At 61.4% G+C, this 115,343-nt stretch carries 94 protein-coding genes (1 of these 94 running past the window's edge); 44 read left to right on the forward strand and 50 right to left on the reverse strand.

What is annotated here, in order from left to right; translation table 11 throughout:
* The 4 genes from AC1DD5_RS15220 to AC1DD5_RS15235 all read right to left on the reverse strand — a co-directional run.
* A partial coding sequence (locus AC1DD5_RS15220) for an aldehyde dehydrogenase family protein (protein WP_477521999.1) occupies positions 1 to 563 on the reverse strand: 563 nt, incomplete at its 3' end.
* A 63-nt stretch (positions 564 to 626) separates the two neighbouring features.
* Complete coding sequence (locus tag AC1DD5_RS15225) at positions 627 to 2,312, reverse strand: thiamine pyrophosphate-dependent enzyme (RefSeq protein ID WP_477522000.1); 1,686 nt, start codon at positions 2,310 to 2,312, stop codon at positions 627 to 629.
* Positions 2,313 to 2,373: 61 nt separating this feature from the next.
* Positions 2,374 to 3,681, reverse strand: a complete 1,308-nt coding sequence (locus AC1DD5_RS15230; RefSeq protein ID WP_477522001.1) for a 2-oxo acid dehydrogenase subunit E2 — start codon at positions 3,679 to 3,681, stop codon at positions 2,374 to 2,376.
* 27 nt (positions 3,682 to 3,708) lie between these two features.
* Entirely contained in the window at positions 3,709 to 5,925 is a 2,217-nt protein-coding gene (locus AC1DD5_RS15235) for an alpha-ketoacid dehydrogenase subunit alpha/beta (RefSeq protein WP_477522002.1), read from the reverse strand.
* Positions 5,926 to 6,077: 152 nt separating this feature from the next.
* Between AC1DD5_RS15235 and AC1DD5_RS15240 the strand changes: the two genes are divergently transcribed.
* The 7 genes from AC1DD5_RS15240 to AC1DD5_RS15270 all read left to right on the forward strand — a co-directional run bounded on the left by AC1DD5_RS15240 (position 6,078) and on the right by AC1DD5_RS15270 (position 13,858).
* Complete coding sequence (locus AC1DD5_RS15240; RefSeq protein ID WP_431115068.1) at positions 6,078 to 6,749, forward strand: GntR family transcriptional regulator; 672 nt, start codon at positions 6,078 to 6,080, stop codon at positions 6,747 to 6,749.
* 39 nt (positions 6,750 to 6,788) lie between these two features.
* Entirely contained in the window at positions 6,789 to 7,157 is a 369-nt protein-coding gene (locus tag AC1DD5_RS15245; RefSeq protein ID WP_477522003.1) for a VOC family protein, read from the forward strand.
* 214 nt (positions 7,158 to 7,371) lie between these two features.
* A complete protein-coding gene (locus AC1DD5_RS15250) occupies positions 7,372 to 8,742 on the forward strand; it encodes an MFS transporter (protein ID WP_477522004.1) in 1,371 nt (456 codons plus the stop codon).
* A gap of 240 nt (positions 8,743 to 8,982) precedes the next feature.
* Complete coding sequence (locus AC1DD5_RS15255) at positions 8,983 to 10,443, forward strand: MFS transporter (RefSeq protein ID WP_477522005.1); 1,461 nt, start codon at positions 8,983 to 8,985, stop codon at positions 10,441 to 10,443.
* 203 nt (positions 10,444 to 10,646) lie between these two features.
* On the forward strand, positions 10,647 to 12,284 hold the full coding sequence (locus AC1DD5_RS15260) for an AMP-binding protein (RefSeq protein ID WP_477522006.1): 1,638 nt from the start codon (positions 10,647 to 10,649) through the stop codon (positions 12,282 to 12,284).
* Positions 12,281 to 13,063 carry an enoyl-CoA hydratase/isomerase family protein gene (locus AC1DD5_RS15265; RefSeq protein WP_477522007.1) on the forward strand — a complete coding sequence of 261 codons (783 nt, stop codon included), beginning with the start codon at positions 12,281 to 12,283 and terminating at the stop codon, positions 13,061 to 13,063. The genes AC1DD5_RS15260 and AC1DD5_RS15265 overlap by 4 nt, the downstream gene beginning before the upstream one ends.
* Before the next feature lie 12 nt (positions 13,064 to 13,075).
* A complete protein-coding gene (locus tag AC1DD5_RS15270) occupies positions 13,076 to 13,858 on the forward strand; it encodes an SDR family oxidoreductase (protein ID WP_477522008.1) in 783 nt (260 codons plus the stop codon).
* 46 nt (positions 13,859 to 13,904) lie between these two features.
* Here the strand turns inward: AC1DD5_RS15270 and AC1DD5_RS15275 are convergent, their stop codons facing one another.
* Together AC1DD5_RS15275 and AC1DD5_RS15280 are read right to left on the reverse strand one after the other, a co-directional pair.
* Positions 13,905 to 14,531, reverse strand: coding sequence for a TetR/AcrR family transcriptional regulator (locus AC1DD5_RS15275; RefSeq protein ID WP_477522009.1), 627 nt, complete (start codon positions 14,529 to 14,531; stop codon positions 13,905 to 13,907).
* A gap of 162 nt (positions 14,532 to 14,693) precedes the next feature.
* Positions 14,694 to 16,424, reverse strand: a complete 1,731-nt coding sequence (locus tag AC1DD5_RS15280; RefSeq protein ID WP_477522010.1) for a CocE/NonD family hydrolase — start codon at positions 16,422 to 16,424, stop codon at positions 14,694 to 14,696.
* Between the two features lie 305 nt (positions 16,425 to 16,729).
* Here AC1DD5_RS15280 and AC1DD5_RS15285 point away from each other — a divergent pair, with 305 nt between their 5' ends.
* Together AC1DD5_RS15285 and AC1DD5_RS15290 are read left to right on the forward strand one after the other, a co-directional pair.
* Positions 16,730 to 17,110 (forward strand): ArsR/SmtB family transcription factor, encoded by a 381-nt coding sequence (locus AC1DD5_RS15285; RefSeq protein WP_477522011.1) that lies wholly within the window; start codon positions 16,730 to 16,732, stop codon positions 17,108 to 17,110.
* Positions 17,107 to 18,792, forward strand: a complete 1,686-nt coding sequence (locus AC1DD5_RS15290; protein WP_477522012.1) for a SulP family inorganic anion transporter — start codon at positions 17,107 to 17,109, stop codon at positions 18,790 to 18,792. Before AC1DD5_RS15285 ends, AC1DD5_RS15290 begins: the two co-directional genes overlap by 4 nt.
* A gap of 45 nt (positions 18,793 to 18,837) precedes the next feature.
* Here the strand turns inward: AC1DD5_RS15290 and AC1DD5_RS15295 are convergent, their stop codons facing one another.
* The 6 genes from AC1DD5_RS15295 to pdxA all read right to left on the reverse strand — a co-directional run bounded on the left by AC1DD5_RS15295 (position 18,838) and on the right by pdxA (position 25,296).
* Positions 18,838 to 19,326: a pyridoxamine 5'-phosphate oxidase family protein gene (locus tag AC1DD5_RS15295; protein ID WP_442006459.1), complete on the reverse strand. Its 489-nt coding sequence runs from the start codon at positions 19,324 to 19,326 to the stop codon at positions 18,838 to 18,840.
* Between the two features lie 95 nt (positions 19,327 to 19,421).
* Positions 19,422 to 20,390, reverse strand: coding sequence for an alpha/beta hydrolase (locus tag AC1DD5_RS15300; RefSeq protein ID WP_477522013.1), 969 nt, complete (start codon positions 20,388 to 20,390; stop codon positions 19,422 to 19,424).
* 64 nt (positions 20,391 to 20,454) lie between these two features.
* Positions 20,455 to 21,042: a TetR/AcrR family transcriptional regulator gene (locus AC1DD5_RS15305; RefSeq protein ID WP_477522014.1), complete on the reverse strand. Its 588-nt coding sequence runs from the start codon at positions 21,040 to 21,042 to the stop codon at positions 20,455 to 20,457.
* Positions 21,043 to 21,110: 68 nt separating this feature from the next.
* Positions 21,111 to 21,926 carry an oxidoreductase gene (locus tag AC1DD5_RS15310; protein WP_477522015.1) on the reverse strand — a complete coding sequence of 272 codons (816 nt, stop codon included), beginning with the start codon at positions 21,924 to 21,926 and terminating at the stop codon, positions 21,111 to 21,113.
* Positions 21,927 to 22,049: 123 nt separating this feature from the next.
* Positions 22,050 to 22,832, reverse strand: a complete 783-nt coding sequence (locus tag AC1DD5_RS15315) for a DeoR/GlpR family DNA-binding transcription regulator (RefSeq protein ID WP_477522101.1) — start codon at positions 22,830 to 22,832, stop codon at positions 22,050 to 22,052.
* A gap of 79 nt (positions 22,833 to 22,911) precedes the next feature.
* On the reverse strand, positions 22,912 to 25,296 hold the full coding sequence (gene pdxA, locus AC1DD5_RS15320; protein ID WP_477522016.1) for a 4-hydroxythreonine-4-phosphate dehydrogenase PdxA: 2,385 nt from the start codon (positions 25,294 to 25,296) through the stop codon (positions 22,912 to 22,914).
* 184 nt (positions 25,297 to 25,480) lie between these two features.
* On the opposite strand from pdxA, the gene AC1DD5_RS15325 reads away from it, so the two are divergent.
* The 9 genes from AC1DD5_RS15325 to AC1DD5_RS15365 are packed head-to-tail and all read left to right on the forward strand — an operon-like array spanning position 25,481 to position 34,472.
* Entirely contained in the window at positions 25,481 to 27,055 is a 1,575-nt protein-coding gene (locus AC1DD5_RS15325; protein WP_477522017.1) for an ABC transporter substrate-binding protein, read from the forward strand.
* A gap of 3 nt (positions 27,056 to 27,058) precedes the next feature.
* On the forward strand, positions 27,059 to 27,994 hold the full coding sequence (locus AC1DD5_RS15330) for an ABC transporter permease (protein WP_477522018.1): 936 nt from the start codon (positions 27,059 to 27,061) through the stop codon (positions 27,992 to 27,994).
* Positions 27,991 to 28,920 (forward strand): ABC transporter permease, encoded by a 930-nt coding sequence (locus tag AC1DD5_RS15335; protein WP_477522019.1) that lies wholly within the window; start codon positions 27,991 to 27,993, stop codon positions 28,918 to 28,920. The genes AC1DD5_RS15330 and AC1DD5_RS15335 overlap by 4 nt, the downstream gene beginning before the upstream one ends.
* Before the next feature lies 1 nt (position 28,921).
* The gene (locus AC1DD5_RS15340) at positions 28,922 to 29,842 is read left to right on the forward strand and encodes an ABC transporter ATP-binding protein (RefSeq protein ID WP_477522020.1); all 921 of its coding nucleotides are present in this window, start codon (positions 28,922 to 28,924) and stop codon (positions 29,840 to 29,842) included.
* Positions 29,839 to 30,669, forward strand: coding sequence for an ATP-binding cassette domain-containing protein (locus AC1DD5_RS15345; RefSeq protein WP_477522021.1), 831 nt, complete (start codon positions 29,839 to 29,841; stop codon positions 30,667 to 30,669). Before AC1DD5_RS15340 ends, AC1DD5_RS15345 begins: the two co-directional genes overlap by 4 nt.
* 40 nt (positions 30,670 to 30,709) lie before the next feature.
* Positions 30,710 to 31,699, forward strand: a complete 990-nt coding sequence (locus AC1DD5_RS15350) for an aldo/keto reductase (RefSeq protein WP_477522022.1) — start codon at positions 30,710 to 30,712, stop codon at positions 31,697 to 31,699.
* Positions 31,700 to 31,740: 41 nt separating this feature from the next.
* Complete coding sequence (locus AC1DD5_RS15355; RefSeq protein ID WP_477522023.1) at positions 31,741 to 32,517, forward strand: HpcH/HpaI aldolase family protein; 777 nt, start codon at positions 31,741 to 31,743, stop codon at positions 32,515 to 32,517.
* A gap of 4 nt (positions 32,518 to 32,521) precedes the next feature.
* Complete coding sequence (locus AC1DD5_RS15360) at positions 32,522 to 33,802, forward strand: sialidase family protein (protein ID WP_477522024.1); 1,281 nt, start codon at positions 32,522 to 32,524, stop codon at positions 33,800 to 33,802.
* A complete protein-coding gene (locus AC1DD5_RS15365) occupies positions 33,792 to 34,472 on the forward strand; it encodes an SDR family NAD(P)-dependent oxidoreductase (protein WP_477522025.1) in 681 nt (226 codons plus the stop codon). The genes AC1DD5_RS15360 and AC1DD5_RS15365 overlap by 11 nt, the downstream gene beginning before the upstream one ends.
* A gap of 42 nt (positions 34,473 to 34,514) precedes the next feature.
* Here AC1DD5_RS15365 and AC1DD5_RS15370 read toward each other — a convergent pair whose 3' ends face one another.
* From AC1DD5_RS15370 to AC1DD5_RS15385, 4 genes are all read right to left on the reverse strand, one after another.
* A complete protein-coding gene (locus AC1DD5_RS15370; RefSeq protein WP_477522026.1) occupies positions 34,515 to 35,321 on the reverse strand; it encodes a strictosidine synthase in 807 nt (268 codons plus the stop codon).
* A gap of 114 nt (positions 35,322 to 35,435) precedes the next feature.
* Positions 35,436 to 36,170, reverse strand: coding sequence for an SDR family oxidoreductase (locus AC1DD5_RS15375; protein WP_477522027.1), 735 nt, complete (start codon positions 36,168 to 36,170; stop codon positions 35,436 to 35,438).
* Positions 36,171 to 36,257: 87 nt separating this feature from the next.
* Entirely contained in the window at positions 36,258 to 37,334 is a 1,077-nt protein-coding gene (locus tag AC1DD5_RS15380) for an alkene reductase (RefSeq protein ID WP_477522028.1), read from the reverse strand.
* A gap of 155 nt (positions 37,335 to 37,489) precedes the next feature.
* Positions 37,490 to 38,215 carry a GntR family transcriptional regulator gene (locus AC1DD5_RS15385; protein WP_477522029.1) on the reverse strand — a complete coding sequence of 242 codons (726 nt, stop codon included), beginning with the start codon at positions 38,213 to 38,215 and terminating at the stop codon, positions 37,490 to 37,492.
* 150 nt (positions 38,216 to 38,365) lie between these two features.
* Between AC1DD5_RS15385 and AC1DD5_RS15390 the strand changes: the two genes are divergently transcribed.
* Genes AC1DD5_RS15390 through eda form a run of 6 tightly spaced genes read left to right on the forward strand, consistent with a single transcriptional unit; the run spans position 38,366 to position 45,088 of the window.
* Positions 38,366 to 39,757: an MFS transporter gene (locus tag AC1DD5_RS15390; protein ID WP_477522030.1), complete on the forward strand. Its 1,392-nt coding sequence runs from the start codon at positions 38,366 to 38,368 to the stop codon at positions 39,755 to 39,757.
* Complete coding sequence (locus AC1DD5_RS15395) at positions 39,754 to 40,785, forward strand: L-idonate 5-dehydrogenase (RefSeq protein WP_477522031.1); 1,032 nt, start codon at positions 39,754 to 39,756, stop codon at positions 40,783 to 40,785. The genes AC1DD5_RS15390 and AC1DD5_RS15395 overlap by 4 nt, the downstream gene beginning before the upstream one ends.
* A 32-nt stretch (positions 40,786 to 40,817) precedes the next feature.
* Positions 40,818 to 42,029, forward strand: coding sequence for a D-mannonate dehydratase ManD (gene manD, locus AC1DD5_RS15400; RefSeq protein WP_477522032.1), 1,212 nt, complete (start codon positions 40,818 to 40,820; stop codon positions 42,027 to 42,029).
* A 47-nt stretch (positions 42,030 to 42,076) separates the two neighbouring features.
* Positions 42,077 to 43,012, forward strand: coding sequence for a PfkB family carbohydrate kinase (locus AC1DD5_RS15405; RefSeq protein WP_477522102.1), 936 nt, complete (start codon positions 42,077 to 42,079; stop codon positions 43,010 to 43,012).
* 38 nt (positions 43,013 to 43,050) lie between these two features.
* Positions 43,051 to 44,466 carry a mannitol dehydrogenase family protein gene (locus AC1DD5_RS15410; RefSeq protein ID WP_477522033.1) on the forward strand — a complete coding sequence of 472 codons (1,416 nt, stop codon included), beginning with the start codon at positions 43,051 to 43,053 and terminating at the stop codon, positions 44,464 to 44,466.
* Positions 44,459 to 45,088, forward strand: coding sequence for a bifunctional 4-hydroxy-2-oxoglutarate aldolase/2-dehydro-3-deoxy-phosphogluconate aldolase (gene eda, locus AC1DD5_RS15415; protein ID WP_477522034.1), 630 nt, complete (start codon positions 44,459 to 44,461; stop codon positions 45,086 to 45,088). The genes AC1DD5_RS15410 and eda overlap by 8 nt, the downstream gene beginning before the upstream one ends.
* Positions 45,089 to 45,253: 165 nt before the next feature.
* Here eda and AC1DD5_RS15420 read toward each other — a convergent pair whose 3' ends face one another.
* From AC1DD5_RS15420 to AC1DD5_RS15440, 5 genes are all read right to left on the reverse strand, one after another.
* Positions 45,254 to 46,234 carry an ABC transporter substrate-binding protein gene (locus AC1DD5_RS15420; protein WP_442006458.1) on the reverse strand — a complete coding sequence of 327 codons (981 nt, stop codon included), beginning with the start codon at positions 46,232 to 46,234 and terminating at the stop codon, positions 45,254 to 45,256.
* A gap of 59 nt (positions 46,235 to 46,293) precedes the next feature.
* A complete protein-coding gene (locus tag AC1DD5_RS15425) occupies positions 46,294 to 48,327 on the reverse strand; it encodes an ABC transporter permease (protein ID WP_477522035.1) in 2,034 nt (677 codons plus the stop codon).
* Positions 48,327 to 49,364: a quaternary amine ABC transporter ATP-binding protein gene (locus AC1DD5_RS15430; protein ID WP_477522036.1), complete on the reverse strand. Its 1,038-nt coding sequence runs from the start codon at positions 49,362 to 49,364 to the stop codon at positions 48,327 to 48,329. The genes AC1DD5_RS15425 and AC1DD5_RS15430 overlap by 1 nt, the downstream gene beginning before the upstream one ends.
* A gap of 593 nt (positions 49,365 to 49,957) precedes the next feature.
* Entirely contained in the window at positions 49,958 to 52,561 is a 2,604-nt protein-coding gene (locus AC1DD5_RS15435; protein WP_477522037.1) for a GH32 C-terminal domain-containing protein, read from the reverse strand.
* A 272-nt stretch (positions 52,562 to 52,833) separates the two neighbouring features.
* Positions 52,834 to 53,766 carry a LysR family transcriptional regulator gene (locus AC1DD5_RS15440; RefSeq protein WP_477517410.1) on the reverse strand — a complete coding sequence of 311 codons (933 nt, stop codon included), beginning with the start codon at positions 53,764 to 53,766 and terminating at the stop codon, positions 52,834 to 52,836.
* A gap of 163 nt (positions 53,767 to 53,929) precedes the next feature.
* Between AC1DD5_RS15440 and AC1DD5_RS15445 the strand changes: the two genes are divergently transcribed.
* The 3 genes from AC1DD5_RS15445 (at position 53,930) to AC1DD5_RS15455 (ending at position 57,406) form a co-directional block, all read left to right on the forward strand.
* On the forward strand, positions 53,930 to 55,231 hold the full coding sequence (locus AC1DD5_RS15445; protein ID WP_477522038.1) for an aromatic ring-hydroxylating oxygenase subunit alpha: 1,302 nt from the start codon (positions 53,930 to 53,932) through the stop codon (positions 55,229 to 55,231).
* A complete protein-coding gene (locus AC1DD5_RS15450; protein WP_477522039.1) occupies positions 55,228 to 56,643 on the forward strand; it encodes a ferredoxin reductase in 1,416 nt (471 codons plus the stop codon). Before AC1DD5_RS15445 ends, AC1DD5_RS15450 begins: the two co-directional genes overlap by 4 nt.
* A gap of 445 nt (positions 56,644 to 57,088) precedes the next feature.
* A complete protein-coding gene (locus AC1DD5_RS15455) occupies positions 57,089 to 57,406 on the forward strand; it encodes a hypothetical protein (RefSeq protein WP_477522040.1) in 318 nt (105 codons plus the stop codon).
* 105 nt (positions 57,407 to 57,511) lie between these two features.
* Here AC1DD5_RS15455 and AC1DD5_RS15460 read toward each other — a convergent pair whose 3' ends face one another.
* From AC1DD5_RS15460 to AC1DD5_RS15470, 3 genes are all read right to left on the reverse strand, one after another.
* Positions 57,512 to 59,803 (reverse strand): molybdopterin guanine dinucleotide-containing S/N-oxide reductase, encoded by a 2,292-nt coding sequence (locus tag AC1DD5_RS15460; protein ID WP_477522041.1) that lies wholly within the window; start codon positions 59,801 to 59,803, stop codon positions 57,512 to 57,514.
* Between the two features lie 59 nt (positions 59,804 to 59,862).
* Positions 59,863 to 61,164 (reverse strand): FG-GAP repeat domain-containing protein, encoded by a 1,302-nt coding sequence (locus AC1DD5_RS15465; RefSeq protein WP_477522042.1) that lies wholly within the window; start codon positions 61,162 to 61,164, stop codon positions 59,863 to 59,865.
* Between the two features lie 470 nt (positions 61,165 to 61,634).
* Complete coding sequence (locus tag AC1DD5_RS15470; RefSeq protein ID WP_477522043.1) at positions 61,635 to 62,708, reverse strand: LLM class flavin-dependent oxidoreductase; 1,074 nt, start codon at positions 62,706 to 62,708, stop codon at positions 61,635 to 61,637.
* Positions 62,709 to 62,774: 66 nt separating this feature from the next.
* Here AC1DD5_RS15470 and AC1DD5_RS15475 point away from each other — a divergent pair, with 66 nt between their 5' ends.
* Positions 62,775 to 63,281 (forward strand): MarR family winged helix-turn-helix transcriptional regulator, encoded by a 507-nt coding sequence (locus tag AC1DD5_RS15475; RefSeq protein ID WP_442015592.1) that lies wholly within the window; start codon positions 62,775 to 62,777, stop codon positions 63,279 to 63,281.
* Between the two features lie 137 nt (positions 63,282 to 63,418).
* Here AC1DD5_RS15475 and AC1DD5_RS15480 read toward each other — a convergent pair whose 3' ends face one another.
* The 3 genes from AC1DD5_RS15480 to AC1DD5_RS15490 form a co-directional block, all read right to left on the reverse strand.
* Positions 63,419 to 64,906 (reverse strand): NAD-dependent succinate-semialdehyde dehydrogenase, encoded by a 1,488-nt coding sequence (locus AC1DD5_RS15480; protein ID WP_477522044.1) that lies wholly within the window; start codon positions 64,904 to 64,906, stop codon positions 63,419 to 63,421.
* Positions 64,907 to 65,003: 97 nt separating this feature from the next.
* Entirely contained in the window at positions 65,004 to 65,897 is an 894-nt protein-coding gene (locus AC1DD5_RS15485) for a LysR family transcriptional regulator (protein ID WP_477522045.1), read from the reverse strand.
* Between the two features lie 80 nt (positions 65,898 to 65,977).
* Positions 65,978 to 67,621, reverse strand: a complete 1,644-nt coding sequence (locus AC1DD5_RS15490; protein ID WP_477513300.1) for a DUF5597 domain-containing protein — start codon at positions 67,619 to 67,621, stop codon at positions 65,978 to 65,980.
* Between the two features lie 149 nt (positions 67,622 to 67,770).
* Between AC1DD5_RS15490 and AC1DD5_RS15495 the strand changes: the two genes are divergently transcribed.
* Both AC1DD5_RS15495 and AC1DD5_RS15500 read left to right on the forward strand, forming a co-directional pair.
* On the forward strand, positions 67,771 to 69,018 hold the full coding sequence (locus AC1DD5_RS15495; protein ID WP_477513299.1) for an MFS transporter: 1,248 nt from the start codon (positions 67,771 to 67,773) through the stop codon (positions 69,016 to 69,018).
* Positions 69,019 to 69,074: 56 nt separating this feature from the next.
* Positions 69,075 to 69,692, forward strand: coding sequence for a TetR/AcrR family transcriptional regulator (locus AC1DD5_RS15500; protein WP_477513298.1), 618 nt, complete (start codon positions 69,075 to 69,077; stop codon positions 69,690 to 69,692).
* A gap of 28 nt (positions 69,693 to 69,720) precedes the next feature.
* On the opposite strand, the gene AC1DD5_RS15505 is transcribed toward AC1DD5_RS15500, so the two are convergent.
* The 3 genes from AC1DD5_RS15505 to AC1DD5_RS15515 all read right to left on the reverse strand — a co-directional run bounded on the left by AC1DD5_RS15505 (position 69,721) and on the right by AC1DD5_RS15515 (position 74,492).
* Positions 69,721 to 70,395 (reverse strand): DUF6766 family protein, encoded by a 675-nt coding sequence (locus tag AC1DD5_RS15505; protein ID WP_442015586.1) that lies wholly within the window; start codon positions 70,393 to 70,395, stop codon positions 69,721 to 69,723.
* A 94-nt stretch (positions 70,396 to 70,489) separates the two neighbouring features.
* Positions 70,490 to 70,885, reverse strand: a complete 396-nt coding sequence (locus AC1DD5_RS15510; RefSeq protein ID WP_442015585.1) for a hypothetical protein — start codon at positions 70,883 to 70,885, stop codon at positions 70,490 to 70,492.
* Positions 70,886 to 71,015: 130 nt separating this feature from the next.
* A complete protein-coding gene (locus tag AC1DD5_RS15515; protein ID WP_477522046.1) occupies positions 71,016 to 74,492 on the reverse strand; it encodes a putative Ig domain-containing protein in 3,477 nt (1,158 codons plus the stop codon).
* Between the two features lie 467 nt (positions 74,493 to 74,959).
* Between AC1DD5_RS15515 and AC1DD5_RS15520 the strand changes: the two genes are divergently transcribed.
* The 8 genes from AC1DD5_RS15520 (at position 74,960) to AC1DD5_RS15555 (ending at position 86,390) form a co-directional block, all read left to right on the forward strand.
* Positions 74,960 to 75,955 (forward strand): ABC transporter permease, encoded by a 996-nt coding sequence (locus tag AC1DD5_RS15520; protein ID WP_477522047.1) that lies wholly within the window; start codon positions 74,960 to 74,962, stop codon positions 75,953 to 75,955.
* Positions 75,952 to 76,938 (forward strand): carbohydrate ABC transporter permease, encoded by a 987-nt coding sequence (locus AC1DD5_RS15525; RefSeq protein ID WP_477522048.1) that lies wholly within the window; start codon positions 75,952 to 75,954, stop codon positions 76,936 to 76,938. Before AC1DD5_RS15520 ends, AC1DD5_RS15525 begins: the two co-directional genes overlap by 4 nt.
* 105 nt (positions 76,939 to 77,043) lie before the next feature.
* Positions 77,044 to 78,600: a DUF3502 domain-containing protein gene (locus AC1DD5_RS15530; protein WP_477522049.1), complete on the forward strand. Its 1,557-nt coding sequence runs from the start codon at positions 77,044 to 77,046 to the stop codon at positions 78,598 to 78,600.
* 36 nt (positions 78,601 to 78,636) lie between these two features.
* A complete protein-coding gene (locus AC1DD5_RS15535) occupies positions 78,637 to 80,466 on the forward strand; it encodes an alpha/beta fold hydrolase (RefSeq protein ID WP_477522050.1) in 1,830 nt (609 codons plus the stop codon).
* A gap of 13 nt (positions 80,467 to 80,479) precedes the next feature.
* Positions 80,480 to 82,162: a glycoside hydrolase family 43 protein gene (locus AC1DD5_RS15540; RefSeq protein ID WP_477522051.1), complete on the forward strand. Its 1,683-nt coding sequence runs from the start codon at positions 80,480 to 80,482 to the stop codon at positions 82,160 to 82,162.
* Complete coding sequence (locus AC1DD5_RS15545; RefSeq protein WP_477522052.1) at positions 82,159 to 83,211, forward strand: LacI family DNA-binding transcriptional regulator; 1,053 nt, start codon at positions 82,159 to 82,161, stop codon at positions 83,209 to 83,211. The genes AC1DD5_RS15540 and AC1DD5_RS15545 overlap by 4 nt, the downstream gene beginning before the upstream one ends.
* Before the next feature lie 42 nt (positions 83,212 to 83,253).
* Entirely contained in the window at positions 83,254 to 85,452 is a 2,199-nt protein-coding gene (locus tag AC1DD5_RS15550; RefSeq protein WP_477522053.1) for a glycoside hydrolase family 36 protein, read from the forward strand.
* Between the two features lie 20 nt (positions 85,453 to 85,472).
* On the forward strand, positions 85,473 to 86,390 hold the full coding sequence (locus AC1DD5_RS15555) for a family 43 glycosylhydrolase (protein WP_477522054.1): 918 nt from the start codon (positions 85,473 to 85,475) through the stop codon (positions 86,388 to 86,390).
* Here AC1DD5_RS15555 and AC1DD5_RS15560 read toward each other — a convergent pair.
* The 3 genes from AC1DD5_RS15560 to AC1DD5_RS15570 form a co-directional block, all read right to left on the reverse strand.
* Positions 86,359 to 87,411: a LacI family DNA-binding transcriptional regulator gene (locus AC1DD5_RS15560; RefSeq protein WP_477522055.1), complete on the reverse strand. Its 1,053-nt coding sequence runs from the start codon at positions 87,409 to 87,411 to the stop codon at positions 86,359 to 86,361. The two genes, AC1DD5_RS15555 and AC1DD5_RS15560, sit on opposite strands and share 32 nt — an antisense overlap.
* 68 nt (positions 87,412 to 87,479) lie before the next feature.
* Positions 87,480 to 88,292: an MBL fold metallo-hydrolase gene (locus AC1DD5_RS15565; protein WP_477522056.1), complete on the reverse strand. Its 813-nt coding sequence runs from the start codon at positions 88,290 to 88,292 to the stop codon at positions 87,480 to 87,482.
* 17 nt (positions 88,293 to 88,309) lie between these two features.
* The gene (locus AC1DD5_RS15570) at positions 88,310 to 88,729 is read right to left on the reverse strand and encodes a nuclear transport factor 2 family protein (protein WP_477522057.1); all 420 of its coding nucleotides are present in this window, start codon (positions 88,727 to 88,729) and stop codon (positions 88,310 to 88,312) included.
* A 278-nt stretch (positions 88,730 to 89,007) separates the two neighbouring features.
* Here AC1DD5_RS15570 and AC1DD5_RS15575 point away from each other — a divergent pair, with 278 nt between their 5' ends.
* Complete coding sequence (locus tag AC1DD5_RS15575; protein ID WP_477522058.1) at positions 89,008 to 89,901, forward strand: PaaX family transcriptional regulator; 894 nt, start codon at positions 89,008 to 89,010, stop codon at positions 89,899 to 89,901.
* A gap of 80 nt (positions 89,902 to 89,981) precedes the next feature.
* Here the strand turns inward: AC1DD5_RS15575 and AC1DD5_RS15580 are convergent, their stop codons facing one another.
* The 6 genes from AC1DD5_RS15580 to AC1DD5_RS15605 all read right to left on the reverse strand — a co-directional run bounded on the left by AC1DD5_RS15580 (position 89,982) and on the right by AC1DD5_RS15605 (position 98,091).
* On the reverse strand, positions 89,982 to 91,658 hold the full coding sequence (locus AC1DD5_RS15580; RefSeq protein ID WP_477522059.1) for a thiamine pyrophosphate-binding protein: 1,677 nt from the start codon (positions 91,656 to 91,658) through the stop codon (positions 89,982 to 89,984).
* On the reverse strand, positions 91,655 to 92,458 hold the full coding sequence (locus tag AC1DD5_RS15585; protein WP_477522060.1) for a cyclase family protein: 804 nt from the start codon (positions 92,456 to 92,458) through the stop codon (positions 91,655 to 91,657). The genes AC1DD5_RS15580 and AC1DD5_RS15585 overlap by 4 nt, the downstream gene beginning before the upstream one ends.
* A 30-nt stretch (positions 92,459 to 92,488) precedes the next feature.
* The gene (locus AC1DD5_RS15590; protein WP_477522061.1) at positions 92,489 to 94,066 is read right to left on the reverse strand and encodes a phytoene desaturase family protein; all 1,578 of its coding nucleotides are present in this window, start codon (positions 94,064 to 94,066) and stop codon (positions 92,489 to 92,491) included.
* Between the two features lie 16 nt (positions 94,067 to 94,082).
* On the reverse strand, positions 94,083 to 95,858 hold the full coding sequence (locus tag AC1DD5_RS15595) for a flavin reductase (RefSeq protein ID WP_477522062.1): 1,776 nt from the start codon (positions 95,856 to 95,858) through the stop codon (positions 94,083 to 94,085).
* A gap of 50 nt (positions 95,859 to 95,908) precedes the next feature.
* A complete protein-coding gene (locus tag AC1DD5_RS15600; protein ID WP_442006540.1) occupies positions 95,909 to 97,186 on the reverse strand; it encodes a styrene monooxygenase/indole monooxygenase family protein in 1,278 nt (425 codons plus the stop codon).
* A 110-nt stretch (positions 97,187 to 97,296) separates the two neighbouring features.
* A complete protein-coding gene (locus tag AC1DD5_RS15605; protein WP_442006541.1) occupies positions 97,297 to 98,091 on the reverse strand; it encodes an SDR family oxidoreductase in 795 nt (264 codons plus the stop codon).
* 283 nt (positions 98,092 to 98,374) lie between these two features.
* Between AC1DD5_RS15605 and AC1DD5_RS15610 the strand changes: the two genes are divergently transcribed.
* Entirely contained in the window at positions 98,375 to 99,385 is a 1,011-nt protein-coding gene (locus tag AC1DD5_RS15610) for an AraC family transcriptional regulator (protein WP_477517250.1), read from the forward strand.
* Between the two features lie 64 nt (positions 99,386 to 99,449).
* Here AC1DD5_RS15610 and AC1DD5_RS15615 read toward each other — a convergent pair whose 3' ends face one another.
* From AC1DD5_RS15615 to AC1DD5_RS15655, 9 genes are all read right to left on the reverse strand, one after another.
* Positions 99,450 to 100,481: an AraC family transcriptional regulator gene (locus tag AC1DD5_RS15615; protein WP_477517251.1), complete on the reverse strand. Its 1,032-nt coding sequence runs from the start codon at positions 100,479 to 100,481 to the stop codon at positions 99,450 to 99,452.
* A 102-nt stretch (positions 100,482 to 100,583) separates the two neighbouring features.
* On the reverse strand, positions 100,584 to 101,684 hold the full coding sequence (locus tag AC1DD5_RS15620) for an LLM class flavin-dependent oxidoreductase (RefSeq protein WP_477517252.1): 1,101 nt from the start codon (positions 101,682 to 101,684) through the stop codon (positions 100,584 to 100,586).
* A 68-nt stretch (positions 101,685 to 101,752) separates the two neighbouring features.
* Positions 101,753 to 102,268: a flavin reductase family protein gene (locus AC1DD5_RS15625; protein WP_477517253.1), complete on the reverse strand. Its 516-nt coding sequence runs from the start codon at positions 102,266 to 102,268 to the stop codon at positions 101,753 to 101,755.
* Positions 102,269 to 102,421: 153 nt separating this feature from the next.
* A complete protein-coding gene (locus AC1DD5_RS15630) occupies positions 102,422 to 102,613 on the reverse strand; it encodes a hypothetical protein (protein WP_477522063.1) in 192 nt (63 codons plus the stop codon).
* Between the two features lie 143 nt (positions 102,614 to 102,756).
* Positions 102,757 to 103,731: a LysR substrate-binding domain-containing protein gene (locus AC1DD5_RS15635; RefSeq protein WP_477522064.1), complete on the reverse strand. Its 975-nt coding sequence runs from the start codon at positions 103,729 to 103,731 to the stop codon at positions 102,757 to 102,759.
* Positions 103,732 to 103,791: 60 nt separating this feature from the next.
* Positions 103,792 to 105,408, reverse strand: coding sequence for an ATP-dependent acyl-CoA ligase (locus AC1DD5_RS15640; protein ID WP_477522065.1), 1,617 nt, complete (start codon positions 105,406 to 105,408; stop codon positions 103,792 to 103,794).
* A complete protein-coding gene (locus AC1DD5_RS15645; RefSeq protein ID WP_477522066.1) occupies positions 105,405 to 105,722 on the reverse strand; it encodes a zinc ribbon domain-containing protein in 318 nt (105 codons plus the stop codon). Before AC1DD5_RS15645 ends, AC1DD5_RS15640 begins: the two co-directional genes overlap by 4 nt.
* Positions 105,719 to 106,858 carry a thiolase family protein gene (locus AC1DD5_RS15650; protein ID WP_477522067.1) on the reverse strand — a complete coding sequence of 380 codons (1,140 nt, stop codon included), beginning with the start codon at positions 106,856 to 106,858 and terminating at the stop codon, positions 105,719 to 105,721. Before AC1DD5_RS15650 ends, AC1DD5_RS15645 begins: the two co-directional genes overlap by 4 nt.
* Positions 106,859 to 106,907: 49 nt before the next feature.
* Positions 106,908 to 108,236, reverse strand: coding sequence for an MFS transporter (locus tag AC1DD5_RS15655; RefSeq protein WP_477522068.1), 1,329 nt, complete (start codon positions 108,234 to 108,236; stop codon positions 106,908 to 106,910).
* Between the two features lie 341 nt (positions 108,237 to 108,577).
* On the opposite strand from AC1DD5_RS15655, the gene AC1DD5_RS15660 reads away from it, so the two are divergent.
* The 3 genes from AC1DD5_RS15660 (at position 108,578) to AC1DD5_RS15670 (ending at position 111,826) form a co-directional block, all read left to right on the forward strand.
* A complete protein-coding gene (locus AC1DD5_RS15660) occupies positions 108,578 to 109,390 on the forward strand; it encodes a cyclase family protein (RefSeq protein ID WP_477522069.1) in 813 nt (270 codons plus the stop codon).
* Positions 109,387 to 111,102, forward strand: a complete 1,716-nt coding sequence (locus AC1DD5_RS15665; protein ID WP_477522070.1) for a thiamine pyrophosphate-binding protein — start codon at positions 109,387 to 109,389, stop codon at positions 111,100 to 111,102. The genes AC1DD5_RS15660 and AC1DD5_RS15665 overlap by 4 nt, the downstream gene beginning before the upstream one ends.
* A 112-nt stretch (positions 111,103 to 111,214) precedes the next feature.
* Positions 111,215 to 111,826 (forward strand): dihydrofolate reductase family protein, encoded by a 612-nt coding sequence (locus AC1DD5_RS15670; protein ID WP_477522071.1) that lies wholly within the window; start codon positions 111,215 to 111,217, stop codon positions 111,824 to 111,826.
* Here AC1DD5_RS15670 and ligD read toward each other — a convergent pair whose 3' ends face one another.
* On the reverse strand, positions 111,827 to 113,071 hold the full coding sequence (gene ligD, locus AC1DD5_RS15675) for a non-homologous end-joining DNA ligase (RefSeq protein WP_477522072.1): 1,245 nt from the start codon (positions 113,069 to 113,071) through the stop codon (positions 111,827 to 111,829).
* Between the two features lie 130 nt (positions 113,072 to 113,201).
* On the opposite strand from ligD, the gene AC1DD5_RS15680 reads away from it, so the two are divergent.
* Positions 113,202 to 114,950: a pyruvate dehydrogenase gene (locus tag AC1DD5_RS15680; protein ID WP_477522073.1), complete on the forward strand. Its 1,749-nt coding sequence runs from the start codon at positions 113,202 to 113,204 to the stop codon at positions 114,948 to 114,950.
* A gap of 58 nt (positions 114,951 to 115,008) precedes the next feature.
* Here the strand turns inward: AC1DD5_RS15680 and pdxR are convergent, their stop codons facing one another.
* Positions 115,009 to 115,343, reverse strand: the final stretch of a protein-coding gene (gene pdxR / locus AC1DD5_RS15685) for a MocR-like pyridoxine biosynthesis transcription factor PdxR (RefSeq protein WP_477522074.1). 1,063 nt of this gene lie beyond the right edge of the window; the window shows 335 of its 1,398 coding nt (coding positions 1,064–1,398); its start codon lies off the right edge, out of view; its stop codon occupies positions 115,009 to 115,011.

The raw sequence follows: 115,343 nt of genomic DNA on the forward strand, positions 1-115,343 counted from the left end.
CAGCCTGCCGCGACAGCGGGAGCGACTTTGCGGGTGGCCATCGCCAGCGGGAAGTTCCACGGGGTGATCAGCAGGCAGGGTCCGACGGGTTTGTGCTGGACCAGGATCTTGTTCTTGCCCTCGGGCGTGGTGAGGTAACGGCCGTAGTCACGGACCGTTTCTTCGGAGAACCAACGCAGGAACTCAGCACCATAGCTGACCTCGCCGCGTGCTTCGGGCAGGGGCTTGCCCATTTCCAGGGTCATCAGCAAAGCGAAGTCCTCAGCCCGTTCAGTCACCAAATCGAAGGCACGGCGCAGGATCTCGGCCCGGACCCGGGGCGCGGTCCGCGCCCAAGAGGCCTGGGCGGCGTCGGCCGCGTCCAACGCGGCCACAGCGTCGGCGCTGGTCGCCGAGGCGAGCGTGGCGAGCACCTCCCCAGTGGCGGGATCGTGCACATCGAACGTCCCGCCGTCGGACGCATCCCGCCACTGCCCACCGATCAACAAACCGGTAGGCACGGACGCGAGCAGCGTAGGTTCGCGTTCAGATGAAACGGCAGGGGAAAGCGCAGAAACTGTCATGAAGGGAAGTCCTTAAAAGTTGAGGGTTTGAGCGGCTCAAGTGAGCCGATGGCTGATGGGTGGTTAGTAGGCTTTGACTCTCTGCTCAACCACCAGATGGATGAGCGCAAACACGCGGTCCTCGTCTATGGCTTTCAGAGCAGCCTTGATGGCTGCAGGAATGTCAGCATCAAGTTCCACCTTGATCCCGAAGCCGCCGAAGGCCTGCGCCATGAGCGCGAATTCCGGGTTCTTCAACTGGGTCCCTGACACCCGCTCCGGGTAGTGACGTTCCTGGTGGGTGCGGATGGTGCCGTACTCCTGGTTGTCCATGACGATGACCAAGGGAGTGGCGCCGTATTGGGCGGCTGTCGCGAGTTCCTGGCCATTCATCAGGAATTCGCCGTCACCGGCAATGGTCACCACACGCCGGCCTGGGTATTCCAGGGATGCGGCGATGGCGGAGGGGACCGAGTAGCCCATGGAACCGTTCCGGGCACTGATCATCGAGGCATACCGCTGGGTGGGGAAGTAGCGATGGGCCCAGTTGGTGTGCTCCCCGGCACCGAGGGTCACCATGGCGTCAGCAGGTAGCGTGGGGACGAGGTTGGCCATCAGTGTATCCATCCGTGCGGGGCCAGCCGAGGGCGTCGCCGGGGGCAGGCTGGCGAAGGCTTCCTGCTCCCCGCGCATTTTCGACGTCCAGTTCACCCATTCATCCTTGACGGGAAGATCTATCTTTGCCAGGTCACGGATAAAGACGTCCGGTTTGGCCAGGATTTGGTAGGAGACCGGACCCGAGCGGCCACGGAGCGAGGGGTCGATGGTGACAAGGAAGTTCTTTTTTGCCCAGTCCTGGCGGCAGAGGAATCCGTTGGTAATAACATCCCCGGGAACCGTGCCCACAAAGATCAGCAGGTCGGTTTCTTCCAGCAGATCATAGGTGGGGCGGGGCCTGCCGTAGCCGATGGGGCCTACGTAGGACGCCGAATCGAAGGGGATGGTGCCTTCGGTGCGCCATTCAGCCGCAGCCGGGATGTGATGCTTTTCCAGCCAGCGCGTGAGCTGGTCGGCGCCTTCCTGGGTCCAGTCGTTCCCACCCGTCACAAACAGTGGCTTGCTGGATGCGGCCAGCGCATCGGCCAGCGCGGCCGCGTCCACGGTGGTCATTCCGCCGGTGGCGACTGGGATGGCTGGATGGAGTTCGGCGGGGATCTGCTGACGGATAACGTCTTCGGGAAGGCCGACGACGACAGGCCCAGGCCGTCCGCTCATCGCCGCGAACAAGGCTTCGGCAACGATTTCGGAAGCGCGTGCCGCGTGGTCCAAGACCATCACACGCTTCGCGCCCGTATCGAACCAGGCCTTAATATCGAATTCCTGGAAGGCCTCGCGATCCCTGTGGGCGAAGGGGATCAGCCCCACGAACAGAACCATGGGCGTTGAGTCCTGCCACGCTGTATGCAGTCCAACATGGGCATTGGCAGCGCCGGGTCCACGGGTAACCATTGCGATCCCGGGCAGCTGGTTCATCTTCCCATCAGCCTCGGCCATGTATGTGGCTCCACCCTCATGGCGGCAAACGATGGTTTCGATGGGGGAGCCGTGGAGCCCGTCAAGAACGTCAAGGAAGCTCTCGCCCGGCACCACATGCGCCCGCTTGATGCCATGGGCGGCCAGCGTATCAACGATGACATGGCCCGCGGACTTGAGGGATGGCTGCAGCACGGCCTCTTGCAATTCGTCGGGCTCGGCTGTTACTTGAGTCATGGATAGGACCTTTTCGATGGATGCCGCGTCATTGCGCAACAGGTTTAAGTCGATGGATGGACTACAGGAGAATGCTGAGCGGGTTCTCTATGCGCGCCTTGAATGCAGCCAGCAACTGGGCTGCCACCGCGCCGTCGATAACACGGTGGTCTGCGGAGAGGGTGCAGCTCATGACCGTGGCAACTGCCAACTGGCCGGAGCGCACCACGGCGCGCTGTTCCGCCGCACCGACGGCCAGGATCCCTGCCTGGGGCGGGTTCAGGATGGCCGAGAACTCACGTGTTCCATACATGCCCAGGTTCGTGAGGCTGAAGGACCCACCGTCGAGTTCTTGCTGCCGGATCCGGCCGGCGGCGGCACGTTCTTTGTAGTCACCCATCAGCCTGCCCACAGAGCTGAGGGAGAGGTTTTCCAGGCCGCGGACCACCGGTGTCAGCAGGCCATCCGTGGTCGCGATGGCCACAGAGACATCGACTGTGGAATAACGGCGGATGGCTTCACCTTGCCAGGAAGCATTTGCAGCGGGCACGTCCACGAGGGCGCCTCCCAGGGCTTTCAGCACGAGGTCGTTGACGGTCGTTTTCTGTCCCTGGGCGGGCATGTCCTGATTGATCTGTTTGCGTAAGGCCAGGAGCGCGTCCATTTCGACGTCAATGGAGACATAGAAATGGGGAACGCTGGTCTTGGACTCGGTCAGCCGCCTGGCAATGGCCTTGCGCATGCCGGAGAGTGGTACGTCCTGGAAGTTTTGCGCTCCCGTCTGCGATGAAGCCATCGGGGGAGCGGGAGCGGGTTCTTGCACCCTGGGGACGGGCTGTGGCCCCACTGCTTGATGCCTTCCGGCAGCTTCAACGTCGCCGCGCAGAATCCTGCCGTTGGGTCCGGAACCCTCCAATGCTGAGAGGTCTATCCCCATTTCTTTTGCGAGCTTTCGGGCCAGGGGTGACCCGAAGATGCGCGAGCCCGGTCCTTGATTCTTGCTGGACGCTTCAGGGCTGGAGTCCGGAGCCCCACGCCGCGGATCCCGGGTTGTTGGGGCTTCAGTGTCCTCCGGAACTAGATGCTCTGCAATGCTGTGCGAGGCGCCGCCAGCGGAGGCGATCTGCTTGTCGATGGACGCCTCATCTTCCCCGGCTTCCACGAGCACGGCAATGGGCTCACCGACACCTACGGAAGTTCCCGGCTGTATTAACAGCCTTCCTATGGTGCCCGGAAACTCAGCCTGTAGCTCAACAGTGGCCTTTTCAGTCTCAATTTCGGCGATGGGCTGTCCGGCGGCGATCGTGTCGCCTATTTTCACGAGCCAGTCCTGGAGGGCTGCTTCGGTGGCGTCTGCGACGACGGCCGGCATGGTGATGATGGTTGCCATGGTGAATATCCTTTGATGGGAGCCGGTTCAGGAACGGCCGAGGTTGCGGGCTATTTCGTCAAAGCCGGCAAGGACGTCGTCGATATCGGCATTGGCGGCAGCCTCAAGGACTTTCGATATGCTCGGCGCCGCTTCCCTGCCCGTAACTCTTTGAACGGGCTGGTCGAGGTAGTCGAAGAATCTGCGTTGGATCTCGTCGGACAGCCAGCCGCCATATGAGGTGCCCCGGGCGCCTTGCTCGACGATCAGGACGTTGTTGGTTTTCTGGATTGAGGCGCCGATCGTGTCCCAGTCCAGGGAGGCTCGGTCAAGCCACCGGAGATCAATGATTTCGGGATCGAGATCCATTCGCTGCCCGGCAGCCCGGAGGGAAACGTCCACCATGTTCAGGTAGCTCAGTACGGTGACGCCTTCGCCTGCGCGACGCACGGCAGCCTTGCCAACGGGCAACTGGTAGTCGAGATTTCCAGCGGGTATGTCTCCCTTGGTCCCGTAGAGGTCGACGTGCTCAAGCACAAGCACCGGGTCCTGGAGTTCCAGCGCAGTATTCATCAGGCCGATGTAGTCGTGCGGAGTTGACGGCGCTACGATTCGCCAGCCCGGGTTGTTGGCGAAGATACCTGCCGGGTCCATGGAATGCTGGGAGCCATAACCTGCTCCCATTGCAACCTTGGAGCGCAGAACCACGGGCATCGCGGACTGGCCGCCGAACATGTGCCGTGCCTTGCCGATCTGGTTAAAAATCTGGTCAGCGGCGACCCACAGGAAGTCCGAGTACATGAACTCAACAACTGGTTTGTAGCGCCCTGTCATGGACAGTCCGCCTGCCAGGCCTGCGAAGGCGTTCTCACTGATAGGCGTCCCAAGGACCCGGTCGGGATAGGCGTCCCTCAGCCCGCGGGTTGCCCCGTTGGTGCCGCCCTTGAGCCGGTGAACGTCCTCGCCCAGGACCAACACACCCGGATCAACGTCCATCCGGCGCCCCAGTACATCTGCAATTGCATCTACGAAGCGGCGCTCCTCGGTGCCGGTTTCGGTGCCTTCTCCGGAGGTTGATCCTGTCAGCGCAGGTTCGCTCCTGATGTCCGTGTCCACCCCTGTGGGATCGGGCCAAAGCGTCGGGCGGATGCGGCGGGCGCCTTTGGTGCTTTCCGGGTCCTTCTCCGTAATTCCGTCCACAATCCGGGTGATGTGCTCTGTGATGTGCGAGGTGAGATCGCTCAGTTGTTCATCGGTGAGGAGCCCGCGCCGGGTCATCTCGACGGCCAGCTTGGCCAGCGGGTCGCGATCGCGCCACTGCTTCTCCTCCTCTTTCGTCCGGTAGCCGAAGGCGCTACCGGGGAACGGGCCGTTCTGATGGAAATAGCGGTAGGTTTCCGCCTCGATGAGGGTTGCTCCCTTGCCCGCGCGCATGTGATCCACGGCTGCCTTCTGGGCAAGGTAGACGGCGAGGGGATCCATCCCGTCCACGCGCCAGGATCTGATTCCGAAGCCAGGGCCACGGGCCGCCAGCCGAGGTTCACCGGTCACGTCGGCAACATGGGTCGAAACGGCATACAGGTTGTTCTCGATGTAGAAGCACAGTGGCAGGCGCCAGGCAGCGGCAAGATTCAGCGTCTCCAATGTCGAGCCTATGTTTGAGGCGCCATCGCCGAAATAGGTCACCGTGACGCCCATGCCGCCAGCCGGCCCGCCGCCGTCGTGGACTTCTGCGTCATGGCGCTGTGCCCAGGCATTGCCTGCGGCAAGCGGCACTCCGCCACCCACAATGGCGTTCGTACCCAATGCTCCGGCCTCAAGCCACTGCAGGTGCATTGAGCCGCCCCGACCACCGCTGAAACCGGCTTTGAGACCCAAAATCTCGGACATCGTTCGTCGGATGAACTCCGTGACTTGGTCGTTCTTTATCCCGTCAATAATCGACATACCGTTCGGGGACAGGTAGGCGAGACCCTTTGCCAGGAATTGGTGATGGCCGCGGTGGGTGCCGTTGACGCCGTCGGCGCCCCTCAGCGCCAGAATGGATCCCACGGCGGCACCCTCCTGACCGATGCTGGAGTGGGCGGGGCCGTGTACGAGGCCCTCACCTGCCAGCTGCAGGACAATTTCCTCGAAAATTCGAATGGTGTGCATCTGCACCAGCATGGATTCGAGCAACTCCGGAGCTGCTGCATCCCAGTCTTTACGGGTTGTCCGCAGCTCTGTGCACTCTGTCGAGTAGGTCAAAGGCGTGGTGGTTGACATCTATGGCTCCCAGGTGGCGAACGTGAAATGGCTTTGAGGCGTTCGTACAACCATAGAGGGGCAAATGGATCCAATGCAATGCATACGACCGCGTTTTTCACGCCAAACATCATCGAATGGATCCATTGCCGCTGAGTCCGTATGCTGTAGCTATGGCCATCGAAGCTGTTCTGTTGAAGAAGTCGGGTGCTGCAAGTCAGCGCATCGCAAACGAATTGAGTCAGAGGATTCTCGACGGCGATCTCGCGCCTGGCACGAGGATCCGCCAGGAGCAGATTGCGGAAGAGTTTGGCGTGAGCAGGCTGCCGATTCGGGAAGCGTTGCGCATTCTTGAATCGCATGGTCTCGTCACGCTGGTCGCCTCCTCGGGTGCCTGGGTCAGCTCAATGAACCTCGCTGAGTGCCAGGAGACGTATCTGATTCGCGAACGGATTGAGCCGCTTGCGTTGGGGCAGGCCATTGACAGCGTCAGTGCCGAAACCATGGATCGGCTCAGCGAGCTGGCGGAGCAGATGGAAAATTGCACGGTGGTGGAGGACTTCGTTGAACTCGACCGGGAGTTCCACCTGTTGAGTTTTCAGGATGCGGGCATGCCAACCTTGTTGGAGATGGTCGAGAGACTCTGGAATACCACCCAGCATTATCGGCGCGCGTACGTACAGCTGATCGGTCCCGAGGGGCTCGGAGACACGAATTTGGAGCATCGGCTCCTCGTGGCAGCAATCCGCCGGCGTGACATCCGCTCTGCAGAGGAACTGCTGGCGATGCACGTCCGCAAAACCCGCATTGCGCTGCTTGATCACCCAGAGATATTTGATCGCTAGAGACATGCGGCTGGAGAAGTAGAACAGGATCCCGTGTTGATGCGGACCACGCTCAACGTCCATCCGGAGGCAACGCTGGTGGAAATACGCTTCTACCGCTGCTTCAATGGATCCAATTTTGAAGTCTTCAACTATTCCTCGCCGGATCAACGCTTGGACCAGCCCCGCAACAGCGACATCGGAGGTCATCACCTCGCCTTCTACGTAGAGGACCTCGATGTAGCTGTCGACTACCTCAAGGGTCACGGCATCCAGGTGCTTGGGGACCCGACCCTGAGCTCCGGCGCGAGCAAGGGGCAGCGTTGGGTTTACTTCCTGGCCCCGTGGGGGATGCAATTCGAGCTCGTGTCCTTTCCGCAGGGAAAAGCCTACGAGTCGCAAACCCCGCTGCGGCTTTGGATGCCTTGACCAGGGTTGCCCTGCGGTCGAGACTGCTCCAAGACAAAAACTGAAGTATCGCAATACGAGAGCTTGATACTTAGCGCGAAAGTTTTCCTTGACGCCGCATGTTGGGCCGAAGTAGCGTCGGCATACCGACCTGATCGATGAAGAGAATCTTCAGGCCGGACCCACTTGCAACCCGGCTACGCTTTTGCGCCGGCGAAAACACCCAGGAGAACTTATGCGGACGACGAAGTCCCAGGCCCTGCTGACAAATCAATCGATCGGGGAGAAGGACGCATCTATCGTCCTACCCGCAGAAACCAGAAAGTTCGGACCAGAAGAGAAGAAGCTGTTGCGCCGTACTGTCGCCGGTAGCGTCGTTGGCAACATCATCGAGCAATATGATTTCGTCCTGTACGGATCGGTGGCCGCGCTGGTCTTCGGAAAACTGTTCTTCCCGAGCTTCGACCCGACTGCAGCACTACTTGCATCGTTTACCACCTACGCCGTCGGTTTCATTGCCCGGCCTCTTGGCAGTTTGGTAGCGGGACATGTTGGCGACCTGCATGGCAGGAAACGGGTCTTGGTGGCCATGCTGCTTATCGCAGGCCTTTCAACCACTGCTATCGGGCTACTTCCGACCTACGCCGCAATCGGCTTTTGGGCGTCCATGTTCCTCGTGATGCTGCGATTCGTGCAGGGCTTCTCCTTCGGAGGCGAGTATGGGGGTGCCATTCTGATGGTGAGTGAGACCGCGCCGCCGGAAAGGCGCGGTTTTTATACAGGGTTAATTCCGGCATCCTCCGCGATCGGCGGACTGCTGTCCACCGGCGTGCTCTTCGCTTTGAGTTTCATGCCAGCTGAGACCTTCGAAGCGTGGGGATGGCGGGTCCCGTTCCTGCTGTCGATCATCCTCGTGGTGACGGGCCTGATTATTCGGCTGCGCCTGAAAGAGACCCCGGTGTTCAAAGCCGCAGAGGCTCAAGGTAAGACCACCCGCAAACCCATCCTGGAAGTCATGAGGTCCAACCCCAAGGAGCTTCTCCTCGCAGCTGGGATCAGTTTTGGATTCGGCACGCTCGCATACATCCTCGTGACCTGGTTGCTCAGCTATATCACCATCGGCCTCAAGCTTGACGCGGGGGTAAGCCTTATCGCTCTGACCATCGCTTTCGTCTTCTACGGCCTTAGCGACTGGGTCAGCTCAGCAATCTCCGACAAGGTGGGTCGTCGACCCGTCATACTCGCAGGGGGAATTGCCTTCGCTCTCTGGGCATTTCCTATGTTTGCCCTGGTTGACACCAAGAACCCTGTATTGATCACGGTGGCAATGACTGGTGGCACTGTCTTGGCCGGTATGATCTACGGCCCGCTGGCCTCGTTGATCAGTGAGCTCTTCGCTACCAAATTCAGGTACAGCGGTGCTTCGATGGGTTACCAATTCGGACAGACCCTGGGCGGCGGGTTCTCGCCACTGATCGCAACGGCCCTGTACGCAGCAACGCTGGCTTCCTGGTCCGTCGCGCTCTATCTGGTGGTGGCCGGGGTCATCACAGCAGTGTGTGTGTTCTTCCTGACGGAAACCAAGGGCCGAGACCTCACACACTGACCGTCAGCCAACTGTCGCCGACTCTGCCCACCCGGACGCTGCCGCGGACAGGGCAGAGCTCGGACCAGAAGTTGGTTGGCGCATATTCGGGGGTTGTTGACGCGGACGGCTATGGCTTGGCCATGGGCCGGGCACTAGCCTTAAACAAGAACGGATCTGTGCGAAAAATTATCGCACTGCCATTAGTTCGCAGAATTCTTCCGTGCGAGCCGCACACGGAGATAAAGGAAATGAGTTTTCATGACGACAGAGAGTTCTGAGGGCGTCGGGTTTCGGTCGCGGCGAGGACCTATCCTCATCGCCTTGATGCTCGCAACGGGTCTGGTGGCGATTGATTCGACGATTGTTGCGACGGCGGTTCCTTCAATTGTGGGTGACGTCGGCGGCTTCACGTCTTTTCCTTGGCTCTTTTCCGCTTACCTGTTGGCGCAGGCTATCTCGGTGCCGGTCTACGCGAAGCTCTCAGACATGGTTGGGCGTAAACCGATTATCCTTTGCGGTATCGGACTCTTCCTGCTCGGATCGATCCTCTGCGGAGTAGCCTGGAGCATGCCCGCCCTCATAGCATTCCGGGTTCTTCAGGGTCTGGGCGCCGGAGCAGTCCTGCCGATGGCCATGACCATCGTGGGTGATATCTACACTGTGGCCGAACGGTCTAAAGTGCAGGGCTACCTTGCCAGTGTTTGGGCCCTTTCCTCGGTTGTTGGCCCAACCTCCGGAGGCGTGTTCGCCTCGCTGGGCATCTGGCGTGGGATCTTCTTCGTGAACATTCCACTTTGCCTCTTGGCGGGTTGGATGCTGATTCGCTTGTTCCACGAGAATATTGAGCGGGCCAAGCACCGTGTGGACTTCCTGGGGGCGGGCCTGCTGTCACTTTCCCTGAGCCTGCTCATTCTTGGGGCACTCGGCGGTGGCCAGTCATGGGCCTGGAACTCTCCCATAAGTATCGCGATATTTGCTGCCGGCTCTGTCCTGTTCGCTGCGTTTGTGCTTGCCGAAAGGAGGGCAACGGAGCCGATACTGCCTGCGTGGGTAGTGTCCCGTCGGCTGCTGGCGACGACGGCGATGACCTCTTTTGGCATCGGTGCGGTCATGTTCGGCCTCACCTCCTACGTTCCCACGTACCTTCAAGGAGCCACCTCGACCTCCCCAATCATCGCGGGGCTCGCTTTGGCTGCCCTGACCATCGGTTGGCCAATCAGTGCATCCCAAGCGGGCCGTTTCTATCTCCGCATCGGGTTCCGGAAGACCGCCCTGATTGGTGTCACGATCACGGTCTTGAGTACAGCTGTTCTTGCTCTCACTGCGCCTGCGCCCAACATTTTTGTGGTGGCTGCGGGCTGCTTCGTCGTCGGGCTTGGCCTGGGGCTGGTGGCGACCCCGAGCCTCATTGCCGCCCAAACCAGTGTCGAATGGAATGAGCGAGGCGTAGTTACGGGTACCAATCTTTTTGCACGTTCGATCGGCAGCTCTGTCGGCGTCGCCGTTTTCGGGGCTGTCGCGAACGCGATATACGCCCGCGTTCCCGGCGGAGATTCTGATCCCCATACAATCGTGACGGCATCTACCGCTGTATTCATCGCCGTGCTGGTCAGCGCCATACTCACTGTGGTCGCCGTTATCGCCATGCCCTCGGTCAAGGGCGAAAGCAACACACTCGAGGCATCGGCCGAGGCCAGGGCGGCCTCTTCATCTGGTTAGGAACGAGTCGCTGTATAGGCCCGAATCAAATTCTTGCGCTGAGCGCCCGGCCCCCTCGTCGAGGGGGTCTTTGCTTTTAACGTGTGCTCCTGATCGTGGGAACCCCAGCGGCAAGGAACGTGCAGGCCGTCCAGGCACTCGACAAATATTATGATTCGATCTACGATACGAACGTACCAAAAAACGTACTCAACAGATCAAGGGTGATCACATTGGACGTAGACCTCTTCACCGATATCAGCGGCCCCTATGTGGACGAAAGTGCGTGTGCTGCCTGGCTTCTCTGCGACCGCCATGATCCGGAGTCAACGGCCTACACGGTAGTCGAAGACAACGGAGCGGCAAAAGCGGTCACTTACGGCGAACTCCACAACGAATCGATCAGGCTTGCCAACGGCTTTCGCGACCTCGGAGTGCAGCCTGGCACCCGCGTCGCCACTCTTCTCCACAAGGGCCCCGAACTCGTGACCACAATGCTTGCGGTATGGCGACTGGGCGCGGTGTACGTACCGTTGTTTACCGCCTTTGCAGGCAAAGCCGTCGAATTTCGGATCCATACGGCACAGGTAGGCCTGGTTATTACGGACACAGCCCAACGCGGGAAGCTTCCGGACCTCACGGGGAGCCCCATCAAGGTCGTCGTTGTCGATGGAGCCAGCGAGCCCGAAGATGTTGACTACCAAACGTTGCTGGCTACCGCTTCCTCCAATGACTTGGAGACTTTTGTTCAGGGTCCCGACGGCCCGCTCGTCCACATGTTCACATCCGGCACAACGGGTTCCCCCAAAGGTGTCATTCACCCGCTGCGACAGGCGGCAGGATGGCACAGCTACCTTAAATACGGGCTCGGAGTCGCCAGCGACGACGTGTATTGGTGCGCAGCGGACCCTGGATGGGCCTACGGCCTATATGCCGGAATCGTTGCCCCGCTCGCGAATGGGACGGGGGCGATCCTGCAGGCCGGAGCCTTTGAGCCCACTGCTGCATGGAAAATCATCGAGAACCTGGGAGTCACAAACCTGACGGCGGCCCCCACCGTATACCGGGCGCTAGGCACTCATTTCCCGGTCCTCCCATCGCGCACCCGTCTGAAGCGCCTGTCAAGTGCGGGTGAACCGCTCACGCCGGAGGTCAACGTATGGGCAGGGGAACAGTTGGGCCTGGAGGTCCACGACCACTTCGGCCAGACAGAAGTTGGTATGGTCTTCGGCAACGTCCACCACCCCGCGATCGCCCGCAAGGTTGTCCCGGGATCCATGGGCTACCCGCTTCCCGGATGGGCGGCGACGGTGCTTGGTGAAGACGAAGCCATGGAACTCGCGCCGGGCGTGATGGGCCGGGTGGCAATCGATGTCGCGAAGAGTCCAGCGATGACATTCCGAAGCTACCAGGACCCCTCGCAGACAGCATCGCGATTCACCCGCGATGGGCGCTTCTATCTCTTGGGCGACCTCGGCCATCGGGACGCTGATGGAGCATTCCATTTCGCATCCCGCGATGACGACGTCATCATCATGGCCGGCTATCGGATCGGCCCGTTTGAGATCGAATCGATGCTCAGCGAACACCCGGCCGTCGCCGAAAGCGCTGCGATCGCCGCTCCCGACGCGGATAGGGGAGAAGTGCTGGAAGCCTACGTCGTACTCAGTGATGGGTGGGAGCCGTCTGACGCCCTTCGGCAGGATCTTCAAGGATTTGTGAAAAACCATTATGCCGCTCATGCATACCCCCGATCCATCCACTTCATCCAAGAGCTTCCGAAGACACCCAGCGGCAAAATCCAACGCTATGTCTTGAGGCAGCAGCGACGTTCCGAGGTGGAGAAGGCAGGGCAGCTGTGACGTCCCAGCATCTCCAAGTCGAACAACGGGGAGCGGTCCGGTGGCTCTTCCTGAACCGCCCAGCCCAGCGCAACGCTCTCAATGGCGCCTTAGCGAACGCCTTGGCCGCTCAAGTCGACGATATCGCCCATGATCCAGGGACGGCCGTCGTCGTGCTGGCCGGGAAAGGCAAAAGTTTCAGTGCTGGCGGGGATTTCCGGCATTTCCTTGCACTTGAGGACGAAAGCGAAGCCGGCGTGGTGGAATTCCTCAAACGACTTTCGAACGTCGTCACGACTATAGAGCGAAGCCCCAAGCCCTGGGTTGCAGCTCTCCACGGACACGCAATCGCCGGCGGTCTTGAACTCGCTTTAGCCTGCGACGTCGTCATTGCTGCTGAAGGAACACTGGTCGGCGACGGACACCTGAACAATAAGCTGACGCCCGGGGCAGGGTCCAGCGTTCGTCTGGAGCGCGCTGTTGGAAAGAGCCCGGCACGGTGGATGCACCTCAGCGGTCAGCCCATGACAGCGGAAGCATTGCGACCAACTGGCTGGCTGCATGACGTGGTGCCATATCAGCAGTTGCACCTGAGGGCCGCCGAGGTCGCTGCCCAGCTCGCCGCCAGGGACTCGCCGGCGCAGCAGAATCTCAAAAACCTGCTTGCGTCGATTGTCGAACTCGACGATTCAGACGCCCTTGATCTGGAACTCGCAGCATTCCAGGCCAATTGGCGTGACAACAATGTTCCAGATGCGCTCCGCCAGTTCCTGGCAGCACGCAGGCTCAACCAAAAGTAGGAGACACACGCCTTGAAAACCCACAAGACCCCGGTGACCGGCCGATATATAGGCAGGACCGTGGCGATAACAGGGGCTGCCCAAGGCCTGGGATTGGCTATGGCCAGCCGCTTTGCAGCGGAGGGTGCTTCCTTGGCGCTGGCCGACGTCAACGACGTATTGCTCAGCGAGGCCATGAACCAGATCCAGGTCCACGGCGACGCCACCGTCAGCCAGAATGTGGTTGACGTGACGGACTCGTCCACGGTGAATGGATGGATCTCGGAAGTGGAACAAACCCTGGGAGCAGTCGATGTGCTGGTGAACAACGCTGGGATCATCCGGGACAATCGCATCGAGAAAATCAGCGACGCGGACTGGGACGACGTGCTGGACGTCAGTCTGAAAGGTGCTTTTTACTGCTCCCGTGCCGTATTCCCGGGGATGCGGAAACGCCGCTATGGCCGAATCATCTCGTTTTCGTCGATGTCCTGGAGAGGTAACTTCGGACAGTCCAACTATGTAGCGGCCAAAGCTGGCGTGGTGGGGCTGACGAGAACGCTTGCCTTGGAAGGGGCACGTGACGGTATAACTGCCAACGCCATCGCTCCCGGGCTCATTGAGACGCCCATGCTTGCATCAATGAACGATGCAGCACGGAACCTCCTCATCAATAAGGTCCCGATGATGCACACGGGTGACCCCTCGGACATCGCGGAAGCAGCAGCCTTTCTGGGCTCCGAGGGAGCGGCATTCATCACAGGTGTGGTTCTCGATGTTGACGGAGGCATCTCGATCGGGTCCTCCATACGCTGAACAGACCCCGATGCGGGGAAGGTGCTCGCCCACCTTCCCCGCATAATTACTGGGGCTTAGCCGTCAATCCGTGGATGACGAGCTCGCCGATTTCCGTGAACGCCTCACCTGCAGTCAGTCCCGTCGCCTCCAGGAGCTCGCCGGACTGCACACCGTCAATCAGCAAAGAAATGGCTTGACCAGCCAGGGCTGCATCTGCGGCCCGGAACGCTCCCGAGGCCACACCATCTTCGATCATGCCTTGAACTTTTCGGGCAGCGGCACGGGAATTCAACCGATAGATCGCCGCGGTTGGCTCGTAAGTAATCATGTCGAGGTAGAAGGCGCGCGAATTACGACTCATGGCGGAGCCGACACCCGCAAGATAGCGAATTATCCGGTCTGCGGGATCCTCGACAGCGGTAATTCCAGCCTCTATGGCTTTGGTAGACCGTTCAAAAAAGTGCCTTGTAACCTTTTGGATGATCTGCTCGCGGCTGCTGGCCACTGAGTAGAGCGTAGTTTTGGAGCATCGAAGCCGGCTGCAGAGCTCCTCGATCGTCAAACCGCTGAATCCCTCAGCCAAAAAGAGAGCCTCAAGCTCCACCAGTAATTCCTGGCTCCTGGACCCGTCGTCGGTCTTCCGGGATCGACGGGCGCGGCCCATTGCCGACGTGGCACCTTGAGGCATCATGTGACGAGCCCTCCTTGTCTGAACTTGGGAGTACGAACGTATCATGTCCCGTACACCTCAGTTCTTCCTTGGCGCCTCGGCTTGCCGCCGTGCCCTCCCAAACTGTCCACCGGCCGTCGTCGAACGTTAAATGTTCGACGACGGCCGGGGCTCGGGCGGTTCCTAGCGGTTGATGACGGGCAAGACGAGTCGGCTGGGATGTTCGGATCCGTGCATGATCCGGTTGGTCGCTACGACCGCCTGATCCACAGACTCCTGGGCGATAAAGCCTCCGGTGTTCGTATTCCGGTCGTAGCGGGGGAAGTTGCTGCTGGAAATATCGAGTCGGATGCGGTGACCGGGCAGGAAGACGTTGGAGGTCACCGCCATCGGTACGGTCACCTCGTAAACCTCACCGGGGGTCAGGGGCGCGGGGTTCGACAGGTCGTTCCGGTAGCGCAGACGCAGGATGCCGTCGCAGAGGTTGATTGCGCGTCCGTCGGGGAAGACGTCAACGAGTTTGGCGGTGATATCCGTGTCCACGGCGCTTGAAGAGACGAACACCTTGAGCTCCACGTGGCCGGTCACTTCAATGGGCTCCTCGAGGACGGGTCCGGTGTAGCAAAGGACGTCGGATCGGCCATCCACAACCTTCTGGTCAACTGGTCCTACCAATCCCGGCACACTCGGAAGAAGGGCGCCACCGGCGGTGGGCAGTGGATCCCGTGGATCGTACTGGAATTCGTCGTGGCCCGCCATCGAGGATGCCGCGGACTTGAGGGTGCCATCGCCGTGGCGGGTGTTGGCCGACCCGCCGCTATGCAGGTGGTAATCCGTGTAGGACGTGTCGGGGAGCGGCCAATCCTGCTCATCACGCCATTGATCAATGCCCATGACGAAGATCCGCACCCTGGGGGCGGCGGATTCGGGTGTCAAGCCGCGAAGTACCTGGTCGAAGAAGGCGATATGCGACTCTGTGGCATCGCCAGCGCCAAGGATCCCGAAGTACCGATCGGCAAACTGCCCCGTGAAGCTTGCGTGTTCCCACGGCCCGATAATCAGGCGGGAGTCCTCACGTGCCGTCTCCGACGCGCCCTGGGTGCGGACACGGACGAAGTCGGAGACCGTTCCGTTGATCTTGAGGTCGTACCAGCCGCCGGTGGCCAATATTGGGACGGTCGTCGAACTGACCAGGGGGGACCAGTCCTGGGCGGCCCAGTAGCCGTCGAAGTCGGGATGGGCCAGCCAATCGTCGAACCACCGCCCCTTCCCAATCACGGGCAAATCTGCAACCGGAGTGTCATCGTTGAGTGACAGCGGGTTCAGGAGTGAGCCGCCGAGCCGCATCAACGCGCTCGGGTCAGTCGTCTTGCCGCTTGCGAGGTCCCGTTGTTCTTCGCCGGCATACATCATGGCGTTCCACAGGGTGTCAAGGCTCAAAGACAGGGCACCACCCTTGGAGTACCAGAGTTCTGAGTACCAGTCCGTGGCTGCGGTCGTTGGGGCGATGGCTTTCAAACCGGGCGTTTCCTTGATGGCAAGGGCCCACTGGGTCATACCCATGTACGAGCCCCCGTACATGCCGACCGCGCCGTCGGACCAGCCTTGCCTGATGATCCACGCCACCGTGTCCTGACCATCAGCGATCTCGTTGATCTTGGGCTCGAACACTCCCTCGGAACCGTACGTGCCGCGCACGTCCTGAAAGACGACCGCGTAGCCAGCGTTCACTAGTGCAATCAGGCCGGGGTGCGGCGATCCCTGACCGCCGTACATATATGGCATTCGCTTGTTGTACGGTGTCCGCACGAGCAGCGTCGGCGCCGTTCCCTCGAGCGGGCGCCAGATGTCGGCAACCAGAGTCACTCCGTCCCGCAATGCCATCGTGACGTTAGGTTCATAAATGTGCTTCATGAGTCTCTCCTTTGAGAACTCGAACGATCAGCGCTGGCGTAAGCCTTAGCTGTGTCCGCTTGGTCAGCGTTAATGTGTAGCAGTGTGCCTTGGGTGAGGCATGGCGTCAGCGGCTGAAGCAGGGGGAGATCAATGCCGACGCGGGTACGATATTTGATACGAATTACCCTTAAAACGTATCACAAAGCATGAGGAGTGCAAGGGGCGATTTGGCTGGGGCGCAGGCAGTTTGCTTACCGCTGTTACACTGAATGATGAAACCATCAATCAGTCAGGCGGCTCCCATCATGGGGCGAGAGGCAAGCATGGATGAACTTTCAGATTTCCGGGCGCCTCTGTATGAGGTGAAGGCCAACCTCTTCAAAGGCTTGGCGCATCCAGTCAGGATCAGGGTCTTGGAGTTGCTGAGCGCAGCTCCGGAGGTATCGGTGACCGACATGCTGGCCGAGACTGGTCTGGAAGCATCCCACCTGTCCCAACACCTGTCCGTGCTGCGCCGCTACCACCTTGTCACCGCTGAACGCCGGGCGTTGCAAATGTTCTATTCCCTGGCCTACCCGCAGGTCGCAGAACTGTTGGCGGTGGCCCGGCAACTGCTACATGACATGCTGAACAACACCCGCGAGCAGCTTGAACATTCGACGGCGACCCTTTCTGCGTCAGCCCCTTCCGGCGCCCCGCGATGACCGCCCTTCGCGCGGCCCGGGCGCTGCTGCCGTCCTGGCGGGACTATGCGGAACTTCCCCGGTCGTGGAAGGGGGATCTCGTTGCCGGGCTTACCGTTGGAATCGTTGCGCTGCCATTGGCTCTGGCTTTTGGAGTCAGCTCCGGGGCCGGAGCGGCCAGTGGACTGATTACCGCGGTGATCGCCGGAATTGTTGCGGCTGTTTTTGGTGGGTCCAATATTCAGGTATCCGGGCCGACCGGCGCCATGGTGGTTGTCCTGGGCCCGGTTATCGCAGCTCACGGCATCGGCGCGTTGGCGGCGGTGTCGGTCCTTGCCGGGGCCATCGTCATCGTCGCTGGTGTCCTTAAACTCGGCCGCGTGGTGACCTTGCTGCCCTGGCCGGTGATCGAAGGATTCACACTGGGCATCGCGCTGATCATCTTCCTCCAGCAGGTGCCCGCTGCGTTCGGAGTGCACGCCGGGTCAAGCAGCAACGCGGCCGTCTCGGCTGTCCAGGGACTGGCGACGACGTCGCTGGCCGCTGTCTGGGCTCCCGTGGTCCTGGTGGTACTCGTCGCCGTGATCATGGTCGCAGCACCCCGGATCCATCCGCAAATTCCCGGTTCCCTCCTCGCCATCATCGTGGCCAGCGTCGCTGCCCAGGTTCTGGACCTTCCGGTGGCGAGGATCGGCGCACTTCCTGGCGCGCTGCCGTCCCCAGTCGCCCCCGCCCTTGACTGGGGCACTGTGGCAGCGCTGGCAGCCCCGGCCGCAACGATCGCAGCGCTGGCTGCGATCGAGTCACTGCTTTCTGCACGGGTCGCCGCCTCGATCTCTGACACCGGTCCCTATGATGCGGACCGCGAACTCCTGGGCCAAGGCCTGGCCTCTATCTGCTCCGGGTTTTTCGGCGGTATGCCTGCCACCGGTGCCATCGCCCGCACAGCAGTGAACATCCGCTCTGGCGGCCGGACCAGACTGTCCGCCGTCATCCACGCCGTAGTCCTGCTGGCCGTTGTCTACCTTGCTACGGGTCCAGTCTCGCGGATTCCGCTCGCTGCTTTGGCCGGTGTCCTGATGATCACCGCCACCCGCATGGTTTCCGTGGCCACCCTGCGCAGTGTGATCGGGTCCACGCGGGCAGACGCTGTCGTTTTCTTTGTCACTGCCGTGATCACCGTGTCCTTTGACCTGATTCAGGCCGTGGCCATCGGCATCGCCGTCGCGTCCTTCTTTGCCCTGCGCACGATGGTCAAGTCCAGCGGCGTGCACCGTGAGGAAATTCCCGGTCCTGTCCAAGACGGGGATGAACACATTGCCGTGTTTCGACTGGATGGGGCGTTGTTCTTCGGCGCCGCCGAGCGTGTTCTGGAACGCGTCAGTGCTATCCGCAACGTTGACGCAGTCATTATCCGCATGTCCCAACTCCAAGTCCTGGATGCTACTGGGGCGAGGGTCATCACCGACATCGTCAATGCACTGGAACGGCGCGGAATCACAGTGTTGATCAAGGGAATCCAGGCCCGGCACCTTGCCTTGGTCACGCGGGTGGGAGTGCTGGAATCCCTACGCCACCACAAACACCTGTTCGAGGACCTGGCCCCGGCCGTCGAGCACGCGCGGAGTCATGTCGCCCGGGCGATGGCCGCCCGCGCCGCGGAGCAAGCCGGCGCACCTCCAGGACGACGGTCCGATCAATGATCATGAACCCCTTCGCCGGCCTGAGAAGGCCTGTCCACTGAGGATCTATTCGAATGAGGCACGTCGGGCATCATTTGTTTTGGTTTGCCACACGTCGGGTGGGTTGACCTTGAACCGCCGGCCTGTCAGGGCGCGGGGTACCAGTCGGATGTAGTTATCCTTGGGGCCAGGTTGCCATGGTTCAAGTCCCAGCGCATCGACCTTCGCTGTCTCGTCGGGATCTGTCATGAGAATTGTTTCACCGCGGGCGACGACACTCCAGGCTTCCGTTGTCGCGGCGTCGTACCCATCGATTTCCAAAACCCCGGGCCTGGACGCCATTGCTCCCCACAGTTTCCGTCCGGGGCTGCTGCGGAAAACGATGTGACGGTCAAAGAGAACGTAATTGACCGGGAAGATTTCGGGGTGGTCATCCACCACCAGGCCAAGGCGGCCTATTGTCGCCGCAGCCAGCAAATTCCAGCACTCGTTAAAGGACAGCGACGAGTCATGACCTTCAGAGGTTCCGTCGTCCAGCGTTGGGGAATCATTCATCTCAGACGTCACATCTTCCTTTGGTTGGTTCCGGAGCTGTCGCTTCCAACAATGCCTTGTGGGCCGGTGCTGTTCAATGGCCAGGTTCCGGCCGTTTACCAATCCCGGAGCGGTCCGGAAATTTCGGCGCCATGGGCAGGCGGAAAATCGACCGTTCGGGGACCATAGAGCGCCTCGTCCAGTGCTGTGATCTGGGCCTGGACGAACGCCCTGGAGATGTCGGTTTTCGGTTCCATGGAGTCGAAGTTGTGGTAGCCGCCTGGCACCACGCGAAGGGTGCATTCGACGCCGGCCTGCTGCAGTCGCCGGGCGTAGGTGACGTCCTCGTCGTAGAAGAGGTCGTTGGTGCCGACGCCGATCCATGCGGGCGGTAGACCGGAGAGATCGTTGTAGCGGGCCGGCGCGGCCAGCGGAGACACGTCGCCGTTCGCGGTTGCTTGGCCGAGATAGGCGTGCCAGCCGAATCGGTTGCTACCCGGGCTCCAGATGCGAAGGTGCTTCGCGTCGATGTCTGTGCGGGAGATGGTCCGGTCGTCAAGCATTGGGTACGACAGCAGTTGCAGGACCGGACGAATTTCGCCGCGTTCCTGTGCCAGTAGTGCCAGCGCGGCGGCCAGACCGCCGCCGGCGCTCTGGCCGCCGACGGCGATGCGTCCGGCGTCGATGTCAGGCTGGCGGGCGAGCCATTGCAGTGCGGCGTAGCAGTCTTCCAGGGGAGTCGGGAACGGGTGTTCGGGTGCGAGCCGGTACTCCACGGAGACGACGACGATGTTCAGTTGATCTGCGACCCGGCGGCAAAAGCGGCTGTCCTGGGCCGCGTCGCCGAGCACCATTCCTCCGCCGTGAATCCACAGCAACGCCGGAGTCCCGGGGCGGGCGGAAGCTGGCCGGAAGACGTGTACCGACACGTCCTCGTTTACGGAAATGACTTGCGCGTCCGTCCGCCGAGTGCTTCCGGTGAGCTTGGTGAGGACACGGAGCGTGGGAAGCGTTCGAGGGGTGATGATGGTGCGGGGGAGGAACCTCGCGGCCCGGAGTTCCGGGTTGAAGGGTTGCTTAGTCATGGTGTTCCTGTCTGATGGAGGCGGAGGTCACCGGGCGTACCTGGGGCTTGTCGCCGAAATGTGGTCATTGTCCAGGCTCGGCCACCAGGGCCAAGGCATTACGGACGCCCTGCTCGAGGAGGTCATCGGAGAGCTGCCGGTCGGTCAGGGCGCGGGAGAGTTGCAGTGTCCCCGCCATCAAACCGAGCAAGCTGAGCGCCTTCACACGGGCCGAGAGCGGATCCTCGGGTGCCATGCGGGCGGCGAGGCCGTCGATGACTATCAGCACGCCGTCGGTGTAAGCCTGCCGTATTGCCTCGCCGCAGCGCCCGATCTCATCGAGCAGCGCTGCGTTGGGGCAACCGTCGCCGCGGCTGTCCCGGTGTTGGGCCGACAGGTACCAGCGAACGATCTGCTCCAGGCCTGCCCTGCCAGGCTCGGCCAGCGCGACGATGTTGGCATGCAATGTGCGAAGTTCGTCGCCTATGGCGATGGCGACGAGACTGTCCTTGGACGCGAAGTGCGCGTAGAAAGCGCCGTTGGTCAGGCCAGCGTCCTTCATGAGCGTCGCGACTCCGGAACCGTCGATGCCGTCGCTCTTGAACCGTCGACCGGCGGTGGCAATGATCCGCTGCCTTGTCTCCTGCTTGTGTTCCTTCGAGTACTTCACCATGGGTTACTCCATCAATTTCGGGGACATCAAAGATCTCGTGCCGGGTTCGGATACGGGAAAGGCGCGCGTCAGCTCGGCATCCGGTTGTATTTGCGGATGACGCGGTCGAAGCTGCGGGCAGGGGCGACCCGATGTACCGCGTTGATCGTCCGGGCGGTCGTGCCGGCGGTGCGCCGGAGTTTGGGGTTCCGATCGGTGGCCGCTGCGACGATCACCCTGGCGACGACGGCAGGGTCGTCGCCGTTGCTGAGGTTCTTCTCTATCAGCTCGTCATAGTTGCGCCGTCCCGCCGCATAAAGCGGCAAGGGGGTATCGGCCAGCACGCTGTGGCCCGCGAACGGTGTGTTGATCGGGCCTGGCTGAACGAGCAGGACCCGGATCCCGTAGTCGCGGACCTCGTGGTCCAGCGATTGGGAGTACCCTTCCACCGCGTGCTTGGTCGAGACGTAGAGGGCCATGAACGGGCTGGGGACGAATCCGCTCAAGGAGGAGATGTTGATAATGCGTCCACGGCCTTGGTCGCGCATGTGCGGAAGGACCGCCTTTGCCATCCGCATGACGCCGTAGACGTTGATGTCGAAGATGTCCTGCGTCTGGCTGATCGAGAACTCCTCGGCTGCGCCGGTTGAGCCGACACCGGCGTTGTTGACCAGGACGTCGATGCGTCCGAAACGCTCGATCACCTGCTGGACCGCTGAGGCGACCGAGTCGTCGCTGGTTACGTCTAGATCCAGGTAGGCCACGCCTGGAGGCGGAGTGAGCCGCGAGGAGTCACGCGCGGTTCCGATCACCTGGAAACCTGCGGCGGCCAGCGCGATCGCTGTTGCTTTGCCGATGCCTGAGGAGGCGCCTGTTACGAGCGCGACCTGCTGAGCCTGTGTCATCGAATTCTCCTAAAGTTTTAGATTACGTTCGTACTATCATATGGGCACGCCACTTCTAGGTCAAGGGTTTTGGGGAGTAAAACATTATGGTTATACGGTAAAAAGCAACGAGTCCCGAGAGGCCTAGCGGCCTTCACCTGAGATTGCGGCCACCTCGACATTGACCCTGGCGTCGCGGAACAGTTGCAGCTGCGCCGGGTCCGCGCCGTCGTCGGTAACGAGGGTCCAGGGGAGTGGGAGCTTCGCCCATGCGTGGAACGGGCGTAGGCCCAGTTTGGATGAGTCCGCCAGCACGTACACACTGTTACCGCGTCGTGCCATGAGTTCCTTCAGCCGGGTCTGGGCGTGGTCGGCCTCGCAGATGCCATCTTCGGCGGTGACAGCGTCGGCTCCGAGGAACACGCGGTCGAAGCTCATGCGTTCCAAGGCCGCTTCGGCCAGCGGACCTACAAAGCTTTGGCTCACGCTACGCAGCCGGCCACCAAGGCAGTCCACCTCGATGCCCTCCGAGTCAGCCAACTCCTGCATGGTGTTGATGCCTGGCGTCGTCACGGATAGTTTGTCGAACCCGCGCAGTTCGTGTGCCAACGCACCGGCGGTGGAGCCGGCATCGAGCAGTATGTTCTCGCCTGGCCGGATGAGCGACGCCGCAAACCGGGCGATTGCGTGCTTTTGCTCAAATGCTTCCCCGGTGCGCTGGCGCAGCGACGCCTCAGGGTGCGCGCCCAATGCCATGGCGCCGCCGTAGGTGCGGGCCAGCCTGCCCTGTCCGTTCAGGAGGGCAAGGTCGCGGCGGATGGTAGACGCTGTCACCTCGAACCGGGCGGACAGTTCCTCCACAGACGCCAAACCTGTTGTCACGGCGAGATGGTAAATCTCCTCGCGCCGCGCATTTGCGCTCAGCATCGCCGGTTTCCCTCCTGTTGCAGTGGTACCCATGCTAGTTCCGCTGAGTGGCAACTCCCGGCAACCCCACGATGTGCAGCTACACGGCCACGCTGGGTCGGGTAGCCATCTCCGCTGCTTGGTGTAGCGCCTCCACCATGGAACGGGAATCGGCGATTGCCTTGCCTGCTATGTCGAACGCGGTGCCGTGGTCCACGGACGTACGGATCACCGGCAGGCCTACCGTGATATTGACGCCGGCTTCGATACCCAGGACCTTGACAGGGCCGTGCCCCTGGTCGTGGTACATCGCCACCACGAGGTCGTAGTCACCCCGGCCGGCCAGAAAGAACAGCGTGTCCGCGGGCAATGGGCCCACGACATTGATGCCGTCGGCCTTCGCGGCCTTGACTCCGGGTTCTATCTTCTCCGCTTCCTCGCCCTGGCCGAACAGGCCGTTCTCACCGGCGTGCGGGTTGATGGCGCAGACTCCGATTTTCGGGTTGGGGATGCCCGCCCGGACCAGTGCCTCGTGTCCCCGGCGGATGGTGCGCTCCACCAGGTCCGGGTTGATCTTGCGGATCGCATCCACCAGTCCGATGTGGGTGGTCACATGGATGACGCGGATCTTGGGGGTGGAGAGCATCATGGATACTTCCTCCGTGCCGGTCAGCTGTGCCAGCAACTCGGTGTGTCCGGGGAAAATGTGCCCGGCGGAGTGCAGGGCCTCCTTGTTCAGCGGCGCGGTGCAGATGGCTTGTACTTTCCCGGACATGGCCAGCTCGCTGGCAACGCGAATGTACTCATAGGCGGCGTGTCCGGCCGCAGGCGAGAGCTGACCCCATGGCAGGTCTTCCGGCAGCAGAGCCATATCGATCACATTTACGCGGCCGGGCGTGAAAACGGCGTCTTCCACATTCTCGATGCTGTGAATGTCCGCTTCGATGCCCAGGATGTCTGCGGCCTGCCGCAGCCGCAGGGCATCGCCGATGACCACGGGTCGGCATTCGGCGTTGCTCTGGGGATCCAGCACAGCGGCGACTACAACCTCCGGCCCCACGCCGGCGCCATCGCCCATAGTGACAGCCACATAAGGGAGGGCGTTCTGCTCGTTGTTGCTCGTTGCGGTGGTTGTCATGTCTGCTCCAGATCTTTTGGAAGTCTTGCTTGGAAGGTTGTTGGCAGGTGCGCGCGTGGACTCATCGCGGCGCTCCCGGATTTCGTCATAAAGCTGCAGAAGTGCCAGTTCGTCGCCGAAGCTGCCGGGCTTGGTTCCCACCAGCGTCCCGTCGTCGGCGCGGCTCACCACCGCCCCGTGCTGCACGGCAGCGAACGGCACAAGCGTTCGGAGGCCGACGGCGTCAAGAACTTCGCGGGCTGTCTCACCGCCGGTGAGAATCAGGTCAGCGCCAGTGCCCTGTGCTGCCTCGGCTGCGAAAGCGGACAGCGCCTTGACGATCCGCACCGCCTGCGATGGTTCCACTTTTGCCTCGGTCAGCATGATGACCACGCTGTTGCCCGCGTGTAGTAGTTGCCGAACCTGGGCCAGTTGGGAGGCATGGGCGTCAGCGACGTCGACGTGCTGTGGCTCCAGTGGAACTGCCAAAAAGCCGTGGGCCTGAAGCTGCGCAAGTTGCGCCTGTGCTTTTTCGGAAGCCGAGCCGACGACGGCGAGCACCGGTTTCGCCTCCCGCTGCAGCTCAGGCGCGACTGGTTTTGCATACGCGCGAGGAGAAATCCTGTCGTGCGCGTTTCGCGCAGTTTTTGCAGCAAGTCGCTGTGCAAGAACTCCAGCGGTTCCGCCACTCCCCACGAGCGCCACCCGGCGACCGTCTTCGGTGAAGCCCATCTCCAGCAGTGCGTCGACAACGTACTCGAGATCCTGAACAGTCTCTCCATCAACCACCACTTGGCCGGGGGATGAGGCTTCGAGCAGGTGTGCCAACCTTTCCCGAAGAAGGCCGGACCGCGCCGCGGCGAGGTTCAGGGTGTGAACAGAGCCCGGATCCGCAGGGTTCAGGAGGGTTGGAATGTCATTGGGCGGTACAGACGGTTCCGCATGCCAGAGGCCCGCCCGAGCCAAGGGAATCCCCTGGACAAGCGGGATTCCGTCCATAACCGAGCGCTGCAGCTGAGGCAGGGCGCCGACAACAACGGTGTGATAGCCCAGTTCAGTGAGTGCAGCGATCTCGGCGCGCACGTTCCCGCGCCAGAGGGAATCGATCTTCTTAAAGGCGATCCGCGTGTCCGCTGCTGCGAAGGCGTCTTTGACAAGGGCTGCGGCGGAGTGCTCAGGAAGTCCACGGGAATGGGTGTCAATGACCAGGACGTCTGGGGTCAGGACATCGATGACGTTCCCCGGTAGGGAGGCGTCGCCGTCTTGCAGGCCAAGGCGGATCTGCGTAGAGAAGCCCTGGTTCGCAAAGCAGAAGCCGACCTCGGCCGCTCCGGAGAAATCGTCGGCCTGCACAAATACGGAAGGCACGTTGCTCCTTTCCACGTCGTAGTCGCTGACCCGCCGGATACGGGATGCACTCATCATGACACAGATTGCGCGAATCGCGCTAGATGGGTTGCGCAATGTACGCACCCATGGCAGAGTGATGGACACAACATCCGGCGCAGCCAAATCGGCAGGCAGCCGTCCCCGATCTACTGAGAGGTCAACGATGACCGTTCTTCCTCAAGGAAGTGAGATTTCCCGCCGCCGCCTGCTGCAGTTTGGCGCGGCAGCCGGGTTTCTGCTGGGCACCAGCAGCCTCGCTGGCTGCGCAGGGCCCACCGGCCTACCGGGTCCCAACACCCTCACCCTGGCCCTCAACCGCTCTCTGGTCAGCCTGGACAACAAGCTCAACCAGTTCGATGCAGCTGTTACCGTTCAACGCGCGGTCCGCCAGGGTCTCACCGCCATCGGTCCCGAAACCAAACCCGTCCTTGTCCTGGCCGAGCGCTTCGAGATGACCGGTCCCACAGAATGGACCGTCACGCTTCGCGAGGGCATCCGCTACTCGAACGGCAGCCCGGTCAAGATCCAGGACGTTGCTACTGCGCTGAAGATGTACAAGCAGGTTCAGGGCTCTTTTGTAGCCGGTTTCTTCCCCGAGTTTCCCGAAGTCATGCCGGTTGATGACCGCACGTTCAAGATGGTCTCCAAAAACCCGGTTCCCATCCTGGACTCCCTCATGAGCATGATCCTGATTACGCCGGCCGCGCAGAACAAGCCGGAGGAGTTGCAGGAGGGAGTTGGGACGGGCCCCTATATGGTTACGAAGTTCAACCGCGGTGCCGGTACCTATAGTTTGGCCCGCAACGAGAACTACTGGGGGCCCAAGCCGGAGGTTGAGAACGTCGAAGTCCGGTTCCTCCCCGAGGAGTCCAGTCGCGTGATCGCATTGCGCAGCGGCGAAGTGGACATCATCGACTCCATCACGCCCGACTCACGCGAACAGCTTGCCGGACTTCCCGGCGTCGAACTTAAGGAAGCATCCAGCCTCCGCCTGAACCAGATCTTCTACAACTTCCGTAAGCCCGCCGGGCACCCCCTGGCCGATGTCCGCATCCGTGAGGCACTGAGCTGGGCCATCGACGGTGAAGCGCTGGTGAAGGACGTGCTGGTCGATTCCGTCAGCCAGGCGGAGGGCGTCACGCCGTCCAGTCTCACGGGCTACCACAAGACCGGAACCTACACCTACGATCCCGCTAAGGCGAAGGCTCGCCTTATGGAACTGGGTGTCACCGACCTCACGTTGAAGATCATCTGGGAGACCGGGGAGTTCGCTTCCGACACGTCCGTGATGGAGGCCTTGGTTGAAATGTTCGGTGCCATCGGCGTGAAAACCGAGTTGCAACAATTCGAACCCGGCGGCAACATTCTGGCCTGGCGCCAGGGTAAACAAGGTGACTGGGACCTGCTGGGCAACGGGTTCAGCAGTCCCACCGGCCTTGCTATCACGATGATGCAGGGCATGTATGCCGGAACCCCCGAAAAGGAAGCGACGCGCGACACTTATCAGGGCTATGTTTTCCCGGAAGTGCAAGCCAAGATCCAAGCGGCTTCCTCCGAAGTTGACCCCACCCGCCGGCAGGAACTGATGGCCGTGGCCCAACAGGCTATCTGGGACACGTGGCCTTGCGCCTGGGCATTCGTGCCGAAATCCGTGCTCGCTCACCGCGAACGGGTGACCGGCATTAATCTGGCGCCCACCAACTCCTACCCGCTCGTTGATGCACGGCTGGAGGCCTAAGCCATGACGAACTACATCCTGAAACGACTGGGACAGGGTCTGCTGACCGTTTTCCTCACGGTATCCACCGTCTTCATCCTCATCCGCTTGGCTCCCGGTGATCCTGCCGTGTCCTACGCAGGCCCGCTGGCCACCACCGAGCAGCTTGCTGCCGTACGGCAGCAGTTCGGCTTGGACCGGCCCGTACTCGAGCAGTACTGGATCTTCCTCCAGCAGCTGTTCACCGGAAACTTGGGCCAGTCCTACTCGTTCCAGGCACCGGCAATGCAAGTGGTGGCGGAACGCATGCCCTACACCCTGACCCTTGCCACCGCATCCATCCTGTTGACCGCCGTCATCGCCATTCCGCTGGGTGTGTGGATGTCACGACGCCCTGACACCGGCCGTGAACTGGGAGTCAACGTACTCACAATCGCCGGACAGTCCATGCCCGACTTCTGGACAGGCATCATGCTCCTGACAGGGTTCGCGGTCCTCATTCCGATTTTCCCCGCCTCCGGTTTTGCCACGTGGGGTGGTCTGGTCCTGCCCACCATCACCATCGCCATCCTGCAAATCGCCCTGATCTCCAGAATGGTCCGGCGCGAAATGACCGCCAACTTTGCGGCCCCATATCTCACAGTGGCCCGCTCGCGGGGTGTCCGTGCCTCCGCCCTTACCTGGCGCTACGCCATGGGGAACTCCGCCATCCCTGTCTTCACCGCACTTGGCACCCGGTTTGCCGCCATGCTCAATGGCGTGGTGGTAGTCGAGGTGGTGTTTGCCTGGCCAGGCGTCGGATCCCTGATTGTGCGGGCCCTGGAAACGCGCGACTACCCCCTCATCCAGGCAACGGTCCTTCTCACTGCTCTGCTGGCGGTGGGTGTGCAGCTGCTCATCGACCTCGCCTATCCGCTTCTCGATCCCCGCGTTCGTCTTGGAAAGGCGGCAACAGCATGAGCCTCAGCGACACCGCAACGCCTACAGCCGCCGGGCACTCCGCCCGGCAACCGAGTCCCAGCGCCGTCACCAAGGCGGACATCGCCAAGGCAGGTGCCACCCACCGTCGTCACGCAGCCAAATGGAAGCTGATCGTCGGAACCATCTGCACCCTGCTCGTGATGATCCCCATCGTGCTTGCCCAGGTGCTTCCACTTGCGGATGCCAACTTCCAGGACCTGGCCGCCCGGCGTTTGCCGCCGTTCACGGACGGCCACCTGTTCGGCACCGACCAACTGGGCCGTGACCTGCTCTCCCGCGTCCTGCACGGCGGTCAGGTTTCCTTGACCATCGGTGTGCTGGCGGTACTTGTCTCCGGTGCCATCGGCATCATCCTGGGCGCAGCCGCCGGCTACTTCGGCGGCTGGGTGGACACCATCGTCTCCCGCCTCCTTGAAGCCCAGATGTCCCTGCCGCTGCTCATGATGCTGCTGCTGGTGGTGGCATTGTTCGGACCGTCCATCCCGGTAATCACCTTCGTGATCGCCATCGCCCAATGGCCCGAAGTCGCCCGCCTGACCCGCTCCATGGTGTTGGTGGAACGCGAAAAACCTTATGTATCCGCCGCCAGGATCCTCGGCCTGCATCGCATCCAGATTCTGATCCGCCACATCATCCCCAACGTGATCAAGCAGGCAACACTGGTGGTCCTGCTCCTGCTCGCCCAAGCAGTTTTGCTCGAGTCCGCGCTCAGCTTCCTGGGGGCCGGCCCGCAGCGCCCGTTCGCCACCTGGGGCCGCATCATCTCCGACGGCCAGGATTACATCACCACCTCCTGGTGGATGGTTACACTGCCCGGTTTGGTGATCGTGCTCATGGTGGTGGGCGTCAACCTCCTCGGCGATGGCCTCCGCGACCGTCCCCGCCGTAAGAAGAAGGGTGCCTGACATGACCGCACAACTTCCCTCCCAGGAACAGCCCCTCCTCGAGGTCCGCAACTTCCAAGTGGAACTGATCACGGACGCCGGGATAGTGCGGGCCGTTGACTCCGTCAGCTTCAGCATTTACCGGGGCGAAACGGTCACCATCATCGGTGAGTCCGGTTCCGGCAAGTCGACGACGGCGATGGGCATCCTCCGCTTGTTGCCCGAGGACTTGGCGGTGCTCTCCGGAACAGTGTTGATCGATGGCGTTGACGTCACAGCCAACCCCAAAGCCATCGACAAGGTCCGCGGCAAAACATTGGCTTTGATTCCGCAGGACCCCATGACCGCGCTGAGCCCGGTCCACTCGATCGGCAGCCAGCTCATCGAGGCCATCAGGATCGCGGGCGCAGCATCGACAAAGGACAAGAGCGCTGCACAGGCGCGGGCCGTCCGCCTGTTGGAGCAGGTGCATATACCCACCCCTGAGAAGCAACTGAAGAAGTACCCGCATCAGCTCTCCGGCGGCATGCTGCAGCGTGTACTTATTGCCATTGCCCTTGCCAGCGAGCCCCAACTGCTGGTGGCGGACGAGCCAACATCTGCCCTGGACGTCACAGTGCAGGGCGGAATTCTGGACCTGCTCCTGGAACTGCAGGAGCAGCGCGGCATCGGCATCCTCATGATCACCCACGACCTTGGCGTGGCCAGACTCATCTCGGACCGAATCCACGTGATGAAAGACGGCGCCTTTGTGGAGTCCGGCGATGTCCAACAAATCGTGGACCACCCCGCCACCGAATACACCAGGAGCCTGCTGGCAGCCGTGCCGGCTTTAGGACCGTGGGACGAAACGTCTGCTGACCTATTGGTGGTGCCTTCCCGCACTGAAGAACCGCTAACCAATGCCAATCCATCCATCGAACAAACCGGAGCCAAGCCATGACCACGCCGTTCCTCGCCGTCGAAAACCTGGTGGTGGATTACCACGTGCCCGGCGGAACGTTCCGCGCCGTAGATGATGTGTCCTTCTCCGTGGACAAAGGCAAGACGATCGCCGTCGTGGGTGAATCCGGCTGCGGCAAGTCCACAGTGGCCAAAGCGCTGATGCGGCTTGTCACCCCCAGCGGCGGAAGGATCGCCCTGGACGGGACGGACATCGCCGGCATGAGCGAGGCGAAGCTGCGACCCCTGCGCTCCAAGTTCCAGATGGTATTCCAAGATCCCTACGGATCGCTGGACCCCCACATGAGCGCGCAGGAAATCGTGGCCGAGCCGCTGAAGCTCCAGGGCGTCCGTTCCAAGACAGAACGGCATAAGGCCGCGGCTTCGCTTATGGATCAGGTGGGGCTGCCTTCAAAGTCCTTGGATAAACATCCGTCCGAATTCTCGGGTGGCCAGCGCCAGCGGATCGGGATCGCCCGGGCCCTTGCCTCCAAGCCGGAACTTTTGGTTTGCGACGAGGCCACTAGTGCCCTCGATGTCTCTGTGCAGGCTCAGGTTCTGCGACTGCTGAAGTCCATCCAGGACGAAACAGGCATCACCTACGTGTTCATCTCCCACAACCTTGGCGTGGTGCAGGAAATCAGCGATACCGTCATGGTGATGCAGCGGGGCAAACTCGTTGAACACGGCTCCACAGCGGACGTCCTAACGGCCCCCAAGGAGGACTACACCCGCAAACTACGCCGTGCGGCGCTTGATCCTTCCACGATGACGGGCCTCAAACCGCGCCATTTGGTCCGCTCGCTGGCCCTGGCCAACCAGGCCTGACACCTGGATATTCGACACAGCAATCATGAGGAATCAACCAATGAGCAAGCATCCCGAAGGCACCCACGTGGAGGGCCTGAAACTTCCCATCTCCCGGCTGGTCCTGGGCACCATGACATTCGGAGATACGGCGGATGAGGCCACCGCCGGGCGGATGGTGGAGGAAGCGCTCGACGCCGGCATCACCACGATAGATACAGCCAACGCATACGTCGGGGGAACCACCGAGGAAATCCTGTCCCGTCTCCTGAAGGAGCGGCGCGGGGACGTTATTCTGGCGTCCAAGGCGGGCATGCCGCACGCTGACGCCGGCGGGAGACCGCCGCTGTCAAAGGCTGCACTGCGCGCCAGCGTGGAAGGCAGCCTGCGCCGGCTCGGCGTGGAGACCATCGACTTGTTCTATTTGCACCAGCCGGATCGTGCCACGCCGCTGACTGAAACGCTCTCCACGGTGGCCGAACTGGTAGCCGAAGGAAAGATCGGCGCCTTGGGCGTCTCCAACTTCGCCGCCTGGCAGATCGACGACGTCCTTCATGTGTCGCGTGAAGTGGGAGCGCCGCAGCCCGTCGTCGCCCAACAGCTCTACAACCTGGTGGCGCGTCGACTCGAGGAGGAATACCTCGAATTCGCGGCCACCCACAACGTCCACACCATGGTCTACAACCCCTTGGGCGGCGGACTCCTCACCGGAAAACACAGCTTCGACGCGAAGCCCACCGAGGGCAGGTACGGCGATTCGAAACTGGCGGCCATGTATACCCAACGGTACTGGGACCGTCAGCTGTTCGACGCCATCGAAGAGCTGTCACGCATCGCAGACGGCAGTGGTATAGCGCTGGCCGAGCTGTCCTTGCGCTGGCTGGCCTACCGGAAGGGTGTCGGCTCCATGCTGCTAGGCGGCTCCAAGGTTGAGCAGCTTCGTGCCAACATAGCAGCCGTGGCCAACGGGCCATTGCCGACTGACGTCGTCGAAGCCTGTGATGCCGTGGGCACCTCGCTTCGCGGTCCTATGCCGGCGTACAACCGCTGACTGTTACTTACCTCTGAACCGAAAATGATTGAAGGATGCTCATGACCTCCGAACTGGCCCTCGAATTCGCCCGCAAGATCCGTGCCCGTGAGCGGGTGGTGGGCTACTGGGCAGTGCTGGACGCGCCCGTTGCAACTGAACGCATCAGTCGGCTCGGCTACGACTACATAGCCTTGGACGCCCAACACGGACTTCTCGGCTACTCGGGTGTGCTCTCCGGGCTGATGGCAATCGATGCCGGGCACACCGCCGTCGGCATGGTCCGGGTGGAGGACAACAACCTCACCGCTATAGGCAAGGCGCTGGACGCCGGCGCCGTCGGCGTGATCGTCCCACTGGTCAACACCGCCGCGGACGCTGCTGCAGCTGTCGCTGCCGCCAAATATCCACCCATGGGAGGCCGCTCCTACGGGCCAATGCGCTCGGCGCTGCGGATCGGACCGAAGCCCGCCGATGCGAACGCCGCCACTTTGGTGTTCGCCATGATCGAAACACCTGACGGTCTGGCCAACGTCAAGGAAATCTGCGCCACCCCTGGCCTGGACGGCATCTACGTCGGCCCTTCAGACCTCGCCATCGCCGTCGGCGGCGCCTACCCCGGAGACCCTGCCGTCGAGACAGAATTCAACGCCGCGTTGGAAACCATTGCCGAAGCAGCGGCTTCCGCCGGCATTGCTGCCGGCATCCACACTCCCGCAGGGGCTGTGGCCAACCAGCGCCTGAAACAGGGCTACACGTTCGCCACCGTGTCCTCGGACCTGGCGCATCTGGAACAAATCGCCAAGTCCCACCTCGACGCCGCCACCACCAAGGACTGAACCGATGCAGAACACCCTCAACGAGGCCTACAGCACCATCACCCCGGACGGAACCGTGAAGCGGGCGGACGGCGTGGACTTCGCCTACCTGCCGGCGCCCACCGTGCAAAGCCACGCTGCGAACCTCCTGACCCTTCCCGACGGCCGGCTCGGCTGCGTCTGGTTCGGCGGAACCCAGGAAGGCGTGCCGGACATCTCCATCTGGTTCTCCACCCTGGAACCCGGAGCCCGTCAGTGGTCAGCGCCTGAGAAACTGTCCGACGATTCGTCCCGGTCGGAGCAAAACCCCATCCTGTTTGCCGCCCCCGCCCTTGGAGGTGAGGGGGAGGCCCTCTGGCTGCTGTACACCGCCCAGAAGGCTGGCAATCAGGACACCGCGGAGGTCCGCCGTCGTAAATCCATCGACAGTGGCCGCACCTGGGGCGAGGTGGAAACGCTGTTCCCCGCCAACCAAACGGGTGGCGTCTTCGTCCGCCAACTACCTGTGGTCCTGCCGGGCGGCCGCATGCTTGTACCGATCTTCCGCTGCATCACCACACCGGGGGAGAAATGGGTGGGACACAGTGACGACAGTGCAGTGATGATCTCCGACGACGGCGGGGCAAGCTGGACCGAGCACGTGCTTCCTGGCAGCCTGGGCTGTGTCCACATGAACATCCAGCCACTAAGCGATGGCAGCCTCTTTGCCTTGTTCAGAAGCCGGTGGGCCGACGCAATCCATGAATCCCGCTCCACCGACGGCGGCACCACCTGGACGGAGCCCGTCCCCACCGAACTGCCGAACAACAACTCCTCCATCCAGTTCACCGCCCTCACCGACGGACGCCTCGCCTTGGTCTACAACCACAGCCGGGCTGAGGAAGGCACGGAACGCCGGTTGTCGCTCTACGACGAAATTGACGACGACGGCCTGGCCGACGAGCAGGGCCAGCTAGCCGAACCGGTTCCCGGCAGCGCGTCTCCTGGCGATGACAGCCGCCGCGCATTCTGGGGCACACCCAGGTCACCCATGACGCTGGCCATCTCGGAAGACTCCGGCCGCACCTGGCCCATCCGCCGGAACCTCGACGTGGGGGATGGATATTGCCTGTCCAATAACTCCCGTGACGGCCTGAACCGTGAGTACTCCTACCCGTCCATCCATCAAGGGCCGAATGGCGCCCTCAACATCGCCTACACATACTTCCGGCAGGCCATCAAATTCGTGCGGGTTGACCCGCAATGGGCGTACGAGGGAACTGAAACGCCCGGAGGCCTGGAGGACGGGTCCATCCATGCCGGCTGAGCAGCACGCAGTAGTCACAGGGTGCAGCTCGGGAATTGGCCTGGCCATCACCCGCCGGCTGCTGGCCGACGGGTGGGCCGTGACCGGGCTAAGCCGCAGCGCCACCTCTCTGGATGGGAAGTTCGACTGGCTCCAAGCGGACCTTTCCGAGCCTCAAACGCTGGCCGACACAGCGGCGGGACTTCGACCTGCCGATGCGCTGGTGCACGCCGCCGGGTTCCAAAGGACTGCACCGCTGGGAGCCCTTGATCCCTCGGCTTTGGCAGGGATGTTCGCCGTTCACGTGGCTGCCGCCAGCGTGCTGGCGAATGCCCTTGTGCCCTCCATGCCCGACGGCGGCAGGATAGTACTCCTCGGAAGCCGCACTTCCACAGGGTCCCCGGGCAAGAGCCATTACGCCGCCACCAAGGCTGCGTTGATGGGATTGGGCCGCACATGGGCGCAAGAACTCGCCCCGCGGGGGATTACCGTCAATGTGCTTTCCCCGGGCCCAACTGACACGCCGATGCTCAACGACCCCGGCCGGGCAGCGACACCAGTACAGATGCCTGCCCTTGGTGCACTAGTGGACCCGGACGACGTCGCCGCCCTGGCCGCATTCCTGCTGGGACCCCACGGCAAATCCATCACAGGCCAGAACCACGTCATCTGCGGAGGCGCCTCGCTCTAGTCGAAATCTGGCCGAGCAGGAGCCGCGCTTCCTGCGCCACCACTACTGTTCGTAGTGGGGGAGGATTTGGCCGTGCTTGACATACGTGAGTGCTGCTGCGACGTCGTAGGCATGGATCGCGGAGGCAACTTGCTTGAGTTGAAGGGACAGGTTGTGGACAGCGGTGCTGCCAAAGAAGGCGTCACGGGCCGCAGGGTCAGCGAATCCCATGATCACCGATGCGTGGAAGCGCTGGTCCGGCGGGTTGTCGTGGGAGACGTCCGGCGTATCCCACAACTTCTCTATCCAGGGCAAAAATGACTGAGTGCGCAATTCCTTCAGTACCCCAGTACCAGCCAGGGCGGGAACGAGTCCCTTTTTCACGAACCTCCGGAACTCGACCGGGCGGACGCCGTGGCGGCGGCGGAGGTAGATGATCGCACGGGAGCCCACGGTCTCTGTCGGGGACGCGACGTCGTACCAGCGTGAAGTGTTCGGCAGCCCGGCGTAGAGAAGGGTGCGGCGGAACACGTTGACCTCGTCCTTATAGGCCAAAGCGGTCTGCTTCCGGCCTTTGAGCGGCGAAAGTGCAGATTGGAAGGTGACTTCCGCGATACCGTCAATTTTCCGGTCCGCAGGGATGGCGGTCTCCACCCCGGTGGTTGCAGGCCATAGACCGGGGTTGTGTTCGGCGAGGTGGATCTGCCGGTATTCCTCCATGCCTGGTGTGGCGGCGATGATGCCGGAGTGCGGGCCTTTCCAGTAGTCCATCCCGGCTTGGCGGGACTGATCGCTGCGCACCCATAGCAGGATCGAGGAGCTGAAGTGTTTTTTCACATGCGGTTGGATGGGTGAAGGTGGGGAGCCCATTTGTGCCTTCTTTTCGCGAGTGTGGTGGTCAGGTGCCAAGAAATTCGACGACGGCGGGTCCGACCCTGGCATGGTACTGGAAGATACCACCCTGTCCGGAGCCGGGGTAGATGATCAGGTCCGCTGGGGCCGGCCAGCCGTACTGCTGCGGGCAAGTTGTGGGTAGAGGGCCTCGATGGGCGCGCTGAGTGCTGCTTTAAGTTGAACGGACGTCTCGTCGGCCAGAACCTCGTACTCACCGGCTTCGACCGCGTCCAACACCGTGGTCACCAGATCAGCCGGATCCATTTTGGGAGCGACGGCGTTCGCAGCCATGGCAGTGTCAACATAGCCCACATGAACACCAACCACGTGGACGCCGTCGGAGGCAAGCTCCAGGCGTAATGAGTTGGTGGCCGACCAGAGAGCGGCCTTCGTGGCGCTGTAAATCCCACCCACGGCGTACCAGCTCATGGCGGAGTGGATGTCGATGATTGCGGATTCGTCCTTCGCCGACAGGATCGGAGCGAAGGCGCGGGCGAGGAATAGCGGGCCGAGGAAGTTGGTCTCAACATTGGTCCGGATTTCCGCGTCGGTATGGGTGAGGATGCCTGCGCTCGCCACGCTGGTTCCAGCGTTGTTGATCAACACGCTGACATCACCCGCGGCCTCTACTGCTGCCTGGATGGAGGCTGGGTCTGTGATGTCGAGGGTGAGTGGGACGATCCGCTCGTCCTCCCAGATGCGGGGGGTGCGCGCAGTGGCGTAGACCTTGCTTGCGCCGCGAGCGAGGGCCGCGTGGACGAAGTGCGTTCCGATGCCGCCGTTAGCCCCGGTGACGAGGACGACTGCTCCATTGAATGAGTACATTTCACGAACTTTCTTGTAGGGGAGACCATCCGCACCGGTCAGCGCGGATTCTGCTGCTGTGTATGTGCAGCAACCGAGCGTACGAAGTTAGACGGTGGTGAGGGCCGGGTAGTCGGTGTACCCGAACTCTCCGCCACCGTAGAGCGTGGAGGGGTCCACCTCGTTCAGGGGGGCCTCGGAGCGCAGTCGTTCGACGATGTCGGGGTTGGCCAGCGCGAAACGGCCCAGCGGGGCAATGTCAGCGAGTCCGGCGGCAACGTCGTCGGCGATCTGCTCGCGGTTACGTCCGTAGCGGACCACAAGCACCGCCGTTGGCCATATATCCCTTAGCGACCGGAGCAGTTCATCATCGCCCACATGGTGAAGGTGCAGGTAGGCCAGGTTCAGGGCCGCGAGCTCACCGACCAGGTGCCGGTACTGAACGCGCACACTGCCCGTGTCTCCCTCGTCGATTCCGCCCAACGGCATAGCGGGGGAGAGGCGGATGCCAACCCTGTCCGCGCCGATTTCGTCGGCCAGGGCTTGGGCGAGCTCGATCACGAACCGGGACCGGTTTTCCACAGATCCGCCATAAATATCGGTGCGATGGTTGGCATTGGGGGAGAGGAATTGGTGCAAGAGATAGCCGTTTGCTCCATGGATTTCGACTCCGTCGGCGCCGGCTGCGATGGCCGAAGCTGCGGCGTGGCGAAAGTCGGCTACGGTGCTCTGGATATCCTCGGCGCTCAGCTCGCGGGGCGTCGGCGTCTTTTGTGGTCCGGAAGGCGTGAATATTTCCTGGTCTGCGGAGATTGCCGAGGGTGCCACCGGCTGTCGGTGGTGTGGAGTGTTGTCCGGGTGGGACATGCGACCCACGTGCATGAGCTGGATGAACACCGCCCCACCACGGGCATGAACTGCTTCAGTGATGCTTCGCCAGCCCTCCACATGCTCAGGGGTGTAGATACCGGGCGTGTTCGCATAGCCCTGTCCATCAGCCGACGGCTGCGTGCCCTCGGTGATGATCAATCCCAATGAGGCGCGCTGCCCGTAATATTTAGCAGCCAAGTCGCCCGGCGTGCCATCGGGGTTGGAACGGCTTCGGGTCATTGGCGCCAGGGCAAGCCGGTGGGAGAGATTCAGGCAGCCAAGAGTGAACGGTTGCCATAGGGGGGAAAAGGTCATGGGGTCAGTCCTTGCGGTAAAGCAGAGCCTCGCTGCCGTTTAGCCGGTGCTCGGCCGATATGAATGCGACAGTGATTACACTCATAACTGAGTGCACTCAGACTATATTCCCCATGAAGCTCGGATGTCGTGTTTTCGAACGGCGGAACTGCGACTCAGGAAAGGCGGGCTACGGTCCGACGACCGGGTCGGGCAACGGTGCCGTCGGAGAAGAGTTCAGGGGTGGTCTCCTGAATCCGCTGGACGTCCTCGAAGACGCCCCGCAGGTGAAGGCGCAACGAATTATCCGCGTCAACGAGGTTGTTGGCTTCCAGGGCATCCACCACAGCAGTGTGTTGTTGGATCAGCGTTGAGACGGGCCTGGTGTCCAGCAGGCTCAGCCGCCTTGCGCGGTCCAGATGCGCCTTGGCGGAGTTGACTGCGGACCATGCGGACTCATGTCCGGCGAGCCGAAGAAGCTCGCGGTGGAATTCTTCATCCAGATGGAAAAACTCTTCGATGTCTTTCTGCGCATCGGCTTCTGTCTGGCTTTGGAGTATCAGCCGGAGTCCGGCAATGCCTTCGTCATCTACGGACAGGTCGCGCAAGGAGGCGCACTCGATGGCCTCCCGGACAAACTGCGCTTCCGAGACGCGGCCAAGATCCACCAGGGAAACAAAGGAACCGATTTGGGGAAAGACCTGGATGAGGCCCTCCTCCCGCAGCAGGATGAGGCTTTCGCGGACCGGCGTCCGGCTCACGCCCAGTTCCTGAGCCAATTCATTCTCCGACAGCGGCTCGCCAGGGGGTAGCTGGAGAGAGATGATCCGACGCCGAATCGTCTCAAGGGTTTGATCTCTCACGGACACCCGAGGCGCCGTGCCTCTTTTCCCAGTTGCCATAGCTCCATACTAAATGGTTGACACACTAGAATGGTAGTGCTTGTATGGTAGTAGCAAGCGAGGTGCTGCGAGTCATAACAAAGTGATCCAGTCCAGCTTCAGCCGTTTTACTCTCCCCTTCGTTTTTCATCGCCTGCAAAGGAGCACCAGATGACCGAGAGCATCTCGCCGCCCACCATCAAACCTGAAACAAAACCCACCCGCGAACTGGCCAAGGTGGCCGTCTCGGGCTGGTTGGGAACGGCCATGGAATTCATGGACTTCCAGCTGTACTCCCTGGCGGCCGCCATCGTCTTCAATAAACTCTTCTTCCCGGACGTCAGCCCGGTCGTCGGCCTGATTGCCGCCATGGCCACCTATGGCGTGGGGTACGTTGCCCGCCTGTTCGGCGCCGTCTACTTCGGCCGCATGGGTGACCGGATTGGCCGCAAGAAGGTCCTGTACATCACCATCGCGTTGATGGGTGCCTCCACCACCCTGATCGGTGTTCTTCCCACGTACGCCATGGTGGGCATCTGGGCTCCCATCCTCCTGGTGGCCCTGCGCCTCATTCAGGGCTTCGGCGCGGGCGCAGAAATCGCGGGCGCCACGGTGATGCTGGCTGAGTTCGCATCGGCGCGCCGACGCGGGATCATCTCCTCCTTGGTTTGCCTCGGCACCAACTCCGGAACTCTCGGCGCCTCGGCGTTGTGGGCCATCCTGGTCGGATCGCTTTCGCAGGAGGACCTGCTGAGCTGGGGCTGGCGCATCCCGTTCCTTGCCAGTTTCGTGATCATGTTGTTCGCCGTCTGGATCCGTCGCTCCATTAAGGAAAGCCCGGTTTTCGAACAGCGCGCTGACGTGGTTGACGGAGTGGCCCTCACCAAGGACAAGATCAAGAGCGCCGCCAAAGCACCCGAGCTCGCCGGAACCAGCACCATCGAAGCTGCCCTGCACCAGAAAAAGGGCAAGTCCTTCCTGATCGCGTTGGGCCTGCGCTTTGGCCAGGCCGGCAACTCCGGACTGGTGCAGACGTTCCTTGTGGGCTACCTGGCGACGGTCCTGCTCACGGATAAGAGCGTGGGCACGAACGCGATCATGTATGGCTCCCTCCTCGGTTTCGTCACCATCCCGCTGGTTGGCCTTCTCGGTGACCGCTTCGGCCGCCGCCCTCTGTACCTGGTGCTCAGCGCCCTCACTGCCCTCTACGCCATTCCGATGATGCTCATGATCACCAGCGGCAACGCCACTGCCATAACCATCGCCATGGTCATTGGTTTGAACCTGGGCGTGCTGAGCCTGTTCGCCATGGAGAGCGTCACCATGGCCGAGTTCTTCGGAGCCCGGACCCGCTTCACCCAATTGGCCCTTGCCAAGGAAATCGGTGGCATCCTGGCCACTGCCATTGGACCGCTGCTGGCGGCGACCCTCACCGCAGTCACTGGACATTGGTGGCCGCTGGCCGCAATGCTCATCGGCTACTCGCTGATCACCCTCGTCTCCGCTGCCGTTGGCCCCGAAGTCCGTGGCCGCGACCTGGTCCGCCTCGAGGACGCTGTATGAAAGCCGTTGTAGTCCATGGAGCCAACGACCTACGCATCGATGACCGGCCGGAGCCGGTTGCCGGTCCGGGCGAGGTAGTGCTCGACGTCGAATGGGGCGGCATCTGCGGATCAGACCTTTCGTACTGGCGCCACGGAGCGTCGGGGACGGCGGCACTGAAGTCACCGCTCGTCCTGGGACATGAGGTGGCCGGCCGGATAGCGCAGCTGGGCGCCGGGGTCACCGACCTCGAGGTCGGGCAGCCTGTGACCGTCCACCCCGCAGAACTGGTGGGGGACGGCAGCATGCCGGAGCGCCTGGCGGGCCGGACCAACCTCTACCCGCAGATCCGGTACTTCGGCTCTGCCGCCTTCGACCCCCACACTGACGGCGGTTTCAGCGAACGCAAGCTCGCCCGCGCCTCGCAGATCCGGCCGCTGCCCGAGGGCGTGGACACGCTGCACGGCGCACTGGCCGAACCCCTCGCCGTCGCCCTTCATGCCGTCAGCCGGGTAGGAAACCTTTCGGGCCGGGACGTCCTGGTCAACGGTGCCGGCCCCATCGGCTCCCTCGTGGTCGCAGCAGCCAAGCATGCCGGCGCCAGGAACGTCATCGCCACGGACATCAGCGAGGCATCACTGGCCATCGCGAAGGCCATGGGCGCCGACGAGGTACTGAACCTCTCCGGCGACGGTTCCCTCCCGCAGGACATGGAACTCGTGTTCGAAGCCACCGGGATCCCGGCGGTGCTCGGCGGAGTCCTGCGAGCTACCGCCCGCGGCGGCACCATTGTCCAAGTGGGCAACCTGCCCGGGGCCCCCGCCCCCGCGGCCCTGGGTGACCTGGTGACGCGCGAGATCACCTGGATCGGCTCCTACCGGTTCGTGGACGAGATCACCGACGCTCTGCAGGCCATGGCCGAAGGCCTGGATGTCTCACCGGTTATCACCCACAAATTCGATCTTGACCAAGCGGAGGAAGCCATGCGTGTTTCCGCGGATCCGGCCGCCGGAAGCAGCAAGGTCATGCTCCGTCTCACCGCCAGCTGACAACCCCCAACAAACACCTGAAGGACCAACCAGTGAAGATCACCGACGCACGGGTAGTGGTTTCGTCGCCCGGACGGAACTACGTCACGCTCGTTATTGAAACCGAGGACGGCATCACCGGCATCGGCGACGCCACCCTGAACGGGCGCGAGCTGTCCGTGGCGTCCTACCTGTCCGAGCACCTTTGCCCGCTGCTGATCGGCCGGGACGCGCGCCGCATCGAGGACGCCTGGCAATATTTCTACAAGGGTGCCTACTGGCGCCGCGGCCCGGTGACCATGACGGCGATCGCCGCCATCGACGTCGCGCTCTGGGACATCAAGGGCAAGGCTGCCGGCATGCCCGTGTACGAACTCCTCGGCGGCGCCGCCCGCGAGGGCGTCATGGTCTACGGGCACGCCAGCGGCTCCACGTTGGAGGAACTCAGCGCCGACTTCCAGCACCACCTGGACCTCGGCTACAAGGCAATACGTGCCCAGGCCGCCGTGCCGGGCCTGGAGAAGACCTACGGAATCGCGCCCGTGGATGGCAAGCTCTACGAGCCCGCCAGCGGCAACGTCCCGCAGGAGGACGCTTGGGAAACGACGGCGTACCTGGACTTCGCGCCGAAGATGATGGCGCATGTGCGCGAACAGTTCGGTTACGGCGTGCACGTCCTGCACGACGTGCACCACCGCCTGACCCCCATCGAGGCCGGCAGGCTGGGCGCCTCGCTGGAGCAGTACCGGCCCTTCTGGATCGAGGATCCGACGCCGGCCGAGGACCAGTCCGCCTTCCGGCTCATCCGCCAGCACACGACGACGCCGATCGCCGTGGGCGAGGTGTTGAACTCGATCTGGGACTGCCAGCAGCTGATCACCGAACGGCTGATCGACTACATCCGAACCTCCGTTTCGCACGCCGGCGGCATCACGCACCTGCGCCGGATCTTCTCCCTCGCAGACCTCTACGGTGTACGCTCCGGCTCGCACGGCGCCGGCGATCTCTCGCCGGCCTCCTTCGCCGCGGCGCTGCACGTGGACATGAGCATCCCCAACTTCGGCATCCAGGAGTACATGGGCCACCGGGAGCCGGCCAACGAGGTATTCGCCACGTCCTACACCTTCAGCGACGGTTACATGCATCCCGGAGACGTCCCCGGCATTGGCGTTGAATTCAACGAGGAAGCTGCTGCCCGCTTCCCCTTCGATCCGAAGTACCTTCCCATCAACCGGCGGCTGGACGGATCGGTGCACGACTGGTGAACCACACAACAACGCATATCAACAACCCACCGTTCGATGTCGTCGTAATGGGGGAGATCCTCGTTGAGGTGGCTACGGATGTGGCGTTTGGGCACGGAGTGCCTGCCCAGCTCGGCATCTCCGGAGACGCCCTGAACGTCGCCGCCGCCGCTGCTGCGGCAGGTGCCCGTGTTGGGTTGCTTTCGGTCCTTACCGACGACGATCTCGGCAGGGCGATCGTCGCCAGGATCCTGGAGCTCGGCATTTCCGCCGATTTGCTGACGTTCCGCCGCGGCCAGCAGGGTGTCTACCTCGTCCATTGCGACCCGGACGGGCAACGCGAGTTCTCGTACGCCCGCACCGGCAGCGTCGGCTCCACCTTGGGGCCCGACGACGTCGACCCTGCAGTTTTCGCCGCCGCCGGCGCCGTGGTGGCGGGCGGCATCGCCTGCGCCATCTCGGAATCGTCCCGGGCAGCCGTCATGAAGGCTGCAGCCGTGGCCAAACGATTCGTCTTTGACCCCAACTTCCGGCCGCGGCTCACCTCGGCAGACGAGGCGACGGCGGCACTGCTGCAGTTGGCGCCTCGAGCCTTCCTGATCACCCCGTCCTTTCCGGGTGAAACGTCCGCACTCTTGAACTGCTCTACCCCGGTGGAGGCAGCGGCGAAACTGCGCAGCCTGGGGGCGCGGAACGTTGCCGTTACCTGCGGCGCCGACGGGATCCAACTGGACGGCGAAGGCGGGGACCAAGCCTGGATCGACTCGATTCCGGCGCCGGCTGTGGTGGATCAGACGGGCGCAGGTGACGCCTTTGCCGGCACTCTCACCGCCCGCTTGGTCCTTGCCGACCCCCTCCCTGTAGCTGCACGATATGGTGCAGCGACGGCTTCACTGGTGGTGGGCGGCAAGGGCGGCACCGGCTTCATCCCCACGCTTGAGCAGACCAGGGCCCACGCTTCCATCGGTCTGGCACCGGAAGGAGCAGCGCCATCGCACGCCTAAGCGCCGCGTCCCTGGCCGGCACCGGCAAACACCAGCCGTTGCTGGCCCCCGGAACCATTCAGCCAGGGATCGTCCACCTGGGCCTGGGTGCCTTCGCCCGCGCCCACACCGCGGTGTTCACCGAAGAAGCCATGCTCGCCACCGGCGATTCCAGCTGGGGGATCATCGGGGTAACCCAACGTTCGGACACCGTGGCCCGCCAGCTCACCCCGCAGGACGGACTCTTCTGCGTCGATGAGCGGGGGAGCGGTGCCGCGCCGCTCCGCGTGGTATCCAGCATTGTCGAGGCCATCTCCGGGCGGGACCAGCCGGAAGCGGTGGTGGACCGGATCGCGGCGGACAGCACGCATGTGGTGACGCTGACGGTCACCGAAAAGGGCTACCGGATCAATCCACACACCGGTTCACTGAACCTCGCGGACGAACAGGTCCAGTGCGATCTTGCCGGGAACCCGCCACTGACCGCCATAGGACAGGTCACCCGCGGCATCCAGAAGCGGGCCCTGGCCGGCGGAGGACCGCTCACGGTCGTCTCGTGCGACAACCTGCCGGGCAACGGTGAGCTGACGGGCACGCTGGTGCGGGCCTTCGCCGCGGCCCTGCCGGAGGCCGAATCCGGACCGCTCCTGCGCTGGCTGGAGGACAACGTCACGTTCCCCAGCACCATGGTGGACCGGATGGTACCGGCCACAACGGCCGGGGACCTTGACGCCGTCGAACATGAATTGGGACTCCGCGACGAGGCCGCAGTGGTGGCCGAACCCTTTATGCAGTGGGTCGTCGAGGACAACTTCGCCGGGGACCGGCCCGCCTGGGAGCAGGCCGGAGCGCTGTTCAGCAGCGATGTGGCCGCTTGGGAGGAGGCCAAGCTGCGCCTGCTCAACGCGAGCCACTCGATGCTCGCCTACCTGGGCCTTGCCAGCGGCAAGGCGACCATCAGCGACGCCGTCGGCGACGACGCCTTCCGGCTTGCCTGCGGGCGGATGATGAGCGAGGACGCGCTGCCCACCATCAGCCTCCCGCCGGGCCTGGACGGCGAAATGTACTGCGCCCAGGTCCTGGAACGCTTCGCGAACCCGGCGCTGGGCCACACCACCGCCAAGGTGGGCAGCGATGGGTCCCAGAAAATCGGCCTCCGCCTGCTGACCACCGCCCGGGCCGGACTCGACGCCGGACGCGAACCCCGCTGGGCGTCTCTTGCCGTGGCCGCGTGGATGCACCACGTAGCCACCACTGCTGCCACGGACCTGAACGATCCACTCGCGGACGAGCTGCACGCGGCCCTGCCCCCAGGGCGATCCGCCGTCACCGTAGTACCGGCCCTCCTGGGCGTGCGCAGCATCTTCGATGAAGAGCTCGCGGCGAACACCACCTTCATCGACCTGCTGACGCACTGGTACCGCATCATCGACACCGGGCTGGATGGCCTGAGAAAAGAGATCACCCATGGCTGAGGCAACCAGTGTCCTGCATGTTTCCCCTGTTATCCCTGTAGTCACGATCGACGATCCGCAGCATGCGGTCCCCTTGGCACGGGCACTGGTCGAGGGCGGCGTCGGGATCATCGAACTGACACTCCGAACGGACAGCGCGCTTGAATCACTGAAGCGCATCGCCAACGAAGTGCCGGACATCCTGCTGGGCGCCGGCACCATCCTCACTCCGGCGCAGGCCGACGATGCCGTGTCCGCGGGCGCCCAGTTCCTGGTCAGCCCCGGCGTGACACCGTTCCTGCTGGACCACATGTTGCAGCTGGATATCCCTGTGCTGCCGGGCGTCGCCACCGTGGGAGAAGTGATGGCAGTCCTGGAGCGAGGCCTGACCTCCATGAAGTTCTTCCCGGCGGGACCCGCCGGCGGCCCGGACTACCTCTCCGCCATCGGGGCACCCATTCCGGCCGTTCAGTTCTGCCCCACCGGGGGCATCAGTCTGGCTTCTGCGCAGTCCTACCTCGCACTGCCCAACGTATCCTGCGTCGGAGGCAGCTGGCTCACCCCCCGCGGCGCCATTGAAAATCAGGACTGGCAGCAAATCACTCAGCTCGCAGAAGGGGCTGCGGCGCTCCGGAGGGCGTGACCCGGCAAAGTTACAGAGAGCAGGGCTGAATTTGACCCATCGAACGACACCACCGCGATGTCATCCGGTATGGACAAGCCGGCTTCTTGGATAGCCCGCTAAGCCAACCACTGAAGAACAGTGCGACGGCGGCACTCGCCCGAGTGCCGCCGTCGCCCGGTTTCTTTAGCTAAGCCAGGACGTCACCGTTTGCTGGTGCGCGTCCACCCACTTTTTGGCTGCGGCCTCGGGCGTCATGCCGCCCTGGATATCCGTGGCAACTGAATTTTGGTCATCGTTGGTCCATTTGAAGCCCTTGGCCAGTTTGGCTGCCGGTGAGCCGCTGTCCGCGAACTTCTTGGAAATGACCTTGTTGAGGGTATAGGTCGGGTAATCGCAGGCGACCTTTTCCGCGTCGGTATCGCAGCCCTCGGTCCAGGCCGGCAGGGCGACCTTCTTAAGTGGAACCTGGGACAGGAACCACTGTGGCTCATAGAAGTAGCCCAGCAACGGCGTCTTGTTCTGTTCCGCCGTCCGGAACGACTGAATCAGGGCAGCCTCCGAGCCAGAGAACACCACCTTGTAATCCAAGTTCAGATTCTTCACCAAGGCTTCGTCGTTCGTGACGAAAGCGGGGTCGCCGTCCAGGACCTGGCCCTTTCCGCCGGACTCGGAAGTAGTGAACATCGAGGCGTACTTGTTCAGGTTCTTCCCGTCCGTGATGTCCGGGTACTTCTCTGCCATCCATGGTGGTACATACCAGCCGATGTGGCCTTCATTGCCGGTGGCACCGGCGTCTACAGCCACCTTCTGATCCGTAATGTACTGCTTGGTGAGGTCAGCATGGCCCCAGTTTTCCATGATCACGTCCACCTCACCGGAGGCGAAACCCTGCCAGGAAATCTGTTCGTTCAGGTCCTTCTGCACCACGGTGCAACCAAGCTGGTTTTTCGCTACGTAGCTGTACACGGCGGCATTGGCCGTATAGCCGACCCAGGCGTTCATCGCGACACTAACAGCTCCGCAGGGTGCATCCCCGCCACTTGCGGGGGCGGCGGCCACCTGGTTCACGGAAGCACCCCCGCAGCCTGTCAGCAGCAAAGCGGCCGCGGCGACTCCTGCCATCAGCGGGATAGTTCGTTTCAACAGCGGTGGGACTTTTTTCATTTGGTGGGTCTCCTTGTTGGGGGTGGGAGTATGGCGGGCTGGATTGTTCGTTGGAGGGACTAGGTTGAGGGGATTTTGGCCGAGGCAATTTTCCGTATCGGGGCTGCCGCAGCAGCCTGGGTCATCCTGTCGAGCAGGATGCCGAGGAACACGATGGCAAGGCCAGCGGCCAGGCCCTTGCCGAACAGGGAACTTTGGACAAAGCCGGCGACGACGTCGTACCCGAGTCCGCCTGCACCGACCAGGGCACCCACGACCACCATGGCAAGGACGTAGATCAGCCCTTGGTTGGCGGCGAGTGCCAGGGATTTCCTTGCCATCGGCAACTGGACCTTGGTAATGACCTGCCATGGCGTTGATCCGCTGGAAATGGCAGCTTCAAGGACGGTGGGGGAGATCGCTGCGATGCCGTCGGCGGTGATTTTGATGGCGACAGGAGCTGCATAGATGATGCCTGCGATGATCGCCGTGAAACGGGTAGCGCCGAATAGTCCCAGGAAAGGAACAAGGTAGACGAACGCGGGCATCGTCTGGCCGGCGTCGAGTATTGGCCGGAGGACTTGGTCCACCCTTTGCGAACGGCCCATGGCGACTCCGAAGACCACACCAAGGACCATGACCAGCACGGTGGCCACCAGCGTTCCTGCGAGGGTGACCATGGAATCGCTCCATAGGCCGAGGTAGATGATGACACCAAGGCAGGCGGTGGTCACGGCGGCGAGCTTCCAGCCGCCCAATGCGTATGCCGCCAGGGCAATGACGCCCACGAGGATGTAGAAGGGCGTGTCCGTGAGCAGGGACTGGAACGGGTTAAGGATTCCAGTGGTGATGGATTCCCGCAGGGACACCGTGAACAGGGACAGGTTGTTCTGCATCCACTGGCTTGCCGAGCTTACGGCCTGAACGATCGCCGGGCCGATGTTGAAGTCTTTGGGGAAAGCCGCGGCCCACAATGAGCTTCTGGACAACTGGACCATGACCAGGGCCAGGCCCAGCGTGGCGCCCAAGACTATGTATCGATTCCTGCGGGAGATCCGGCCGTTCCGGGCAGCGCCGGGTTCCGCCCGGCGGCTGGCCGCAGTGGTCACCCGGTCCAGCACGATCGCTAGCAGCACAATGGAGAGGCCGGCATTTACTGCAGTGCCGACGTCGAGCGATTGCAACGCGCGGACAACAACCTGGCCAAGCCCTGGAGCGGCAATAAGTGCCGCAATAGTAACCATGGATAGAGCCGCCATGGTGCTTTGGTTGATTCCCATGACAACCGTCCGCCGGGCCATGGGAAGCTGCAGGGTAAGCAGCCGCTGGAGGCCCGTTGTACCCAGCGAGTCCGATGCCTCCCGGGTGTTCTCCGGGATGCTCCGGATGCCGTGGGCCGTAAGGCGGATGACCGGAGGCGCGGCGTAGATGACGGTCGCAATGACGGCCGAGGCCGGGCCAATGAGGAAGATGAGCGCCAACGGTGCCAGGTAAACGAACGTGGGCAAAGTCTGCATGAAGTCCAGTACCGGCGTGATCACTGTTGCGACGCGCGTGGAGACGCCGGCGAGGATGCCGAGCGGGATTCCGACCAGGAGTGTCAGCAGCACCGCGGTGAGGACCAGGGCGAACGTGTAGGTGGCCTCGACGAACAGCCCTTGGAAGCCGAAGAAGGTAAAGACGGCTACCGTCAGGAGGGCCACGCGGGCGTTCCCGACTGCGAATGCAATCCAGCCAAGCAGTCCTACGGTTCCAAACCAGCCAATTTCTGGCAGTCGCAGACCGGTGGAACTTGCGGCAAAAAGCGTGATGAAGAGGTTGGCGACGTTGTCCACCACTGCCCGCAGGGGCGTGAAGACATACAGGAAGATCGGGTTGTCCGCGCGGTTGGCAGCGACCCAGGCGTTGAACTGGTTCAGCGAGCGATGCAGATCAGTCAGCTCGGAGGCAGGCAAAGTCAGAGTCGACGTTCCGTGCAGGATCAGAAATCCCAGGATCCAGACGACGCCCGCGCCCACCAGCAGAACGGTGCGGCGGCTGGGACGGCGGCGCGGTTCCTTGACAGGGGTCGATGTTGGCTTGACCTTTTCCTGGTCCCGGACAAGCGTAGTCATCAGGCCGCTGCTTCCGCTGGCTGCAGCACTGAGAGGATGCTGTCACGGTCGATCTGCCCGATGATCCTGCCTGTTTCGTCCTCCACGAGGACAGGGCAGGAGGAATGCATCACCGCTGATATGGCGTCCCGGATGATCATCCCGGAACTGAGGACCGGAGCATCCAGGGGCGTTCCATCCGTCACGGGACGGATGATCCACTTCAAGGTCAGAACGTCCGCGCGGGGAACTTCGGACACAAAATCCTGAATGTACTTGTCGGCGGGGGATCCCACTAACTCATCCCCGGTGCCGCACTGGACCATTTCGCCATTGCGCATGATCAGGATGCGGTCACCGAGCTTGAGTGCCTCGGAAAGGTCATGGGTGACAAAGACCATGGTCTTACCCATTTCCTTGTGGAGCCGGATGACCTCGGCCTGCATGTCACGCCTGATGAGGGGATCCAGTGCCGAGAAGGGCTCGTCGAAAAGGATAGTGTCTGGATCGCCCGCCAAGGCCCGGCCAAGGCCAACGCGCTGCTGCATCCCGCCGGACAGTTGGTCCGGATAGTGCTGTTCGTACCCCTTCAGTCCAACCAGTTCAATGATTTCGCGAGCCCGGCCGTAGCGCTCGTTCTTGGCCGCCCCACGGATCTGCAGCCCGTAGGAGACGTTGTCCAAAACCGTCCGGTGGGGCAGGAGTCCGAAGTGCTGGAACACCATGGACATTTTGCGCCGGCGCAGCTCCCGCAGCTCCCCAACGCCTGCCTGCAGGACATCCTTGCCGTCCACCATTACCTGCCCTGACGTGGGTTCGATAAGCCGTGTGAGGCAGCGGATAAGGGTTGATTTGCCGGATCCCGAAAGACCCATGACTACAAAGACCTCACCCTTTGCGACGTCGAAACTCAGGTTTCGGACGGCCGCCACGCAGCCCGAGGCCGCCAACAGTTCAGCAGAGCTAAGGGACGAAAGCTGGGGATCGCCAGGGACCTTTTCGCCAGCGGCGCCAAAAACCTTCCAGAGGTTCCGTACTGAGATGTCGGGGCTGTTCATTGCTGTACTCCTGCTTATGGCGGCTCGAACCAATGGCCGGGCTTCGAGTGGACGTTTTGGTGCTTGTTCTTTCGCCGAAGTCAACCCACTCGGCTTGGGGAAGGCTGGGTTACATCGACGTCATGCTCCAGACGCCCGCGGGCAAATCCTTGCGCGATGTCGCTAGGGCACTGTGAATCTTCTTGCTGCGAACGGACTTGATCTACATACGGCTGGTTGTGCATGCATCAACATCACCCGTAATACGCAACAGTGATGTATCTCACTCAGCCTGTCAAGGTTTGGAAATAAATAAAAACGATGGCCAACAGCTTCGATGAGTCTGGGCATTAGAAAGGCCCTGGGGTGCCTGCTGCCGGCGAGAGTGTTGGCTGTTTGAACTAAGGCTGCCAGCGAGCAAGGTTTCAACACGAACGTCCAGCCACCAGGAGCGAGGCTTGCGCGGTCCAAATAATTGGCGGGCTGGGTGCGTAGCCAAGGGAAAAGGTCACCTTGAGGGAAGCTGCTTTGTGACGGTACCACCGCGTCGTATTACGGCCATGACGTAGTGGGTCCCCGGACTGCACTGTTGGCAGCCAGGGGACCCACGGGTGTTACTTCTTTCCGGAAAGGAACATCGACTGTTCCATTGGCGTCACGGTCAGCGACTTCAGCTGCGCGGTGCCGCCTTCTGCAAAGAGTCCCATCTTGTCAGCTCCGGCGTTCGGGAACACTTGGTCGGTGATGGTCTGCAGACCGTTGCCGGTGAACACCTCTACTGATGAGCGGTCCACGTAGATCCGAAGGGTGACATTGCCCTTAGTGTCCAAGGCGACAGGGGCGTCATCCACGGAAGAGAATGCCGAGTGGAAAGCGGTGTTTCCGGACTTTGTTCGGTCAACGAAGATCTTTCCGGTCATGGCGTCGTAGCCGATGATGGTGGAGGAGTTGCCGTCGCCCTGCACGGTGATGCCGGACTTCTTCGCGGTGCCGGGGGCGAAGGTGATGTCCACACGCTGGACCTGGCCCGAAGTCGACGCCGGCAGCGACGTTGTTCCGGCCGCGACGGCGCCGCCCTTCTTATCGGCGTAGCTGGGCTTTTGCGCGAGATCGTCCACTTGCTTGACGGCGCTCTGGGTAAGTCGTGGTCCGTCAGGTGTCTGGGTCAGCTGCACATCGCGGGGCAGTGACATGGCGCTGCGCCACGGGTTGGTAGGGATGTCGTTGGCATAGTCCCAGTTGTTCATCCAGCCCACCATGACCCGCTTGTTGTCGGGCATGTTCGCGAAGGAGACGGCCGCGTAGTAGTCGCGTCCGTAGTCCAGCCAGTCATAGGACTCCAGACGGGACGTCGCTGCTGTGGAGCTTGCGGTGAACTCGTCCGCGAGTATGTGCCCCCAGCCGAACCTGTTGTTATCGACAACCTTGATTTGTGCCTGCTGCCCAACGAATTCCTTGACATTCCATGAGGCCCAATCCAAGGTTTCACTGTCGTTGCCTGTGGCCGTACGAACCACCTGTCCGTTGACCACCAAGTTCACCGTTTCTTCATCGGACCTGGGGACGGCGGGGGTGTCGGTGAGCATGACGTGGTCAAGGGTCAGGTGACCCCACCCGCCGGTAGCTTGGTCAACCACCCGCAGCTGTGCATTCTGGCCCGCGAATTCCGAAACGTCCCAGCCTTTCCAGTTCAGCAGTCCGGCGTTATCGCCCGCCAGGGAGCGGACGACATTGCCGTTGATGAGCAGCTGGACGGCCAGGGTCTGACCGGAGTCCGCCGAGCGGTGGCCGCCCCCAACGAGCATGCTCATGAAGTTCTTCGTGATGGGGAAGTCAGGGGATGTCAGGGTACCCTGACGGTCATCACCGGGTACGGTGCCGGTTTCGAACGTGTTGATTCGTTTGGCGCCAAGGTAAAAGTCCCCACCGCTGGTGGCCGGCTGGAAGTTGGGGGTCAGGTCTCCTGTGCCGGTCCAGCCGGCATCGGCCAGCGTTGTGCCATCTGGTACCTCGAAGCCGTCAAACTTGAGTTCTCCTGGGGGCGGGGTGTTGTCCAGCTTGTCGGAGACGCGAGGGTGCTTGCCGCCGCCTATGAGGAAATTCAGGTAGTCGTCGGTCACGGTAAAGGTTGGTGACTGCATGGAACCCAGCGGCCAGTCGCCGTCGTTGAATGAGTTGATCAGTCCTGTGCCGCCAAATTGGGTCACCGGATTTTGACCGGGCAGGGAACCGGCGGCGGGAGCGTCGCCGAAAGGGCCGTTCTTCCAGTTGCCGGGTTCGTTGTTGACGGTCCAGCCGCTGTAGGTGCCGTCGTTGAAGCCGGCCAGGACAGTGCCGGCCGGTGCCGCTGTGGCTGGTTTCGTGGTTTCGGAGGTGAACGTGGTGCCGTCGAAGTTGCCCACGAAGTACTGTCCAGCCGAGCCTCCGGCGACACCGCCGGGGTTGATGTTGACGACCATGACCCACTTGATGTTGTTCGTATCCCCATCCACCGCGAGCGGGAACATATCAGGGCATTCCCACTGGCCGCCGCTGGCGTTGGCGGGTCCGAATTCGCTGAGGGCAGTCCAGTCCTTGAGATTGCCGGATTTGTACAGGAGGACCTTGTGATCCTGTGATTCGACTGCGGTCATGACCCAATATCCGCCGCCGGACGGGTTGTCGTACCAGAAGACCTTTGGGTCCCGGAAGTTGGCTGAATTGCGGTTCAGCACAGGATTTCCTGAATATTTGGTCCAGGTCTGGCCGTCATCCAGGCTGTACGCCAGGGACTGGGCCTGCAGGCCCCGGTGCGGGGAGGGCTCCTTGTAGGCACTGGTGTAGATGGCCACCAGCGGGGGGTTTTCCTTCGTCCCGAAGCCGGTTGTGTTGTCCTTGTCAACCACAATGCTGCCGGAGAATACATCTTCCTGTGCGTCGGTTGGGAGAGCGAGGGGCTGCTCCTGCCAGTGAACCAGGTCCTTGGACGTCGCATGGCCCCAGGACATGTTTCCCCACGTGTTGCCGGAGGGGTTGTGCTGGTAGAAGAGGTGGTAGACACCTTTATGGAAAATCATCCCGTTGGGATCGTTCATCCAATTCTTCGCGGGTGTGTAGTGGTAAGCAGGCCGAAATTGCTCACTTCCCACCTCTGGTCCCGCGGAGGCTGGTGTCACACCAGCCATGACGCCCGTAAGCGTCAGTCCCGCCAACGTAAACGCAGACGTTGCTACCCGCATGCTTTTGATCTTGAGTTTTCTCATTGTTTTTTTCGGTCGCCCTTCATCGCGGCGTGCCTATCCCCACTTAGACAACGTTGTCAGTGTCAGAAGCTATGGCAAGTCCATCGGACAAGTCAACGGTTTCTTATAGCCCTCTTAGGTGACGCTTTCCGAATCAAACGTGGTGATTGACCGCGTGGAGTAACGCGGGTAACCTCAATCACATACTCTGTCGATAACGCGCGTTACTCCGCGCTTGCTACGTTAGGCGAGGCGACCAGACAAAGACTTCAGAGATCGTCTTCGGGACGGGCAGTCAGAATCCGATGGGCGCTTTGCTGCAGGATGCCGAGCGACTCCTGGATCAGGGGCGATGTGATGCTGCCGCGCCGCACCGCGGCGACAATGCGGCGCGAGGGCTTACCCCTTCCGGTGATACGCAGGCGGACTACGTTTTCTGCACTACGCAGCGGCGCCAGTCGCGGCAGCAGGCCCACGCCCAGCCCCGCGCCCACGAACGCGATTTGGGTTTCCCACTCAACGGCCTCATGGGCAATTCGTGGTGTTACCCCGGCTGCAGTGAACGCCGCGGTGAAGAGGGAATGGTACGTGGAGCCGGCGGCCTCGGTGATCCAGGGTTCCGAGGCCAGCTCTTGGAGAGTCACTGTTTCCCGCGACGCCAACGGATGGTCAGAGGGAATGATCACGTCCAGGGGGTCATCGAGCAGGACGGTCTGTTCGAAGCGGGGATCGTCCTCAGCGTAAGTGTCGGACTGCATGGCAACAATGACCGCGAGGTCGATTCGCTCGGCAACCAACAAGTCGAAGCAGCGGGCAGGATTGGCTTCAAGGACCTGCACCTCCAGCAGGGGACGTGTTGAGCGAAGGGTCGCGGCGAGCGGCGCGAGCAACTGGGCGGCCGCCGTCGAGAATCCGCCGAGGCCAAAATGGGACTGCACCTGGTCGCCAGCCTCCATGGCGGCTGCACGCAGGCTCTCCCAGTCGGCAATGAGGGTGTCCGAACCCGCCACGAGAAAGCGGCCAGTGGCGGTCAGTCGCACCCCCCGGCCGTCCTTCGTCAGCAGCTGCATTCCAAGCACGCGCTGGAGCTCGCGCAACTGCGCGGAGACTGCGGAGGGAGAATAGCCTGTGAGCTCCGCGGTGGCGCCAATGGTGCCGCAGCGGGCAAACACTCGAAGTGTGATGAGTCTCGCATCGATCATGCACCTATTGTGCATGGTTATCTTCTAAATGTTGCGCTTTTGTTGCAGCTCATTCGTCCCTAATCTCATGACTACAAGGATTTTGAATACAACATCGGTTGCACCCAAGCACCCTTGGTCGCCATGAATCGCACGCTAACCCAGGCCTCCCGGGAGGAAACACATGTCTGCTCCAGTCTTGCCCCTCAATTCACGCGGAAAACTCGCTTCATCTTTGCCTGCAGAGCAGCTGGCAGAGATCAGCGAGTTGTTCGAGTTCCGGCGCAAGGGATATTCCCTCGATGCGCCTTTCTACACCGATGCCACGATCTTCAAGATCGACATGGAAGCCATTTTTGGCCAGCACTGGATCTTTGCCGCCAGCATCGCGGAACTTCCGGAGCCGGGCGACTACGTCACCGTCGACTATGGTCCCTACTCCCTGATCGTGCTGCGCAATGACGACGGCGGCGTGAACGTCCTGCACAACGTGTGCCGCCACCGCGGCGCCCGCGTCTTGACCGAGCCCGCCGGGTCAACCGGCAACCTGGTCTGCGGCTACCACTCCTGGACATACTCCCCGGAGGGCAACCTGATCCATGCCTCGGCGCCGGGGGAGACGAAGTTCGACAAGGGCTGCTTCGGCCTCAAGCGCGCCCACAGCCGCGTGGTTGCCGGACTGATCTTCGTCTGCATTGCGGACGAACCGCCCACCGACTTTGACGAGACCTCCAAGATCTTCGAGCCCTACATCGCACCCCACGATCTGTCCAAGACGAAAGTCGCTTACCAGCAGAACATCGTTGAAGAGGGCAACTGGAAGCTCGTCATGGAGAACAACCGTGAGTGCTACCACTGCGACGGACACCCGGAACTCGCTTGTTCCCTCTTCCCCACCTGGGGCCTGACGGAGGGCCTGATCCCGGCCCACCTTGAAGAGGTGTGGGACCGCAACAAGGAAGCACAGGCATCGCTCGAGGAGCGTTGCCGCCGCTATGGCCTTCCCTACGAGGTGGTAGAAGAGCTCGACACCCGAATTGCTGGAATCCGTATCTCCCGGGAATCGTTGGACGGCGACGGCGAATCGTTCTCGCCCGATGGGCACAGGCTCTCCAAGAAGCTGCTCGGCGATTTGCCGGACTTCCGGCTTGGCCGCTGCTCGATGCACCTTCAGCCCAACAGCTGGTTCCACTTCCAGAGCGACCACGTGATCACGTTCGGGGTCTTCCCCATCAACGAGCACCAGTCCCTGGTCCGCACCACGTGGCTGGTAGCCGATGACGCCGTGGAAGGTGTCGACTACGACCTGGAGAAGCTCACCTACACCTGGAAGCAGACCAATCTGCAGGACAAGGCGTTCGTGGAGCTGTGCCAGACGGGCGCCGGCAGCCCTGCCTACGAGCCCGGCCCGTACATGAAGAGCGAATACCAGGTGGAGGCATTCATTAACTGGTACGTGCAGCGTGTCCAGGAGCACCTGGCATGATTGAACTCCTCACTGAGACGGCAGTCCAGGAACCGCAGCGCATTCGCGGTCTTGAGATGCCCTGGAACAGGGTGATGGGAAGCACCGAGGGTCCCGCCAGCGCTGCCCGCGCGTTGGGTCCTTGGCATCCGCAGGAGTTCATGGCCGAATGTGTTGAGGTGGTTCCCGAGGTGGGCGGCATGATGACCTTCGTGTTCCGCCGCTGTGACGGTGCGCCACTGGCGTTCCGTGCGGGGCAGTACGTGAACGTTGCCTTTCCCGTGAACGGCGAGGACCAGGATCCGGTGGACCGCAGCTACTCACTGTCCAGTTCGCCCACTCAGCCGTGGACCTTTAACATCACAGTCAAACGGGACGCCACTGGCCTTGTCTCTCCTTGGGTGCACGAGAACATCAAAGCCGGCACCGTCCTGGACATGCTCGGCCCGGTTGGGGCATTTCACCTGCCCGATGCCGACCGCCGGGCACGCTACCTCTTGTTGGCTGCCGGCGCAGGGATCACCCCCATCATGTCCATGGTGCGGACCATCCACTCCCTGCCCGGGCACGCGGACGTCGTCGTGCTCTATCACGGCGCGGAGGCTGGAGGCTTTGCTTTCCACAAGGAGTTGGCCTACATCGCCTCCGTGGACTCGCGGGTCAAGGTCTTCTACTCCCTTGGCGACCGCAGCAAGCCTGAGGGGTGGGAAGGACTCACCGGAAGGCTGACGGCCTCCATGCTGGACGAAGTGGCCCCCGACGCCAACGGCCGCCAGGTCTATGCCTGTGGTCCAGAGGGTTACCTGAACACCGCAACGGAGCTCCTGGGGAAGGTCGGCGTCGACGACACCTCCATCTACATGGAATTCTTTTCGGGAGACCGCCAGACGATCCTTGAGTACCAGGCGGAGCTCGCGCTAGCGGCGGACATTGCCGAGGAAATCGCGGAGGAAATCGCCGATTCCGCGGAGGACTACTACGAAAGCCAGCCCACAGCGTTCGGGCTCTACGAGCCAGGCTACGACGCCGAGGGAACCCTGAAGGCCGGGGGACTGCCGCTGGAAACCATCGATCCGGATGCGCCCAGTGCGGAAACCCTCGACGGCGGTTCGGACACGGCGCCGCAGGCCGCGTCCCCGGATGCTTCAAGCTTCGACACAGTCGGAACGGGAAGCCTCACGCTGTCCTTCATGCGCACCGGAATCAATGTGCGCATCGACCCCACCGAACACATCCTGGGGGCGGCCCAGCGGGCGGGCGTCAGGATCGGGGCGAACTGCAAGGAAGGCATGTGCGGCTCGTGCAAGGTCGTTAAGCTTTCCGGTGAAGTGGAAATGAACCACCAGGGCGGGATCCGGGCTAGGGAAATTGATGCAGGCAAGTTCCTGCCCTGCTGCTCCACAGCGCGGACCGACATGGTGATCGATGCGTAGGGTCTTCCAGGTGCCTGAACCGAAACTTCCCTGATTTCCCGCTGCTTGGAGGCTTGGAACCCACTTCGGGTCTACCTTCACGCCCGGCAAACCCCCTCGCGAGAGGGGGTTTCTGCTTTAAGCTAGCACCACAATTTATAAGCATACTTACTAAAGTCGCCTCAAATCGTTGACACTAAGCATACTTACCTTTAGGCTCGAAAACAGAAGAGCAATATTGGGGTTGGTATGGGATTCTTCTTCAAAGGCCAGTGACAGTGGCATGTCGGGCGATGCAGTCCGACAAGCCGGCCCCCGCTCCTCTCTACCGCAACCGGCGGAACCTAAGAAAACCACGATGTCCGTCTTTCCACGTGACACTGTTGGCATACCTGTGGGTATTCCAGCTTCTGGGGATGACTTGGGGAAAGAACGGACGAGTCCAGGGAGTACAAAAATGTCCATCATGCGCAGAATCACCACAGCAGCAGTCGGATCGCTTTTTCTCATTGGAGCTGTAGCTGTCCCATCCCAAGCAGCCAGGAACACCACGTTCCAAGACGGCTTGGTTAACGTCAACATCGGGGATGTGGACGTGGAAGTCCTCAACGACGTCAATGTGGCAGCAGTGGTTGGAATTGCGGCCAACATCTGTGGTGTCAACGTTGGCCCGGTAGCGGCGGCAGTCCTTGGTGAGGCTACCGCAGTTGACGCCTCCGGACGAGAGCGGACCATTTGCGAGGCCGCTGGCACCGGTGTGCCTGTAACGATTACGCAAAACTAGCCACTGAATGTTCGAAGGGCAGCCGCCGGAGACCCAAGGGTCTTCGGCGTTGCCGTTCCTGGCCCAGCTTTCCTGGCCATGGAATGCTTCTTCTAGATGAAGATGCTAACGCTCGCGGATCAAAACGGGCGGTATTGTCACCACAAGGTCAGGGATTTCGGCCGACCAGGCTTCCACCTCGACGAGCGCGTGTTGCGCCGTCGTGGCCTGTGACAGGCTTGAGGACGGCCTGTCTGCTGTCAGGACATTGGCATTCCCATGCCTGCAAAAGGAGGGGTCATTCGGTGCCGGATCGTACCAAGCTCCGGCCGAAAGCTGAACAACACCCCGCCGCAGAGAAGGACTGATAGTCAAACCCGCTAAACAACTTCCCCGACCATTCCGCACGAGAACAACCTGTCCGTTTTCAAGGCCGCGAGCTGCCGCGTCATCCGGGTTCATTCGTATGGGTTCTCGCCCCTGGATCTTGGATTTCTGGCTTGTGGCCCCTACATCGAGTTGGCTGTGAAGTTTTGTCTTTGGCTGGTTGGCAACGAGGTGCAGGGGATAGTCGCTTGACGAGCCAAGCCATTCGTCAGGTTCGATCCACACGGGGTGGCCCGGGCAATCGGCATAGCCAAAACCGGCAATTGTCGAGGAGAATATTTCGATCTTTCCACTCGGTGTTCCGAGCGGGTACTTCCCGGGATGCCGACGGTAGTCCGAGAGCAAAACCTGGCTAGGTTCAATGACGGGGATCTCGATCTTTTCTGATTCCCAGAATGTGTCGAAATCAACGACTTCGACGCCTCGTTCGCTGAGCTTGCTACTCCATTGTCCGTACAGGTGGCGGAGCCAACCCATCGTGTCGCGTTTCTCCGTGAACGCGTCAACTGTTCCAAGCTTTGCTGCTATTGCGGCGAAAATATCATAGTCATCGCGGGCGATGCCGGCAGGTTCAGTCAGTGCATGCATCGGGAAAAACGAAGGGTCATTTCGGCCCGCTCCATAGTCGTTTCGCTCGATCGACATGGTTGCTGGAAGCACGATGTCGGCATGGCGTGCTGTACTGGTCCAGAACTGTTCATTCACGATGACAGTAGCTGGCTGGGCCCATGCCTTCCGGAATCGTGCCAAGTCCTGATGATGATGGAACGGGTTACCGCCGGCCCAGTAAATCAACTCGATCTCTGGCAGGGTGATTTGCTTGCCATTGAAATCTATCTGGCTTCCTGGATTGAGCAGCATGTCGGCTATCCGGGCCACAGGTATATATGAAGTCTCGGGATTGCCGCCTTGGGGAAATGAAGGCGCACTGGAGACACCCAAAGGTAGTCCTACATCTGCGGAGGAACCGTAACCGTGCTGGAACCCTCCGCCAGGCAACCCGATCTGTCCAAGCATCGCGGCGAGGGTCACCCCGAGCCATATTGGCTGCTCACTGTGCTGTTGCCGCTGCATGGACCAACTCAGATTGATCATGGTTCGTGATGCAGCCATGTCACGTGCGAGTTGGGTAATTCGAATCGCCGGAACCCTCGTCAGTTTTTCAGCCCAGCTCGGATTTTTTGGTTCACCGTCAACATCCCCCCGAATGTAGGGCAGGAATTCATCAAGACCGACACAATACCGGGCGAGGAACTTCTCGTCGGCGAGTTTTTCATTGTCCAGTACATACGCAAGGGCCAGCATCAGGGCGGCGTCGCTTCCAGGTATCGGCGCGATCCACTCGGCACCGGCTTCCTTGTACGTGTCGTCGCTTATCGGCGTCACGTCAATGAAGCGGCAGCCCCGAGCTACTGCTTTCCGGATTGCGGCCCTTGCAACATGGCGTCCGACTCCGCCAGGAGCAATTCCGCTGTTCTTCTCGGAAATTCCCCCGAAGGCAACGAAGAGCTCTGTCTTCTCACTTACTACTTCCCATGAGGTTGCGCCAGCCATGACCTGGTTGGGCGAAGCACCGATGACGTGCGGCAGAAGCACACCAGAGGCGCCGTAGCTGTAGTCTGTTACGCCGGAAACATAGCCCCCCAACCCGTTCAAGAATCGGTGGATCTGACTTTGCGCGTGGTGAAACCTGCCGGCGCTGGCCCAGCCATATGAACATCCATACACAGCGGAAGGGCCTTTTTCGGAGTAGACCCGCCCGAGTTCTGCGCTGGCCAACTCAACTGCACGATCCCAGGAAACTTCAACAAAGGGTTCATTTCCCCGACCAGACCCGCTTCCGGGTCCATGTTCCAGCCAGCCAGCACGAATGGCAGGGCGCAGTATACGAGTCGGGTGGTGTTGTGCGGACGCCATGTTGTCCAAGAGGTCACGGGGGTCGGGGTCTTGGGACCAAGGTCTGACAGACAGCAAAGATTTCCCGTCACTTTCGGCTTCGAAGGCTCCCCAGTGCGTCAAATGCGTGCGCATGCGTCAGTCTCCCTTGGATGCTCTTCGGATGACCGTTGGCCAGTGTCGGAAGGTCACGGTCAGATGAGTGATCGAAAAATGTCCCACCCGGTGCCAATGGTTTCGTTGGCGGGAACGAACCCGCTGTACTTGAGCAGGTCGCCGTCCGGGTTGATGGCGATAGTGTCGTTTCGGGTCACGGTGTGCCCCCAATGTATAGCCTCGCCCAGGTTGTGTGTATAGCTGCCGACGCCGATGATCTCGGACATCGCGTCCCAGCCAGGGCCCCAGGTCCCTGCGCCTTCCCAACCTCCTTGGCCATTGGAGCGGTATTCGTGCATGTAGCCTGCGGCATCACGTCCGAGGACGTCGACATCACCGTCTCCGCTTAAATCGCCCGGGGCAATGATCTTGTCAAAGACCTGCCAGCCGGTGCCCACAACCTGTGGTTGTTTCCAGCCGCCGTCGCCATCGCCGGGGTACAGGTGGAGGTCGCCTTTGGCGTCGCGGGCGAGCACGTCGTTGATGGAGTCTCCGTCGAAATCGCCGGCGCCCACGATCGTGTCGAATATGTTCCAGCCCGTGCCGACGACGGTTCTGTCCAGCCAGCCTCCGTGGCCATCACCCGGGTACAGGTAGAGGTCTCCCTTCGCGTCCCGGGCGAGGATGTCGTTATTGCCGTCGCCGTCGAAATCGCCGGGTGAGAACACGATGTTGAAGATGTCCCATCCGGTGCCAACAAGCCTCGGCTCATCCCAGTGGGCTGTCTCGTAGCTGGGGCACAGTCCCGCGTCGCAGGCTCCTAAACCATAGGTATACGTGCGTGGATAGAGGACCAGGTCCCCGTCGTCAGTACGGCCCAGCAGCTCGAAGTTGCCCCGCCCGGTCCAACCCGTTGCCCGGTTGGAGGCCGCAATTGGTGCGGTCTCCTTACTGTGCAGCAGGGTGTTTTCATCGCCCCGCAGGGAGTCGCCGCATTGTGGCTTTTCCGGAGTCGTGGCGTAGACGTTGAAGGACAGTCGGTTCCCGCGGTCCTCAGGCAGAATTTTGAGCGGTTCCACCTGACGTTCTGGAGGAAGAGGGGTTCCATTACTGAGCCATTCGATCGTGTAGCCAGCAGGCGCTGCTTCAGTCTTGTCGCAGCCCGAGAATTCTGCTGGAGCACCCATTCGAAGCTCTGACCCTACGTACGGCATTCCGATCAGGGAGACGATTCCATCCATATCAATGTGGTGGAGGGGGCGGGTATCTGCGGCCGCTGCAGGCGCAGCGCCGCCAGCAGCCACAGTGGTCACAAGCAGGGCAGCGATGACGCCGGGGCCCGTCAACGACAGCGCCTGCATAGCGGCAAGAACTCGTTTGCTCAGTGATGAGGAGATCATTTAGGCCCATTCCTGGTAAGGGTCATGGCTGTTGCGGACCCACGCAGGCCCTCGGGTATCAACCTATCGGCAGACGTTCCGGGACGGCAGGATTAACGTGCCGCGAATGTGATGTTGGAAGGTGGCGGGAGCGTAACAGGTAGCGCGGCCGCGAATAGGGACGAAAGACGAGTACTGACTACTCGTGCACCAAGTTTGCATGTTGGTCTTTACTAAGTGCAGCGGAACCCAAATAACTGCCAATGACCCCCCAACGCTTGGCGGTTGGTGCCCAAGGGTTCCGTCGGCCTGGACCGGACAACTGCAGCCAATGCAGATGTCCGGCCCTTAGCCAGGCCAAGACAACATTAGAAGCCGAAAGGTCCGAAGCGGGAGATCGCTACGCCAGCGGCAAGAATGGCCAGGGCCAGGTTAACGATGACCTTTGGCTTTTCGCCGCGTCGACCATGGGCTTCTTGAGGAAGGTGTGACTACGAACCGGCCGGGTGGTCACTATCCGCAAGGATTTCGCGGACCATGGGAACTACCCTGCTGCCGTAGAGTTCTACTGCTTTGAGCCGGTGGCTGATCGGCTGGGCTCCGGAGGTGAAGATGAGGTCGAACCGGCCAATCTCCATTGCGGCGACTGCCCGGGCGATCTTCTTGGCCACCGTCTCCGGGGATCCGATGTACATGGAGCCGTGCTCGATTTCCGCTTCAAAGTCTGAGCGGCGGACGGGGGGCCAGCCGCGGAGTGCTCCGATCCGATCACGGACTATTTTGTAGTGGGGCCAGAAGATCTCTTTGGCTTCGTTGTCGGTGTCGGCTATGAACCCGGGGGAGTGCATTCCTACAGGCCATGCTGTGGTGCCGAATTCTGCGGAAGCCCGCTTATAAAGCTCAATGAAGGGCGTGAACCGCTCAGGCTGACCTCCAATGATGGCGAGCATCAAAGGGAAGCTATACTTTGCTGTCCGGACCACGGACGCGGGTGTGCCTCCGACGCCGACCCAGGTCTTGAGCCCGTGTTCGGTCTTCGGATAGACATCCGCGTCAACCAGCGGCGTGCGCGTGGAGCCGTTCCATGTGACGGGTTTCTCTTTCAGGAGTTGTGCGAAGAGCTCAATCTTTTCCTCAAAGAGTTTGTCGTAGTCCTTTAGGTCATAGCCGAAAAGCGGGAACGACTCCGTGAAGGAGCCTCTGCCCAAGATGACCTCGGCACGACCATTGGAAAGTGCATCAACGGTCGCAAACCGCTGGAAGACCCTCACCGGATCGTCCGAGCTGAGCACCGTAACGCCGGATCCAAGCCGGATACGGGAGGTAACAGTCGCCATCCCGGCCAGCACAGTTTCCGGGGACGACACCGAATATTCCGGGCGGTGGTGCTCGCCAACGGTGAAGACATCAACGCCGAGCTGATCAGCGATCACGACTTCATCCACCAATTGCCGGATGGCCCGGGCGTGGCTCACTTGTATGCCTGCATCGTCCAGGGGGATATCACCGAAAGTATCCAAACCAAAGATCACGTGCTCACGGCCCTTCACTAATTGATACGTCAATTACTTAATTGACGCGTCAATCATCACCCGGTATTGTTGACATGTCAAGCGAGGGGAAAAATTGTGATGAAGCAAAGCAGCAACGGCGTCAGGCGGAGTCCAACTGCCGATGAGCTTGCTATTTGGCGTGAGTACGTGGAGACAAGTGAGGAAGTCAAGCAGGCGATGGCAGCAGGGCTCCAGGCCACCTCCGGCGTATCACCGGGGGATTACTCGGTGCTCCTGAGGCTGAGCGAAGCGGAGGGGCATCGCCTCAGGTCCTCCGCCCTGGCTGAAGGAATTGGGTGGGAGCGGAGCAGGCTCTCCCATCATTTGGGGCGCATGGAGAGTCGGGGGCTCATCTGCAGGAAAAAGTCCAGTAACGACAGTCGCGGCGCCGTGGTGGAACTGACCGACGACGGCGCACGCACTTTCCGCGCGTCGTCTGCGCCACATCTTCGGCTCGTACGCGAGCTGTTCATAGACGCGCTCAGCACCGAAGAGCTGGACACCCTTGCCGAAATCGTCAAGCGACTGCGCCGACATCTGGAAGATGTCCTGGACGTCTACGCTCCCGGAACCCCTGAGGCCTAACCTCAGAGTTAGCCACGGGAGGCACCTGCCGGCGTCGTGCATTTCCACCTGATTCAAGGCGATCTATCGAAAAACGTTGAGACCGACGCCAACAGGCGCCGGTCTCAACGGGGTATGTAGATAGGAGCGGGCTCGCGTTATGCGGTGGCGCGTCGCGCCACGTTGTAGAAGCGGATGTTCTCGTACTCTTCGAGGCCCTCGGCGCTTCCTTCGCGTCCGAGACCTGACTGCTTGACGCCTCCGAAGGGGGCGCCTGCGTTGGATGGGACGCCTTGGTTGATGCCGACGATCCCTGTCTGGAGACTGTCGGCGACATTAAGGGCGCGGTCCAGGTTCTCGGTGAAGACGTAGCCGGCGAGTCCGAATTCTGTGGCGTTGGCGCGGTCGATTACTTCGGCCTCGGAGCTGAAGCGCTGTATCGCTGCGATGGGTCCGAAAATCTCGGACTGGGCGACGTCGGAATCTTCCGTAACGCCGTCCAGGACGGTCGGGGCGAAGAAGTTGCCTACGGAATCGTATCCGTGGCCGCCGGTGAGCAGTGTGGCGCCCAGGGCAACGGCGTTCTCGGTGTAGGCCTGCATTTGAGCGACTGCACGGTCATCGATGAGTGCGCCGAGTCCCGTCTGCTGTCCGAGACCGCTTCCCACACTGACCTGGCCGAAGCGTTCGGTGAGCGCTGCTACAAAGTCATCCGCTATTCCGTCCTGCACGTAGATTCGGTTGGCTCCAATACAGGACTGGCCGCCGTTGCGGAGTTTTGCGGCAAACGTTCCATCCACTGCCCGCTGCAGATCGGCGTCGTTGAAGACGATGAGCGGAGCGTTGCCGCCAAGCTCCATTGAGCTTCGGAGAACATTCTGGGAGGCGAGCTTCAGGAGCTGACGGCCCACCGGCGTCGATCCCGTGAAGGATACCTTCCTGACTCTGGGATCGAGCAGGACGGCTTCGCTGAACGCGCCTGATTTTGAGGTCGTGATGACCTGGATCAGTTCATCAGGCACCCCCGCTTCGATGGCGAGTTGAACAGCAAAGTACGTCGTGAGCGGAGTGAGGGTCGCAGGCTTGATGACTACGGGGCATCCTGCAGCCAGGGCGGGTGCGATTTTTCGGGTTGCCATCGCTAACGGGAAATTCCATGGCGTGATCAGTACCGCCAGTCCGACGGGGGAGCGGCGTGTCAGGAGGCTCGCACCACCATCCGGCGTTTCGCGGAAGTTTCCTGCGGGACGCACAGCTTCCTCGGCGTACCAGCGAACGAAGTCGGTGCCGTATTTGACCTCGCCGCGTGCCTCTGCCAGCGGCTTGCCCATTTCGCGCGAAATCAGGTGAGCGAGATCCTCAGTGTGGGCCACGAGCTTGTCGTACCAGGCGTGCAGGACGTTGGCGCGCTGGCGCAGGGTGCTCTTGGACCACACCGCTCCAGCGTTGTCGGCCTTCGCAACAGCCTCCAGTGCGGCCTCAACATCAGCGTCGGGGACATGGGCTATGGTCTCACCTGTCGCAGGATCGTAGACTGCGATGCCCGAGCTGGGAAGCCTGATGGATTGAATGACGGCATCCGCGTGTTGGAGGTTGACGGGGTCTGCCGCAATCAGGGGAGTAGTGACGTCGGATATGAGGCTCATCGGTTCTCTCTTTAGTAGTGGCCTGCCTGAAGCCAATGTATCTACGACGAAAAGTAAATAAAAGCGAACCTTTTTGACGCGTATATGTAAGCGCTCCTTACATGTCGGTGGCGTGCAGCACTTGGGTTATCGCTTCCCTGACGGCGACAAGGGAAGCGCTGCGCTCGGACCCTGACCGAACGAGGAACTGGATGCTTCGTGATTGATCTGCCGGCAGCCAGGAACTGGGTGTCATAACACTGCCGGCTTCACGCACCACCATGTCAGGTAGGAAGGCCGCGGCGAGGCCTTGTTCAACCATGCGGAAGTGGAAAAGGAGATCCGAAGACACGTAGGCAATCACGGGTTCAATGCCTAGTTCACGGCATACGCGCATTGCCCATCGTGACGAGGCCGTATGCGGCGGCTCTGCTGCCCAACGTAGCTCCTTTAGATCGTCAAAGTCAGCGAACTCCAGGCCATGGGGAAGATAGCCGCGGATGGGGTCCTGGCCGATCACGGTGGTGTGCACTCCTCCGGGCGGCGCCACTGTTGTTCCAGGAAACGCATCGCTGACCACGGCATCGACCTGCCGCGAGACCAACTGGACGACTGCCTGCTCGGGATCCTCGCGTCGCAACCTGACGTCGAGTCCGGGATAATTTCGGGCCAACTCCGCCAACGCAAAAGGCATCACGCTCCGGCTGATGGTGCTGAATGCCGCTATGGTCACAATCCCTTGAGGCCGCTCATGGGAGGTCGCAAGATCAGCCTCAGCGCGTTCCATCGCGGCCAATATTGCCTCCGTGTTGTGCACTAGTTCCTCGCCTGCCGGGGTGAGGCGGACGTTTCGCCCCACCCTTTCGAGAAGGACCACGCCCGTTTCCTTTTCCAACAAGCCGAGCTGCTGCGAGATGGCGGAGTGGCTGTAGGAAAGTTCGCGGGCGGCGGCACTCATGCTGCCGTGCAGCTTGACTTCCCTGAGGAGGGTGAGGCGATGGAGGTCGAGCATGCTGGTACCTGCCTGATTGCTGTCGGATGAGTTCAACGGCGCGCAGTCCCAGCGGCGTGACTGGGTGTGCTTCCCTCCAATCAAACCAGTTGGGGCGACATCCGAGGATACGGGTAGATGCGGCAGATCGAGATGCCGGTGTGCATGTGCCCCATGGGAATCGGGAACACCGCGGTGGACATTGGTTCGTTGTGTGGATGGATCCAGGTAGTGCCGCCTGCTGTCTCATCCCCGTTAAGTAAACGTCCGGATCGGGCATCAGCCACCCCGGATATTTCCTGCACGGATTCCATGCCGATGTTCGATTCTCCGTCGATCGCGGTGAAAGCTATTTTGAATCCGCGGCCGATCGCCGCGAACTCATCGGATCCCAGCTGGCGGATGATCCCATAAGCGCATGTGCCGATAGGGTCGGTTCCGATGGGAGTCATCCGCGTTACGGTCATTCGAACAGTCGAAAAGACGAGGTCGATCTGCGGCTGCTGATCTGTGAGGAAGAACCCGCGATGTTGGCCAGTGGAGTACGCGGTGTCGCTAAGAAGAGGATCGGCGCGGGCGAGGAGATCGTAGGCGTCAGCCAGTGCTTGGAGGTCCTCGGCACTGCCGGAATCAACGCCGAATGGCGAAACGCCGAGGGCGCCGAATTCGCCGATCGCTTCAAAGATGTGCCCGACTCCCGTAACGTCGCGCCGCATTTCCGGGATGAACAATCCCTTGGACGCATCAAGGAAGTTGCCGAAGATTGTCCGGCTGTCCCCGAAATAGAGATCGGGTGCCAGCAGATCGATGGAGGGTGCGCACGCCTTCCAGATGTCGGCGACGTGGGGGAGCGGCCCACCACTTGGATAGATGCCGGGGCGCTGTCCTCCAGCAACAGCGAAACCCGGAAGGTCGACGTCGATATCGCTGTCCAACCACGCGTTCACAAATAGGGGAAGTGCCGAGTGCTGCCGGCCGGCATGTGCCACCCGTTCGATGTGGGTTGCGATTCCGTACGCCATGAACGCCTCGTCAGAGCGGTCTGGGGAGGGGAGTAGTTCCGGCCACATGGCGATATTGGCGCCCAGTGCTTCTTGTGGCCGGCTCGCCAGGGCATCAACTACAGGCTGTGGTACTGGTTTGGCGAATGCAGCATTGGCTGGATGGGAATGATCCCGCGAAGCTCCAAGAAGGCCGACCTCGTTCTCCACCTGCACCATGAGGACGGTTCTCTGCTCGCCGTCGATCATCTCGATATGCCGCATCAGTGCGGCAAACGCCGTGGCATCCAATGGCTCCTCTGTGAAGGGAGAAAGGGTGTCAGTGAGACGCCCATCCTCCAGAACGCATCGCGTAAAGCGCGTCCAGTCCCTCTTTACCCAGGCAGGAGCATAGGTGGAGGCCCCATTCTTCCAAGCCCCGAACCAGAGGATGATCAAACGCAATCCAACACTGCGGGCCGACTCAATCAAGTGTGTAACTTGGGCCAGTTCAAAGGTGCCTTCAGTGGGCTCGACGGTCTCCCACGACACCGGTGCCAGGACTGTATTCGCGCCAACCGTGAGGGCTGACTCCAGTCCATTCCGGAACGCTTCAGGGGACGAACTGGACGAGTTATGCAGTTCGACGCCTCGGACCAGAATGGGCGAGCCATCGACGATGAGTCGTGCCCGTCCAGTTGATCTTTCGAGCGTGGGAACATGCGTCGAATTCAACTTCATTTCGAGAAGTACTTCGGTTGACACGATTTGGACCTCCATTGGTTAAAATGTGGCAAGTGCACGGTTTTAGAGTAGCAGGATATAGGAACTTTTCTCAAAATGTAGCGCATGCACTGTTTTTGAGCTAACGTCTTCCTTGTCGGACCTTCGTCCCATGCAAAGGAGCATCCCCAATGGCAATAACTTCCTCAGCCCCAGGCCAGTCTCAGGACGCCGTGCCGGCCCCACGACTAGGGCGTCTCGGGCCACTTCTCTTCCTGGCGCATGCTGGCTGGATGCTACCGTTCAGTGCTGCTGGCGCCCTTATCCCCGCCCTGATGGCCCAGATTGATCCCGATCAAAAGGTCGCACTCTATGCCACGCTGGCAGCGGCCGGCTCGATCGCCAGCATGATAGCGACCATCGTTTTCGGTGCCTTGTCCGATCGGACACGTAGCCGTTTCGGACGGCGAAATCCCTGGATTGCAAGCGGTGGAATCGTGCTCGGCCTTGCCGCCACGATGATGTCGTTCACGAGCGAGTTTGCCATCCTGGTCGTTCTCTGGGTTGTTCTCCAGATCGGGCTTGCTGTCGTCCTTGCTCCGCTGTTCGCGGTGCTGCCCGAACGAGTGAGCGCCAAGAACCTTGGAAAGGCCTCCACCCTCATCGGACTCGGTCAGCTGCTGGCGCAGAGCCTGGGCGCGATCGTTGGTGGCGCTTACATCACGATGCCGAGGGAGGGACTCCGTTGGCTGCCGTGGCTCATAGCGGTGGCAATGATCATCTTTGTCCTCCTTTCGCGTGAGAAGGACAACCGCGACGTCGCACGCGAACCCCTGTCTATTGGCGCACTGTTGCGCGGCTTCGTTCCGCCAAGGGACAGGGATTTCCTGCTCGCCCTTATCGGCCGCTTCCTCCTTCTCCTGTCGTTCATGATGGTCTTGCTGTACCAGCTCTTCGTCCTCACGGACTACATCGGACTGGATATTGCTGAGGCGGGCGGCGTGATCGGGACCGGCGGAGTGATCATGGCCATCTCTTCAGGAATCGCCACGCTGATCTCGGGCCCGCTCTCGGATAGGATCAAGCGGCGCAAACCAATCGTGATCGTCGCTTCGTTGGTTTTTGCCGCCGCCGAACTTCCACTTGTCTTTGCCGCCGACCTTAGTGCCTTCTACCTGTTCCTCGCTGTCGGTGGTTTCGCCTACGGAATGTATATCGCCGTTGACCAAGCGCTGCTTGCTGAAGTTCTCCCGGACGCAGAGAACCAAGGCAAGGACATGGGCATCCTGAACATTGCCAATACTGGACCCCAGATCATTGCCCCTATCGTGGCCGGGATAGTCGTATCGATTGCAGGATTCCAACTGGTGTTCGGGATGGCGGTTGCGCTAGCGGTTCTGGCAGCGGTGGTACTGGTTCCGATTCGCCGCGTCCGATGACGGTAGACGGGGGGTCTGCCACCTGGTTGACCCCCCGGTCCGCGTAGCATTGCCACGTGACTACTTCCGCTACGCCAACCCCCAGAAGAGCTACGCGAGGCACCTACGCGAAAACGGAAGCCCGCCGGCGGCAAATCATCGAAGCCGCCACCGTCGAGTTCGCCACCCGCGGTTACGCGGGTGGCTCTCTCCGGGAAATCGCAAAGGCCCTTTCGTTAAGCTTCACAGGCTTGATGCACCATTTTCCGAGCAAGGAACTGCTCCTCGAGGCCGTGCTTGAGCACGCGGACCAGTTAGCTGCCAGCGAGTTCGAACGCCGTCGACTTGCCGACGGTCTCCTCGAGGCGATCCTTTGGCTGGCGGAATATAACCTCGGGCATCCCCAGCTGCTCCGCCTCCTGGCCGTCCTCAGTGCGGAAGCATCGTCGCCGGGACACCCTGCGCACGGATGGTTCACAACCCGATATGCGAACCTCCGGCAGGCCTTCACGGCGCACATTCGCGAGGATCAGGCTAAAGGACTCATCGATACAAGCTGTAATGCTGAGCTCGCCGCTGCCTCCATCGTGGCCAGCTGGGACGGGACCCAGCTTCAGTGGCTCATCGATCCAGACTTTGACATGATGCCCGCCTTTAGCCACTCAATCCGGACCGCGCTGCGCGGCATGGCGTAAAGCCCATCACAAGGTATTCCCGGATTGGTCAGCCAGTGGTTCCGGTGTCATCATGAGCCGAGCCGACGGGCTTGGACTCCGGGGATCCGCGTTGGCGAAGGTAAATCGACAGGACCACCATGGATCCGACCGCAAGGAACTCCGACTGCCAGTTCTGCAGGGTACGGTTCCAAAAGTCAGGCGACACCAGGTATTCGGCCCATGAAAGGGGCTCTTGGAAGTTGCGCAGTTGCTCTTCATTGAAGGCGATGTGACCTGCGATGGACTGGACCAGCCACGACAGGATAAAAATCAATCCCATGGTTCCAGCAAGTGAATTTGAGAAAACGGTGAGACGCCAACCTTTGGCCTTGGCCCATGCGGGGGACTTGGCATTGGCATGCTCGCCAACGAGTTGTTCTTCGTCGGATTCCAGGCCGGGTTTGTCCAGCTCTTTTGATTCCGGCGAGCCCTTCTGAAGCAGCCAGATGGTGGCTGTGATGTAAAGGAGAAACTGCAGGTACTCCGACTGCCAGTTTTCTGACACGTCAACGGCGAAGCTGGAAGAAGTGATGTATTGGGTGAAACTGATTTCATCAAGGCCGGCAGTGAGTTGACCTTCGTTGAAGACGGCTTGTCCAGTAATGGCTTGACCCGCCAAGGCCAGGATGAAGATCAGACCGAAAAATAGACTCAGTCCGTTGTTCCTCAAAGCTGTTCTCACGTCGCCCCCTATCCGTGAACCAGTCCAACGGCGGCCATATAGGCAAGCCCGCCGAAGATGAGAATGAGATAGAGAGTAAAGACCACACGCATTGCTATCTGCCTCCTACTTCACAGGAATAGGGGGTTTCCTCCCTCGGCGTGCATCCGGCAGCAGTCACACGCCAAGTTGAGCCGGAAACAGCGACGAATACCGCATCTCCCTCGAACTCCACCAATGCTTCCCGGCCATAGGCTTCGGTTTTGACCACGTGACCGGGGACTCGAAGATGTACGGACGCCAAGTGGGACTGGCAGTCGCCGCCATCCTTCTCTTCTGACTTTTCCCGGATCGTTGGCTGGAGCAAATCGCATGCAGCAGCCCAGTTCGAGGCATCCACGGCACGATGGAAATCCTCGGCGACTTTGGTTGCACCGGCAGTGTCGACGGCGCAGCCTGTTGCAGTCAGAAGGAGAAGGGTGGCGGCAGTGGCGGGGAATATTCTGCGCATGGGGCCCAGCTTAAGAGACTGGGCCAGCCAACCGTAGCTTCGACATCCGCCCATGCGTTCCTCCCCGCCACCGACACTAAGTAACCTGATGATCTGGTATGGCTTCAGTGTAAACCAAGGGACTGCTTAGCTACTCGTGGTGAAGGAACTCCACTTCTGCGAGGTTGGTGTTGCCACCGTGTTCATCGAGCACCCTGACCTGGGCGTAGTCGACCCGCTGGGGAAGGGTGAAGGCGTACCAGTCGGCTGCGGACATTCCAGTAATCGTCAGGAATGTCTGCCATGTAGCCCCGCCATCGTTGGACCCCTGGACAACAGTTCCATTTCCGCGGGCCACAAAGCCGGCTCGCGGGTACACTCGGACGATGTCGGCGGTAATGCGCGTCGCATCGGTGGGCTTTACCGTCACCCAGCCATTCGCCGTCGTGGTGTCCGTGTACGTGGCGGTGTTGTGGTCAAACATCTTCCAGGCGTTCTCTTGCGTTGTACCTGTTCCGGGCCATGCCCGGGTGGAGGCGTTCACCCAGCCTTGAACCACCGGAACCCGTTGTATCGCGGTGTTCCACAGGGCAAGCCGGCTGTTATCGGTGGTGGCTGTGAGTGTTGTCCCGGTCTTACCAGAGGCGGTCTGATAGTCCACGGTGAACTGCACGTCACGGCCGTATCCGACGTCGTTGGGCAGCTGGGCGGCGGCTGTCCAGTTGATCCCGTCGGCAGATGTGGCGATCGCAGCTTGTCCCTCGACGACGACCTTCAGTTCGGACAGTGGCTCATTTGCGACGGCGTTGAACGTCACCGTGTCACCGTTGGTCGCCAGGCTCCTGTCCGGGTTGGAGGTGGAGATGGACAGGGAGGAAACAGCCATTGCCATCTCGTGCCGTTCCCCTTGGATATGGAACTCGCTGAAGGACGAGATGCCGGGATACGCGGGATCAGTAGCAACGCCCGGGTGATCCACCTGGACTTTGAAGTAGCGGAACGTCTGCCCCGCGACATCGGCGCGCACGGGGATGGTTTCCATCGCGAACCCACTGGCCGTTGTGTCGGTGGTTTCACGTTCGGTCAACAGGGTCCATGTTCGTCCGTCCCGGGAGCCGTAGACGTTTGCGCCTTGGGAACGATTGGCGAAGTTGTACCGGGCCTGGAGGCCGAACGATTTCGCTGAAACCTGGAAGCCTTGTCCGAAGTCGACGGTGAACGGTGAGCGTAGGTCTCCAGTGGTGGTGTCGAAGCTTCCGTCCAACAGGTTTCTGGGCTGAACGGTTGCCGGGTCGGTGGTGACGAGTCCGCGGTAGTCGATGGATCCGTCGCTCGCCAGCCGGGGTGTGAGGAGTTTGAGTGCCTTGACCGCGTCCTGGAGACGAACGAGCTGATCGAGGAAGCCGGCGTCGTCGGCCGCGTCCATGGCGGAGCGGACCTCGGCCCGAACCTTTTCAAAGGCCGAAAAGGACGGCGTTTCATAAACGGCATTCGGATCGAAACCCGCTAACGCGGTGTCGACGGCGGCCTGCCGGTTCGCTGCAATGATCACTTTTGCCGGACGCGTGGCCACGGACGTTCCGTCATCTGCAGTGACCTGGAACGTGTGTACGCCAACTGCTGTGGTTGGTGCGGCCCATGTGAGTTGGCCTGTGGCGGGATCCAGCCGCGCGCCCGACGGCAGACCTACGGCGGAGTATTGGAGTGCATCGCCACCGGCGTCTGTTGCAGCGAGCGAGCGTGAGAGTTCTGCTCCCGCCAGGCCGATGAGCGCTGTTGTGGTGTCCTGGGGAAACTGCGGAACAGTCAGTTGCGTCTTGGCCTCGAGGTTCACATAGTCAAAGTCGACTTGTGTATCAACCCCCGGGCTCATAACCGTGAAGTAGGCCAGGTTTTCGCCACCAAGGCTCACGCCCGTTAACTTCTCGGCGTCAACGTCATAGGTTACGTAACGCCACTGACCGTGGGTATCTGGAAGAGGGACGGATAACCGGTTTGCCGGGTCCTTCCCGATGGCCAGGGTCGCCGGCCCGTTGGTTCGGAACTGGACACCCACGGGGCTGTATCCGCTTCGGCTCACGTACATAAGGGTTCGCACCGCGATCGTGCGGCCGTTGCCTGTCGCGTTGACCTGAACAAAAGTTCGTCCGTCTTCGCTCACGACCTTAAGCTTCTTACCATCCGTTGCCGAGCTGCGCGTCTCCATCTGTACCTTGGCATCCGTGGCTACGGGCCGGGCCTGACCGGCAACTGAGGGCGGCAGGGACAGCCAGAACTCCGGGCTGTAATCGGGGTTACTTTCCCAGGAGTTGTAGGCGCCGACGCCCCAGAAGAACTTTGGCCCGTCCGCCTTGGCGTGCAGCTCGGCGACATAGGGCGCCTCACGTTCAACATCCACGCCAAGCTGGTACTTGTAGACGTTGTAGAGCTCATCAATGGGGTTGTACATGCGACCGCGATATGCCTCCGAGACTCGGCCCGGTCCGCCGGTGGTATCGATCCATGGAGTGTCGTAGCCGAGCATGTAACCAGTGAAAGCGTTCGCGGCCATGAGCAGGCGGTTACCAAGGAATTTGTAGGGCGAGACGGCATTGGGAGCGTTGGAGACTGTGCCGGCGGACGGATCCACTTTTGTGCCCTGGATTGTCAGGAACCGCGCGATTGCCCCTGTGGTGTTGATGCCGTCCCAGGCGTGGGCTTGGTCGCGGCCCATCTCCTGGTGCTGAACGAAGGAATAGCCATAGGGGTTCAGGGGATCGTCGGCCGATATGAGGGGGAACTGGGCTGCGATGGAGCCGTTCTGCTCCGGACGGGACGTGGAAGCGTTGACCGTGTACCACTCGACAGCCTCGGAATAGCGGTCACGGTTCCCAGTGAAGATGTATCCCGCGATGGAACCGACCAAGGGATAGGTGTGTTGGTTCAGGTAGCGCCAGTTCGTGTGCAGGAAAGTTTCCGTCATCGGCACGATGAGATTGCTGCTGAGTTTGCTCGTGTCCTGGTCATGCCAGCCCAGGTCGTAGGCCGTGTAGCCGTCCGGAACACTGGTGGATCGGAAAATTTCGGCTGCCGCGACAAGCCTGTACAGCGGAACGCCGGAGTGGATGTGCGCATCCGGATAGTAGACGTACTTCGAGGGGTCCATATTGCTCCACGTGCGGATAATCCGCATACCGTTTTCCCGGTACACCGGATCTCCGGTAATGACGTAGAGGGTGGCCTGCGTGTAGGCCCCGAACGCGTCCCGGATGAGTTTGCTCTGCACCCCTTGGGAGTTGAAGGCAGTGGTGCCCGGCTGGTCAATGATGCTGCTGGAATTTGAGGAGCGGAAGTCCCTCGCTGCAAATGACGTCTCCGCCATGGCAGCGTAGTAGCTCTTCCACGGTTCCGTGCCCGCCTTAACCATGGAGCGGGCGTTGCGAAGGCTATCGGCGCTCACGCCAATCCCAGGGTGGACGAAGCCGCTCGCGTCCACGCTTTCGGTAATGGTCACCTCCTGCCCGGAATCCGCAATGGCCGGGGCCGCGCTGCCAAAGACGGGGATGCCTCCGGCCGGCGCAATGAGGGCGACGGCGGCGCCAAGCGCAAGCACGCGGGCCCACCGCCTTACAGTTTGAGGATGCTTCATCGGTCCTCCTGGATCGATAAGTAATGAGAGTGATGTGGTGCAGTTCTGGCGTGGACATTTCGCCTGCCGCTTTGGGTAGGCCCAGGACACGAAAGGGCCAGGCGGGGTATTCGCAGACGAGCCGAATTGCGTGTGGCTCGGGACATCGGGCGGATCGGAAAGGTCTTCACCACCGTTCCGGCGGCAGTCAGCCTGCCGCAACGGGTCGAATGTCGGCAAGCTTAGCTGGGGAGAGTCATTCAGGCAATCGTTTTCCTAAAGCTGCACTGATGGCATCCCGGAGATCCCCGAGTCGCCTTTACGCCGACTACGGGCAGCCTCTTGACAGCCCGTGATTCACGCCGCAGGATAGGGGATAACGTTTTCCTCGCTATCCCTTCCAACCCTTCGCCAGTACGGAAACATGCCACGGTGGCATCGTCTCCCATCACCGTGAGTCCCACCTTCTAGAGTCAAGGGAGTGTGCCATGCAACAGCGCATGACCGCCCACAACGAGAACACCGCGGATTATGCGGTCTCTGTTCCTAAAGCACGCGCCAAGCTTTCACGAAAACACCGCAGCCGGGGTTCCGGCGTCTTACTGCTTCTGGCGGCGCCGGGAATCGCCTGGTTCCTGATTTTTGCCTATGCTCCCATGGCTGGACTAATCGTTGCCTTCAAGAATTTCGATGTCAGCAAAGGGATTTTCAACAGTCCGTGGAGCGGACTGGATAATTTCAAGTACTTCATCGAAAGCGGTGATGCTCCCGCCATTGTGCTGAACACTCTTGTCCTCAATGTTCTCTTCCTCGCGGCAACCTTGGGAGCTGGCCTCGCCCTGGCCATCATGCTCAATGAACTGCGCGCCCGGTTGTTCAAGAAGTTCATGCAGTCTGCGATCTTTTTTCCTTACTTCGTGTCCCCGATAGTGATCAGCATCATCCTTCAGGTCATACTTGCCGGCGCAGGCGGCCACGGGGGAGCAGTCAATGACGCGCTGGGATTGTTCAACCTTCCTCAGATCAGTTGGTACACAGAACCAGGTCCCTGGCCTTGGATCCTTACCATCGTGAAAGTCTGGCAGCTGGGTGGCTACATGTCGGTCATTTTCCTGGCAGCGATTACTTCTATTCCCGAGGACGTTTACGAGGCGGCAATGCTCGACGGCGCCACCCGGGCGCGGATGGCATTGTCCATTACGATGCCACTTCTGAAGCCGACGGCCGCGATCCTGATCGTGCTCGGCGTCGGCAGGATCTTCTACGGAGACTTCGGCACCATCTTTGCCATCATCGGCGACAACGGCACACTGTTCTCCACCACGGACGTGATCGACACCTACGTTTTCCGTTCCCTCAGGACCATCGGTGACTTCGGTACCACCGCCGCGATCGGCCTCTTCCAGTCCGTAGTCGGATTCATCCTCGTTACAGCGGCAGTGCTCATCCAACGCCGCTACTCGAAAGAAAGCAGCATCCTGTGAGCACCTCCACAACGCCCGCCGTGACAGCAGATGACAATCCTTCAGAGGCCAGCGTAAGCGCACCCAAAGGGTCGTTCTCCCGGGCAGCAAAACCGACCACGGTTTCGCATGGCAAAGGACCCAAAAAGACCAGGCTTGAGCCCTTCACGGCAGTCAGTTATGTGGGTGTTACAGTCTTTGGCCTCTTTGCCCTGATTCCGTTGTGGATGATCGTGGCAGGCTCTTTGACGGAAGAGTCCACTCTTGCCCGCAGCGGCTACAGCTTCTTTCCCGAACCATTCTCGTTGGATGCGTACGTTGCCATTTTCAGCGGTACGGCCCTCTTCCAAGGCTATGCGGCCACGTTGTTCATCACTGTGGTTGGCACCGCGCTTTCGCTGTGCGCCACGGCGTCGTTGTCCTGGGTCATTGCGCGCCGGATGCCCCGGATCAGCAGGCCGCTGACGGTCTTCGCCTACCTTCCCATGCTCTTCTCGGGTGGTCTGGTGCCCCTGTATCTGCTGGTAACGCAGGTGCTGCAGCTCCAGAACAGCTGGTTCGCCGTCATTCTCCCGCACATGATGGCCCCCTTCCTTGTCTTCGTAGCCGTCAGCTTCTTTCGCCAGCTCCCCGAAGAAATCCTTGATTCCGCAAAGGTAGATGGCGCGGGCGAACTGAGGGTCTTTTTTGAGATCGTACTTCCGCTGTCCAAACCCATCCTGGCCGTCATTGGCCTGTTCTATGCCGTGTCCTACTGGAATGAATGGTTCACAGCCATGCTCTTCATCTCGGATCCGGAGAAGTACCCCCTGCAGCTGATGCTGCAGAACCTCATCGCCAACGTCACCAACGCCGCGATGCTGCCCGGATCCGGCTCAGTGGCCCCTATCTACCAGCTCCGCCTGGCCCTGACCGTCGTAACCATCGGCCCCATCCTCCTGGCATACCCCTTCGCGCAGCGCTACTTTGTCAAAGGCCTCACGCTTGGCGCCACCAAAGGCTAGTCGCTCCGCAAACACCAGATCTTCGTTCCAGTCTCCAGCCCCAAAAACTCTTTAGCCCCACAAAGTGTCTGGCCCACGATGCCAGCGTACAAAGGAGTGCAGCACATGATCCCCAACTCATCAGTTTCCCGGCGCGGTTTCCTTGGTCTGGCCGGTGGACTTGGAGCAGCGGCAGCGCTTGCCGGCTGCGGTACATCAGGATCGTCCTCCACGGGCGGCGCCGTCACAGGCACCTCGGTGGCAGTCCTGCCCAGCACTGCTCCGGCCACGTGGAATGCCGTCCTGGCAAAGGTGAACAGCAAGCTCAAAAGTGATCTCGGCTTCGACTTGGACGCGCAGTTCATTAACTGGTCCAACTACCAGCAGCAGTCCCTGCTTAAGTTCACGGCGGGAGAGAAATTCGATTCAGCCCTGCAGGCGCTCTGGCTGAACATGGCGCAACTACAGCAGAGCGGGTCCCTGGCAGACCTCACCAACGAGGTGGCCAAGTACAAGAACCTCAGTGCAACACTGCCCAAGAAACTGTTGGAGTCCAACAGCTGGGACGGGAAGCTCTGGGGGATCCCGCAGGTCAACAGTGCGGCACGCGTCCAGCACTTCGTCATTCGCCAGGACATTGCCGACTCCGTTGGCTTCTCCACGATTGCAGACTTTGACCAGCTCGAGAAGTTCTTCTATGCCGTGAAGCAGAAAAACGACGGCACGGTGGCTTACGGGGCTGCCTCCAACAGTGGCTACCTTCACGCACTGCCCGTTCCCACCGGAATGTTCAATGCCTCCTCATGGGAAAACCCGGACACCATCGCCCGCGCCTTCAGCGGAAAGGGTATGTTCTTCCTGCTCGCCAAGGACGCGGCCAAGACGGGGTCCTCAGCGCCCAAGGCCTTTTGGGACGACGAAGGCATCGTGGATACCCTGCACCGGATCCGCAAGTACTACAACGACGGAATCATCAACGCCGATGCGCTGAACACCGATGCAGCAACCCTGAAGAGCCAATGGATCGCCGGTAAGTACGCAGCTGGCTGGGCCATGACCGATGGCACCGCGAGCAACTCACTCAGCACCCTGCAAAAGGCCGTTCCCAAGGCAGCGTTGGCCAATATCATGCCCCTCACAGGTGGCTTGTCCGCAAAACCGAACCAAACATTCCAGGCCGACAATCTCGTCGTGGTCAATTCCAAGGGCGGCAATCTGGACCGGACCATGCAGCTTCAGGACTGGCTCTCCATCAAGGAAAACCATGACCTCATCACGTATGGGATTGAAGGCACTGACTGGGAACCTGCAGACGGCAACAAATTCAAGCCCCTGAACGACTACGCGTTTCCGGGTTATGCGCTGTCCTGGCGGTCCAGCCTGGAGAGGAAATCGATGTCCATCAGTCCCACGGAAGAGAAGATCTTCGATTGGGCACAGAACTTCGACAACTTCACTCTTGACCCCTTTGCTTCCTTCATCCCGGACACCACACCTGTGAAACAGCAGGTGGCGGCGATGTCCAACGTCATCACGCAGTTCGCCAACCCACTCTTCTACGGTGTGGTGGATGTAGACGATCAATTGGACAAGCTGAAAAAAGCAGCCGACGGTGCCGGTGTCGCGAAATTGCAGGAAGAGATGGAAAAGCAAGCCAACGCCCATCTCAAAAAGCAAGCCTGACCCTGCCTGAATAACTGACAAAGAGAAAGGTTCCTGATGCTGTCATACCGGTTGGCGCTGCCCGAGTCACCGGCCACTGCCGTCGTCATCGCCATCCACGGCCTGATGGAATCTGCAGAGTGCCTCGAAGCTGCCCGTCCGCACTGGATTTCCCAGCAATGGGCAGTCCTGACAATGGATCTTCGCGGGCACGGCAGTTCGCCCCGCTGGTCAGAACAGGAGCTTCGGGAACACCCTGGGGATGTCATGGTCAGGGATGTCCTGGACCTCCTCGAGTTGGAGGAACTGCAGGACGTGGCACAGCTCCCGGCTCTTTACTATGGGCACTCTGCCGGCGGTGGCGTGGCAGCCGCCGTTGCCGCCAGCGCATTGAAAAGGCCACCTGCCGGATTTCGCCCGGCGGGTGTCCTCCTCGAGGATCCATTCTGGCGGCTACCAGTGACGACGCTGCAGGACCGTGATGTTGCAGAAGCCGCCTACGCTCACCTCGTTGACGTTCAATCCCGCACGCCGGAAGAACGTGTGCAGATGAGGAGACGCGAGTGGCCCAACTGGAGCGAGGCCGAGATTCAGCGCAGTTGCAAGGCGCAGGAGGATTGCGACACAAACCTCGTGCGCAACGGCAACGTCATTCCGAGCACGCCATGGCCGGAGTTGCTCGCATCATTCACGGCATCGGGCGTTCCTACGCTGATTATCACTGGCACCGTCAGAACCGGGATCACGCCGCAGCACCAGCAGATCGCCCGAACCGCAGGCGCCGCGATTGAGGTATTCGACGGCGCGTCCCACTTCATCCGGCGCGATATGGAACACAGATTCATGGACACCGCAACCGGCTTTTTTGCTCGCGCCCTGACGAATATGACCCCTCAAACACAAAAGCCCGTCGCCATGGCAGTCATGGCACCGCCTGAACTCTTCTCCAAGCTCTTCTCGACTGCCGCGATGAGCACGTTGGACCGGTTGGTGGACCTTCGTGGACCGGTTTTCAAAGACTTCTCGACGCCGGGCGCCCAGGCAGCACTTGCCGACGTCGAAGTCCTCATTACCGGCTGGGGATGCCCGAAAATCGATGGGGACGTCCTTTCCGCAGCCCCCAAGCTGCGTGCCATCATCCATGCCGGTGGGGTCATCGCGGGAAACATAGGGCCGATTCCCGCAGGCAGGAGAATTGTGGGTTCCAATGCTGGTGAGGCGAATGGACGTCCCGTCGCCGAGTACACGCTGGCCATGATCCTGCTCGCCAACAAACAAGCCTTCGAAAGCGCCCGCATGTACGCGGAGCGCCGTTCGCCGATAGACCGTGAACAGGAATTTCCCCGGGCGGGAAACTACCAGAAAACCGTGGGTCTGGTGGGAGCTTCCCGCATCGGCCGCCAGGTTGCCAAGCTGCTGCGGCCGTTCGATCTCGACGTAGTGATTCATGACCCCTATCTGGACGAGGCAGAAGCAGCCGCCCTGGGGGTGACACTGCTTCCACTGCAGGAGCTGATGACCCGGAGCGACATTGTGTCCCTCCACGTCCCCGTCACGTCGGAAACCACAGCCATGATCGGGGCGTCCGAACTGGCGTCAATGAAGGATGGCGCCACGCTCATTAATACGGCGAGAGGCGAGGTCCTGGACCAGGCAGCCCTCGAAAAAGAGCTGGCCAGCGGACGGATCAACGCGATCCTCGATGTGGCAGTGCCGGACGTGCTGCCCCCGGACCATCCTTTTTACGAGCTGCCCAACGTCATGCTCACACCCCACATCGCTGGTTCCATGGGCACCGAACTACTCCGCATGGGGGACCACGTGGTGGCCGAAATGGAACGGTACGTCAACGGCGAGCCGTTCGCCCACCCCGAAGAGCTTTCCTAGCATGGAGAAAATAGTGACCGTCATCAGCAACCCTGTCCTGCCGGGGTTCTCGCCAGATCCGTCCCTTATCCGTGCAGGTGAGTGGTTCTACCTGGCCAACAGCTCCTTCGAGTGGTACCCAATTGTCCCGATCCACCGCTCCCGGGACCTGAAAACCTGGGAGTTTGCCGGCTCGTTCAGCGGCCCGGACGCAGTTCTGGAACTCAGGGGACTAGGGGATTCGGCAGGTGTCTGGGCGCCGTCGTTGAGTTGGTCTGATGGCCTTTTTTGGCTGGTCTTTACCGTGGTCCGGAGTTTCGGCGGACCACACAAAGACATGGACACCTACATCACACGTGCGGCCGACGTCGCCGGTCCCTGGTCGGCCCCTGCCCGTGTGACCACCACGGGTTTTGATCCATCCATCTTTCATCACGAGGGCCGCCACTGGCTATTGAACATGGAATGGGACCACAGGCCAACCGGGCGCGGAGGTTTCGCCGGCATCGACCTCCAGGAGCTGAACGCAACCGGGACAGCGACCATTGGCGAGCCTCGCATCATTCATCGTCGTGCCGAGCTCATCGAGGGACCCAATCTCTACTTCTTCAAGGACCGCTTCTACCTCATGCTCGCCGAGGGCGGAACGGGTCAGAACCATGGCATCGCCATGATGCGTTCCGGTTCTCTTTTCGGCCCTTATGAACCGGATCCGCACGGTCCGGTGCTGACCTCCCGCGACGATCCCACCCACATGCTGCAAAAGGCCGGGCACGGTGAAATCGCCGTCGCTGAGGATGGGACCCTTTTCCTGGCACATTTGGCTAGCCGGTGGGCTGAAAAGGACGGCAAGCAATATTCCATCCTTGGACGCGAGACGTGCATTCAGCGAATGCGGTTTACTGACGACGGCTGGTTGCGCCTGGAGCAGGATGGCTGGCATCCGTCCCTGACGGTTGAAGGTCCAAAACCAACGCTCGACGCCGCCGCTCCGGTTTCGACGTCGGTGCCGGCCGCTCGGGCTGCTGATACCGGCACCGTTGGCGGGTTCGCCACAGAAGCGATGACCAATGATGGCCACCTGACTCTGGGTTGGCCCTGGAGTTCCCTGAGGCATCCCGTCTCATCACAGTGGGCCAGCCTTTCGGAACGGCCTGGATGGCTTCGCCTCAAGGGCCGATACAGCACGGACTCGGTCCTGGAGCAGTCACTGGTGGCGCGCCGCTTGACCAGCGGCAGCCTGAGGGCGGGGGTGACAGTTGAAGCGCAACCAACCAATTTCACTCAAAGCGCCGGACTCATTTTCTACTACAACACCTCAAGTTACTTCTACCTCAGGACGACCGTAAGGGAAGCCGGGGGAGAACTGCTTGACTGCGACGCACCAACTGAGCAGATTCTCGAAGTGTTCGAGAAAGACCCGTATAAGGGCCTGCATTCCTTCGGGTCCGTTGTGGTGGAATCGAGCTTTCCCCTCCGTTTGGAAGCCACTCTTGACGGCGGACGTTTGCAATTCTTCTGGTCCGACCTGGGTAAACCGCTTCAACGGATTGGGCCCGAACTCAATGCCCTCCAATTGTCCGATGATCATGGAGACACATTGCGGTTCACGGGGGCCTTCGTCGGCGTCGCCGCACAGGACCTGCGCGAGCGGCGCTTTACTGCCGACTTCACGGACTTTCAGTTCCAGCCACTGGCAGGGCAGTCAGTCCTATGAGCGAGAGCCCTAATAAGCAGACCCCCACGCATCAGAAACCTCCGGTCCTCGGGGATGTCGCGAAGGCGGCCGGCGTTTCCGTTCCAACGGTTTCCCGTGTCTTGACGAGCAGCAAGTACGTTGCCCCCAGCCTCCGGACCCGTGTATTGAAAGCAGTCAACGACCTCGGCTATCGTCCCAACGTGGCCGCTCGAGCCACAAGGTCCGGAAAGCGTTCCATGGTGGCGGTTCTGACGGGCGCTACCTCCAATTATGGATACGCCCAAACCATTGAAGGCATTGAGAGAGCTGCGCGCCAGGCGGGCATGTCCGTCATCATCGCGGTAGTGGAATCCGACGCCGAAGAAGCAGTCAACGCCGCAATCGACCTCGTCCTCTCCCAACCCGTGGCCGGCGTAGTGATCCTGGAATTCGATCGCCCCGGACTTGCTGCCGTCAGGGTCTTTCCGCGCTCCATTCCCATGGTGGTGGCCGGCGGAGGAACAGGGCGTTCCACCAGAACCACCAGTGCTCTGCTCGATGAACATGGTGCCGGGAAGGATGCTACCGACCACCTTCTTTCGCTGGGGCATCGGACAGTGCACCATATAGCAGTTCCCACCATGGGGAAGCAGTCCGGCCGAACAGAGGGTTGGAAGGCAGCTTTGACAGCAGCGGGGATTCCTCTTCCCCGGATCCTGCACGCTACCTGGGAGCCTTCCAGCGGCTACAGCGTGGGCCGGAAGCTCGCCGCCCAAAGTGGTGTTACGGCTGTGTTCTGCGGGAACGATGATGTGGCGATTGGCGTCATCAAGGCATTCGTGGAATCCGGCAGGCGCATTCCCGAGGATGTTTCCGTGGTGGGCTTTGACGATCAGCCGCATGTGGCCATGTGGCGACCAGCTCTAACCACCATCCGGCAGGACTTCCAGGACCTCGGTTCCCGCGCGTTCGGGCTGCTGGAAAAGGCCTTGGACGGCGGTCCCAAGCCGCCGACTGCTTCCACCGTTAAACCAAGACTCATCATCCGCGGCTCCACTGCTGCCGTCGGATCCATCTTCAGCGACTGACAAAAGGAGAGCTTTACCCATGAACATTTCCTGGAGGGCACCGTGACCCTTACGCACGCCAGTTCAGAGCTTGAGAACAAGCCGCCAACCACAGGTGTTCCCCAAGGAGGGGATGTCCTGGCGTGGGGTAATGATTGTCTGACCTTGCACGTTCTCCATGGGGAGCACATGGCTCCGAGGCTGCTTGCCATCGGGCACGCACAGCTTCCACTGCCAGACCTGGAAGGGTTGCGTCGGTCGTCCTTGCCCGTTGTGGAGATTGCACTGGCTGGTGACGGTCGGCATGGCACCGCGGGCAAGCGGCACGTCGACGGCGCTGCTGCCCAACGATTGCGACTCATCGAAGTGCGTGAATCCGAGACCCAGGGTGTGGCCCGGCTCTGCCTGCTTGCCCGCGATCCGGAGACCGGCCTTGAGGCAACTGTCTATTATGAGCTGGCGCCAGGGTCCTCGGTCTTGCGAAGCTGGACTGAACTACGGGCCGGGGCATCCGCCGTCGGGCTTGAATATGTGTCTTCCCTGGTTCTTTCCGGGCTGGGCCACTCCCGGGAGTGGGAGGAGGGCATGGGTCTTTGGCAGGCAGCGAACCCGTGGTCCGGGGAATTTCGGTGGCGGCGTGCCAGTCTTGCCGAGCGTGGCCTGTACAACGTGGGCATGGTGGAATACGAGCAAGTCGGTTCCAAAAACCGGATCGCGTTGACATCCACCGGTGCATGGTCCACGGCAGAACACCTTCCCATGGGAATCCTGGAAGATCTTGCAACAGGGACGATGCTTGCGTGGCAGGTAGAGCACAACGGAGCCTGGCACTACGAATTAGGGGACCGGTACAACGACCTCTACCTCGCGGTTTCCGGTCCAACGGCCGCTGAACACCAGTGGGCGCTGACGCTCCAACCGGGCGAAGCTTTCACCACCGTTCCGGCGGCGGTGGCTGTGGTGCCCGCCGGCGGTATTGATGCTGTCACGGCAGAACTTACTGCCTACCGTCGCCGGATTCGCAGGCCTCACACTGACAATGTTGAGCTTCCCGTTATTTACAACGACTTCCTCAACGGCCTTATGTCGGACCCCACAACCGCAAAGGAACGTCCGCTGATTGCAGCAGCTTCAGCACTTGGCGTTGAAGTCTTCTGTATCGACGCCGGCTGGTACGACGACGAAAACGGCGGCTGGTGGGATTCGGTGGGGGAGTGGGAGCCCTCCGTTACCCGCTTCCCCGACGGCGGTCTGGCTGGCCTGATTGCAGAAGTCCGGGCTGCCGGTATGAAGCCCGGGTTGTGGCTGGAGCCTGAAGTTGTGGGTGCGCGAAGTCGAATCGCTGAGCAGTTGCCTGCCGAGGCCTTCTTTGTGCGCAGTGGCCAGCGGATTAAGGAATGGGGACGCTACCAGCTGGACTTGCGTCACCCTGCTGCGAGGTCACATCTGGACGGGGTGGTCGACCGGTTGATGGCGGACTTCGATCTGGCGTATCTCAAACTGGACTACAACGTCGATATCGGCGCAGGCACAGACCTGAACGGTGCCGCTGGTGCAGGGCTCCTGGAGCACAACCGTGCCTATCTGGAGTGGGTGTCCGCTGTGATGGATCGGCACCCCGGACTGACTGTTGAAGGTTGCGCGGCCGGTGGATCCCGAACCGACGGCGCGTCCGGTGCCGTCTTCCCCATCCAGTCGCTGACGGATCAGCAGGACTTCGTCAAGACGCCGCCCATCTCAGCTGCCGCACCACTCGCCATCGCTCCCGAACAGTCCGGTGTTTGGGCCTCCGTGGATGGGTCAATGGGTGATGAGCAATTGGCGTTTTCGATCGCCAGCGCGCTGCTCTCCCGCGTGCACCTCGGGGGCCGGATCGATACCCTCAGCCCCGGGCAGTTGGGCGTGATCCGTGCGGGGCTTGATGCCTATAAGGCCATGCGCGCCGATATTTCATCCAGCGTGCCAACCTTCCCCTTGGGGCTGCCGGGCTGGCGGGACAACTGGATCGCCCAGGGCGCGCGGCTCGGAGAACGCACGCTTGCCGTCATTGTTCACAGGCGGGGAGGTGAAGAGCAGCAATCAATTGACCTGCCTGCCTGGCTTGGAGAGCACCCCCGCGCAACGGTGGCATATCCACCCTGGGGTGCGGCAGACGCCGTCGTAATTCCGGCGGTAGCCGGTGCGGCGACGCTCAACGTCACGCTCGCCGAAGAAAACAGCGCAAGACTCATCCTCCTGCACGCCTTAGAACACTTCCACTAACTCCAGAGTCAGGTGTAGATATGACCCGTTACCAACAGACGGCAGCAACCGTCCGAACAGCCACAGCAGTGACCGACCAGCACGGTGAAGTGGCCCAACTCCATGGCGTGGGCGTGCTCTTTCACGAGGGCCGATACTACGCATGGGGTGAAGGAAAAAGTGCAGGACCACTCTTTACCTCCGTTGAGTGCTACTCAACGGAGAACTTCGCCGTGTGGCGCCACGAAGGGACTTCCCTTCGCAGGGAAGCAGCCGGCGATCTGGGTCCACAAAGGATCGTTGAGAGGCCGAAGGTGCTTTTCAATTCCGCCACGGGGTATTTCGTGATGTTCCTGCATATCGACTCACCCGACTACGCCGAAGCCAGACTTGGTTTCGCCCGATCAACATCACTCATAGGCCCCTATGAGTACCTGAGGAGCTCCCGTCCGCTCGGCAATTCAAGCCGCGATATTGGCGTGTACCAGGAGACCTCCGGCCTCGGTGTGCTGATGTCTGAAGACCGGGAAAACGGGTTGCGTCTATACCGCCTCGCGCCGGACTATCTGAGTGTTGAGTCTGTTCTTTCCACCACTCTGAAAAATGATGGAAGCCATGCGTACGAATCGCCGGCTTTGGTACGCGTTGATGGTTTGTATTATCTGTTTGGATCAGACTTGACCGGCTGGAACATGAACGACAATAAATTCGCAACCGCCGCCTCCCTTGAGGGGCCATGGTCTGAATGGCATGATTTCGCTCCATCCGGCAGCCGAACGTTTGATTCACAGGTCAGCGCCATAGTCCCTGTCCTCGGATCCAGCAGTGTTTCCCACGTCTACATTGGCGACCGCTGGAACCAGCACGACCTCTACAACTCCCTCCCCGTCATCCTTCCCATCAGCATTGGAGGCGGGCACGCCAGTCTTAGCTGGCGGGTCGAGTGGTGGTTGGACTGACGGCGGCAGTTGACTCCCGGATAACGAGCTCGGGCTTAACGGCCGAGGAACCGGGAGCCTCGCCAGTGGCCACTGTTGCGGCAAGAAGTGCAAAAGCCCTAGCTCCCAGGTCCCGGAAATCCTGCCGCACGGTGGTCAAGGCGGGCCGCCACATAGCCACGTGCGGCTGGTCGTCGAAGCCAACCACCGACACGTCCTCCGGGACGCGCTTGCCGCTGTCGAGGAGGGCACTGATCACGCCAATGGCGACATCGTCATTGCCGCAGAAAACCGCAGTGACGTCATCTCTGGCTGCAAGCTCTTTCCCCACGCGGTAACCGCTGGCCGGTTCCCAGGTTGCGTGCAATACCGGCGGGACGGGGGCACCCGCAGCGGTCAGGGCTGCCCGCCAGCCTTCGGTGCGGCCCGAGTGCTTTCCCATCGTCGGAACTGAAACGTGATGGACAGTTTGGTGCCCGAGCGACAGCAGGTGGTTGGTTGCATCCCTCCCGGAACCGCGCTCATCCAGAAGCGCCGCCGGAGTTTTTCCCGTGCGTCTGCTTCCGCCTCCGGCCGAGACCAAGGGGACAGATTTCGGGAACGCTTTCACTGCAGCCAGGCCCGGCCGGTCGAACTCAAGGATGATGACGCCAGCCACGGGCTGGGAAAGAACGAGGTCGATGGCTGAGTTAACGGCGTCGTCGTCGTCGGACTCAATCACTGAAATGATCACTGAGAGGCCCGCGGCCCGAGCCGCCTTCTCGATGCCCTCGATGGTCTTGGCATAACCGTAATTCGAAGTTGCTCCAGTCAACACGGCGACCATCGATCGTTTCCCGGACCTGGTAGCCCGGGCAGCCCCGTTGGGCCGGTACCCGAGCTCGGCGACAGCTTTCATTACCCGTTCGCGGAGTTCCGGTGCAACATACTTGCTGCTGGTCAGAACACGCGAAACCGTGGGAACGGACACCCCCGCTGCCTTGGCGACGTCGCTCAGCACGGGAATCTTCTGCTTCAAGGGGTAGTCCGGAATCTTGGTCACAGTCCTCAGAGTAGTGCCAATCCTGCGTCTCGGGGCGAGACTCTCGGTTCAGTGGGTAATCGTTATCTTCATGTCAGGTCGTCGAAGTCTCCTCGCGCCCAGGCTGCATGCCGTTGGGCCGAATCGTGTAGAACGGCTTTGGCTCCGGAGGCGATGACGTTGTTGAAGTTGCCGTAGATCCTGTCGAACGTGAGTTCTTCCAGCTGTGCGGCGACCCGCAACGCTACTGCCCCCGATAGCGGCAGATGATTCGGGTAGCTGCGCATGAAAGCGACGGAGCGGCGGTCTGGATTAGGAAAGACGCTGTCACCGGTCAGCAGGACTCCTTTGCCGACCGCTCCTGCAGTCCAGTGCGCTACCGCGCTGCCGGGGAAGTGGCCTCCGGTCTGGTGCAGTGTCAACCCTTCGGTGATGGTCCTGCTGCCGGACCAGTAGGAGATGACCGCATCATTACGGCCAGCCCACTGCCGGTCGGCGTCTGCCACAAGCACGGGGACGCCGCCGAGCCGACGTGACCACTCCACCTGCACCCCGAACATATGGGGATGACTGGCTGCGATCGCCACAACGGGGCCTAGCTCAAGGATTGCTTTCACAGTGATGTCGTCAACGAATCCAACGGGATCCCACAGCAGCGAACCCTCTGGTGTCACTACAAGCTGGGTAGTTTGGCCGATCCCGACTTTCGGCGCGGTTCTGATGCCGATAAGTCCGGGCTCGTTCTCCTCCAGCAGTAACCGCTGGCCGTCCTGCGCCAACTCGTCGAGTGAAAGCCACTTTTGCCCGTCCTCGGGCACGTATTGCCGCTCGTCCGTGCAGATCGGGCAGAGTTCGGGCGTTGGCTCGTCGCGTTCGACGGCGCAGGTTGCGCAGATCAGCATAGGTTCCCCTTCCCGACTTAGGACCCGGCCGGATCCGGCCGGCGCCCGGATAGATTTTCGACCGCTTGCTCGATACCCACTACCTCCCCTTCGACGTCCTCCATATACAGTCTCCCGGACGTGATCAGGCCGTCCTTGACTTCGAAGAGCGTGACCCCACGGGCTTGGAAGGGTTGCCCGTCGGCACGATTACCGCTCCATGACCATTCTGTCCACGTGGTGTTTCCGTCGTCGACGGAACGGATCGATTCTGTCCGAAAGTCAGGTATTCCAGCGAACATCGCAGCCCAGTTCGCGTGCATCTGACCCCTGCCTGTGAAAGTCCGGCCAGGGTGGGCGGGCTGCTCACTGTGGTAGTTCTCGTGGAACAGAGCTGCCATGCCCTCGGGATCGTGCGCGTTCATCGCCAGCAAGAGCCGGTCTATGACTTCACTCAACCTTGGTTTCCTTCCGCTTTCTGATTGCCACCTTCAGCCGTGCTTCTGGACGCGCGTGATGAGATGCCCAGTCTGGCGCCAATTTACGCGCAATCAGCCCTCCACTCCAGCCCCTGTATCTGGGGCAGGGTGTGGATTTCATCCGGGTCTGGTTCACGCTCTGAACTAAAACCCGTGCGTATACAGCACGTACAGCAGGTAGAGCCGTGAACCTGCGGCTAGTCAGGATGTAGCCTAAGACCCTAAGTCCATCCCTGAACCAATAGAGGTAGCGCTGAATGGCCAAGGCCGACGCCGCGCCGGACGTTGCCCCGACGCCGCGCCATCAACACCTGATCGTCACTGTCTATGGCTTGTATGCCCGCCATCAGGACGGAACGTTTGCGATCGCGGACCTCGTACAACTCCTGGGGGACCTGGGAGTTGAATCAGCAGGCGTACGTTCGTCGGTTTCGCGGCTGAAGAAACGCGGAGTCCTGGTCAGCGTGAAACGCGGGAATTCTGCGGCCTACAAACTCTCGCCGGGACTCGAGGACGTTTTCAATGCCGGTGACGAACGGATTTTCGCTCCCCGTCGTGCGGACAAAGACGACGCATGGCTCCTCGCCTCTTTCTCGGTCCCCGAGACACAGCGGCACTTGCGACACAAGCTCCGGAGCATCCTGACCCGTATTGGCTGTGGGCAGGTGTCTCCGGGGTTGTGGATCGCACCCGGAAATCTTGCGTCCGACGTCGAACACCAGCTGCGGCGGGCCGCGCTCATGGACTACGTGGAGCTCTTCAAGGCAACCCATCTGACCGGCGGCCACCTGGAGGAGAAGGTGGGCCAATGGTGGGATCTGCCGTCGTTGGAAACCCTGTACACGGACTTCATTGCACGGCATCAGCCCGTACTCGATCGCTGGGAGAACCACGAGGAGGAGGCTGGGGCGTCCAAACTGCTGAAGCAGGCCTTTGTGGATTACGTTCCCATAGTCACGCAATGGCGGAGGCTTCCCTATATGGACCCTGGGCTCCCGGAAGAATACCTGCCGGAAAATTGGCATGGACTGGCCGCACAGGAGCTCTTCACCAAACTGCACGAGCTATTGGGTCCGAGGGCCCAGGATTATGCGCTGTCCGTCGTCGGATCACCTGCGGAACCAGATGCGGTAGCAGTCGCATCCCCTTAAGAACTGTGTGAAAGTACGCAACGGCGGAAAAGGTTGGGGCAGCATTGCGCCCCAACCCTTTTCCAACGCACCACCCAGGATCAGTGCCCCTGGAAGGCCTCCGCCAGCCACCAGGAGCCACCGTCCGAGGCGATCTTGGCATCGATCACCAAGGGCCGGTCCTGTCCGCCATCGCGGAACGCGGCAACCCATTCCCGCACTGGCTGCAGGTCCTCCAGCGTCCGGACGGTCACGCCGTCGGCTCCGTATCCCCGGGCGATCGCGGCAATATCCGTCTCCGGGAAGGACACGCTGCCCAATTCCTCTTGCGTGTGGTGCTCCGCGAAGTGGTGGACCTCAGCGCCGTACGCGGCATCGTTGTAGACGATGCAGACCAGCGGCAACTTAAGCCGGACGGCGGTCTCCAGTTCGCTGATGCCCATCAGGAACCCACCGTCTCCGGCGCCCAGGACCGGCAACCGCTGCGGTTGCGCTATGGCAGCGCCGATGGCCGTGTAGAGGCCGATACCAATCGCCTGGAATGCCTGGGTAAAACAGAATCCGAATTCGTCCGGCACCGCCAAATACTGGCTGGGGTAGCCCATGAAGTTTCCCGAATCCACTGCGACGATCCTGTCTGCGGGAAGGATGGTATCCAGGTCCCGGCTGATGACCCGTGGGTCGATCGACGTCGCAGTGCCAAGGTCCGGAGTCTCCACGTCCCGCCACCGTGCACTCTGTTTGATGGCCAGGGCGTTCTGCTCGGTGCGGTACTTTTCCGCCGCAGCAGGCTGGATCGTCCTGAGGACGTCCAGGGCGTCCTCGGCCGTGAGGGCGGAATCACCCAGCACGCCCAGTGTGATCTGCCTGTTGGCGCCCAACGAGGAATCTTCGACGTCGATCTGCACTACTTTTGTTCCCGCCGAGATCAGCCGGCCGTGACGCATGGTCCACATATTCAGGGTGCAACCCCACCCGATAATCAGGTCCGCTGAGGTAATAAGCTCCGCGGTCAGGGGAGAGGAGAACCCGCCGGAGATGCCCAAATTGTGGGAATCGCCGTTGAACAGCCCGTTCGCGACAGCCGAGGTCGCCACGAGTGCCCCCGCATGCCGGGCCAGGGCCAGGATGGAATCCCGGGCGCCCCTGCCGCCGCGGCCCGCTACAAACACGGGACGTTTCGCGTTCGAGATCAGCTCCACCAACTGGTTCACTGCGCCGGTATCCGGACGAAGCCGCGCCGGTACAGGCACGACGACGGTACTCACCGTGTCTGCCGCGGTTCCGCTTTGGACATCCAAGGGCAAGCTCAGGACCACGGTCCTGCGCTCGTTCACCGCTGTTCGGAAGGCCCGGACCGTATCCGCTACAGCCGTTTCGGGGGAGTGGATCCGTTCCGCCACGGCCCCGACACTGCGCGCCAGTGCATCCTGATCGATCTTGAAGTTGGACCGGATGGCCGCCGCCTGCGTATCGGCAGTCAGCACAATCATCGGTGTGCGGCTCTTGGCAGCTTCTCCGACGCCGGTGATCGCGTTGGTCAGGCCACATCCTTGGTGCGTGGTTACCACACCCACCTTGCCCGACATCCTGGAGTAGGCATCGGCCATGGTGGCAGCGCCGCCCTCATGGCGGGCCGCGGTGTACGGAATTCCGGCGTTCATCAGCGTGCTCGTGATGTCGAAGTTGCCGCTACCCACCACCCCGAAGACGTGACCGACTCCCAGTTTTGCCAGAGTCTGGCCCACCAGCGTGGAGACCCTTACCTGCTCGCTCATGCGACCGGCTCCGATGCTGTGCTTGCAGGGCTCTCAACCAGCGCATAAACGCGGCTGGGGCTTCCCGTGCCGCCGACGATGGGCAGGGGTGCAACCACCAGCGTCGCGCCGGTGACTGGGAGGCGGTCAACGTTCCGCAGCGACGTCACACCGTATTTGTCCGCGCCGAGCAGGAACGAATGGACGGGGAACATCGGGTCCAGCGTGGCTGCCTGGCCGGCGTCGATGCCGACCGTTTCCACGCCGAAGCCGCTGATGGATGCATTTCCGGCGAGCCATTTGGCACCAGCCGCGGAGACCCCCGGAGTGTGGGGACCGGCGTCGTCAGCGTTCATGAAGTCCGCAGCGTTACCGCCGCGGGTGGACCAGCCGGTGCGGAAGATGACCCAGCAGTTTTCCGGGAAGGGGCCATGCTCCTGCTGCCACTGCTCGAAGTGTTCGGGCTCCAGCAGGAAGTCGGGGTCCTGGGCGGCTTCGGCGCTCTTGTCAATCACCACCGCCGGCCCCACCAGGCGGTGCGGCTCTATCTGGTCCACGGACTTCCCGTCCTTGCCCGTGATCCAGTGGACGGGAGCGTCCAGGTGCGTCCCGGCGTGTTCGCCCACCGTGACGTCGTTCCACGCCCAGGCCGGTCCGGCGTCGTCGAAATTGCTGACGGGAGTCAGCGAAAGCCCAACCGTATTGGCCAGGGGTTGGGGAAGATTCAGAATCGGGGTATCACCGCTGAGCGGGGTGGTGAGGTCGACGACGTCGATGGCGCCGGATGACAAGGCTGCGGTGAGCTCATTTAGAACAGACATGGTTCTCCTGTCGGGTTGATGTGTGTGGGTTCATTTCAATTTCTGAGCAACCAAATGCCCCGATCCGCCGGATAACCCGGGGCCGGGATGGGTGGACGCGCCGATGTGCCACAAGCCCTTGACGGGGGTTTTGTGGTTTGCGGCCTCGGGGAAGGGCCGCCAGAGGAGGTTCTGAAAGAGTTCGGCCGATCCACCGTACGGATCGCCGTTGACGGCATTGGGGTTTTCCGCGGCCAGATCGGTCGGTGCCAGGATGTCCCAGGCCAGGACGGACGCCCTGGTGCCCGGCGCGAATTGTTCGAGCCTGGTCAGGACGCGTTCCATGTACTGTTCCTTAAGTTCCTGTGTCCAGCCGCCGTCCACCTCGAGCGCCCCTGCGGCATCCGCCACCGGCGAGAAGGGCACTTCCTGTAACTGCAGCCATAGTGTCGCTTTGCCTGCGGGTGCCCGGGAAGGATCCAGCGCGCACTGTTGACCGACGACGACGGTAGGTTCCGTGGGCAACAGCCCCGCCTCCGCTTGGGCACAAGCAATTGCAGTGCTGTCCGAACCGTTGCTCACGTGAACCAGGGGCACGGAATCCAATCGGGGATCGAGCCATTGGACCGGCTTGCCCAGGGCCAGGTGGATCTGCATGGCTCCGCGGCCGTTCTGGTAACGCGCGGCGGCTTCGGCCAACCCGGCTGGTGGCTTGCGCAACAGCCTGCAATACAGGGCCTGGGGTGACACGTTTGCCAGGACGGTCCGTGCGCTGACCAGTCCGTTGGAGGTTTTCACTCCCGTTGCACCCTTGGAATCGACCAGGATTTCCTCGGCTTCCGTGTCCAGCATGATCCGGACGCCTTTATCCCTCAGGAGGGTCTCGAAAGCAGCGATGAAGTTCGAGGCTCCGCCTTTCACCACCGGGAGGCCAAAGCTGTGCATGCTCAAGGCCATGACTGGAAGCATGACGCCGCCGGTCGCTTGGTCGGGGCCGAGGCCGGCGTGAAGGAGCCAAGGGGACCACAGCTGGTCGGTTTGCCATCCGTTGAAGCGGCTGCGGAGGTAGTTGCGGCCGCTCATGACTGAATCGCGGACGAAAGCCTCGGTACCCTTGACCTTTCCTCGCCTCAAAGCGCCGGCAGCGATCGCCAGCACCTCCCTGAAAGAGCGGAGTTCAGCACCGAAGGCACCGAAAATGGTCCCTGCATTGCGGCCGAGGTCCTCCAGCATCGCCAGGTAGGCGCCTTCGTCTCCGTTCTCCTGCAAAGCCGAAGCAGTGAGTGCCGGGTCGCGATGGGCCACGACCACCCTGTGTTGACCTGTCTTTGGATCGGCTGCCACGCTGGCCGTCACCGCGCCGTCGGAATTGCAGTATTCCAATCCCCTCGCATGCAGTTCGCTTCCCAAAGCCTGGTAAGCGCCCCCGGAAACGAACAGGGGATGCCAGGAAGAGAAGGAGTCGTGGATGAACCCGGGGAGCGTGCGTTCCCCTGAATGGATGAAGCCGCCCAGCCTGCCGGCCTGTTCAATGAGGCAGACGCGCTTTCCGGCCATGGCAAGTTCGGCGGCGGCTACCAGGGAGTTGATCCCCGAACCAATGATGGCAATATCAGTGGAGTCCGTCATGGAGGGCACCGTCATCTCAGAAGTCCGGGTGGTTGGTCGCGGCGTGGTATTTGCCACTGTGGAACAGGAGTGGTTCCCCTCCAGCATTCTCGTACTTCTCCACCTCGCCTACGTAGATGACATGGTCGCCGGCATCGTGTCGTGAGACGGTCCGGCACTGGAACGTGGCAACGGCGCCGTCCAGCAACGGAATTCCGGCGATTCCCTCGGTGGTTTCCGCGCCGGCGAATTTGTCTGTGGCGGGCGTTGCGAACTGGCGCGAGAGGACGTGCTGGTCACTGGCAAGGATGTTGATGGCGAAGTGCGTAGCGTCCTCGAAGTCCACAAGGCTCGGAGCCCGCTTGCTGGGGCACCACAACACCAGCGGAGGTTCCATGGAAACGGATGTGAAGGAGTTGGCGGTCATGCCCACTTTCCGTCCGTCGACTCCGAGGGTGGTGACCACCGTGACGCCCGTGGCGAATTGTCCCAGGGCGCCCCGGAAGTCCCTCAGGTCAAAGGCTGACGAATCTTCGTCCATGCGTGCCTGCACGAACTCGGCAGCAGCTGCGGGATCGAACCACCATGGGTAGAACGTGCGGGGATCATCGAATCCTCCAGCGATGCTTGCGGCCAGTGCCGGGTGATCAGCTGCTTCGGCCAGGACGGCCTGTTGGTGTTCCCGCCGGGGTTTGAGCATGTCATTTGTCCACGCCACGGCCCACTGACCCCAGCCCCGCCAGAACTCGTCGAAGGTGCGTTCCATCCAGGGCTTGTCGAAAGGCTGCTGCCCTCGCCGCACGATGGAATCCAGGTAGTACTTGGCGGCCAGCGTCGCGTTGTTGGACCCCTGCCCGGTGAGGGGATCGTTGAGCAGGACGGCGTCGCCCAGGCCGAAGACAAGGTGGCCGTTGCCCAGTTCGCCCACTGCTGAGCGAACGGTCGGGGTGATCCGGCCCAGGAGTGTTGCGCCCTCGTCGGTGAGCGTTGCGGTGGCGAAGTTCTTCGCCTCGTGGGGAAAATGCTCTTCCAGGATTTCCAGTGATCGACTCAGCTGTTCTTCCGGACTTGTAACATCGGTCCACTTGTCCATGGGGCCGCCCACGACGCCTTCGAAGACCATCATCTGGCAGGGCCCGGACACGGTGAGTCCGGGAAAGGTGAAGAATTCCCCGACGCCGGGGACGACGGACATGCGAATGCTGTCACTGGGCTGATCGGCGGGCTCGGCGGATGTATCGGTTGAGACCGAATCGAATGACACCGTATCGAGTGAGACATAATTCAGGGCGAGCACTCGTTGCGGCCGGTCGAACGGGGACTTGGACCTGTCCTTGGGGAAGATCTGGGCGATCTCGCCCTTTCCGGTGCTAACGATCGCCAGCTCGTAGACCCGAGCGAGCTCCTCCAGCATGCGCGGCGTGACTTTCTCTATACGGAAATCGCCGCCGCCAGCCACAAAGGTCTCGATCCAGGCCGCACTCTTGATCCGCTGATCCACGGAGCGGGCGGTCCCCTCAAGGGGCGCCTCCCACTCGATGGCGCCTGAGCCGGATTCGCCTTCCACACGCAATCGGATGGCACTGATCCCCGGCACGACTTCATCGTCATAGAGGTTGGTGAGAGCTGAACTTAGCTGCGCTTCGGCGGCCAGCGCGGTGGGGAACATGCATTGGCTGGACATGACCTTGCCGGTACGGATTTGAGCAGCCGAACGGTCCGAGAACAGGGTGACTTCATACCCCTCCCGCTGCAGGCCCAAGGCCAGTTGGGCGCCGGATTCGCCGGCTCCGATGATTGCGATTTTTCGCATGTCTGGTTTTCCTTCGAGGAACGTTGTTGCCAGGAGTAGTGGAGCGACTGTCAGGTCGCGGGTACGGCGGAGCCCACGCTTGCAAGATATGCAGCGGCCTTATCCGGATCCATGAACCATTCCTGGAAGTCCGGCGGGTTGTTGAATCCGTTGGCGAACCGGTGCGCGATCTCGGCCGACTGACCGGCCGCTCCCAGAAGCGAAAGGACATGCGGGGGCGGCGGAGCCAGCAGCGCGTTCGTCCACTGTGCTACGTGCTGTGCATAGTTCCAATACGTTTCGAAAGTGGCTTGCATGAACGCTGCGTCGAAGGCACCTTCGCCGTGCGCCGCGATGCTCTGCAAGTAGGAAGCCGCGCATTTGCTGGCGTTGTTGGAGCCCTGGCCAGTGATGGGGTCGTTCAGCACCACGACGTCGGCGAGTCCCAGGACCTTCTTGCCGCTGGGAAGCGTGGCGATGGGATGGCGGACAGTGGGCGCGAACCGGCCCTGCAGGAACCCGTTGGGATCGGTCAGCTCGACGTCGGCTGCCCGGCTGGCTTCCCACGGCAAGTACTGCATCAGGATGTTTTTGGACGTCTCCAGGTGTTCCCCGGGAGTCAGGCCTTTCCAGCAATCCATGGGTCCGCCCGGGATGCCCTCAAAAACCATGATTTCGCAAGGACCGGTGGTGGTGAGCGCCGGGAAAGCAAAATACTCGCCCACCCCTGGAATCAAGTTGAAGGAAACGGCCGAGTGTTCTGCCCTGGGCTCCATTCCCGTGACGTACGTCAACGCCAAAGCGCGTTGCGGTGCGTCATAGGCGCTGCGCTGCGCATCCCGCGTGAAGAGCTGCGCAATTTCTCCCTTGCCGGCAGCCACAATCACCAGATCGGAGTTCAGGGAGTACCGCTCGAGTTCATCAACACCGGCGTCCTCGAACACGAGCTCGCCGTCCTGCGCCACGAACTCTTCCATGAACCTCGGGAATTTGACCCGCTGGTCAATGGACTTGGCCGGGTTATCCAGGCGGGAGGCCCAGCTGATGGCCCTCTCACCAGCAACCTCAGGATGGGGGATCGTAAACGATATTCCGTCCACGGTGGGAGCGTCAGGCCAGAAGTCCAGGCCGAGCGCCCTCTCGTGCTCAAGGGCATCGTGGAAGATGCACTGGCTGGAGGAGACTTTTCCCTCATGGATTTCTTCGGCCGTGCGGTTGGAGATCGTGGTGACCGCAAAACCGGCCTTAAGCAAACCGATGCCAAGTTGCAGGCCCGATTGCCCTGCTCCGACGATGGTGATGTGGCGCTGTGTCATAGTGTTGACCTTGTCTTTCTGCTGTCTCTGCATCCGTAAATGATGGGGGAGGATATTTGGCCTGGCCTCGGCGTTGGCTCGGGATGGGTTTGTTCCCAGCCGGGGAGACCAATGTGTACGAGCTTGATGTCATTCATGTGTCGTCACCTCTTTTCGGCGGCGAGTAGTGGGATGGCTTCTTCGGCGCGTTCGGGCCCCAAAGCGGAGTAGCCGCCGTCGACGGCCCAATCAGCTCCTGTGACGAAGCTGGCAGCGTCGCTGGCGAGGAAGGCGACCACGGCTCCGATCTCCTCTGGCCGTCCCACCCGCTTCAGCGCGTGGAACGGGGCTGCCACCGAGTCCGTTTTGTCTATGTCGCCGCCGGACAGGGTGTCCATGATGTTGCTCCACACCCATCCAGGGCTGACCGAATTGACGCGGATGCCGTCGTCGGCGAGATCTACTGCCATGCTCCGGGTCAGCTGGACCAGTGCGGCCTTGCCCGCGGGGTAGAGCCAGCGGCCTGTCTGGGCAACGGAACTCGAAATCGAGGTGAAGTTGACGATGGCTCCGTGCCGGGATGCCTTCAGGTAGGGGCGCGCCGCGTTGCTTGCCATGACGGCGCTCACCACGTTGACGTTCAGTGCCTGAAGCCAATCGTTCCTGTCCGAAGCCGCACCGTCGTCCTTGTAGGTGCAGGCCAGGTTGACGAGGATGTCGATGCCTCCGTGGGATGCTGCCGTATCGTCCATGAGCCGCGCCACCGCTGCGTCATCTGTGATGTCAGTGAGGGAAAAGCTGATGTCACTTCCCAGCGTGTGGAGCTCGGCGCCGCCGTCGGCGTCGATGTCGGCGACCACAACGGTGGCACCGGCATCGCGCAGCGCCTTCGCGACGCCTTGGCCGATCTTGGTGACGCCGCCTGTGACGACTGCGGTCCTGCCCGAGAGTGCTGACATGGCCAAACCTTTCGTAGTGAATCCATGGGGTGGGAAGTCGTGCCTACTTGACGGTGGGCCCGGGCGCGGGCTTCGGATGAGTCCGTTCCCACTCGATTCGGCGGTCATGGACCAGCTTGACGTTCTTCATCTCTGCTCACCCCTTCCGTCGGGTTTCGTTGCTGCGTTTCTATGACGTGCGTCATACTTGTTCTAAGAGCGACTCTATTCACAGGCGAAAAACGGGTCTATCCGCTTGGCGCAGGGCTCATCCGAAAAACGAAAACCGGGGAAGGAACGCGCAATGGTGAGGATCCTTCCCCGTGACGTCCTCAGGGGCCTCCCCACAGTGACCACGACCGACGTGGATGATGCGCACCAGAAAATCGCCGATTTGTTCTGCGGTCACGATCTCGTTCCGCAGACCCGGGGGACGTCAGTGGACATGAAGCTGCGCTCGTTGCACCGCGGTGATGTTGGCATCGAATTCCTGGACTATGGTGCGGACGTCAGGATCAGTCCGGAAGGCCTGGAGAACTTCCATCTGATCCAGATTCCCCTCGCGGGCCGCGCACACATGGAAGTGGGCTCATCCTCCGTGGAGTCCAGCCCCAAAACCGCGACAGTACCGCCGATCGACCGCCCCTTCACCATGACGTGGGATCGCGGAACCCCGCATTTGATTGTTTACGTGAGCCGCCTCGCCCTTGCTTCCGTAGCGGCGCAACTCTATGGCGAGGATCCGCACGGTCGTGATCCCGGCAGCGGCGATCGGGAGAAGAGCGTGAAACTTGGCTACGCGATGGACCTCACCGGCTCTGCCGGCCGGGCATTCCTGAGGTCTGTCGTCGAACTCCACGACGACATGATCAGCCAGGAGCAAAGGACGGCTCCAAGCTTCGTCCAGAAGCTTCTCGCGGACACGATGGTTTCACGGCTGCTCCTGGCGATGAATCCTGTGACCAAGGCTGACCGCTCCAGTCCGGCTTCCGAAAGCCGGTTGATACGACAATTCCGGGAACTGCTGGAACGGCACGCCTCTGAGGAGCTGGCGGTTCCAGACATCGCGGAGAATCTGGGAGTGTCGGTTCGTACCCTGCAACTGGCTCTTCGCTCCGAAGTGGGGGCAACACCGTCGGAATTGTTGAGGAGGGTGCGCCTGGACCGGGCCCGGGAATTGCTTCTTGCTGCTGCCCCCGGACAGGAAACCATTGTTTCGATCGCTGAGCGCTGCGGCTTCTCCCATCAAGGGCGCTTCTCTGCCCTCTACCTCGACACGTTCGGCGAGCTGCCATCAGAGAGCCTTCGCCGCTAAGCTCGCTCAAGTGCCAGCGTGAGATGGTCCTCAATGACTCACTTCACCAACCCGCTGCGGCGGTTCAGAGGCCTGTTGCCAATGGACGCCCCCGCAATCTTTGGAGCGTAACTGACGGGGATTCCTTGTACTTTTCGCTGTAGTACGCGGCAAACCGCCCAAGGTGGGAGAACCCGGCGTCGAAGGCGGCTTCGGCCACCGTGGCCGCGACTGGACCGGCCTGTCCCTCCAACATCCGGCGTGCACGCGCCAGCCTCATGTCTCTCAGTACGTGTGCGGGGCTCTGGCCGATGTGTGCCTGAAAGGCATTATGCAGCTGCCTTGTACTGATACCGACGGCGGAGGCCACATCATCAATCCGGATGTTTGCTCCCAGGTTCTGCTCCAGGTAATTGCAGGCTGACTCAACGTACGCCGGAGCCCCCTTGTTGCCAGGCAAGGGGGCGAAAGCCGGCTCCAGGAAAGGAGCAAGCCCGGCGGACATTGTGGCAAGAAGGATATTCTCAAGCCACGTGACAGATTCTCCTGCGAGGCCCTGGTCCAGCTGGCGGCAGGCTTCCAACCAGGTTTGCGAAACCATGTTTGGATTGCTGAGCTGTAAGGGAACGTCGCTGGCAAGGGAAATGGGCTTGACCAGCACCCTATTCGACGTAGCCGCCAAATAGTTTTCCAGCACATCGGCGTCGACGCCGCCAACCAGGGCTCCGCGCAGTGGATCCGGAACCATCTTGGTCTGATGATGGGAGCTCAAAGCGAACGGAGTGTTCGCCACCCACTGGTTGCCGCAGGATTCCACGAGCATCGGACCCCTCGGGATGACAAGCAGCGCCCTACGGCCCGAAGGCGGACTGACAATCGTGACCCCAGTGCCGTACGAGACAAAAACCAGGCTAATGGCGCCCGCCACCAGACCGTTGACCGTCCCGTCGATTCCGCGTCCCTGATGCGGAACCAGCAGATGCTCATCCGACGTCAGGCTGTTGACAGAGTCCCGGACAACTGCTGCCGAGGTGCTGCGGGTTAGAGCATGTGCCTCAAGGGGTCTGTCCGCAGGCAACTGACATGAAACAGCGTCTAACGCCCCAGCTGAGTCCATGTAATGACCTTTCCCTGAAAGGGATCTTGATCCCGGTCGCGCCAGCTGCTCCTCGAACATCGTCAAAGGCATATAGCGTGTGCTTGACGATAGTCATTGCTTCTATACATTGGCAAGTGCCGGTTCGCGAACGCCCAGCTTCTCCAAGCGCGGGAGTACCTCCTGGACGAAGTACTCAAGCTCGCCCGCGTAGTCCACAAAGGCAAGTGTCATCCCGTCAAAACCGGCCTTGGCGAAGCGGGCAATTTCAGCGGCCACTTCATCGGGTGTGCCCACGAGCGGGCAGGAGCCATGGCCCGCGGCAAAACGGGATCGCATGGTCCCCAACATTTCCTTGGTGAAGGACTCCGCGTGCAGACCCTGCAGATTCATCAGGTAGTCCACCGCACCCCAATCGGCATTCTCTTCTGCGTAATACGCGAGATAGTCCGTTGCCTCCTGCTGGCTCGGTCGGCACACCACATGGCTAAGCGTCAGAACACCCACCTCACGCTGGTAATTCGCCATCGCCTGGCTTTTCACGGAACGGACAATTTCCGACCCGTCCTCGGGTCCGCCGACCACTGTGAAGACGAAATCCGAATTCCTGCCAGCGAAGTTCCTGCCTTGCGTGGAGGAACCCGCATTGAGAATGGGAACCTTTCCACCGGCGGGCTTGGGCAATGCCTCAACATGCTTGAGCGAGAAGAATTTCCCATCGAAATCAAAGATTCCTTCCTCTTGCCATGCTCGGCGCACCACCTCCCACCACTCCTGGGCGAAACCGTAGCGATCATCATGGGCCTCCGCCATATCTACGCCCATGGTTTCGTACTCGGGCTGATTCCAGCCGGCCACGATATTCAGTCCAGCACGGCCGCCACCGATCGCATCAAGGGTGGCGATCTGCTTCGCCGTCACCAGTGGATGGTTGAACGCTGTGTGAACCGTTGAAAAGACAGAAATCCTTTCGGTGGCGGCCAGGAGCGCGGCGGCCCATGGAATGGGCTCGAGTACTGAACCATGAAAATTCGTATCGCCCTTGTAACCGATCCATCTCGCAATGGGCAGCAGGAAATCAATTCCTGCTTGGTCGGCTATGCGGGCCATCCGAAGGTTTTCCTCCCACGTTGCTCCCCATCTTTCGGGAATCGTTGTGACGGCCAATCCTCCGGAACAATTTGCCGAGAATAGTCCGAGCTTGAAGTGGTCTTTTCTGTTCATGGGATGCATGATTCCTCTTTCTGGTCCTGTCAAAGTGTTGGTGATGTCATGAGCCGTCAGGCGCTGTTCTACGGTTTCCGCAAGTGCTGAAAGAGCAGGGGATCGAACGACTCCGGTTGCGTTATGTGGTCCACTTGGCCGACCAGGATCATGTGGTCGCCGCCCTCATAGCGGGCCCATAGCCGGCAGTCGAGTCGCAGCCCTACGTCCGGCAACGCAGGCGCGCCGGTATATCCCACAAGGGGAGTGAGACCTTCAAACTTGTCCTTGCCGCGCTGGGCGAAGCGGGGGACGTAGTGCCCAAGATCCTTCCCCAAAACGTGGATGGAGAAGTTATCTGTCGCCATCCAGGTCTCAATGCTGGACGATGCTTTGTCCACACACCATGAGACAAGGGCCGGGTCCAGGGAGACGGACGCGAAGCTGTTCATGACCATGCCGGCCCGTCGACCACCCGCCGCCGTTGTCACGACGCTGACTCCGGAGGGCCAATGCCGCATGACGGACCTCAGGTCCGGAGGGACCTCACAGGCTTCCAGGTCTTTTGCTACAAACGGTTGCTGTTGGATGCTTTCAGTCAACATCGTGTGCCACCTCCAGTCAGTGTTGCGAACGTTCCACAATTCTGCGGATCGCAGGCTGACTGGACTATCCGTTCTTCGCTGACTTATGGCCGTTTTGCGCCAACTAACGCCGCGCCCCAATCCAGCGAGGGAAAGTACGAGGCGGCGTTCCTGTCACTGGAACGCGCCCAGCTGGATGTTGACGGCAAGCACGACGGACGCCAGCGCGAGGATTCCCGCGCCGAGCTGCAGGAGGAAGCCGTCCTTGGAACGCCGCAGCCCTCCTGGCATGGACCGTGGCATGAGGGAGACTGCATTGAAGCTGGTCACCAGTGCCGCTGCGATGATGACGCTCAAGCTCAGCATGGCGTCAGAACCTTCCCCGGCTTGGATAGCTTCCAGGGTGATACACGACGACGTTGTCGCATTGTGACTGCCTTTCGCAGACGGATGCAACAACAATATCGTCAATTGTTGACAATGAACAAGGCTTTGTTGCTGGTCTTCGCTCAGCCTTCCCTGGGGGCGTCGGTCGAAGGCAGGGACCGTTCGGAAAGTTCGCGCGCCATCTCATCTCCGACTTCCCTGAGCTTTTCTGCCAGGAGTGCTGCACTCGGGGCCAAGGGCCTATCTGGATGGAGCAATAGGCCAACTTGTTGAGCCAGCCCGTTCAGATGAAGGCTGAGGATCTTTACATCCGGTTCAGCCAAGGCCATGGACTCCGGCATGAGGGCCAGGAACCCGGCCTCCACCACGAGCGTACGTACGGTGGCCGGAGCGCCGGATTCGACCTGTTGCGCAGGAGGGGCCAGTCCAGCATTCCGGAAGTTCTGTTCGAGCTCATCCCGAAGGGGCGTGTTGGCAAGTGGTACCACCCATCGGTAATCTGCCAGGTCCTGCAGGGAGACTTCGGGTATGGCGTGGGCGGGGTGCCACGGAGCGGCGACGATACGGAAGTCCTCGCGATACAGCGGGACAAGCCGCAGCCGGGCGGTACTCGGATGGTCGGTCACCCGGCCTACCAACAGGTCCAGGTCACCGTTACCCAGTTCCTGGATCAGCGTTTCGGGAGGTGCTTCGCGCAGTCGAACTTCCACCCGTGGCTTTTCGCCAGTGAGCCGGGCGACGGCCCGCGGCAACAGAAGATTGGCCCCTGTGACATGCGCGCCCACCTTGACAAGGCCCGACGCCGGATCGGCCAGTTCCTCCACCCGTCGCTGCAGGGTGCTGAGATGGCCGACTATCGCCTTTGCATGCTCAAGGCATGCCTCCCCGGCCAGCGTAGGCACCATCCCACGCGCTGTTCTCTCGAAAAGAGGCGCGCCGATGGCATGCTCGGCTTCCCGTAAAGCCCGGCTCAACGCCGGCTGTGTCAGATAGAGTTCTTCGGCGGCCCGGACAAGGCTGCCTTGCTCCGCGACGGCGAGCACAATAACAAGGTGGCGCAGCTTTACGTGGGTTGTCAGCAGCGCCCGCAGGTCCATGTCTTCATCCTACGGGTCCTCCTCCTGCGGGCTGCTGCACCGACAGCGGGCCGTGATCAATCAGCGGGCAGCAACAGCAGCCGCCCGCCGCGGGGAGGTGATATCCCTGTCCCACTGTGCTGCCTCCCGGCCGGCGGCTTTAAGCACCTGCTTGCGCACTTTGCCGTTCTCGGTCTGGGGCAGTTCATCCACCACCCGCAGGTAGCGGGGGATGGCGAAGGAAGCGAGCCGGGGAACACAGAACTGGCACAACTCGGCAAAATCCACAGGCTCACGGAGGACCAGTGCGGCCATCACCTCATCTTCACCGAGTTCGGAATCCACTGCGTACACGGCAGCCTCCTGGACGGCGGGATGCTGCCGCAGAACCTGCTCAACCTCTACTGAGGAGATATTTTCCCCGCGGCGCCGGATGACATCCTTGATCCGGTCAACAAACCGAACCCAGCCGTCCTCTTCCAGGACGACCCTGTCCCCGGAATGGAACCAGAGATCCTGCCACGCCTTCGTTGTCGCCTCGGGCATGGCATGATATCCGGTGGCCATTGCATGGGGCTGGTCACTGCGGATGAGCAACTCACCCGGATGCCCGTTGGGAACGGGCACTCCGTGGGCGTCCACAACGCGGATGGAGAATCCGGGCCGCACCCGGCCAACGTACCCTGGGCGCCACTGATGGGGCGTGGACCCGATCACCGAGTTCGTCTCGGTGGATCCGTAGCCGTCCAGGAGGAGCACTCCGAACCGCACCTGGAAGGGTTCGACCAGCCGGGCAGGTGTGGCCGGGGAAAGGGCCAGGCGAATGTGGTGGTTCCGATCACCCGGTCCCGGCTCCTTGCCAGCGAGTATTCCGACCATCGCGCCGAGAAGGTATGTCACCGTCGCTCCCGCTGAGGAGGCATCTGCCCAGAACCGCGAGGCCGAAAACCGTGGGCCGAGTACGTACTCGCCTCCGCAAGCGACGGCCTGCATGAAGGCATTGAGGGCGTTCGTGTGAAACAGCGGCAAACAGGTGTAGAGCACGTCATCGGGCCTCAGACCCAGCTGGTCTGACATATTTTCAGCCCACCAATAGAACTGCCCTTGAGGGCACAGCACACCCTTGGATACCCCGGTGGTGCCGGAGGTGTAAAGGATGGCAGCCGTGTCTGCCGGTCCTGTTTCCACTGGCTCCACTCCGGGAACCGGTTCAGGGACCGGAGTGACCTCAAAAGCGGGGGTGGCCTCGAAAGCGGTGGTGATGTCCGCCGTCGGACCATCAAGTACCCACACCTTCTTTAGGTCCGGTATGTGGCCAACTGCGGCGATATGTGGCAACAGTTCAGCTTCAGCCACCATCAGTGCCGGCCGGGAGTTGGTCAGGACATGGCGCAACTGTTCGCCCCTGCTCGCCGTGTTCACGGGGACAGCGACGGCGCCGATCCATGCGCAGCCCAGGAGGAAGTCCAGCAGTTCTGTCCTGTTTGAGGACATCAGGGCCACTGTTTGACCAGCCTCGATCCCGGCACTGCGCAGCAGGCCGCCAGCGCGGGCAGCGGCGTCGGCCATCATCTGGCTGTCCCGACGAATTTCACCGCAGCGGAAAAGAGGCGCGGTCGGAGCTTTCCGGGCTCGTTCAAGGAGCATTTCCGGGATGGTCAGGGGACGGAGGTTTGGGTCTGTTACCTGAGGGTTCATGGCTGATTCTCATTTACGTTTGAGCTGACAGGGATGAAGGCCCGGACGCCGGGGCCGGCGTTTGGGTTGTTGGTGAGCGGCAGGCTTTCACCAGGCATCGTCGTGCCGCCGGTCACGCGGGCTACGACATGAGGCCCGTTCGGGATGGTCAATGTGGCCAGAAGCGTGCCGTCGGCAAGTTGCGTTGTCTGCTGGACGTCTGCGTGCTCGGCCTGGACCGTCGAAAAGTCATCCTGTCGGCAGCGCGGACAGATGAGACGTGCCGGAAAGAGGAGGCTCCCGCATCCACGGCAGGCTTGGATGGCGGCGCTCATTGGGCTGCCTCCAGCACCGACATCGTGGCGCAGGCCCCGTAACGGTACAGGACCATCCCGTAACCGCTCACGACTGCGTGGCGTGCGGTGACCTGGCGGGCCCCAGCCCGCCCCATCAGCTGGGCGGCGGCTTCAACAAGTCCGTGCATTCCGCCCGCAGCCCCAGCCTGCCCGGCCGAAAGCTGGCCTCCGGAGGTGTTGACCGGTAATAGGCGCGTGGCAATTCGGTGTTCGATGAAGTCGGCCGGGTTGTCCTGGTCTGAAAGTAGGCCCAGATCCGCCAATTGCGCCACCACCATGGCTGGATAGTCGTCATAGACGCAGGCGAGGCCTATGTCGCTCGGACCAATCCCGGCCTGCTCCCAGCCCTTGGTTCCGCAGGCTTGCAGGCCCGTTGCCAAGCCGTCGTCGGACTGTTGGTCGGAGTTGTACGAGGCCTTTACGGAAAGCACTTTGGCACGGGGAGTTCCCTTGCTCCGATCTGCCACCAGGACAACGGCGTCCGCCCCGGTAACGGGAGGTACGCAGTCGTACCGGCCCAAGGGGGTGGCAACCATCGGGGCGTTAAGGTATTCGTCCATGCTTAGCGATTTGCGGTAGACAGCAGCTGGGTTATCCATGGCCCATTGGCGCTGCGCCACTGCGATGCGGCCGTAATCTTCACGGCAGAGTCCGAGGTGCTCCATCTGGCGGGAGGTGAGCATCGCAAAGAGTGCATTCGGTCCATTCATCGGCAGGGGTGCCAGATGGTCTTCAGTGGCCTTGTTGTAACTGGCAACAAGACGGGAGAACGCGGCCTGGTCCATGAGGTCGCCTGCGGCCAGGACGATGACGTTGGCGTCGCCTGCTTCTATGGCACGGACGGCATGCTGGAGCATCCCGCCTGCGCTGGCGCCCCCGTTCGTGTCCTGCATCAGCCAGGAGAGTCGAAGGCCCATGCGCCAGGCCAGATCGATGGCGTGATCGGGTGCGAGCGTGAAGCTGGATACCGCAAACCCATCCACGTCACTGGTTTGGAGGCCAGCATCATGCAATGCCTTGCTCACAGCCCGGGCAATAACCTGGGACGTCGTTGTCCCTGCTGAAGGGTGCCGGGTGTAGGAGGACTGTCCAGTCCCGATGATGGAGACCGTCATGGCCATCCTTTCTAAAGAACGACAGGAGAGCAGAAGAACTTTTGGGTGCCTACGAGAGAACTTCTGCCTCGTGGCCGGCCTTTTCCTTTTGGTCGGCTTTGATGCCATGGCGGGAGAAAGCCAGTGCTACGAGCGTGACCAGGACCAGGCCAATCACATAAAGGGATACCGGGATGGAGGAACCGTATTGCAGAAGCAAGGCTGTGGCGATCAACGGGGCGAATCCGCCGGCAAAGACCGCTGCGAGCTCGTGGGCGATCGCCATCGCGGAATAACGAACCTCGGCGTTGAACAGTTCGTGGAAGAATGCCGGCTGCGTTCCAATCATTGCGCCGTGGCAGAGGCCATTGCCCAGGAGGAAGGCCAGGATGACGATGGCGGGAGTGTTGGAATCAATCATGGAAAAGAACGGGAAAGCCATGGCGCCCATGCCAACTGCACCAAGGGCGTAGACAGGACGCCGTCCAATCCTGTCTGAGAGATGGCCGAAGAAGATGTAGGTGCCAAACGAGACAAGCATGGATACTGCCACTGCCATCAGCAGCAGGCCCTTGTCCACGCCCACGTGAACTCCATAGGCAATGGAGAAGGAGAGGAAAATGTACGAGCCGCCGTTCTCGGCCACACGAAGTCCCATGGCGACGAGGATTTCGCGGGGGTGGGTTTTGATGGCTGCAAGTACGGGGAGGCGGTGTTGCTTGCTGTGGCTGGCGGCGGTGAACTCCTTGCTTTCCGGTAGCCGGAAGCGGATGTAGGCACCTACTGCCAGCAGCACCACGCTCAGGAGGAACGGGACGCGCCAGCCCCACGCCAGGAACTGGGCGTCCGGCATCAACTGGACCACAAAGAAGACCAAGGAGGACAACACAAAACCGAGCGAAATTCCTCCCTGGCTGAAGGCGGAGAGCATGCCCCTGCGGGTAGTGGAGGAGTTCTCGCTGATCAGCAGGACGCCTCCGCCCCATTCACCACCGGCCGCGATGCCCTGGATGACCCTGAGCAGGATCAACAAGGCAGGGGCCCACAGCCCTACTTGCGCATAAGTGGGCAGCAAGCCCATGAGAGCTGTGCTGATTCCCATGATGGATAGCGTCATGACCAATGCGCGCTTGCGCCCCAGCCTGTCTCCGATGTGACCGAAAATGATTCCGCCCAGTGGACGGGCTGCGAACCCGACGGCGAAACCGGCGAAGGCGGCCATGGTACCAACCAGGGGGTCGACGTTGGAGGGGAAAAACAACCGACCAAAGACGACTGCCGATGCAGTGGCGTAGAGGAAGAAGTCATACCACTCCAGCGCATTGCCCACGAGCGAGGCAACAACGTACCGACGTACTCCGGGACGTTGTCCCGGCATGGTGTGCTGTTGATGGGACATTGTTGCTCCTTTAGTGCGAAAACTCTGGCAATCGTCCGGCCAATTCGACGTATCGCCCTGGCCGGAACTCTGCGGATCAGGTTGTCCGCTTCATGATCGAAACGGTCAATTGTGATGGGCGTTACAGCTGCTGATTTCAGTTTCCCCCGGGCTCAGGGGAACGTCGAATGCCGGTTTTGCCAGGGGCTATGCCTTTCCGGGTAACCCCTGCGATTTGCACAAAAAGGCTGTTCCGGTGCGTATGAATGTGCTGCTAATGTCGCAGCCACAAGTCCTGTTGCGCACCGCCACGGGACCCCCAACGCCCTCATCGACGGCGAACCCATCCCCAAGGAACTCTCATGGATACCAGCAGCAATATTGACGTGCGCCAGGGCAGCGTAGGCCAGATGCTTACCGGCCTCGCCACCGGCCGAATTGATGTCATTGACCTGACCACCAGGCTCTCGATCAACACTCCAACTCTGGAACTGCCGGAGCCCTTCGCCAACCTCATTGACTTCAGCCTCGAGGAGGTCTCCGCCTACAACAGCCCCGGACCCTTCTGGAAGCATCACAACATCCACACCGGCGAACACATTGGCACCCACCTTGACGCGCCAGTGCACTGGATCACCGGGCGTGACGGCAAAGACGTCGCCCAGATCGAACCCGCCCGGCTCGTTGGCCCGGCCATCGTTCTTGACGCGACCGAGGAGGCTACTGCGGACCCGGACTTTCTCCTCGACCGTCACCACATCCTCCGATGGGAGGAAACCTACGGAGCACTGCCCGATGGCGGCTGGCTCCTCATTCGAACGGGGTGGGACAAGCGCTCCCAAGACCGACAACGATTCCTGAACAAGGACGAGCACGGCCCACATTCTCCCGGGCTCACGGTCGAATGCGCCCGATGGATTGCCGAGGAGTCTGCATTGTCCGGCATTGGCGTGGAAACCGTTGGTATCGATGCCGGGGCCGCCGGTGGACAGGAACCTCCATTTCCGGCCCATCACTTCCTGCTGGGGAACGACAAGTACGGAATCACCTCATTGCAAAACCTGGACCAACTGCCCCCAACCGGAGCAGCCCTCATCGTTGCGCCCTTGCCAATCGTTGGCGGAACCGGGAGCCCAGCTCGCGTGTTCGCGCTCAAAGAAGGAGAAACACGATGACCGTCACCACCAGCGGCCCGGTACTCAAGGAGGACTCCACCGCACTGGCCCCCGCATCCCGCTCTGACAATGTTGCCGAACTCGTGGGGAACACCCTTGCCCGGCTCGGCATCGGCCACGTCTTCGGAGTAGTGGGCAGCGGAAATTTCGTCGTGACAAACGCACTGCGCCGGGCAGGAGTTCCCTATACCGCAGCAAGGCACGAAGGCGGCGCAGCCACCATGGCTGATGCCTACGGGAGGATGTCGGGCAAGGTCGGAGTCGTCACTACGCATCAGGGTTGCGGGCTGACCAATGCGGTAACAGGAATCGGCGAGGCAGCGAAGAGCCGCACCCCCATGATCGTCCTAACCGCGGACACACCTGCATCGGCCGTCAGGTCCAACTTCACCATCGATCAGGATGCACTTGTCCGAAGCGTCGGTGCAGTGGCTGAACGGGTCCACTCACCGCAAAGCGCAGTAGCAGACACCCTCCGCGCCTACCGCACGGCAGTTAACGAACGCCGGACGGTGGTCCTTTCCCTGCCGACAGACGTCCAAAGTGCAGAGGCACCGGCAGAAGTCGGCCTCTTGGAGCCTTTGGAACCCCGCCAGCGGATCAGGCCATCAGCGGCGGCAGTCACCAAGCTGGCAGAGCTCATCCAAGACGCGAAGAAGCCCGTATTTGTGGCCGGCCGTGGAGGCCGCGAAGCAGGGCCGGAAATCGCGGCGCTCGCCGAAACCGCTGGCGCGCTCCTGGCGACCTCCGCCGTCGCTCATGGACTCTTCAACGGCGACCCATTCAACCTGGGGATTTCCGGTGGATTCTCCTCGCCGTTCACCGCGGACACTGTGCGCGAAGCTGACTTGATCGTCGGTTGGGGCTGTGCACTGAACATGTGGACGATGCGCCATGGTTCGCTCATCGGCCCGGCAACAAAAGTGGTCCAAGTGGACCTTGAGGACTCGGCTTTGGGGGCAAACCGGCCCATCGACCTGGGGGTACTGGGGGATTGCGGCGAGACAGCCGTTGCTGTGCTCAATGAACTGCGTTCTGCCGGACACCAGTCGGTTGGCCTGCGTACGCCACAGATGGCTGACCGGATAGCCCTCCATGCGCGCTGGAGCTCGGTGGACACGGAAGACCTGTCCACTGCGGGGACCATCGATCCCCGCGTGCTGAGCCGCGAGCTGGATCGGATCCTGCCCGACAATCGCATTGTTTCCGTTGATTCCGGCAATTTCATGGGGTATCCGAGCGCCTATCTGTCCGTTCCTGATGAGTATGGCTTTTGCCTCACCCAGGCTTTTCAGTCGATTGGGCTGGGGTTGTCCACTGCGATCGGCGCGGCGAAAGCCCAACCGGAACGCGTTCCGGTCTTGGGCACCGGCGATGGTGGCTTCCTCATGGCCATTTCGGAATTGGAGACGCTGGTCCGTGAGCGGATTCCCATGGCGGTGATTGTCTACAACGATTCCGCGTACGGCGCCGAGGTCCATCACTTCGATGCAGATGATGAAGACCTGGAAGTGGTTCGATTCCCCACGACAGATATCGCCTCCATCGCCGCAGGCTACGGTGCTGCCACCGTAACAGTCCGGTGCGTCGCGGATCTGGCCCCCGTGGAGGAGTGGGTTGCGGGTCCTAGGAATATGCCGCTGGTCATTGACGCCCGGATCGCTTCCGACGGCGGCGCGTGGTGGCTGGCCGAGGCCTTTAAAGGCCATTGAGGCTAAACGGCGGAGTCGCTAGTCTGGCTCGCAGTGATGTCGATCCCGGGCCACCCGATCGGCCTACGGTTCGAGGCAGCATCCGGTTGCCTCTCATGCGAAGGAGTACATGATGGGAATCCTCTCGGTCGATCTTTTCATCACCCTTGATGGCGTGTATCAAGGCCCGGGTGGCCCTGATGAGGACCGTGAGGGTGGCTTCGAGTTCGGCGGCTGGCAGGCGGCTTATTCCGATGAAGAGACCGGGCGGGTGATCGTCGAGGGAATCAACCGCATGGATGCGCTGCTCTTGGGGCGCAAAACCTACGACATCTTCGCGGGATACTGGCCCAACCGGGCCGATGACCCGATCGCTGATACGTTCAACGCACTGCCCAAGTTCGTCGTCTCCCGCTCGCTGACGGACCCTGGATGGGCGGGCACGACGGCGTTGTCCGGGGTGGCGGAAGTGGCTGCCCTGAAAGATCGGTTCGAGGATATCCATGTCATAGGCAGCGGCGAGCTCGTGCGCTCCTTGCTGAAGGCCGACGTCGTTGATCGACTGAACCTCTTCCTCTACCCCATCACGCTTGGAGCCGGAAAGAAGTTGTTCCCTGACGGCGCCGGTGTGCCGGCAGCGTTCCGGTTCGCGCAACCACCGCAGGGGTTCCCGACGGGCACCGTGGCCCTTGCCTACGAGCGCGCGGGTATGCCGGTTACAGGCATTGACATCGGGGAAGGGTAGTCAGGATCCTGGACGACCGGGCCATTCCTTGCCGGCCCAGGGGTCGTAGTCGGCGATGAGATCCTCCTGGGGCGGGCGCATGGCTTCGGGGATGTGCTGCAGGTTCACCCGGACCCTGTACCAGAGCGAACTCGATCCGCGCATCCCATCGATGAGTACATCCGCCGGGTGCAGTTCCGGGACCACGTCAGTGTGCCGGGCCTTCCATTCATCGAGGGCGGCCGCCGCTTCGGGCTTTGTCTTGGTGCGGGCCACCTCAATGAGTGGCATCGTTGAGACCCGGCGGCCTGACCCGTCGCCGGCTCGAGGTGCCTTTTCGGCGGGACCAAGTTCTTTGGCCAAGGCCAGCAGACCCTCAAGAGAACCCACGGCGTCATCGATGCCAGCGTGGGGATCGCCCAGGTCCGCGAAGCGCTCGGGCACTGAGCGGACGGTGAATTGTTCGGGCCTCGTGGACGTGACCTCATCCCACGTCAGGGGAGTGGAGACCCGGGCATCAGGCCTGGGTCTGATCGAATATGCCGAGGCAACAGTCCGGTCCTTCGCATTCTGGTTGAAGTCGACGAAGACGCTCTCGCCGCGTTCTTCCTTCCACCACCGCGCCGTGGCAAGCCCGGGCGCGCGGTTCTCCACTTCGCGGGCAAGGGTCTCGGCGGCGAGCCGCAGCTCGCTATAAGACCATTCCGGGGCGATCCGCACCAAAATGTGGAGTCCGCGGGAGCCGCTCGTCTTAGGCCAACCCACCAGCCCAACGTCGTCAAGCACCTCGCGCGCCACATACGCGACGTCGACGATCTGCGACCAATCCACACCGGGCATGGGATCGAGGTCGATTCGGAGTTCATCCGGATGGTCAAGATCTTCGGCACGTACGGGGTGGGGGTTGAGGTCGAGGCAGCCAAGATTAACCACCCACGCCAGACCGGCTGCGTCCCGGATGACAGTTTCTTCAGCCGACGTCCCCGATGAGTAGTGCAGAGTTGCCGTATCAATGAACTCCGGATGATTTTCGGGAACGCGTTTCTGAAAGAACGGCTCAGCGTCGATGCCCTTGGGGAAGCGCTTGAGCACCATGGGGCGGCCACCGGCGCCCCGCAGCGCACCCTCCGCAACTGAAAGGTAGTAGCGGACCAAATCCAGCTTGGTCAGTCCGGGTTCGGGGAAAACCACCTTGTCCGGATTGGAGACGCGAACTTCGGCGTCGCCTATGTCCAGAATCTCTGCCGGAGTCTTCGACGGGTTCATGCCGCCACGCTAGCAACGATCGGCGGCCCCAGCTAGACCATCACAGCCAGACCGTCACAGCTAGACCAAGGGCAAGGGCGACTATATTGACCATGTCAGCCCACCACCACAATCGCGGGAGTCTGCACACATGGCGAAGGAACTTGCTACCCAGCTCATCGAACAACTCCAGGCTGCCGGCGTGCAGCGTATTTATGGAATCGTCGGAGACAGCCTCAATCCGATAGTGGACGCTGTGCGTCAAACGGGAGGTTCGGCCAAAGGCGGTATCGACTGGATCCATGTCCGCCACGAGGAGGCGGCAGCTTTTGCCGCGGCCGCCGAGGCACAACTCACGGGGATGCTTGCTGTCTGTGCCGGCTCTTGTGGCCCTGGCAACCTCCATTTGATCAACGGACTCTACGACGCCAACCGCACTGGGGCGCCGGTCCTTGCCATCGCTTCGCACATCCCCAGCAAGCAGATCGGCAGCGGATTCTTCCAGGAAACCCATCCCGACCGGATCTTCACTGAATGCTCGGTCTATTCGGAACTGATCAGCACCGCCGAGCAGGCGCCCCGCGTGATGCACAGCGCTATCCAGAACGCTGTAGCCCTTGGGGGAGTCGCCGTCGTGACTCTTCCGGGCGATATCGCCGGACTTGAGGCCACCGCGCCGACGCCGTTGCCCGCCATCTTCCGGCCAGCGAGCCTGGTCCCGGACCAGTCGAGCGTTCAGGAACTGGCTGACGCCATCAACGACGCCGGTAAGGTCGCCATTTTCGCGGGGGCGGGTGTCCAGGGAGCCCACGACGAACTCATTGCTTTGGCGGAGTTGGTCAACGCTCCGATTGGCCACTCACTGCGCGGCAAGGACTTCGTCCAGTACGACAACCCGTTCGACATCGGTATGACCGGTCTTCTCGGCTACGGTGCGGCGGCGGAGGGCATCGAGGACGCTGATCTGCTGATCCTCCTGGGTACCGATTTTCCCTACGACCAATTCCTGCCGGACACACGGACGGCACAGGTTGACCGCGCGGCGCAGCGGCTGGGGAGGAGGACCGACGTCGACATTGCTGTTCATGGAGATGTCCTTCCTACTCTGACCGCCCTTCTGCCTTTGGTGAATCCAAAGAAGAACCGCCGCTTCCTGGACCAGATGCTGAAGAAGCACGACCGCCTGATGAACAAAGCAGTGGGCGCGTACACAAGGAAGGTCGAAAAGAAACAGCCCATTCATCCTGAGTATGCTGCTTCCCTGCTGGACCAAGTGGCAGCGGACGATGCCATCTTCACTGCCGATACCGGAATGTGCAACGTCTGGACGGCTCGCTATATCAACCCGCTGGGCACGCGCCGGCTGATCGGTTCCTTCCTCCACGGGTCCATGGCCAACGCCCTTCCGCACGCGATCGGTGCACAGGTTGCCTATCCCGGGCGCCAGGTGGTTTCTGTCTCCGGCGACGGGGGCTTGTCCATGCTGCTGGGTGAGCTCATTACCGTGGCCGCACATCAACTGCCGGTAAACGTCGTGGTCTTCAACAACTCAACGCTGGGCATGGTCAAGCTGGAAATGTTGGTGGACGGGCTGCCCGATTTTGGCGTTGATGTGCCGGACGCCAACTACGCCGCCGTCGCGAAGGCCTTGGGCTTCCATGCTGTCCGGGTGACAGATCCGGCGAATATCGAGGAAGCGTATCGGGAGGCGTTCGCCCACCCGGGTCCCTCGCTGGTGGAGCTCATTACTGATCCCAATGCGCTGTCCATCCCGCCAAAGATTTCCGGGCAACAAGTCATCGGTTTCGCAACGGCAATGTCCAAAGTGGTCTTGAACCGCGGAGCCGGTGAAGCTGTGAGCATGGCCCGGAGCAACCTGCGCAATATTCCCCGGCGCTGAAAGGAGTCTTTGGCGGCAGCAGCTTCAGGCCGATGACGGAGGCAACAAATCCCCTGGCTTACGGATGCTCGTCGAGTAGGACTCCAAGGATGGTGAGGGCTTTGGACAACTGGAGGTCGGACACTGCACCATACCCGATGACCAACCCGTTCACCGGTGGCCGCTCGGCGTAATATCCGGCCAAGGGGATGACCCGCACACCCCGTTCCAGCGCCTTCGCGGCCACGTCCGCCGCGTCAGGCTGTTCGAAGCGGATCACTGCATGCAATCCACCGTCGAGGCCTGCAAGCTCCACATCTGTCCGCGCGCCTAAGCGCTCAATGAGCAGGGAACGGCGGTGCGAATATTCCCTCCGGGCGCGGGCAATGTGCCGGGAAAGGCCTCCGCCCTGAA

It is taken from the genome of Paenarthrobacter sp. 10L420 (genome assembly GCF_056395385.1).

Bases quoted from the DNA above. Each gene is read 5' to 3' on its own strand.
- AC1DD5_RS15225 (WP_477522000.1), bottom strand. From the start codon at position 2,312: ATGACTCAAGTAACAGCCGAGCCCGACGAATTGCAAGAGGCCGTGCTG.
- AC1DD5_RS15230 (WP_477522001.1), bottom strand. From the start codon at position 3,681: ATGGCAACCATCATCACCATGCCGGCCGTCGTCGCAGACGCCACCGAA.
- AC1DD5_RS15235 (WP_477522002.1), bottom strand. From the start codon at position 5,925: ATGTCAACCACCACGCCTTTGACCTACTCGACAGAGTGCACAGAGCTG.
- AC1DD5_RS15240 (WP_431115068.1), top strand. From the start codon at position 6,078: ATGGCCATCGAAGCTGTTCTGTTGAAGAAGTCGGGTGCTGCAAGTCAG.
- AC1DD5_RS15245 (WP_477522003.1), top strand. From the start codon at position 6,789: ATGCGGACCACGCTCAACGTCCATCCGGAGGCAACGCTGGTGGAAATA.
- AC1DD5_RS15250 (WP_477522004.1), top strand. From the start codon at position 7,372: ATGCGGACGACGAAGTCCCAGGCCCTGCTGACAAATCAATCGATCGGG.
- AC1DD5_RS15255 (WP_477522005.1), top strand. From the start codon at position 8,983: ATGACGACAGAGAGTTCTGAGGGCGTCGGGTTTCGGTCGCGGCGAGGA.
- AC1DD5_RS15275 (WP_477522009.1), bottom strand. From the start codon at position 14,531: ATGATGCCTCAAGGTGCCACGTCGGCAATGGGCCGCGCCCGTCGATCC.
- AC1DD5_RS15280 (WP_477522010.1), bottom strand. From the start codon at position 16,424: ATGAAGCACATTTATGAACCTAACGTCACGATGGCATTGCGGGACGGA.
- AC1DD5_RS15285 (WP_477522011.1), top strand. From the start codon at position 16,730: ATGGATGAACTTTCAGATTTCCGGGCGCCTCTGTATGAGGTGAAGGCC.
- AC1DD5_RS15290 (WP_477522012.1), top strand. From the start codon at position 17,107: ATGACCGCCCTTCGCGCGGCCCGGGCGCTGCTGCCGTCCTGGCGGGAC.
- AC1DD5_RS15295 (WP_442006459.1), bottom strand. From the start codon at position 19,326: ATGAATGATTCCCCAACGCTGGACGACGGAACCTCTGAAGGTCATGAC.
- AC1DD5_RS15300 (WP_477522013.1), bottom strand. From the start codon at position 20,390: ATGACTAAGCAACCCTTCAACCCGGAACTCCGGGCCGCGAGGTTCCTC.
- AC1DD5_RS15305 (WP_477522014.1), bottom strand. From the start codon at position 21,042: ATGGTGAAGTACTCGAAGGAACACAAGCAGGAGACAAGGCAGCGGATC.
- AC1DD5_RS15310 (WP_477522015.1), bottom strand. From the start codon at position 21,926: ATGACACAGGCTCAGCAGGTCGCGCTCGTAACAGGCGCCTCCTCAGGC.
- AC1DD5_RS15315 (WP_477522101.1), bottom strand. From the start codon at position 22,832: ATGCTGAGCGCAAATGCGCGGCGCGAGGAGATTTACCATCTCGCCGTG.
- AC1DD5_RS15325 (WP_477522017.1), top strand. From the start codon at position 25,481: ATGACCGTTCTTCCTCAAGGAAGTGAGATTTCCCGCCGCCGCCTGCTG.
- AC1DD5_RS15330 (WP_477522018.1), top strand. From the start codon at position 27,059: ATGACGAACTACATCCTGAAACGACTGGGACAGGGTCTGCTGACCGTT.
- AC1DD5_RS15335 (WP_477522019.1), top strand. From the start codon at position 27,991: ATGAGCCTCAGCGACACCGCAACGCCTACAGCCGCCGGGCACTCCGCC.
- AC1DD5_RS15340 (WP_477522020.1), top strand. From the start codon at position 28,922: ATGACCGCACAACTTCCCTCCCAGGAACAGCCCCTCCTCGAGGTCCGC.
- AC1DD5_RS15345 (WP_477522021.1), top strand. From the start codon at position 29,839: ATGACCACGCCGTTCCTCGCCGTCGAAAACCTGGTGGTGGATTACCAC.
- AC1DD5_RS15350 (WP_477522022.1), top strand. From the start codon at position 30,710: ATGAGCAAGCATCCCGAAGGCACCCACGTGGAGGGCCTGAAACTTCCC.
- AC1DD5_RS15355 (WP_477522023.1), top strand. From the start codon at position 31,741: ATGACCTCCGAACTGGCCCTCGAATTCGCCCGCAAGATCCGTGCCCGT.
- AC1DD5_RS15360 (WP_477522024.1), top strand. From the start codon at position 32,522: ATGCAGAACACCCTCAACGAGGCCTACAGCACCATCACCCCGGACGGA.
- AC1DD5_RS15365 (WP_477522025.1), top strand. From the start codon at position 33,792: ATGCCGGCTGAGCAGCACGCAGTAGTCACAGGGTGCAGCTCGGGAATT.
- AC1DD5_RS15370 (WP_477522026.1), bottom strand. From the start codon at position 35,321: ATGGGCTCCCCACCTTCACCCATCCAACCGCATGTGAAAAAACACTTC.
- AC1DD5_RS15375 (WP_477522027.1), bottom strand. From the start codon at position 36,170: ATGTACTCATTCAATGGAGCAGTCGTCCTCGTCACCGGGGCTAACGGC.
- AC1DD5_RS15380 (WP_477522028.1), bottom strand. From the start codon at position 37,334: ATGACCTTTTCCCCCCTATGGCAACCGTTCACTCTTGGCTGCCTGAAT.
- AC1DD5_RS15385 (WP_477522029.1), bottom strand. From the start codon at position 38,215: ATGGCAACTGGGAAAAGAGGCACGGCGCCTCGGGTGTCCGTGAGAGAT.
- AC1DD5_RS15390 (WP_477522030.1), top strand. From the start codon at position 38,366: ATGACCGAGAGCATCTCGCCGCCCACCATCAAACCTGAAACAAAACCC.
- AC1DD5_RS15395 (WP_477522031.1), top strand. From the start codon at position 39,754: ATGAAAGCCGTTGTAGTCCATGGAGCCAACGACCTACGCATCGATGAC.
- AC1DD5_RS15405 (WP_477522102.1), top strand. From the start codon at position 42,077: ATGGGGGAGATCCTCGTTGAGGTGGCTACGGATGTGGCGTTTGGGCAC.
- eda (WP_477522034.1), top strand. From the start codon at position 44,459: ATGGCTGAGGCAACCAGTGTCCTGCATGTTTCCCCTGTTATCCCTGTA.
- AC1DD5_RS15420 (WP_442006458.1), bottom strand. From the start codon at position 46,234: ATGAAAAAAGTCCCACCGCTGTTGAAACGAACTATCCCGCTGATGGCA.
- AC1DD5_RS15425 (WP_477522035.1), bottom strand. From the start codon at position 48,327: ATGACTACGCTTGTCCGGGACCAGGAAAAGGTCAAGCCAACATCGACC.
- AC1DD5_RS15430 (WP_477522036.1), bottom strand. From the start codon at position 49,364: ATGAACAGCCCCGACATCTCAGTACGGAACCTCTGGAAGGTTTTTGGC.
- AC1DD5_RS15435 (WP_477522037.1), bottom strand. From the start codon at position 52,561: ATGCGGGTAGCAACGTCTGCGTTTACGTTGGCGGGACTGACGCTTACG.
- AC1DD5_RS15440 (WP_477517410.1), bottom strand. From the start codon at position 53,766: ATGATCGATGCGAGACTCATCACACTTCGAGTGTTTGCCCGCTGCGGC.
- AC1DD5_RS15445 (WP_477522038.1), top strand. From the start codon at position 53,930: ATGTCTGCTCCAGTCTTGCCCCTCAATTCACGCGGAAAACTCGCTTCA.
- AC1DD5_RS15450 (WP_477522039.1), top strand. From the start codon at position 55,228: ATGATTGAACTCCTCACTGAGACGGCAGTCCAGGAACCGCAGCGCATT.
- AC1DD5_RS15455 (WP_477522040.1), top strand. From the start codon at position 57,089: ATGCGCAGAATCACCACAGCAGCAGTCGGATCGCTTTTTCTCATTGGA.
- AC1DD5_RS15460 (WP_477522041.1), bottom strand. From the start codon at position 59,803: ATGCGCACGCATTTGACGCACTGGGGAGCCTTCGAAGCCGAAAGTGAC.
- AC1DD5_RS15465 (WP_477522042.1), bottom strand. From the start codon at position 61,164: ATGATCTCCTCATCACTGAGCAAACGAGTTCTTGCCGCTATGCAGGCG.
- AC1DD5_RS15475 (WP_442015592.1), top strand. From the start codon at position 62,775: ATGAAGCAAAGCAGCAACGGCGTCAGGCGGAGTCCAACTGCCGATGAG.
- AC1DD5_RS15480 (WP_477522044.1), bottom strand. From the start codon at position 64,906: ATGAGCCTCATATCCGACGTCACTACTCCCCTGATTGCGGCAGACCCC.
- AC1DD5_RS15485 (WP_477522045.1), bottom strand. From the start codon at position 65,897: ATGCTCGACCTCCATCGCCTCACCCTCCTCAGGGAAGTCAAGCTGCAC.
- AC1DD5_RS15495 (WP_477513299.1), top strand. From the start codon at position 67,771: ATGGCAATAACTTCCTCAGCCCCAGGCCAGTCTCAGGACGCCGTGCCG.
- AC1DD5_RS15510 (WP_442015585.1), bottom strand. From the start codon at position 70,885: ATGCGCAGAATATTCCCCGCCACTGCCGCCACCCTTCTCCTTCTGACT.
- AC1DD5_RS15515 (WP_477522046.1), bottom strand. From the start codon at position 74,492: ATGAAGCATCCTCAAACTGTAAGGCGGTGGGCCCGCGTGCTTGCGCTT.
- AC1DD5_RS15520 (WP_477522047.1), top strand. From the start codon at position 74,960: ATGCAACAGCGCATGACCGCCCACAACGAGAACACCGCGGATTATGCG.
- AC1DD5_RS15530 (WP_477522049.1), top strand. From the start codon at position 77,044: ATGATCCCCAACTCATCAGTTTCCCGGCGCGGTTTCCTTGGTCTGGCC.
- AC1DD5_RS15535 (WP_477522050.1), top strand. From the start codon at position 78,637: ATGCTGTCATACCGGTTGGCGCTGCCCGAGTCACCGGCCACTGCCGTC.
- AC1DD5_RS15545 (WP_477522052.1), top strand. From the start codon at position 82,159: ATGAGCGAGAGCCCTAATAAGCAGACCCCCACGCATCAGAAACCTCCG.
- AC1DD5_RS15555 (WP_477522054.1), top strand. From the start codon at position 85,473: ATGACCCGTTACCAACAGACGGCAGCAACCGTCCGAACAGCCACAGCA.
- AC1DD5_RS15565 (WP_477522056.1), bottom strand. From the start codon at position 88,292: ATGCTGATCTGCGCAACCTGCGCCGTCGAACGCGACGAGCCAACGCCC.
- AC1DD5_RS15575 (WP_477522058.1), top strand. From the start codon at position 89,008: ATGGCCAAGGCCGACGCCGCGCCGGACGTTGCCCCGACGCCGCGCCAT.
- AC1DD5_RS15580 (WP_477522059.1), bottom strand. From the start codon at position 91,658: ATGAGCGAGCAGGTAAGGGTCTCCACGCTGGTGGGCCAGACTCTGGCA.
- AC1DD5_RS15585 (WP_477522060.1), bottom strand. From the start codon at position 92,458: ATGTCTGTTCTAAATGAGCTCACCGCAGCCTTGTCATCCGGCGCCATC.
- AC1DD5_RS15590 (WP_477522061.1), bottom strand. From the start codon at position 94,066: ATGACGGACTCCACTGATATTGCCATCATTGGTTCGGGGATCAACTCC.
- AC1DD5_RS15595 (WP_477522062.1), bottom strand. From the start codon at position 95,858: ATGCGAAAAATCGCAATCATCGGAGCCGGCGAATCCGGCGCCCAACTG.
- AC1DD5_RS15600 (WP_442006540.1), bottom strand. From the start codon at position 97,186: ATGCAGAGACAGCAGAAAGACAAGGTCAACACTATGACACAGCGCCAC.
- AC1DD5_RS15605 (WP_442006541.1), bottom strand. From the start codon at position 98,091: ATGTCAGCACTCTCGGGCAGGACCGCAGTCGTCACAGGCGGCGTCACC.
- AC1DD5_RS15610 (WP_477517250.1), top strand. From the start codon at position 98,375: ATGGTGAGGATCCTTCCCCGTGACGTCCTCAGGGGCCTCCCCACAGTG.
- AC1DD5_RS15615 (WP_477517251.1), bottom strand. From the start codon at position 100,481: ATGGACTCAGCTGGGGCGTTAGACGCTGTTTCATGTCAGTTGCCTGCG.
- AC1DD5_RS15620 (WP_477517252.1), bottom strand. From the start codon at position 101,684: ATGAACAGAAAAGACCACTTCAAGCTCGGACTATTCTCGGCAAATTGT.
- AC1DD5_RS15625 (WP_477517253.1), bottom strand. From the start codon at position 102,268: ATGTTGACTGAAAGCATCCAACAGCAACCGTTTGTAGCAAAAGACCTG.
- AC1DD5_RS15630 (WP_477522063.1), bottom strand. From the start codon at position 102,613: ATGCTGAGCTTGAGCGTCATCATCGCAGCGGCACTGGTGACCAGCTTC.
- AC1DD5_RS15635 (WP_477522064.1), bottom strand. From the start codon at position 103,731: ATGGACCTGCGGGCGCTGCTGACAACCCACGTAAAGCTGCGCCACCTT.
- AC1DD5_RS15640 (WP_477522065.1), bottom strand. From the start codon at position 105,408: ATGAACCCTCAGGTAACAGACCCAAACCTCCGTCCCCTGACCATCCCG.
- AC1DD5_RS15645 (WP_477522066.1), bottom strand. From the start codon at position 105,722: ATGAGCGCCGCCATCCAAGCCTGCCGTGGATGCGGGAGCCTCCTCTTT.
- AC1DD5_RS15650 (WP_477522067.1), bottom strand. From the start codon at position 106,858: ATGACGGTCTCCATCATCGGGACTGGACAGTCCTCCTACACCCGGCAC.
- AC1DD5_RS15655 (WP_477522068.1), bottom strand. From the start codon at position 108,236: ATGTCCCATCAACAGCACACCATGCCGGGACAACGTCCCGGAGTACGT.
- AC1DD5_RS15660 (WP_477522069.1), top strand. From the start codon at position 108,578: ATGGATACCAGCAGCAATATTGACGTGCGCCAGGGCAGCGTAGGCCAG.
- AC1DD5_RS15665 (WP_477522070.1), top strand. From the start codon at position 109,387: ATGACCGTCACCACCAGCGGCCCGGTACTCAAGGAGGACTCCACCGCA.
- AC1DD5_RS15670 (WP_477522071.1), top strand. From the start codon at position 111,215: ATGGGAATCCTCTCGGTCGATCTTTTCATCACCCTTGATGGCGTGTAT.
- ligD (WP_477522072.1), bottom strand. From the start codon at position 113,071: ATGAACCCGTCGAAGACTCCGGCAGAGATTCTGGACATAGGCGACGCC.
- AC1DD5_RS15680 (WP_477522073.1), top strand. From the start codon at position 113,202: ATGGCGAAGGAACTTGCTACCCAGCTCATCGAACAACTCCAGGCTGCC.